The sequence below is a fragment of the Streptomyces sp. NPDC001678 genome (genome assembly GCF_042892945.1).
Lineage (GTDB): Bacteria > Actinomycetota > Actinomycetes > Streptomycetales > Streptomycetaceae > Streptomyces.
On record NZ_JBIAUP010000022.1, the window covers coordinates 1 to 99222 of the forward strand.

The 99222-nt window shown below is 72.0% G+C and carries 81 protein-coding genes, 1 tRNA gene and 1 other RNA gene; 19 read left to right on the forward strand and 64 right to left on the reverse strand.

Translation table 11 applies throughout. The annotated features are described in order from the left end of the window. Positions 1-131 precede the first annotated feature (131 nt). The 3 genes from ACFYZR_RS30700 to ACFYZR_RS30710 all read right to left on the reverse strand — a co-directional run bounded on the left by ACFYZR_RS30700 (position 132) and on the right by ACFYZR_RS30710 (position 2849). Positions 132-1235, reverse strand: coding sequence for a YeiH family protein (locus ACFYZR_RS30700; protein ID WP_391916320.1), 1104 nt, complete (start codon positions 1233-1235; stop codon positions 132-134). Next, the gene (locus ACFYZR_RS30705) at positions 1235-1843 is read right to left on the reverse strand and encodes a cysteine dioxygenase (RefSeq protein ID WP_391916323.1); all 609 of its coding nucleotides are present in this window, start codon (positions 1841-1843) and stop codon (positions 1235-1237) included. The genes ACFYZR_RS30700 and ACFYZR_RS30705 overlap by 1 nt, the downstream gene beginning before the upstream one ends. A gap of 100 nt (positions 1844-1943) precedes the next feature. After that, entirely contained in the window at positions 1944-2849 is a 906-nt protein-coding gene (locus tag ACFYZR_RS30710) for a LysR family transcriptional regulator (protein ID WP_391916326.1), read from the reverse strand. Between the two features lie 88 nt (positions 2850-2937). Here ACFYZR_RS30710 and ACFYZR_RS30715 point away from each other — a divergent pair, with 88 nt between their 5' ends. Further along, positions 2938-3801, forward strand: a complete 864-nt coding sequence (locus ACFYZR_RS30715; protein WP_391916329.1) for an alpha/beta fold hydrolase — start codon at positions 2938-2940, stop codon at positions 3799-3801. A gap of 136 nt (positions 3802-3937) precedes the next feature. Next, positions 3938-4009 (forward strand) — tRNA-Cys (locus ACFYZR_RS30720). Positions 4010-4068: 59 nt separating this feature from the next. On the opposite strand, the gene ACFYZR_RS30725 is transcribed toward ACFYZR_RS30720, so the two are convergent. From ACFYZR_RS30725 to ACFYZR_RS30745, 5 genes are all read right to left on the reverse strand, one after another. Then, complete coding sequence (locus ACFYZR_RS30725) at positions 4069-5379, reverse strand: DUF1266 domain-containing protein (RefSeq protein WP_391916332.1); 1311 nt, start codon at positions 5377-5379, stop codon at positions 4069-4071. A gap of 51 nt (positions 5380-5430) precedes the next feature. Then, positions 5431-5775: a hypothetical protein gene (locus ACFYZR_RS30730; RefSeq protein ID WP_391916334.1), complete on the reverse strand. Its 345-nt coding sequence runs from the start codon at positions 5773-5775 to the stop codon at positions 5431-5433. A 142-nt stretch (positions 5776-5917) separates the two neighbouring features. Continuing rightward, positions 5918-6673, reverse strand: a complete 756-nt coding sequence (locus ACFYZR_RS30735; protein WP_391916337.1) for a rhomboid family intramembrane serine protease — start codon at positions 6671-6673, stop codon at positions 5918-5920. Between the two features lie 169 nt (positions 6674-6842). After that, positions 6843-7136 carry a DUF6255 family natural product biosynthesis protein gene (locus ACFYZR_RS30740; protein WP_391916340.1) on the reverse strand — a complete coding sequence of 98 codons (294 nt, stop codon included), beginning with the start codon at positions 7134-7136 and terminating at the stop codon, positions 6843-6845. Beyond that, complete coding sequence (locus tag ACFYZR_RS30745; RefSeq protein ID WP_391916343.1) at positions 7123-7494, reverse strand: ATP-binding protein; 372 nt, start codon at positions 7492-7494, stop codon at positions 7123-7125. Before ACFYZR_RS30745 ends, ACFYZR_RS30740 begins: the two co-directional genes overlap by 14 nt. A gap of 393 nt (positions 7495-7887) precedes the next feature. On the opposite strand from ACFYZR_RS30745, the gene ACFYZR_RS30750 reads away from it, so the two are divergent. Together ACFYZR_RS30750 and ACFYZR_RS30755 are read left to right on the forward strand one after the other, a co-directional pair. Beyond that, positions 7888-8742 (forward strand): helix-turn-helix domain-containing protein, encoded by an 855-nt coding sequence (locus tag ACFYZR_RS30750; protein ID WP_391916346.1) that lies wholly within the window; start codon positions 7888-7890, stop codon positions 8740-8742. Continuing rightward, entirely contained in the window at positions 8726-8953 is a 228-nt protein-coding gene (locus ACFYZR_RS30755) for a DUF397 domain-containing protein (RefSeq protein ID WP_391916349.1), read from the forward strand. The genes ACFYZR_RS30750 and ACFYZR_RS30755 overlap by 17 nt, the downstream gene beginning before the upstream one ends. A gap of 12 nt (positions 8954-8965) precedes the next feature. On the opposite strand, the gene ACFYZR_RS30760 is transcribed toward ACFYZR_RS30755, so the two are convergent. Both ACFYZR_RS30760 and ACFYZR_RS30765 read right to left on the reverse strand, forming a co-directional pair. Further along, positions 8966-9595: a hypothetical protein gene (locus ACFYZR_RS30760; protein WP_391916352.1), complete on the reverse strand. Its 630-nt coding sequence runs from the start codon at positions 9593-9595 to the stop codon at positions 8966-8968. A gap of 499 nt (positions 9596-10094) precedes the next feature. After that, the gene (locus ACFYZR_RS30765; protein ID WP_391916354.1) at positions 10095-10487 is read right to left on the reverse strand and encodes a hypothetical protein; all 393 of its coding nucleotides are present in this window, start codon (positions 10485-10487) and stop codon (positions 10095-10097) included. Between the two features lie 85 nt (positions 10488-10572). Here ACFYZR_RS30765 and ACFYZR_RS30770 point away from each other — a divergent pair, with 85 nt between their 5' ends. Continuing rightward, positions 10573-10935 (forward strand): cupin domain-containing protein, encoded by a 363-nt coding sequence (locus ACFYZR_RS30770; RefSeq protein WP_391916508.1) that lies wholly within the window; start codon positions 10573-10575, stop codon positions 10933-10935. Here the strand turns inward: ACFYZR_RS30770 and ACFYZR_RS30775 are convergent. The 5 genes from ACFYZR_RS30775 to ACFYZR_RS30795 form a co-directional block, all read right to left on the reverse strand. Then, complete coding sequence (locus tag ACFYZR_RS30775; protein WP_391916356.1) at positions 10932-11483, reverse strand: hypothetical protein; 552 nt, start codon at positions 11481-11483, stop codon at positions 10932-10934. The two genes, ACFYZR_RS30770 and ACFYZR_RS30775, sit on opposite strands and share 4 nt — an antisense overlap. A gap of 182 nt (positions 11484-11665) precedes the next feature. Beyond that, positions 11666-12205 carry a hypothetical protein gene (locus ACFYZR_RS30780; RefSeq protein WP_391916358.1) on the reverse strand — a complete coding sequence of 180 codons (540 nt, stop codon included), beginning with the start codon at positions 12203-12205 and terminating at the stop codon, positions 11666-11668. Positions 12206-12242: 37 nt separating this feature from the next. After that, complete coding sequence (locus tag ACFYZR_RS30785; protein ID WP_391916361.1) at positions 12243-14057, reverse strand: alpha/beta hydrolase; 1815 nt, start codon at positions 14055-14057, stop codon at positions 12243-12245. Beyond that, entirely contained in the window at positions 14054-14467 is a 414-nt protein-coding gene (locus ACFYZR_RS30790; RefSeq protein WP_391916363.1) for a hypothetical protein, read from the reverse strand. Before ACFYZR_RS30790 ends, ACFYZR_RS30785 begins: the two co-directional genes overlap by 4 nt. Positions 14468-14529: 62 nt before the next feature. Further along, positions 14530-15729: a S8 family serine peptidase gene (locus tag ACFYZR_RS30795; protein ID WP_391916366.1), complete on the reverse strand. Its 1200-nt coding sequence runs from the start codon at positions 15727-15729 to the stop codon at positions 14530-14532. A 1227-nt stretch (positions 15730-16956) separates the two neighbouring features. On the opposite strand from ACFYZR_RS30795, the gene ACFYZR_RS30800 reads away from it, so the two are divergent. After that, the gene (locus tag ACFYZR_RS30800; RefSeq protein WP_391916368.1) at positions 16957-17100 is read left to right on the forward strand and encodes a hypothetical protein; all 144 of its coding nucleotides are present in this window, start codon (positions 16957-16959) and stop codon (positions 17098-17100) included. Positions 17101-17410: 310 nt separating this feature from the next. Here ACFYZR_RS30800 and ACFYZR_RS30805 read toward each other — a convergent pair whose 3' ends face one another. The 10 genes from ACFYZR_RS30805 to ACFYZR_RS30850 all read right to left on the reverse strand — a co-directional run bounded on the left by ACFYZR_RS30805 (position 17411) and on the right by ACFYZR_RS30850 (position 29558). Further along, complete coding sequence (locus ACFYZR_RS30805) at positions 17411-17878, reverse strand: hypothetical protein (RefSeq protein WP_391916370.1); 468 nt, start codon at positions 17876-17878, stop codon at positions 17411-17413. Between the two features lie 77 nt (positions 17879-17955). Next, on the reverse strand, positions 17956-20319 hold the full coding sequence (locus ACFYZR_RS30810) for a xanthine dehydrogenase family protein molybdopterin-binding subunit (RefSeq protein ID WP_391916511.1): 2364 nt from the start codon (positions 20317-20319) through the stop codon (positions 17956-17958). A 5-nt stretch (positions 20320-20324) separates the two neighbouring features. Next, positions 20325-22349: a 2Fe-2S iron-sulfur cluster-binding protein gene (locus ACFYZR_RS30815; protein ID WP_391916372.1), complete on the reverse strand. Its 2025-nt coding sequence runs from the start codon at positions 22347-22349 to the stop codon at positions 20325-20327. Next, the gene (locus ACFYZR_RS30820; RefSeq protein WP_391916375.1) at positions 22346-23296 is read right to left on the reverse strand and encodes an FAD binding domain-containing protein; all 951 of its coding nucleotides are present in this window, start codon (positions 23294-23296) and stop codon (positions 22346-22348) included. Before ACFYZR_RS30820 ends, ACFYZR_RS30815 begins: the two co-directional genes overlap by 4 nt. 306 nt (positions 23297-23602) lie before the next feature. Further along, positions 23603-25270, reverse strand: coding sequence for a beta-N-acetylhexosaminidase (locus tag ACFYZR_RS30825; RefSeq protein WP_391916378.1), 1668 nt, complete (start codon positions 25268-25270; stop codon positions 23603-23605). Positions 25271-25286: 16 nt separating this feature from the next. After that, positions 25287-26135, reverse strand: coding sequence for a carbohydrate ABC transporter permease (locus ACFYZR_RS30830; protein WP_391916381.1), 849 nt, complete (start codon positions 26133-26135; stop codon positions 25287-25289). Beyond that, positions 26132-27061, reverse strand: coding sequence for a carbohydrate ABC transporter permease (locus ACFYZR_RS30835; protein ID WP_391916383.1), 930 nt, complete (start codon positions 27059-27061; stop codon positions 26132-26134). The genes ACFYZR_RS30830 and ACFYZR_RS30835 overlap by 4 nt, the downstream gene beginning before the upstream one ends. Next, complete coding sequence (locus ACFYZR_RS30840; protein WP_391916386.1) at positions 27058-28362, reverse strand: extracellular solute-binding protein; 1305 nt, start codon at positions 28360-28362, stop codon at positions 27058-27060. Before ACFYZR_RS30840 ends, ACFYZR_RS30835 begins: the two co-directional genes overlap by 4 nt. 242 nt (positions 28363-28604) lie before the next feature. Further along, positions 28605-28895, reverse strand: coding sequence for a DUF3039 domain-containing protein (locus ACFYZR_RS30845; RefSeq protein WP_109281359.1), 291 nt, complete (start codon positions 28893-28895; stop codon positions 28605-28607). A gap of 30 nt (positions 28896-28925) precedes the next feature. Beyond that, on the reverse strand, positions 28926-29558 hold the full coding sequence (locus ACFYZR_RS30850; RefSeq protein WP_391916390.1) for a YqgE/AlgH family protein: 633 nt from the start codon (positions 29556-29558) through the stop codon (positions 28926-28928). Between the two features lie 335 nt (positions 29559-29893). Here ACFYZR_RS30850 and murA point away from each other — a divergent pair, with 335 nt between their 5' ends. Further along, a complete protein-coding gene (murA, locus tag ACFYZR_RS30855; protein ID WP_391916393.1) occupies positions 29894-31237 on the forward strand; it encodes a UDP-N-acetylglucosamine 1-carboxyvinyltransferase in 1344 nt (447 codons plus the stop codon). Between the two features lie 494 nt (positions 31238-31731). Here the strand turns inward: murA and ACFYZR_RS30860 are convergent, their stop codons facing one another. The 10 genes from ACFYZR_RS30860 to ACFYZR_RS30905 all read right to left on the reverse strand — a co-directional run bounded on the left by ACFYZR_RS30860 (position 31732) and on the right by ACFYZR_RS30905 (position 42220). After that, a complete protein-coding gene (locus ACFYZR_RS30860; RefSeq protein ID WP_004951951.1) occupies positions 31732-32013 on the reverse strand; it encodes an HU family DNA-binding protein in 282 nt (93 codons plus the stop codon). 288 nt (positions 32014-32301) lie between these two features. Then, positions 32302-33735: an NAD-dependent malic enzyme gene (locus ACFYZR_RS30865; RefSeq protein ID WP_391916397.1), complete on the reverse strand. Its 1434-nt coding sequence runs from the start codon at positions 33733-33735 to the stop codon at positions 32302-32304. Positions 33736-34196: 461 nt separating this feature from the next. Continuing rightward, the gene (locus ACFYZR_RS30870) at positions 34197-36533 is read right to left on the reverse strand and encodes a HelD family protein (protein ID WP_391916399.1); all 2337 of its coding nucleotides are present in this window, start codon (positions 36531-36533) and stop codon (positions 34197-34199) included. 149 nt (positions 36534-36682) lie between these two features. Next, the gene (locus ACFYZR_RS30875; RefSeq protein ID WP_391916402.1) at positions 36683-37474 is read right to left on the reverse strand and encodes a zf-HC2 domain-containing protein; all 792 of its coding nucleotides are present in this window, start codon (positions 37472-37474) and stop codon (positions 36683-36685) included. Beyond that, the gene (locus tag ACFYZR_RS30880) at positions 37471-38010 is read right to left on the reverse strand and encodes a sigma-70 family RNA polymerase sigma factor (RefSeq protein ID WP_391916405.1); all 540 of its coding nucleotides are present in this window, start codon (positions 38008-38010) and stop codon (positions 37471-37473) included. Before ACFYZR_RS30880 ends, ACFYZR_RS30875 begins: the two co-directional genes overlap by 4 nt. A 128-nt stretch (positions 38011-38138) precedes the next feature. Next, positions 38139-38744: a CGNR zinc finger domain-containing protein gene (locus tag ACFYZR_RS30885; RefSeq protein WP_391916407.1), complete on the reverse strand. Its 606-nt coding sequence runs from the start codon at positions 38742-38744 to the stop codon at positions 38139-38141. Positions 38745-38829: 85 nt separating this feature from the next. Next, on the reverse strand, positions 38830-39093 hold the full coding sequence (locus tag ACFYZR_RS30890) for a hypothetical protein (RefSeq protein WP_391916410.1): 264 nt from the start codon (positions 39091-39093) through the stop codon (positions 38830-38832). A 70-nt stretch (positions 39094-39163) separates the two neighbouring features. Further along, positions 39164-39730, reverse strand: coding sequence for a flavodoxin family protein (locus ACFYZR_RS30895; protein WP_391916411.1), 567 nt, complete (start codon positions 39728-39730; stop codon positions 39164-39166). 52 nt (positions 39731-39782) lie between these two features. After that, positions 39783-40760: a LysR family transcriptional regulator gene (locus ACFYZR_RS30900; protein ID WP_391916414.1), complete on the reverse strand. Its 978-nt coding sequence runs from the start codon at positions 40758-40760 to the stop codon at positions 39783-39785. A gap of 230 nt (positions 40761-40990) precedes the next feature. Beyond that, on the reverse strand, positions 40991-42220 hold the full coding sequence (locus tag ACFYZR_RS30905; protein WP_391916417.1) for a hypothetical protein: 1230 nt from the start codon (positions 42218-42220) through the stop codon (positions 40991-40993). A gap of 73 nt (positions 42221-42293) precedes the next feature. Here ACFYZR_RS30905 and ACFYZR_RS30910 point away from each other — a divergent pair, with 73 nt between their 5' ends. Further along, positions 42294-42755 (forward strand): GNAT family N-acetyltransferase, encoded by a 462-nt coding sequence (locus ACFYZR_RS30910; protein WP_391916420.1) that lies wholly within the window; start codon positions 42294-42296, stop codon positions 42753-42755. Between the two features lie 102 nt (positions 42756-42857). Here the strand turns inward: ACFYZR_RS30910 and ssrA are convergent. The 5 genes from ssrA to ftsE all read right to left on the reverse strand — a co-directional run bounded on the left by ssrA (position 42858) and on the right by ftsE (position 46873). Then, positions 42858-43227: a transfer-messenger RNA gene (gene ssrA, locus ACFYZR_RS30915) on the reverse strand. Between the two features lie 98 nt (positions 43228-43325). After that, entirely contained in the window at positions 43326-43838 is a 513-nt protein-coding gene (gene smpB, locus ACFYZR_RS30920; protein ID WP_126914382.1) for an SsrA-binding protein SmpB, read from the reverse strand. Between the two features lie 18 nt (positions 43839-43856). Beyond that, positions 43857-45164: a S41 family peptidase gene (locus ACFYZR_RS30925; protein ID WP_391916423.1), complete on the reverse strand. Its 1308-nt coding sequence runs from the start codon at positions 45162-45164 to the stop codon at positions 43857-43859. A gap of 76 nt (positions 45165-45240) precedes the next feature. Further along, positions 45241-46155 (reverse strand): permease-like cell division protein FtsX, encoded by a 915-nt coding sequence (gene ftsX, locus ACFYZR_RS30930; RefSeq protein WP_311615796.1) that lies wholly within the window; start codon positions 46153-46155, stop codon positions 45241-45243. 28 nt (positions 46156-46183) lie between these two features. Further along, complete coding sequence (gene ftsE, locus ACFYZR_RS30935) at positions 46184-46873, reverse strand: cell division ATP-binding protein FtsE (protein WP_126914385.1); 690 nt, start codon at positions 46871-46873, stop codon at positions 46184-46186. Between the two features lie 242 nt (positions 46874-47115). On the opposite strand from ftsE, the gene ACFYZR_RS30940 reads away from it, so the two are divergent. Then, positions 47116-47310, forward strand: a complete 195-nt coding sequence (locus tag ACFYZR_RS30940) for a hypothetical protein (RefSeq protein ID WP_311615800.1) — start codon at positions 47116-47118, stop codon at positions 47308-47310. 108 nt (positions 47311-47418) lie between these two features. Here ACFYZR_RS30940 and ACFYZR_RS30945 read toward each other — a convergent pair whose 3' ends face one another. The 5 genes from ACFYZR_RS30945 to ACFYZR_RS30965 form a co-directional block, all read right to left on the reverse strand. Next, complete coding sequence (locus ACFYZR_RS30945; protein ID WP_391916428.1) at positions 47419-48483, reverse strand: hypothetical protein; 1065 nt, start codon at positions 48481-48483, stop codon at positions 47419-47421. Positions 48484-48739: 256 nt separating this feature from the next. Continuing rightward, a complete protein-coding gene (gene prfB, locus ACFYZR_RS30950; protein ID WP_229354043.1) occupies positions 48740-49846 on the reverse strand; it encodes a peptide chain release factor 2 in 1107 nt (368 codons plus the stop codon). Between the two features lie 488 nt (positions 49847-50334). Continuing rightward, complete coding sequence (locus tag ACFYZR_RS30955; protein WP_391916431.1) at positions 50335-51666, reverse strand: serine/threonine-protein kinase; 1332 nt, start codon at positions 51664-51666, stop codon at positions 50335-50337. 210 nt (positions 51667-51876) lie between these two features. Continuing rightward, the gene (locus ACFYZR_RS30960) at positions 51877-53694 is read right to left on the reverse strand and encodes a serine/threonine-protein kinase (protein WP_391916434.1); all 1818 of its coding nucleotides are present in this window, start codon (positions 53692-53694) and stop codon (positions 51877-51879) included. Further along, on the reverse strand, positions 53682-53945 hold the full coding sequence (locus ACFYZR_RS30965) for a hypothetical protein (RefSeq protein ID WP_391916437.1): 264 nt from the start codon (positions 53943-53945) through the stop codon (positions 53682-53684). The genes ACFYZR_RS30960 and ACFYZR_RS30965 overlap by 13 nt, the downstream gene beginning before the upstream one ends. 277 nt (positions 53946-54222) lie before the next feature. Between ACFYZR_RS30965 and ACFYZR_RS30970 the strand changes: the two genes are divergently transcribed. The 4 genes from ACFYZR_RS30970 to ACFYZR_RS30985 all read left to right on the forward strand — a co-directional run bounded on the left by ACFYZR_RS30970 (position 54223) and on the right by ACFYZR_RS30985 (position 62200). Then, positions 54223-58317 (forward strand): FtsK/SpoIIIE domain-containing protein, encoded by a 4095-nt coding sequence (locus tag ACFYZR_RS30970; RefSeq protein ID WP_391916513.1) that lies wholly within the window; start codon positions 54223-54225, stop codon positions 58315-58317. A gap of 174 nt (positions 58318-58491) precedes the next feature. Beyond that, entirely contained in the window at positions 58492-59943 is a 1452-nt protein-coding gene (locus ACFYZR_RS30975) for an ABC transporter substrate-binding protein (RefSeq protein WP_391916439.1), read from the forward strand. A 14-nt stretch (positions 59944-59957) separates the two neighbouring features. Next, complete coding sequence (locus tag ACFYZR_RS30980; protein WP_391916442.1) at positions 59958-61322, forward strand: ABC transporter permease subunit; 1365 nt, start codon at positions 59958-59960, stop codon at positions 61320-61322. Next, on the forward strand, positions 61319-62200 hold the full coding sequence (locus ACFYZR_RS30985) for a carbohydrate ABC transporter permease (protein WP_391916445.1): 882 nt from the start codon (positions 61319-61321) through the stop codon (positions 62198-62200). Before ACFYZR_RS30980 ends, ACFYZR_RS30985 begins: the two co-directional genes overlap by 4 nt. A gap of 35 nt (positions 62201-62235) precedes the next feature. Here ACFYZR_RS30985 and ACFYZR_RS30990 read toward each other — a convergent pair whose 3' ends face one another. Then, positions 62236-63780 (reverse strand): glycosyltransferase family 39 protein, encoded by a 1545-nt coding sequence (locus ACFYZR_RS30990; RefSeq protein WP_391916448.1) that lies wholly within the window; start codon positions 63778-63780, stop codon positions 62236-62238. An 89-nt stretch (positions 63781-63869) separates the two neighbouring features. On the opposite strand from ACFYZR_RS30990, the gene ACFYZR_RS30995 reads away from it, so the two are divergent. Next, positions 63870-65756, forward strand: a complete 1887-nt coding sequence (locus tag ACFYZR_RS30995; RefSeq protein WP_391916450.1) for a glycosyltransferase family 2 protein — start codon at positions 63870-63872, stop codon at positions 65754-65756. Positions 65757-65842: 86 nt separating this feature from the next. On the opposite strand, the gene ACFYZR_RS31000 is transcribed toward ACFYZR_RS30995, so the two are convergent. From ACFYZR_RS31000 to ACFYZR_RS31025, 6 genes are all read right to left on the reverse strand, one after another. After that, positions 65843-67024 carry a glycosyltransferase gene (locus ACFYZR_RS31000; RefSeq protein ID WP_391916452.1) on the reverse strand — a complete coding sequence of 394 codons (1182 nt, stop codon included), beginning with the start codon at positions 67022-67024 and terminating at the stop codon, positions 65843-65845. Continuing rightward, positions 67021-69894, reverse strand: coding sequence for a CDP-glycerol glycerophosphotransferase family protein (locus ACFYZR_RS31005; RefSeq protein ID WP_391916454.1), 2874 nt, complete (start codon positions 69892-69894; stop codon positions 67021-67023). Before ACFYZR_RS31005 ends, ACFYZR_RS31000 begins: the two co-directional genes overlap by 4 nt. A 3-nt stretch (positions 69895-69897) precedes the next feature. After that, positions 69898-71175: a glycosyltransferase family 87 protein gene (locus ACFYZR_RS31010; protein WP_391916457.1), complete on the reverse strand. Its 1278-nt coding sequence runs from the start codon at positions 71173-71175 to the stop codon at positions 69898-69900. A gap of 16 nt (positions 71176-71191) precedes the next feature. Further along, positions 71192-72760, reverse strand: a complete 1569-nt coding sequence (locus ACFYZR_RS31015) for a hypothetical protein (protein WP_391916459.1) — start codon at positions 72758-72760, stop codon at positions 71192-71194. A 3-nt stretch (positions 72761-72763) separates the two neighbouring features. Then, a complete protein-coding gene (locus tag ACFYZR_RS31020) occupies positions 72764-73591 on the reverse strand; it encodes a polyprenol monophosphomannose synthase (RefSeq protein WP_391916462.1) in 828 nt (275 codons plus the stop codon). Positions 73592-73737: 146 nt separating this feature from the next. Next, complete coding sequence (locus ACFYZR_RS31025; RefSeq protein ID WP_391916464.1) at positions 73738-74817, reverse strand: sugar phosphate nucleotidyltransferase; 1080 nt, start codon at positions 74815-74817, stop codon at positions 73738-73740. A 168-nt stretch (positions 74818-74985) separates the two neighbouring features. Here ACFYZR_RS31025 and ACFYZR_RS31030 point away from each other — a divergent pair, with 168 nt between their 5' ends. Further along, positions 74986-75567, forward strand: a complete 582-nt coding sequence (locus ACFYZR_RS31030; protein ID WP_391916467.1) for a GtrA family protein — start codon at positions 74986-74988, stop codon at positions 75565-75567. Here ACFYZR_RS31030 and ACFYZR_RS31035 read toward each other — a convergent pair. The 4 genes from ACFYZR_RS31035 to ACFYZR_RS31050 form a co-directional block, all read right to left on the reverse strand. Beyond that, entirely contained in the window at positions 75495-76655 is a 1161-nt protein-coding gene (locus ACFYZR_RS31035) for a glycosyltransferase 87 family protein (protein ID WP_391916469.1), read from the reverse strand. The genes ACFYZR_RS31030 and ACFYZR_RS31035 overlap by 73 nt on opposite strands. A gap of 84 nt (positions 76656-76739) precedes the next feature. Continuing rightward, complete coding sequence (locus ACFYZR_RS31040; protein WP_391916472.1) at positions 76740-81746, reverse strand: NAD-glutamate dehydrogenase; 5007 nt, start codon at positions 81744-81746, stop codon at positions 76740-76742. Positions 81747-82077: 331 nt separating this feature from the next. After that, positions 82078-82782, reverse strand: coding sequence for an HAD family hydrolase (locus ACFYZR_RS31045; RefSeq protein ID WP_391916475.1), 705 nt, complete (start codon positions 82780-82782; stop codon positions 82078-82080). A 35-nt stretch (positions 82783-82817) separates the two neighbouring features. Continuing rightward, a complete protein-coding gene (locus ACFYZR_RS31050) occupies positions 82818-83321 on the reverse strand; it encodes a DUF6912 family protein (protein ID WP_391916478.1) in 504 nt (167 codons plus the stop codon). A gap of 286 nt (positions 83322-83607) precedes the next feature. Between ACFYZR_RS31050 and ACFYZR_RS31055 the strand changes: the two genes are divergently transcribed. Further along, positions 83608-84048 (forward strand): Rv3235 family protein, encoded by a 441-nt coding sequence (locus ACFYZR_RS31055; protein ID WP_311615839.1) that lies wholly within the window; start codon positions 83608-83610, stop codon positions 84046-84048. A 71-nt stretch (positions 84049-84119) separates the two neighbouring features. Here ACFYZR_RS31055 and secA read toward each other — a convergent pair whose 3' ends face one another. Continuing rightward, on the reverse strand, positions 84120-86939 hold the full coding sequence (gene secA, locus ACFYZR_RS31060) for a preprotein translocase subunit SecA (protein ID WP_391916481.1): 2820 nt from the start codon (positions 86937-86939) through the stop codon (positions 84120-84122). A 226-nt stretch (positions 86940-87165) separates the two neighbouring features. Between secA and ACFYZR_RS31065 the strand changes: the two genes are divergently transcribed. Together ACFYZR_RS31065 and ACFYZR_RS31070 are read left to right on the forward strand one after the other, a co-directional pair. After that, entirely contained in the window at positions 87166-87759 is a 594-nt protein-coding gene (locus ACFYZR_RS31065; RefSeq protein WP_391916484.1) for a GNAT family N-acetyltransferase, read from the forward strand. 13 nt (positions 87760-87772) lie between these two features. Further along, a complete protein-coding gene (locus tag ACFYZR_RS31070) occupies positions 87773-89026 on the forward strand; it encodes a winged helix-turn-helix domain-containing protein (protein WP_391916515.1) in 1254 nt (417 codons plus the stop codon). 60 nt (positions 89027-89086) lie between these two features. On the opposite strand, the gene ACFYZR_RS31075 is transcribed toward ACFYZR_RS31070, so the two are convergent. From ACFYZR_RS31075 to mtnA, 7 genes are all read right to left on the reverse strand, one after another. After that, a complete protein-coding gene (locus tag ACFYZR_RS31075; RefSeq protein ID WP_361709673.1) occupies positions 89087-89830 on the reverse strand; it encodes a response regulator transcription factor in 744 nt (247 codons plus the stop codon). Positions 89831-90090: 260 nt separating this feature from the next. Further along, positions 90091-90777 carry a ribosome hibernation-promoting factor, HPF/YfiA family gene (gene hpf, locus ACFYZR_RS31080; RefSeq protein ID WP_391916487.1) on the reverse strand — a complete coding sequence of 229 codons (687 nt, stop codon included), beginning with the start codon at positions 90775-90777 and terminating at the stop codon, positions 90091-90093. Between the two features lie 338 nt (positions 90778-91115). Next, the gene (locus ACFYZR_RS31085) at positions 91116-91841 is read right to left on the reverse strand and encodes a ComF family protein (RefSeq protein WP_391916490.1); all 726 of its coding nucleotides are present in this window, start codon (positions 91839-91841) and stop codon (positions 91116-91118) included. 159 nt (positions 91842-92000) lie between these two features. After that, positions 92001-93785 (reverse strand): LpqB family beta-propeller domain-containing protein, encoded by a 1785-nt coding sequence (locus ACFYZR_RS31090; RefSeq protein ID WP_391916493.1) that lies wholly within the window; start codon positions 93783-93785, stop codon positions 92001-92003. 58 nt (positions 93786-93843) lie between these two features. Continuing rightward, on the reverse strand, positions 93844-95907 hold the full coding sequence (mtrB, locus tag ACFYZR_RS31095) for an MtrAB system histidine kinase MtrB (protein WP_391916495.1): 2064 nt from the start codon (positions 95905-95907) through the stop codon (positions 93844-93846). 1 nt (position 95908) lies between these two features. Then, positions 95909-96586, reverse strand: a complete 678-nt coding sequence (mtrA, locus tag ACFYZR_RS31100) for a two-component system response regulator MtrA (protein ID WP_391916499.1) — start codon at positions 96584-96586, stop codon at positions 95909-95911. Continuing rightward, positions 96583-97710 (reverse strand): S-methyl-5-thioribose-1-phosphate isomerase, encoded by a 1128-nt coding sequence (mtnA, locus tag ACFYZR_RS31105; protein WP_391916502.1) that lies wholly within the window; start codon positions 97708-97710, stop codon positions 96583-96585. The genes mtrA and mtnA overlap by 4 nt, the downstream gene beginning before the upstream one ends. A 415-nt stretch (positions 97711-98125) precedes the next feature. Between mtnA and ACFYZR_RS31110 the strand changes: the two genes are divergently transcribed. Then, positions 98126-99040: a hypothetical protein gene (locus ACFYZR_RS31110; protein WP_391916505.1), complete on the forward strand. Its 915-nt coding sequence runs from the start codon at positions 98126-98128 to the stop codon at positions 99038-99040. Positions 99041-99222: the final 182 nt, after the last annotated feature.

Consider the following 99222-nt stretch of genomic DNA (forward strand, 5'->3'; position numbering starts at 1 on the left):
CAAAAAAATAACACCCGGCGCGCCGGGCCCCTCAAAAAAATCCCCCGGGGGGGGGGGGGGGGCCGGCGGGGGCCCCCCCGGGGGGGGGGGGCCCCGCCCCCGCCCCCCCCCCCCACCCCTCACCGCACTCCTCACATCGTGAGGAGCACACCCCCGTACGACACCCCCGCGACGACCACCCACGAGCACAGCCCCAGCGCCGCGACCCGTCCGCCCGTCCGTACGAGCGAGGGCAGGTGCACCGCGCTGCCCAGCCCGAAGAGGGCGGCGGCGAGCAGCAGCTCCTGGGTGTGCGCCGCCGCGTCCAGCGCGCCGCCGGGCAGCCACCCGGTGGTGCGGAGGGCCACCGTGGCGAGGAAGCCGAGGACGAAGAGGGGAACGAGCGCGGGCCGCTTGCCCGTGGCGCCGGTGGCACCCGTGGCCCCGGTGGCACCGGTCACGGAGGCCTGTCGGCGCTGCCGTACGGACACCGCCACCGCCGCGACCAGCGGCGCCAGCAGCGCCACCCGCATCAGCTTGACCAGCACGGCCTCGCCGAGGGCGGCGGGCCCGGCGGTCTGCGCGGTCGCCACCACCTGCCCGACGTCGTGGACGCTCGCGCCCACCCACCGTCCGAACTCCGCGTCGCCGAGCCCCAGCGGATGGTGCAGCAGCGGCAGTACGGCGATGGCGAGCGTGCCGCACAGCGTCACCAGCGCCACGGACGTCGCGACGTCCTCCTCGTCGCTGCCCGACACCTCACTGACCGCGCCGATCGCGGAGGCCCCGCAGATGGAGTAGCCGGTGGCGATCAGCAGCGGCTGGTCGCCGCGCAGCCCGAGCCGGCGGCCGAGCCACAGCGTCCCGAAGAAGGTCGCGGCGACCACCGCGGCCACCATCGCGACGGTGGCCCAGCCCAGCCCGAGCACGTCGTCGAGGCTCAGCTTGAGCCCCAGCAGCACGATGCCGACGCGCATCAGCCGCTTCCCGGCCAGCGTCAGCCCCGGCTTGCCGGCGCCCCGCACCCGGGCCCGTACGCCGGGCAGATGGGCGGCGGCGATGCCGAGGACGACGGCGGCGGTGAGCATGGGAACGGCGGGGACGAGCCGGTGGGTGCCCCAGGCGAGGGCCACGCCGACGGCGGCCATGGCCAGCCCGGGCAGCTTTCCGCGTACGGGCCCGAGGACGGACCGTACGGGCGCGCCCGACGCGGTGGGGGCCGTGGGGGCGGAGGTCCGGGAGTCGACGACCGCCATCAGAACTCGTCGGCGGGCAGGTCGTACACGCGCCGCACGCTGGAGCCGAGCCGGGAGACGTCGGCGCCGTAGACGTGGAGGGAGATGGCGACGGTCGAACAGGCGTTGCGCACCCGGTGGATGTCGCCGGGCGGCGCGAAGCCGCAGACGTCGCCCTGCCGGTTGACCACGTCCTCGGTGGCGATCAGGCGCGCGGTCGGGACGTCGGGGACGAGGCGGTAGCGGCGCTCGCTCTCGGTGCCCTGGTGGACGCCGGTGACGCACCAGGAGACGTGGTCGTGGATGGCGGTCCGCTGTCCGGGCATCCAGACGAGCGCGACGACGGAGAAGCTGCCGTCGGCCTCGGCGTGGAGGATGTGCTGGCGGTAGCGGTCGGGGTCGCCCTCGCACTGGGCGGGGGTGAGCAGGTCCGGGGCGCCGAGGTGGGCCGCGAGGCGCTCGCCGACGAGGTAGGCCGTCGCGTCGGGCGCCAGACCGCGACCGACGGTCTCACGGATCTCGTCGACGAGCCGGCCGAGGCGCGCGGTCGTCGCTGTCGCTGTCGTCGTCGCTGTCGTCGTCGTTGTCGCCGTCGCCGCTGTCGTCGGGGGTGCGGTGGGGGTGGTCATGGGTGCAGCGTCGGGGCGCCCGATCCATCACGTCCAACGACAGTTCTTTACGCGACCGCCAACACCCGCTTATGGGTACATGGACACCCGGAACGGGAACTCAGCACCCGACCCGCCGCGCCGCGACGGCCTTGAGCTCGTCGAGGACGAGCGCCGTGGCCGGAATGCGCAGGTGCTCGCGGAGGACGTAGGCGGAGACCTGCCGCCGGCAGGCCGGGTCGAGGGCCCGTCCGGTGATCTTGTCGTGCCGGAGGAAGGACAACACCAGCCCCGGCATCATCGCCACCCCCAGCCCCTCGGCGACGAGCGACTGCACGACGAGGTTGTCGTCCGTTGTGAACGCGATGTCCGGAGCGAAGCCCTGCTCGGCGCACTCGTGGAGGAAATTGGTGCGGCAGCGCAGACAGCCGGCGATCCAGCGCTCCTCCGCCAGGTCGGCGAGTTTGACGGCACGGCGGCGGGCCAGCGGGTGGCCTATCGGCAGCAGCACCGTCAGCTGGTCCTCGAACAGCGGTATCTCGACGAGCTCGTCGGGGACCTGTTCGTGCAGGCCGGGGTAGGTGAAGGCGAGGGTGATGTCGCACTCGCCGCGCACCAGCCGGCGCAGCGAGTCCGGTGGCTCGCCCTCCTGGAGCTCGACCCGCACCCCCGGGTGGTCGGCCGCCAGCCGGGCCAGCGCCTCGGGTATGAGGGTGGCCCCCGCGCTGGGGAAGGCGCACACCCGTACCCGCCCGGCGCGCAGCCGGGTCAGGGAGCTCATTTGCCGTTGCGCAGCGGTCAGGCTGTCGAGGATGACCTCCGCGTGCCGCGCGAGGGCCTCACCCGCCTCGGTCAGCCGCATCCTCCGCCCGACCCGGGTGAACAGCGGCGTGCCGACGGCGCGTTCGAGGGCCTTCATCTGCTGGGTGATCGCAGGCTGCGTATACCCCAGGGCCCGGGCGGCGGCCGTGTAGGACCCCGCGGTGACGACCGCGTGGAAGGTCTTGATGTGCCGGGAGTCGAACACGCCGGAATCATAAGCGGAATTTGGGATAGGGGGGTGGGGAGGGGTGGCTTACTTCTGGATCAATCAACATTTCCGGCATGGTGGACTTATGCATCGTTACACCTCATACGACTCGGTGGAGCTGGCCTACCGGGTCCTCGGCGAGGGCGCCGGCCCACCCGTCGTCTGTCTGGCCGGCGGCCCCGGCCGCGACGCCGCGTACCTCGGCGACCTCGGCGGGCTGGACGCCCACCACACCCTCGTCCTCCCCGACGGCCGCGGTACGGGCGCCTCCCCGCCCTCCCCCGACGTGGCCGGCTACGCCTTCCCCGCCCTCGCCGAGGACGTCGAGGCGCTCCGCGTCCACCTGGGCCTGGAACGCTTCGCCCTCCTCGCCCACGACGCCGCCTGCGCCACGGCCCAGGCCTACGCCGCCGCGCACGGGGAGCACCTGACCCACCTCGTGCTGGTCGCCCCCGGCTCCCGCCTCCAGGGCGAACTCCCCACGGACGCCGAGGAGATCTTCGAGTCCCGCAGCACCGAGGACTGGTGGGTCGACGCCTACGTGGCCGTCCACTCCCTGCGCGACGCCGACGACCTCGTCGAGGTCCGCTCCCTCCTCCGCCGCGCCGCCCCCATGGCCTACGGCCGCTGGGACGCCGCACAACGCGCCCACGCCGCCACCGAGCCGACCCAGCTCAACCCCGTCCCCCGCGCCGCGTTCTGGCAGGGCGTCGACGAACCCCTGCGCCTGGCCCTCCTCCACGGCCTGCGCGAGGTCCACTGCCCGGCGCTGGTCGTGACGGGCGACCTGGACGCCGTCACGGGCATGCGCGCGGGCGAACTCGTCGCCGCCTCCTTCCCCCGCGGCGTGGTGCGGCCGCTGCACGGGGTGGGGCACTACCCGTGGGTCGACGAGCCGGAGATGTTCCGTCCGCTGGTGGAGGAGTTCCTGCGGGGAGTGAGCGCGTGAGGGCGTTCGGGCACTCGTGGTGCGCGGGCGTGACTGGCGCATGTCCGCCATATGACAGTGGCCTCCGCACCATTGAAGCGGGGCCGGGGTGAACGTAAGGTCGTAGCCGTCGGGGAGGCGCGCAACGCTCCCACCCGGCCGTGTGCCCGAGTGGCTTAGGGGCTCGCCTGCAAAGCGAGTTACGCTGGTTCGATTCCAGTCACGGCCTCTGGTTCAGCGGTTCCAGCGATTTCAGTGGCTCCAGCGGTTTCAGTGGCTCCAGCGGTTTCAGCGGTTTTGCGCCCAGGGAATGTTCAGCCAGGGGCTGGCCGGGTCGGTGGTGAGCACGCGGTGCGCGGCGAGCGCGTCCTCGTACCACCTGCCGAACTTCTCCTCGTCGAAGTGGAGGCAGCGCCCGAGGACGTAGCCGGCGGAGAACTCCTCCCACGAACCGTACGCGGCCTTGGCCGCGATCCCGGCGCGCAGCACCGCCTCCTCGGCCTCGTGCAGGGTGCAGTACCGCGCGGCCAGCCCCCAGCGGGCCATCCCGGCGGCGCGCCCGTAGTCCCATGCCGCCGCCGTCCGCACGTACGCGCCCTCCGCGAGCAGACCGTCCGCGCGGAAGCGGGCCTCGTAGCGCGCGATCCGCCCGATCAGCTGGTGGATCTCCGCGATGTACCCCTCGACCTCCTCCTCGGGAAGGGCCTCGCCCCGTGTGACGCCTTCGAGGGTGATCCGGGTCTCCCCCGCCTGCTCGGCCCTGCGCCGCAGGACGCGCTCGGCCGCCCGGCGCCAGTGCTCGACGTCGACGAGTCCGGGGAAGTCCATCGCCATGGCACGGCGGACGCCGAGGGCGAACTCCCACGGGCCGTCGACCATGTCGGCGTCCAGCAGCCTTTCCTGGACTCTGCGCCAGCCCTCCCGGTCGGTGAAACCCCACTCCTGCTCGAGCCGGTCCTTCGCGTGGAAGTAGCCGCCCCAGTGGTAGGCCATGGCATTCCACAGCTCACCGTTGTCGACGAAGAGCAGGGCGGTGAGGGCCAGACCCTGAGCGAGTGGGCCGTGCAGCGGGCCGCCGACGGTCAGGGCACGCAGTTGACCACGCCGGTCCGGGCAGCCGCAGGTGGACGTACGGACGCGCTCGGCGTGCCATTGCCAGATCTCCCGGCCCGCCGGGTTCGCCGGGATGGCGGCCTCGCAGGGGCTGCCGGGGTTCACCACCAGGAACGGCGGGTCGCCGGGTTCCCACACGCGGGCGTACCAGCCCAGGGAGTATCCGCAGAAGACGGGGTCCTCGACGGGCGCGGGCAGCATCCCCTCGGTGAAGACCGCGAGGCAGGGGGTGCCGGTCTGCGGGTTCCAGTAGGGGGCGAAGGGGACGGTACGGGTCTCGGCGTCGGCGTTCGCCCGGGGGACGGCGAGGAAGAGCCTCGTCTCGGCCAGCACATGGAAGTACGCGTCCCAGTCGCCGCGCACCCGCGCCTCGTACAGCTTCTGCTCGACGTCGCTCGGCGCCTGCCACGGCGCGACGGCCGCCCGCGGCGCCCAGCCCCCGGGTCGTTGCCCTGCTGCCGCGCCTGTCGTGTTCCACAACCCCATGGCCACGACCCTATCGAGCACTGTTCGGGCACCGTTCGAGCGACTCCGGGGTCACCCAGCGATAGCGGACACCACGGCCCAGGCGGCGACCAGCATCCCCATAGCGACGGCGTAGGCCCCCTTACCCCTGCCGCCCTGGGCCGTCAGCCCGTACGTACCGAGCACTCCGGCGACGGGCGCGGTGACCATCGGTATATAGGCGACGGCGTTCTGCCCGGCGGCGGTGCAGATGGCGCGGGTGTCCCCGTCGAAGCAGCCGTCGCTGGCCATGACGTTGAGGGGGAGGAGAAGGAACGTGAACGCCGCGAAGACCCACAGCACGACCCCGCCGAGGTACTTCAGCACGAGGGTGGTGGGGTCGCTGCCGGGGTCGATGTCCGTAGTGTTCGTTGCCATGCGGCCGACGCTATGCGGGGCGCGGTGGCGGGCGTATCCGTCGGCGTACTCAGCCGGGGAGCGCGCTCGTACGGACGTACTCAGACACTGCGTGACTGCGTCAGCGTGGACCACGCTCAGCGGATGTGCGGGGCTACGGCCGCTACAGCAACCCGAGGTCGTCGAGCTCCTTGTACAACGCGGAACGGGGCCCGTCGACGCCCTTCGCCACGGCCGTGGATCCCGCCGCCTTCGACTCCTGCGACATCTTCGACTCCTGCGACGTCTTCGGCTTCTGTGCCGTCTTCGACTGCTGCGCCGTCTTCGCCCGCCGGTCGCGGAAGACCCAGGCGCCGACGACGCCGCCGATGAGACCCCCGAGGTGCCCCAGCCAGCTCACGCCCGGCGTACCGGGCAGGACGCCGGTGAAGATGTAGGCGAAGGACGCCGCCATGACCACGCCGACGAGGCTGTCGATCAGGTGCCGGTCGAAGAAGCCGCGCACCACCACGTACCCGAAGTACCCGAAGACCAGCCCGCTGGCCCCGGCCGTCCCGGCGCCGGGGCTCTCGAAGAACCAGATCATCAGCCCGCTGACGACGGCGACCAGCAGCGTCAGCCCGAAGAACCGCGCCACCCCGCGATACGCGGCGAGGAAACCGAACACGAACAGCGGCCCGGAGTTGGCCTCGATGTGCGCCCAGCTCCAGTGCAGCAACGGCGCGGCGAGGATGTCGGGCAGCCGCCCGGGCTCGCCGGAGATCACCGAGTAGCCCTTGGACAGCCCGTAGTCCCCGGCCCAGTTCGCCAGCTGCACCGCCCAGACGACGGCCAGGAACGCGAACATCACGAAGAACGCCTTGCGCGCCTCGGCGACCATCTGCTCGGCGCTGACCGGCGCCGCCGTCCCGCTGCTCATCACACTCAACCCATTACCCATGACGCATGACCCATGACCCATTCGCAGGAGCCGCCCCATCCCTACGACGGTTCCGCGCCCCCATGTCGTGCGTACCCTACGAAACGATGACGCACCCGGCACAACGGGGAGCACCCGGCCCGGCAGGCGCCGGAGCCGGGTGCTGCGATCACCTCGCGACTGACGCGACCGGCTCGGGTATGGCACACGGCGCCCCCTGCGGGAGCTCCAGGGCAACGCGACGCCGCAGGCTCCACCACCTCCCCCGGCTCAGCAGTTCGGCCACGCACCGGGCCGCCGCGCGGTCGGCGGCACTCCGGTCGCGCGGGGCGGGTACGACGGCCTGCGGCAGACCGGGCGGCCGCAGGCCCCCGTAATCGGTGAACCGCCGCACTCCACACGTCCGGCAGCGCCGCCCGACACCGCAACGAACCTCCCCCACCCCCGCCTCACAGCCCGGCATAACGCTCCGCCGCCTCTCGCGGGAGTACGGTCCACAGCCTGCAGCCGGCGAGAGGGCTCTCCGCCGCCGCGAGCCCGACGAGTCCGCCGCACTCGCCGACCACGGATTCGAGCATGGCCAGCGCCTCCCGCCGGTACGCCCGGCACGCCTTGCCGGCCTCGACGGCGTGCTCCTGGTGCTCGTCGAACACGGTCAGCCGCAGCACGCCGAAGCGCCAGCGGACGGCGAGGCTGACCTCACGCCCCGGGGTGAACGTATAGGCGTTCCCGAGGAGTTCGGACGCGACCAGGGCCCCGAGCTCGGCGAGCCCGTCGAGGCCGTGCTCGGTCAGCAGGCGCTGAACGACGGTGCGGGCCATGCCGAGACAGTAGGAACCTCCGGGGAGACCGAGGGAGTAGTTGAGATTCGCGCGGGTGGGAGGGAGCGGGGGCGCGGCCGGACGGGATTCGGGCAGGCAGGAGCGATGAGGAGTACTCATGCGCGGACTCCAAGCACGTTCGAATGGTGGGGAGTTCTGATCGCTCACGCGCGGACGACGACCGGTGGCCCGCCTCCCTGGGCGCGAGCACACCTCACCCCAGGGAGGGCGGGCATGCTCACGCGGTGCTCTTCCGGCGCCACGGCGTGTGAGTCGAGCGATACCGACGGTAGCGCATCCGCGCTTACGTTGCGCCACCTATGGAAAACAGTTCTCCAGATGGATCGTGCTGCCCTCCGGAGGGCAGACTGTGGCCCTACGGAGAGAGGTGACATGCCACCAAGAAGCGATCCCACCGTCCGTCAACGCCGACTCGGCATCGAGCTCCGCAAGCTCCGCGAGGCAGCGGGCCTCTCAACGCAGGAGGCCGGAGCGCTCCTTGGCGTCAACCGCACCCGAATCCCGAACATCGAGTCCGGCCGGTTCGGTATCAGCCCGGACCGGGCCCGCACTCTCGCGAGCCACTACGGCTGCGTAGACGGCCAGTTGATCGACGCCCTGGCCGCCATGGCCAAGGAGCGCAACAACCAGTGGTGGGAGTCGTATCGGACGCTACTCCCGCCATCGTTCATGGACGTGGCCGAGCTGGAGCACCATGCTGTCGCGATGCGGATGCTCGTCATGATGCACATCCCCGGCCTTCTCCAGACCGCCGAACATACACGCGCGCTCTTCCAGAGCTCCCTCGTCTCCCTACCCCCGGACGACGTCGAACGACGCGCCGTCCACCGCATGCGGCGCCAGGAGATCCTCACCCTCCGAAAGGACCCGCCGAAATTCACGGCGATCATTCACGAGGCGGCTCTGCACATCCAGTTCGGCGGCCCGAGGGTCACTCGCAACCAGTTGAACCACCTCCTCCACATGAGCGAGCGGGACAACATCACCATCCGAGTCATCCCCTTCGAAGTCGGCGGCTTCGCCGGCCCGGGCCAACCGATCCTCTACGCCGACGGGCCAGTCCCCCAGCTGGATACCGTTCAGCTCGACAGCTTTCACGGCTCGACCTTCATCGATTCCCGCTCAGACCTTGCGGACTACCAGGCACTGCTCGACAGGATGGAGGCACTTGGCCTTCCCGAGGACCAGACACGCGACTTCATCCACAGCATTGCCCAACGAATCTGAACACGAGGACAAGATGAGCGAGATCTGCTGGCAGGAACCCTTATGCGGCGGCAACGGCGGCAACACCTGTCTCCAGATAGGCCACACGGCCACCGGCACCCCCGTCCTCCGCGAGACGACGCACCCCACCGAGCTGATCACCACCACCCACCAGGGCCTCAGCAACCTGATCGAGGCGGCGAAGCGCGGCGAGTTGGACCACCTGCTGTAGACGCTCGTGAGGTCAGCGGGTGCCCTGGTCCCCCAGCACTCGCATCTCGCCACGTATGCGCGAGGTCTTCATCGCCAGTTCGTCGAGGTCTACGGGTCCGCCGTTGAGGACCGAGACGGTGGCCACGGTGCTGCGGTCACTCCAACCGCAGACGGATATCGAACCGGACTGCCCGGAACGGGTGTAGGCATACACCTCGCAGGACAGGGGCTCCTGGGCACCGGGTGGTGTGAACTCTCTGGCGGGCGTGGTGACCGTAACACCTTCGTTTTCGTTCATGCCCCGGAACGTGCTGTCCAGTGCGCGCTGCGGGTCGTCGATCTCTCCGTAGGACCCGGCGGCCATGAGCGTTTGCTGCCCCTCGCCCGAAGTGGCGGTGTACTGACCTCCCACCGTCTTCATATTGTGCTCGTTCCTGCCGTTCCTCTCGTCCGCGAGGCTGTCGTCCATGGTCTGACTGAGGTCCTTGACCAGGGTGTACTGGCCGTCCAAGAGGGTTCGCGGCACAGAGAGCCGATAACGCTCGGATTCCTTGCCACCATCGCGACCGGACGCAGGAGAAGACGCTTGGTGCCGGTGGTCCTGGCCGTAGGAGGTTATGTACGACAGGACCCCTCCGAGGGCAGGCAAGCCCAGCACCACGCCGGCGACTATCCCGACGATCGCCCCGGGGCCGAGCCGTCGAGGAGCGGGTGCCACAGGCTGCGCAGGCGCTCCCCATGCTCCAGGCTGCGCGTACGGCGTGCCGTAGTACGGCTGTTGTGGTCCGTGCGACTGCGGTGCCGAGTACGGCTGCACCGCTGGAGGCTGGGGCGGCTGAGGTGGCGGCGTCGTCATGGAATGGGATTCCTCTCGGAGGGCGGGGGGTGAAGATCGCTCACGCAGTCTCGACGAGGACCTTATGACGACAGGCCGAAGAGGACATGAGTCCGGATACTCAGATCGGAAGTGATCGTTCACCCACGGTCCAACGGTCATCACCGCCGAGTCCGCCCGAAGCCACCACGTGGGGGCCATGAGCCGGGCAGGGGACCGGAGGCCCGAACCCGACGGTGACGGAGACCTCGAACTCGACTTCGTGCACCCGACTTCCGGCCTCAAGACGCGCTTACAGATCGGCGTCCGCCTGGCGGGCACGCACCTACTGCTCCTCGAACTCATCGCGGCCGATCTCCTGACCCACCAGCTCCGGGTCGAAGCGGTCGACGATCGGCGGATTGAACGGCCAGTCGTCGGGCCCGCTCCTGACGGCACTCCCGTCCTCGGCGAGCTCCACTTGCCGGGTCCGGCGCCCATCGGCCCCGATCTCCATCAGATAGACGGCCAAGTCTTCATCGCTATCCTCGCCGTCCCAGCGCCGCCGCAGGTAAACGACCTCCCTGCCGGCAAGGGCGCCGAGCCCGGGAAGCCCACGCTGAGCGTCACGCTTGGCACGCAGACCGTCCAGCCCGAGCGGCATGCGGGGCGCGTCGATTTCGACTTCCTCCAGTTCATTGGCCTCGCGCCAAGCCACCGTCTCAAGGTCGGCAGCCATCACCCACCCGCCCCGCGCCGCTCGCCGCCACCCTCTCCCCATGGCATCGTCGAAACGGCAGATCAGCAGCCGAGGGGAGCACGCCATGGCCGGCCTCGTACGCAAGAGCTTCACTTCGCCAGAAGAAATCCGCCCTTTCCAGGGGGACAAAGGGCGAATGGAGCTGGTGGAACTGGGCGGCGGCTCGGTGGGCCGGGCAACGTTCGAACCGGGCTGGCGCTGGTCCGAACACGTCAAGCCGATCGTGGGAACCGACAGCTGCCAGGCCGCCCACGCGGCCTATGTCATCTCGGGCCGCATGAAGGTCGTCATGGACGACGGCGAAGAGGCGGAATTCGGCCCGGGCGACTGCATGATCTGCCCACCGGGCCACGACGCCTGGGTCCTCGGCGACGCCCCCTGCGTCATGATCGACTGGCAGGGCGCCACGAACTACGCCAAGGGCTAAGGGGCCACGCCAAGACTCCGTCGCATGACGCGACGCATCTCGTTGAGCTGATCCCAGGCCCCGTTGATCTGAGTACGAGCCTGCTCCAGAGACTCGTCCTCTTGCCGCGGCGGTATCCCGCCGTCGAGGCGCTTGAGGACCCCGTACAACCGACTGAGCCCGAGGTTGACTTCGTGGGCGATGGTCAGCACGTCGTCCGGTACACGCATCTGCGCCTCCGAGTGCCGCGCGCGATGCTCGCGCCGCGCGTCATCCAGGCGCGACCGCAGCTCATCGGTGGCACAGCCGGCTTGGAGTGAGTACCAGAAGTTGTTCAACTCGGAGTGGTAGTCGAGGGAGGCGGTGTTCAGCATGACGTAGCAGGCCCGAAGAGCTTCGGCAGCCGCGCTCTCCGCCTCGTACCGCCGTTCGTCCACACGCTGCCGTTCCGCGTGCTCCAGTTCCTTGGCTTTGGCCTTCTCCGCGAGCCGCTGCGTCATGAGCCCCGACACGAGCGTGCCCAGGATGCCCAGGAACGCGATCACCACAGGAATCACCGAACCGTTCACCCACTCCCCCGACCCCGCGAATCACGCTGAAGCGAGCCACATGCGCGGCAGCGGCCAGAAGCGCCCCGATTCACCGATGCCCGGCGCCCACCGCTGATGTGTGCGGCACGTCCCACATCCACCACTTCTCGGTGCACTGGCGAAGTGCTGCCCAAAAAATCTGCTCCCAGGGTCCGGAAGGTTCAGTATTGATCTACAACCTTTCCGTCAGGTACGCGAAAACACGCCGACACAACGGTTACCAGGATTCCGGATTCTTTACTCGCCTTCGGGCTGTCGTACTGGGCGGATCTCCTCTTGTCCATGAAGGTAATATTGACGGAGAATTTTGACTTGGCTGAATCTGCCACCAACTCTAGATTCTGCGCCAGGCTCTTGTCTCGCCCATAGCTGACAAGCTTCCATCCCCGCTTTGGAAGCGCCTCTTTCAGCTGCTCCATCGAACGCTCCATATCCTCTTCAGGAACGCCCCAGACAGACCACGGATGATGAATCTTGTACAGATGACGGGAGTCCTCTTCGCAGCGCAAAACCCCGGGCCAAGTAGCACTCGTCTGACCTTTTAGCCCTATGGCATCAAAAATCTCGCTGGAGAGCGCCTTGGCTTCCTGTCGCGCCATATCGACATCTTTGACATCCGCAGATCTGTCCACTTTTTTGGAATTATCCATCATTCCACACCCTGAAGCGAAAAGCAAAGCGGCCGAGAGCACAGCGATCACACTGTGGAACCTGATTCCCCTCTTGGCCTGGATACCTTTAGTCACGCGTCACCGAGCCGTAATTACCGGTCACCACAGCCGCTTGATTCTGAAGGCTGATGGAGTTCTTTTCCCAGTAACCCCCGTGATCCTCGGAGTCGGTCTGCATAATATTCGCTCCGAAGTCACGGTCGGAAGGGACGTTTTGAGTTATTCGCCTGGCTTCCGGATCTGGAATATATGGCGAAATATCACTGTCACCACCCAGCCCCACTATCTTCCCTCCGATGGGAACCTTGTCGTTGAGCAAAGAAGCAGCTTCGGACCACACATGCCCCTTAGGAGCATCCAATTGGCTGGCATGGCCGACGAGCATCCCCGGACTAGCCACCGCGATAATATCGTCAGCCCCCAGCCCATCCTTAATGGAAGCAGCTCCCACCGCAGTTGTCCCGTAGCTGTGGCCAATAACAGTGGTATGGCTCGCGTCGGGGCCGCCCTGGGCCGTTTGAACACCATCCAGAAACTGGCTCAAGATCGGCGCCGCCCTATGTGCGTACGACTTTGACGCCGCCTCGGGAACGAGGTCGCCATTGTGGGTGGGATAAGCACTCTGAGGAGCACTGTAACCGATCCACGTAATGGTCGAGACCGACGGATCGCCCGGCATTGCCTTACTGGCTGCCCAAAGTCTTGCCATCCGGTCAATATCCCCGGCCGCGCCGCTCAATCGAGCTGTGGTACCGGGAACATAGACAGCCGTATGGTCGGCGGTATCGGGATTTCCATTGGCGACTATGGCACGCCCAAGACCCTTGGAATCAAAACCCAACAGGTAAGCATCGGGAAGCCCATTTTCCCCTACCTGATCAAGCCTGTCCTGAACTGCCTTCATGCCGGATATTTGTTCCTTGAGGGCCTTCTTCTTGGTTTCCCATTCCTCCCATGGGCCACCCCCTTGAATAGGGAGACCGGTTATCGGGTTGTATCGCCGAGCGTACTTGCCCGGCGGGTTCTCCTCAAGCTCCTTCAGATCCTCTTGGGCCTTAAGATGAGCTTCGGCCAGCACAATTCGATTCGCTTCGTCACGGACGGGCGAAGGCAAACCGTCCAATCGGCCGATGCTTTCCGGGTAAAGCACCGAGTACTCATCTCGCTCCGCCTGGGACAGGCTCCTCCACCACTCGGCGTTCTGCTTGGGTGACTTGCCCTTGGGAATCTTCGAACCGGAGAAGTGCTTGCCTGTAGCAGCGCGCAGTTCCTTGATGTCTTGGACGACATCCGACCAGTCGGTCTTCTCCAGACTCGGGTCGGCCTGGAGCTTGGACAGAACCCTGGCGTAGCGGCCATCGATTTCGGCCGCTTCCTTGAGGGCATCGCCGATGCGATTGGCGATGTCCTGGGCCCTGGCCTGGTTCGGGTCCGGAGTGCTGTCGGGCTTCAGCAGGGACGGCATGGCCCCTGGTGCAGCCGGCACGGGAAGCAGTGGGGACGGCGTCGACGGGCTCTTGGGAAACTCGACGGAGCCGTCGGGCTTGACCGTGAACTTCAGGGCCTGAGCGTCTTCGAGCGCCTGCTTGAGCTTGCGTTGGGGAACTACAAGCTCTTCGGCCAGGCCCGTGAGTGCCGTGCGTACCATGCCGCACTCGGCATGGATGTACTGGTAGTTCTTGCTGAGCCGCCCCAGATTGTTCCTGACCTCATCAGCTGCAGCGCCCTGCTGGGTAGCCCCCAGTCTGGCGACCATGTCGTGGTCTACACGGCCTCGTGCCGCGCTGGCGCGGTTACTGACCGCGCTCCAGCCCTCCGCCGCCTTGGTGAACTTGGAAGTGTCCAGGTTCTTCAGCTCATCGATGGTGACCACCGCGGTCACCGGCCCTTTGAGTAGTCGTCGATTTTCGAGCTGCTGCGGACGGCCTCGAATGAGGCTTTCACGGCGGCTTCGTTCTCGCCGAAGCTGGCACCGGCCTTCTTCAGATTGCCGCTGAGCCTCTGACACTCGCTGCGGACCGCGCCAAGGCGCGTCTCCCAAGTGCCGAGGATCGCGCTCAGCGCTGCCGCACTCGCGAAGCCGGTGGTGCCGGCCTTCATCCCGTCGTGCGCATGGCCGAGGTCGCCGAGCGCGGTGCCCATGTCCTGATGCAACTCATCCGCGACGCCTCCGGCGGTGATCCACGGCGTGACACTCGCTTTGTGGGTGCCGCTGCCTCCGCCGCTGGGTGCGGCGGAGGCCAGGAGTATTCGCGATTCCGCGGCTGGCTGCTGAAGTTGGGCGTCCGTCATCGTGAATCCTGGAGGGGGGAAGGGGAAGAGGGGTGAGGAGGCTCTTGCCATGCCGGTGTCGGTTACTTGGGGAATGCCCTGCGTCGACGAGTGAAGAGGACAGACGCCCCCGCAACGAGGATCACCGTTGTCGCTACGCCTACGGCCAGTACGTTGCGCTGGGAGAACAAACCATCGCTGTCCTTCTCGGGCTCCGCCGCTTGCCGGTGCACTGAGTCCCCACCACCGCCCGTTGCGCCGGGGGCCGGTGGCTTCGCCGCTGCGAGCTCGGGGAGGGGGCTGACATCGGCGGGGCCGGGGTCGCCGGGGTTCTGGAGGGCGATGCGGGGGCGGACGACGCCGTAGCCGATGGAGTCGCTGCGCTTCTCGCCGCTCTTGGGGCCACCGGCGGTATTAATCAGGACACGGAGGACCTGGTTGGCGGTCCAGTCGGGGTGAGCGGACCAGAGGAGGGCGGCAGAGGCGGAGGTCAGGGCGGTGGCGTCGCTGGTGCCATCACCTGCGCACAGGCCGCTGGTACCGTCCGTACATGGCGCCACCATGTCTGCGCCTGGGGCTGCAAGGGCCACTTGAGGCCCTCTTTGGGACCAGGGAACCGCTTTGATCTGACGATCGACCGCAGCCACGCCGACGACCCCTCTCGTCGCTGCGGGATACTGCACAGGGTTGCCCTTGTCACCCGTGTTCCCTACTCCTGCGAAGACCAGCTTCCCCTTGGACAGCGCATAGTTGATGGCATCGACCTCACCTGAAAACTGCTCAGGACCTGCCATGGAGATGTTGATGACTTTAGCTTCCGAGTCGGCGGCGTACCGGATCGCAGACGTAATCGCAGCTTCCTGCTCCTTGAAATTCTGCACCCCACCGACACGAAGCGGCAGAATCTTCGCACCAGGGGCCAGCCCGAAGGCCCCTTCTCCCTTGCCTGTCCCTGCGATGAACAAGGCCATCCGTGTGCCGTGACCATCGGTATCGGCGCCCGGATCCCCGCTTCGCCCCGAAAAGTCCTTCCCGGTGAGAACCTGCCCCCGCAAGTCCGATCGTGTCGCGTCGACCCCGCTGTCAATGACAGCCACGGTTACGTCGGCTCCAGTACTGGTCGACCACATCTCATCGGCATGCATCGCGTCCAGGTACCACTGCTGAGAGCGAATCGTGTCTGCTTCAGTCGGCAGAGCAGATGCAGCAAGAGCACAGAGCGCAGCAATAATGCACACAGCAGCTCTTCGCGTACCAGACCCAAAGCCCTCGCCGCGACGCATGTCCGTCCTCCTGTCCCTTCCGTGAATCAGTCAATGACTGGTGGGACAATCCGTCGATTGCCCTGTGACCAGGTCTCTTCTTCTTCGACCAGGTAATCAGGACGCCGGCCGCCTTGTGCACGCCTCTCTGTGGCACCCCCAATGGGGCTGGTCCCGGGGAAGCCGTAGCTTCGGCTCCCCTGGGTCGACGGATTACCATCCATCGCGGGGCGACTGCGGACCAAGCCCGTTCCACCAGAGGTGAATTCTCCAGCCGAGCCGGGACGCCGTGCGGAACCGCCCCCGACGACCCCACCAGGCTCCGTGGCCAAACGCCGGCCGATTGCCACACCCGATCCACGGCCGGCCGACCCGGCCGGGCCACCGAAAGCTGGTCCGGCGCCCATGGGCATTCGTCCCTGGGCCTGTCCCTGGCCCTCCCCGCCGATGACAGTGCCACGTGATGTCTGACCACCGGGAAGCTCCTGGCCAGGAGAGACAGACCGTCCACCGACAATGCCGGGTTCGGAAACACGAGGTACTGCCGTGCCAGGTCGCACCACGCCCACTCCTTGTCCAGTCGGCGCGACCGGGCGCATCGAGGGGGATACCCGACCTCCAACAGGTTGCCCCACGCTGGTTGCCACAGGCGGTGGAACCACACCCGGCGAAGACGGCGAACCACCAGCCGTACGACCTACAGCATGGGCGTCAGTCTCTCCCCTGGGCGTGGCGGGCGGGGAGGTGGGTACCGGAGTGACACTGTCGACCACCGTGCCCGTGCGCTCAGTCGGCAGGACGACACCACGGTGTTCGGGAGCCAGGCCAACCCTCGCCGTACCAGGGCTCACACCAGACAAAGCTGCATCACGGCGCTCCCCCCTTAGAGCAGGGGTAGCCACCGCACTCGTCGTCGAACCAGATGAAGCCCTACCTCCGCCGCCCTGCCGCCCATAGCCTTGCCCGCCGCCAGACGGACCAGCCGACGGGAGGTGACGAGTACGCTCCACGCCGTCGCTGGGCGGCGGCACGAATTCCTGCGGCATCGGCCGAAACGTAGGCCGCTCCCCCGTAGAAATCTGGTGTGCCGACCACGCATAGGACTGCGCCAGCCTCCGCATCAGCTGTGCCGCCTCTGCGCGATCGGCATCCAGCTGCCGCTGTGCCGCGTACGCCTGGGCCTGCGACGGGCCCGAAGCGGGGCCGGACGACAAGCCGCTGCCCTGGTTCGACACCGTCGGCGGGGCGATGGCACCCACCTGGCCCGGGTTGGCGCTGCGGAAGGATGCCAGGACGGTCTTCGACTCCGTCGAGACCTCCGGCATCGACGATTTGACCAGGGACAGGGTCTGCGCCGCCTCGATCATCCATGAGCCCGTGCGGTGGCTGTAGTCGCCCAGGCGGAGCGTCGCGTTGGCCATGTCGGCGCCCCATTCGCGGAAGGCGTCGCCGCCCTGGCCCTCCCAGTCGACCTTGGGCATTTCGGCTTTCAGGTCCTCGCCGAGCTTTTTGATGGCGACGGCCGCGACCATGAGCTTGGCGCCCAGGTTCTCGGTGCCCGACGGGTCCGCCTGCTCGATCATGGCGCGCAGTTGCTCGTGCGACATCGACTCGAAGTCCGATGTCGTGAACAAGCCGCTGCTCGGCTGCCGGATCAGAGGGGACGGGGTGGTCGAAGGGGGCGGGTTCATCGGCGTGGTCATCAGATCTGTCCTTCGTCGCTGCCGCCCTGCGGTCGGGGCGCCGGGGCTGTCCGCTTCGCGTTCGGGTCGTGGCCCGGCTCGTACAGCTCTCTCGTCCGGGCCTGGATCGCCCACATGCGGTCGCGGAGGTCCGCGTCGACGTTCGCGTAGCCGACCTTGGCCGCGTGGACCGCCGTGCCCAGGGCCTCGATCTGGTCGCTCAGGAGCTGGGACAGCGCCTTGAGTTGCGCGTGGACCCCGTTGTACGCGCTGTAGAGGGACTCGACCTCCGCGAAGCCCACGCCCAATTGCGCGGGCACCAGGTGATTGTCCGCTATGCGGTGCGGGGAGGCCTCCGTACCCTGGAGGTAGGTCAGGAGGGCGTCGACCCTGCCCTTGAAGGATTCGAGAGACTGCAGTTCCGCCCGCAGTCCCGATGCCCCGCCCACGCCCACACCCGCGCCCACGGTCTTCGCCCCGCCCCTCATGTCAGCCTGTCAGTTGTCTTGCGTGCAAGAGCCACAAGACTACTGACAGATACCGACATTCACCTGAGTACGCCTACTCAGGAAGCCACCGCCGCCGTCTGCGGCCTGATCGGCAGGCGGTTGACCGGCCGGCCCGTGGCCGCCCGCACCGCGCCCGCCACCGCCGCCGGGGAGGTGACGACCGGGGCCGCGCTGATCGCCTTCGCGCCGAAGGGGGCGACTACGTCCCGCTCCTCCACCAGCTTGACGATGTGGACTTCCGGCGCGTCCAGGGCCGTCGGGAGGGCGTACGACATCAGGTCGGGGCGGCGGACCTGGCCGGCGTTGGTGCGGAGGTTCTCCGACAGCGCGGCGCCCAGGCCCTGGATGACGCCCGCTTCGAGGCGGGCCCTCGCCTGGGCCGGGTTCAGGACGCGGCCCACGTCCTGGGCCAGGGCCAGTTCGACGACCCGTACCGAGCCCAGCTCGACGTCCACGTCCACCACGGCCCGTACCGCGCAGAAGGCCATGCCGACGAAGGCGTCGCCCTGGCCGGAGTCGTCCAGGGGCTCCGTCGGGTGGGGGCGGCACTGGGCCGTGGCCCAGAGTTCCTTGCCGTCGAGGGCCTCGGCCACCGTGGTGCTCAGGACGCCGTCGTACGACGTGATCTTGCCGTCGGCGATCGTCAGCAGCTCCGTCGACATGCCGAACTGGTGGGCCAGGGGCTGGAGGAGCTGCGTGCGGACCATTCTCGCCGCGCGCTCCACCGCGCCGCCCGAGACCCAGGTGTGGCGGCCGTGCGCGGCCGGGCCGCAGGGCGGCTGGTCGGTGTCGACCGGGGCGACGTGGACCTCCTCGATGCCCAGGACGTCCTGGACGATCTGCCGCGCCAGCGTCGCGAAGCCCTGGCCGGTCTCCACGGCGGCGCAGATGACCGTGGCCACCGAGCCGGAGACCTTCACCGTGGCCGTGGACACCTCGTCGGCGCCCTCCGCGCCCAGCATGTGGACCATGCCCACGCCGTAGCCGACGCCCCGGCGCACCGCGCCCGGGTCACCCGCGCCGTCGGGGCCGCCGGGCAGGAGCCAGTCGTCCTCGTTGCCGTCCGGGTCGTCCTTCGGCAACCCCGGCAGCGGGTAGTCGCGGACCGCTCGCAGGAGTTCGGCCACCGGGGCCGGGCAGGTGACGGTCTGGCCCGTGGGCAGGACGTCGCCCGTGGCCATCACATTGCGCATCCGCAGTTCCGCCGGGTCCAGGCCGAGCTGCGCCGCGAGCTTGTCCATCTGGCCCTCGTACGCGGCGCACACCTGCATGGCGCCCTCGCCGCGGACGTGCCCGGAGGGCGGGTTGTTGGTGCGGACGACCCAGCCCTCCACGAAGGCGTGCGGGACGACGTACGGGCCGCAGGCGAAGGCCACTGCCGCCGCCAGCGCGTCCGAGGAGGAGTCGGCGTAGGCGCCGCCGTCCATCAGGATCTGGGCCTCGACCTTGACCAGCTTGCCCTCGGCGTCCGCGTGGTGGCGGTAGCGCAGCAGGGTGGGGTGGCGGTGCGGGTGGCCGAGGAAGGACTCCTCGCGCGTCGCCACCAGTTTCACCGGGTGGCCCGTGCGCAGGGCGAGCAGTCCCAGGGCGAGCTGGACGCCCGGGTCCTCGCGGTCGCCCATGGCGCCGGGGACTCCCGTGACGACGACCTTGACGCGGTCCTGCTCCAGGCCGAGGCAGGCGGCGACGAGGTCGCGGTCGGCGTGCGGGTCGGTGGAGGCGGTGTAGATCTCGACGCCGCCGTCGGGGCGCGGCACGGCCAGCGCGGCCTCGGCGCCGATGGGGGCGGGGTCCTGGCGGCCGATCCGGTACAGGCCCTCGACGACGACCTCGCCTGTCGCCTCGGGGTCGCCGAAGCGCAGCGGGATGTGCCGGACCAGATTGCCGTCGGGGTGCAGCGGCTCGGCGGCGAACGCCTGCTCGGGGTCGGTGACCGGGTCGAGCGGCTCGTACTCCACCACGATGGCCGCGGCGGCGAGGCGCGCCGTGTCCGGGTGGTCGGCGGCGACGGCGGCGATCGGCTCGCCGTGGTGCCGGACCAGGTCGGATGCGAAGACGGGCCGGTCGGCGACGCCCCGGCCGTACACGGTCTCGCCCGGCACGTCGGCGTGGGTGACGACGGCCCGGACGCCCGGCATCGTCGCGGCCGCCGAGGTGTCGATCGAGACGATACGGGCGTGGGGGTGCGGCGAGCGCAGCACGGCCGCCCACAGCAGGCCCTCGGCCCACAGGTCCGCCGCGTAGGGGAACGTGCCCTGGGCCTTGGCCTCCGCGTCGACGGAGGGCAGGGAGACGCCGATGCCGAGGAGGGGCCCCTCGGGAGTGGCGGGCGGTACGGCGGTGGCGGTGATGACGGACGCCGGGATGTCGCCCGCGCCCGTGCCGCCCGCCATTCCGCCCGTACCGGTCATCCCGCCCATTCCCGTCATGCCGTTGCCTTTCCGAAGCCGCTGCCGGTGCCGCCGTCCCCGTACGGGCCGTCACCGTAGGGGCCGTTCCCGTACGGGCCGGTACCGCCACCGGCACCGTCGTATGAGCCCGTGGTGTACGAGCCGTCGCCGTACGCGTCCGTCCCGTACGCCCCTTCGCCGTACGCCCCTTCGCCGTACGGGGCTTGGGCGTACGCGCCGTCGCCGTACGGGCCGGGCTGCTGGTGCGGGATGCCCGCCCCGGCCGGACCCGCGTCCGGGGCCTGGAAGACCTGGGCCTGCTCCTCGTGCGTCGCCGGGTCCGCCTCGGCCGCCGCCTCCTCTTCCAGGGCGGCCGCCTCGGCGCGCTCGTCGGCGACCTGGCGCACCGCTTCGAGCACTCCCCGGTAGCCGGAGCAGCGGCAGAGGTTGCCGCAGATGGCCTGCCGGGTCTCCAGCTCGGTCGGGGCGTGGTTGCCCTCCAGCAGGTCGTGCACGGTCATCGCGAGACCGGGTACGCAGAAGCCGCACTGCACGGCACCGCACTGGGCGAGCGCCCGCTGCACGTCGGACGGCTGTCCGTGCGCCGCGAGGCCCTCGACCGTACGGACCTCCGCGCCCGCGGTCGTCGCCGCCGGCACCAGGCAGGACGCGACCAGCCGGCCGTCCACCTGGACGGAGCACGCGCCGCACTCCCCCTGCGAGCAGCCGTCCTTGGCGCCCGCGAGGCCGAGGCGCTCGCGCAGGACGTACAACAGCGACTCGCCGATCCACGCGTCCGTCACGGGACGGTCGGTGCCGTTGACGCGCAGGACGTACGAGGCACAGGGGTGCTCGTTGAGGGCGTAGGGCTGCGGGTCGGCGGGAGCCGGGATGTCGGCCTGCTGTCCCTGGGCTTCGGCCTGTCCTTGGGTCTCGGTCTCGGCCTCAGCCTGGTCGTGGCCTTCGGTTCGGGCCGGTGCGGGTTCCGGTGTCGGCTGCGTCCCGGCGTCGTGCGCGACTTCGGTGGCCCCGGGCTCCTCCGCCTCGGTCCCCGCCTCGGTCTCCGCCTCGGCCGTCTCACTCGCCTCACCGGTCACGGCGGGCTCGGCCAGCGCCGCGTTCTCCGTCACGGCGGGCTCGGCCGCGGCCGTCCACTCGCCGGTCGGATTATCGCCCGCATCGGTGACCGCGCGGTCGTCGGCGTCGACGCCGGCAACACCCGTTCCGTACCCGGCGGAAGCGTCCCGCGCGGCCGGTACGGACCACTGCCGCGCGGCGGAACCGCGCAGCGCGTACTCCCCCGACTCCTCCACCGAGTCGTCCCCGGCGGCCGGGACCGACCACTGCCCCGTGGCCCCGAGCCCCGGGTGGTCCAGCGGCTCCGGGTGGTTCACGGGTTCCGGGTGGTCCAGCGGCTCCGGGCCCGCGGGCTCGGCGACAGTGGCGACGCTCCCCGTGTCGTCCGCCGCGAAGGACACCTGCCACTGCGCGGTGGCGTGCGGATCGGCGGCACCGCCGTCGTCCGCGCCCGGCACGTGCTGGTCCGGCACGCGCTGGTCCGGAACATGCTGGTCCGGAATGTGCTGGTCCGGCACCAGCGCATGCCCGTCCGGAACGTGCTGGTCGTACGACGCGGCCGCGGGCTGGTGGTCGTAGGAGCCGGCGGCACGCTGCCCGTACGCGTCCCAGTGCTGCTGCGCCGGTACCTGCGGCACGTGCTGCTGAACGGGCGCGGGCGCGGGCGCGGCCTCCGGCTGCTGGTGCGGGACCTGGTGCTGAGCGGGGTGCTGGGCCTGGTGCTGCGGCTGGTGCTGAACGGAGTGCTGCGGCTGCTGCCAGGAGTCCACGGCCGGGGCGACCGGGGGCGCGTAGCCCGTGCCGGGCGCCGCCAGGGGGCCCCATCCCGCGCCGGCCCCGGGGCCGGTCTGGGCCAGGAGCTCGGGCGGGAGCTGGAGGAAGGTCGTGCCGTCCGCTTCCAGGCCCGCTCCCTGCGGGATCGGCTGCCAGCCGCCCGCGCCGGGCGCGGGGGCATGGGTGTGTCGCTGCTGGTCGTCACTCACGCGAGTGCCCTCCCCAGTGCTCGGCGGGCCAGGGTCGCCACCGTACGACGGAGATGCAGCACGGCCGGCGGCAGGGTACCGGGCTCGGCTCCGTCATGAGGGGCGTGAGGGTTGTGGGGATCAAGGGGGTCATGGGGGGACAACGGGTTCGGCACGGGGACCGGATCGGGGATGCACGCGGCCGCGACGTAGTCGCCGAAGGCGGCGAGGGCGTCCGGCGCGAGCGTGCGCTCGCCGTCCCAGTCGACGATCGAGGACACCCAGCGTTCGGCGTCGAAGGGCCGCAGCGGCATCGGCGCCACCGCGCCCACCGCGCAGCGCACGCCGCGCCGCGCCGGGTCGAGGACGACGGCGACGGAGGCGATGGCGCGGCCTGGGCCCATGCGGCCGGTGGCCTTGAGGAAGGTCTGGGGGGCGTGCAGCAGCGGTACGCGCACGTAGCCGATCAGCTCGCCGGGGCGCAGCATGTCGAGCCCGGCCAGCAGACGGCCGACGGGGATCTCGCGGCGCGCGCCACCGGGGCCGGCGATGACGAGCGAGGCCTCCAGGGCGGCCAGCACGGGCAGGGTGTCGCCGGTCGGCTGGGCGGAGGCGATGTTGCCGCCGAGGGTGCCGGCGTTGCGGATCTGGGGCGGTCCGGCGGCGCGGGCGGCGGCGGCGAGCGCCGGCATGAGGGCGGCGAAGTCCGGGCGGCCCATGCGGGCGTGGGTGAGGCCGGCGCCGAGCAGGGCGGCGCCGTCCTGGTACTGCCAGCCCCGGATCTCGTTGATGCGGCCGAGGCCGACGAGTCCCGCGGGGCGCAGCAGCCCGGAGTTGACGGCCGCCATGAGATCGGTGCCGCCGGCGACGGGCACGGCCGTGGGCATGGCGGCCAGTGCCGCCACGGCCTCGTCCAGCGAGCCCGGCAACGTCACCGTGTGCGCCGCCTGCGGTGCGTGCGTGGTCAACCCAGGTGCCCCTTCCCGGTGGGCCCGACTGTTCCGTCGGGCCCTCGCCGTACGGTACGTGCTGTCGGCCCGGACGTGGAAACTTTGGCACATCTTCCGGTTCCGCTGTCGCGAGGGTCCGCAAGCCGTGGTCGCGTGCCCGCCCAGGGCGAAAGTCCGGGTTGGGAGACTCTCACCACTGTGGGTGGTTTGCCAGCGTATTGCGGTGCTTGCTGACTCTTGTACGGCCCTTGTACGACTTACGGCAGTGTGTGGAGGACCACCGTGCCAGGGGCCGCCGCACGGTTCGTCACCTTCCGGCGCGGCTCACACGATCGGGGGCGCGCCCTCGATCGGGCGTCCGAGCACTCCGGGCCGGCGCTGCCAGGGGTGCGGCCCGCCGGGCGGGCGGTAGTCGACGCCGAGGGCGTCGAGCCGGGTGTAGTGGGCGGCCATCCGGCGTTCGAAGCCGGCGTGGTCGCGGGCGGCGGGGGCGGGCAGTGGGGACCACACGGTCTCGGCGAAGGCGGCCAGGCGCGGGAACGCCTGGTAGTCGAGGCGCCGCTGGTCCTCCATCACCTCGGTCCAGAGGTTGGCCTGGGCACCGAGGACCCGGGCGGCCTCGCTCTCCGTCAGCTCCGCCGGCACCGGGTCGAAGCGGTAGACGTCCTCCAGGGTGCGGACGTAGCCGATGGGCACGGGCTCGTCGGCGCCGGGCGCCTGGCGGTGGTCGAGGTAGACCTGCTGTTCGGGGCACATCACGACGTCATGACCGGCCCGGGCGGCGGCGATGCCGCCCGCGTAGCCGCGCCAGGACGAGACGGTGGCGCCTTCCGCCAGGCCCCCTTCGAGGATCTCGTCCCAGCCCACCAGCCGTCGGCCGCGCTCCGCGAGCCAGCGGTCGAAGTGGCGGATGAACCAGCTCTGGAGCTCGTCCTCGTCCGCCAGTCCCTCCGCCGCCATCCGCGCCTGGGCCGCCGGGGACGCCTTCCACTGGTCCTTGGGGCACTCGTCGCCGCCGATGTGGACGAAGGGGGAGGGGAAGACGTCGAGGATCTCGGTGAGGACGTTCTCGTAGAAGGCGAGGGTGTTGTCAGTGGGGGCGAGTACGTTCGGACTGACTCCCCAGGTGTCCCAGACGGAGAGGGCGGTGGTGTCGATGACGTCGGTGTTGCCCAGTTCGGGGTACGCGGCGATGGCGGCCTGCGAGTGGCCGGGCAGGTCGATCTCGGGTACGACGGTGATGTGCCGCTCGGCGGCGTACGCGACGATCTCCCGCATATCGTCCTTCGTGTAGTAACCGCCGTGCGGCCGCTCGTCCCACAACGGCGAGGCCCGGTGCCCGAGCTTGGTGCGGGCGCGCCAGGCGCCGGTCTCGGTCAGCCTCGGATAGCGCTCGATCTCCACGCGCCAGCCCTGGTCGTCCGTCAGGTGGAGGTGGAGGACGTTGAGCTTGTGGGCGGCGAGCAGGTCGAGGTAGCGGAGGACGCCGTCCTTGGGGAGGAAGTGCCGGGCGACGTCGAGGAGGACGCCGCGCCAGGCGAAGCGGGGGGTGTCCTCGATGACGGCGCAAGGCAGCGTCCACTCCCGGCGCGCCGTCACCGGCGCCCGCCGGAAGGCCTCCGGTCCGAGCAGCTGACGGAGGGTCTGGGCGCCCCAGAAGACACCGGCGGCGCTGCCTCCGTCGACGCGCACGGCGTAGCCGTCCACCACGATGCGGTATCCCTCAGGGCCGAGCCCGCGCCCGAGCGCCGGGTCGACGGCGAGCACGATGCGGTTGTCGTCATCGTCGCCCGGAGCCAGCGGCAGCCCGGTCGCCGCGCCGACGGTCGCGCGCAGCCAGCGCGCGACGCCCTCGGTGCCGGGGCGCGCCTCGACGAGCGTCTCCTCGTCGAGGACGTACCGGCCCGGGGGCGGCACCTCGCGGACGGACACCGGGGCCGGGATCAGGCCGAGATCGAGATCGAGATCGAGATCGAGATCGAGATCGTCCATGGTTCAGTCCTGTCCTTCAATCCTTCACCGCTCCGCCCAGACCCGACACGAGCCCGCGCTGTACCAGTACGAAGAAGACGAGCACCGGAATCGTCATCACGGTCGACGCCGCCATGATGCCGCCCCAGTCGTTGCCCTCGTCCTTGAAGAAGACCAGCAGCGCCATCGGGAGCGTCGAGTTCTCGGTGGCGCTGATGATGAAGGACTTGGCAAGGAGGAAGTCGTTCCATGTCGAGATGAAGGAGAAGACGCTCGTCGCCACCAGTCCCGGGAAGACCAGCGGAAAGAGGATCCGCCACAGGAAACGGGCCCGGCTCGCCCCGTCGAGGTACGCCGCCTCCTCCAGCGTCTCCGGCACCGCCCGGACGAAGCCGCGCAGCATCCAGATCGCGAAGGGGAGGGAGAAGGCGATGTGCGGGAGGATCAGCGAGCCCAGCGTATTGAGCCCGACGCCGGGCAGCCCGGTCACATCGCCCAGGTCCCGCATCAGGAAGAAGAGCGGAATCGTCAGGGCCTCGACCGGCACCATCTGTGCGACGAGGAACATGACGAGCAGCGTCGTCCGGAAACGGAAGCGGAACCGGGTGACCGCCACGGCCGCCAGAAAGGCGATCAGCGCGGAGGCGACGACCACGACGACGGCGACCAGCAGGCTGTTGGCAAGGTAGCGGCCGAAGTCCTGTTGTCCGAAGACCCGCCGGAAGGCGTCCAGGGTGGGGTGCGCGGTCCACGGCCGGGCGTTCTCCGACAGCACCTCTCCTTCCGGTTTGAAGGCCGAGAGCACCATCCAGTAGAGCGGAAAGGCCACCACGGCAGCGGTGAGCAGGGCCGTCGCCTCGGCTGCGAGTCGCCGGGGCCGCTTCATATCTCCTCCCCTTGTCGTCTCAGCAGCCGCAGGTATCCGAGCGTCACCGCCAGCAGGATCAGCAGCATCACCACGCCGATCGCCGAACCGAGTCCGTACTGCGAGGAGGCGAACGCCTTCTGATAGGCGTAGACGTTCAGCGTCAGATTCTGTCCGGCGATACCGCCGCCGTTCGTCATCACATAGATCTGTGTGAAGACCTTGAAATCCCAGATGACCGACTGGATCGTGACGACGACCAGCACCGGGCGCAGCATGGGCGCCATGACGTCCCGCCAGATCCGCCACTGCGAGGCCCCGTCCAGCGCCGCCGCCTCCAGCACCTCCCCCGGGATCGCCCGGATGCCGGCATGGACGGTCACCATGACGAAGGGGAACGAGCACCAGACGATCTCCAGCAGGACGAGTGCGAAGGCGCTGTACCGGTCGTAGGTCCACGCGTAGCCGTCGAATCCGCTCAGCCCGAGCCGGGAGAGCGCCTTGTCGACCGGGCCGAAGTCGGGGTCGAACAGGAAGACCCACACGGTGGAGCCGGTGATCGCGGGCGTGGCCCAGGCCCCCAGCGCGGCGAGCGTCAGCGCCAGCCGGGGCAGGGCCCGGATCCGTGTCAGCAGCACCGCGAGCGCGCAGCCGACGGCCAGGGTGGCGACGACACAGGCGGCCGCGAAGACGACGGTCGTCAGGAGGACCTGGCGGAACTGTGCGTCGGCGAACAGCGCGCGGTAGTTGGCCAGGCCCTGGAAGCCGGTCGGCTCTCCCCCGCTGACCTGGGCCTGGGTGTATTCGAGGAAGGAGATCAGGCCGAGCTCGTAGACGGGGTAGACGAGGAGCCCGCCGAGGACGACGAGCGCCGGGGCGAGGTACAGCCAGGGTGCCCCGCCCTTCGCTCGCGTGACCCGGGCCCGCACGACCGGAGTCCGTTTCACGACCTGGCCCCGTTCTTCCGGAAGGCGTCGTTCATCTTCCGTGCCGCCCCGGCGGTCGCCGCGGCCACGTCCTCGCGTCCGCTCACGACCTCCTGGAGCAGGGTCGGCAGCACCTGCCCGGCGTCGATGGCGGCCCAGGCCGGGGTGACCGGTACGGTCCGCGCGCCCGCCGCCAGCGTCCGTACGAAGGGCTCGACGAAGGGCCGCTTCCGGGCCGCCTCCGCCCGGACGTCGGAGAAGGCCGGCAGGAAGCCCATCGCGTCGAAGAGCCGGGCCTGGGTGCGCTTGCCGGCCAGGGTCTTCAGCAGGTCCACGGCGAGGGTGCGGTGGGAGCTGCTTCTGAGCACCCCCAGGTTGTTCCCGCCCGCGAAGGCCGGTGCTATCCGCCCTTCCTGGGTACCGGGCAGCGGTACGACCCCGTACGCGCCCTTGACCTTGCTGTTCTCCATGGCCTGATGGCTGAAGTCACCGGCGATGGCCATGGCCGCCTTGCCGGACGCGAAGGCCTGGACGGTGTCGTTGCCGGTCATCCGGGCGCACCGGCTCGTGGGGCAGTTGTGGTCGCCGAACAGGCTCGTGTAGGCCGCGATGCCCGTCCTGGCGGCGGGGTCGTCGACGGTGGCCTCGTACGACCGTCCCTTCCGCCTGGCGACGTCCCCGCCGTGCGCCCAGACGAAGGGCAGCGCGGCGTAGGTGTACGCGCCGCCCACCGCGAGCCCGTACAGCTCCGGCCGGGCCGCGTGGACGCGGCGGGCGGTCGCGGCCAGCTCGTCCAGGGTGGCCGGGGGCCGGAGCCCCAGGCTCCGGAAGATGTCGGCGCGGTAGTACAGGGCCCGGACGCCCACGAACAGCGGTGTGCCGTACTGCTTGCCGTCCACGGTCACGGACCGCTTCGCGGCCGGGTCGAGGGCGCGGGCGTCGTCCCAGGCCGCCAGGTCGGCGGTGAGATCGGCGAGGCCGCCGTCCCGGACGTAGCCGGCCGTGTCCGTGTTGCCGTACTCGACGACGTCGGGGGCGCTGCGCGGGTCGTTGAAGGCGGCCTTGATCCGCTGGGCCCGGGTCTCGACGGGGATGTAGGTGACCTCGGCCCGCACCCCTCGGTGGGTCTTCTCGAAGGCGGCGACGGCCTCGTCGACGACCGCCGCCTTGGGCCCGTTGTCGACCTCGCGGAAGAGCCAGACCCGCAGGGTGCCGGTCGCGCGGTCCCCGCCCGGGCCGCCGGCCGGGGTGCGGGGCGCGCAGGCGCCGGCGGCGCACAGCACCGCCCCCACCACGACCAGGACGAGCGTTCGCCATGCCATACGGCCCCCCGAGGCGTTGCAACATACGCAATGGACGTTTCGCAGCGCACAACCGAGGGAGAGGCTAGGCGGGTGACGGCGCCCCGACAAGAGCAAAGACCCCGCCAAGAAGACCCCACCAAGAAGGCCCCGCCAAATAGGCCCCACCAAAAGCGAACGGCTCCCAGGGCGCGATCACGCGCCCTGGGAGCCGTAGGCGAACCCGAGGAGGGAGAAGCGGGGGCTGCTTCCCGAAGCGGGGGCTACTTCTTGTCGCCGCCCTTGCCGCCCTTGTCGTCCCCGCCGGCACCCATGCCGTCGAAGATCTCCTTGCACATCGGACAGACCGGGTACTTCTTGGGGTCGCGCCCGGGCACCCAGACCTTGCCGCACAGGGCGACGACCGGGGAACCGGAGAGCGCGCTCTCCATGATCTTGTCCTTCTGGACGTAATGGGCGTAGCGCTCGTGGTCGCCGTCGCCGTGCGACACCTGCGGCGTCGGCTCTACGAGGGTGCCGGTACCTGCCCCGCGCTCGGGCTCAAGAGTGCTCATGGTCTCCAAGAGTACTGGGGCCGGCCCGGGTCAGTTGAGGCTCGGGTCGTCCGGATAGGTGGCGACCATCGCCAGCTCGCTGCGCTGACGCCGCAGTACGGCCCGCCACAGCCGCGCGGGGTCCGGGGACGACACGTCGCCGGGCTCGGACTCCACCACGTACCAGGCTCCCTCGGCCAGCTCCTTCTCCAGCTGCCCGGGCCCCCAGCCGGAGTACCCGGCGAAGATCCGCAGCGAGCCCAGGGCCCTGGCCAGCAGCTCGGGCGGGGCCTCCAGGTCGACCAGGCCGATCGCCCCGTGCACCCTGCGCCAGCCGACGGGGTCCCCCATGGCGGACGACGGCAGCGGGCCCGCGGCGGCGTCCTCCCCGGCCGGGGCCGGGCCGTCGTGCTCCCGGGCCTCTCCCGGCACCACCGCCACGCCCAGCGCCGAGTCCAGGGAGACCGGGCCGCCCTGGAAGACCACCCCGGGCTCCCCGGCCAGCGCGGCCCAGGGCTCCAGGACGTCACCGACGCCGACCGGGGTCGGGCGGTTCAGGACCACGCCGAGGGAGCCGTCCTCGTCGTGGTCGAGCAGCAACACCACCGCGCGGTCGAAATTGGGGTCTGACAGCGCGGGTGTCGCGACAAGCAGTCGCCCTGTGAGCGAGGACACCTCGGTCATGGGCACATGATCCCGCATTTCGGCCCGTCGGGGGGAGTGGACGAGCGCCCCCGCCCGGGGCGGGCAGGGGGCGTACGAGAGCAGCGCCCGCGCAAGTGACCGAAAGCGACCCGGCGGCCACGGAAAGCGCCGGAAAGGCCGCCCGGGGCGTGCCGCCGGGTCTCCGGGGAGGCTTCACGGCGCCCCGGTGATAACCGGTAGCGACCATTCCATAAACACAGAGTGTTGTGACAAACCCATGACGTGCTTTCCGGGCCCTCAACGCACCAGAACGGCCCCCCGGTCGCATTACCCTTTCTTCTTGCCCCCTGCCCAACTCCAGGAACGCGAGATCCATGACCGGCCCTGACGATGTCCTGCTTGTCCACGGCGGCACCCCGCTCGAGGGAGAGATCCGCGTCCGCGGCGCGAAGAATCTCGTGCCGAAGGCCATGGTCGCCGCCCTGCTCGGGCACGGTCCCAGCCGGCTGCGCAACGTGCCCGACATCCGTGACGTCCGTGTCGTGCGCGGTCTGCTCCAGCTGCACGGTGTGACCGTCCGCCCCGGCGACGAGCCCGGCGAGCTGGTCCTCGACCCGACGTACGTGGAGAGCGCCAACGTCGCCGACATCGACGCGCACGCCGGCTCCTCGCGCATCCCGATCCTGCTCTGCGGCCCGCTGCTGCACCGCCTCGGCCACGCCTTCATCCCGGGCCTGGGCGGCTGCGACATCGGCGGCCGGCCGATCGACTTCCACTTCGAGGTGCTGCGCCAGTTCGGCGCGACGATCGAGAAGCGCGAGGGCGGCCAGTACCTGGAGGCCCCGCAGCGGCTGCGCGGCTGCAAGATCCGCCTGCCCTACCCGTCGGTCGGCGCCACCGAGCAGGTCCTGCTCACCGCCGTCCTGGCGGAGGGCGTCACGGAGCTGTCCAACGCGGCCGTGGAGCCGGAGATCGAGGACCTCATCTGCGTGCTGCAGAAGATGGGCGCGATCATCGCCATGGACACCGACCGGACGATCCGCATCACCGGTGTCGACAAGCTCGGCGGCTACAACCACCGCGCGCTGTCCGACCGCCTGGAGGCGGCCTCCTGGGCGTCCGCGGCGCTGGCCACCAAGGGCAACATCTACGTCCGCGGCGCCCAGCAGCGCTCGATGGTCGCGTTCCTCAACACCTACCGCAAGGTCGGCGGCGCCTTCGAGATCGACGACGAGGGCATCCGCTTCTGGCACCCGGGCGGCCCGCTCAACGCCATAGCGCTGGAGACGGACGTCGCCCCCGGCTTCCAGACCGACTGGCAGCAGCCGCTGGTCGTGGCCCTGACGCAGGCGAGCGGTCTGTCGATCGTCCACGAGACGGTCTACGAGTCCCGCCTGGGCTTCACCTCCGCGCTCAACCAGATGGGCGCGCACATCCAGCTCTACCGCGAGTGCCTGGGCGGCTCCGCCTGCCGCTTCGGCCAGCGCAACTTCCTCCACTCGGCCGTCGTCTCCGGCCCGACGAAGCTCCAGGGCGCCGACATGGTCGTGCCCGACCTGCGCGGCGGCTTCTCGTACCTGATCGCGGCGCTGGCCGCGGAGGGGACGTCCCGGGTGCACGGCATCGACCTGATCAACCGTGGCTACGAGAACTTCATGCAGAAGCTGCGGGATCTGGGCGCGAACGTGGAGATGCCCGAGCCTGCCGCTCAGGGCTGACCACGCCCCGGCTGGGGGTCCGGGGGGCATCCCCCGGGAAACACAGCATGCAGAAGCTGCGGGATCTGGGCGCGAACGTCGAGATGCCGGGCGGTTCCGACGCCTGACGGTGCCGCTGCGCGGGGCCGGCCCCGGTCCCGCCCCTTCACCGTCTCCGAGGGGGCTCCGCCCCCTCGAACCCCCGGACGGGGCTGACGTACGTCAGCCCCGTCCGGCGTTTTCGGGCACCGCGCCCGGGGCGAAGCCCTCGGGCCTCCGGGGGCCGGGGCGGCAGCCCCGGGAAACGGCGAAGGGGCGGGACCGGGGCACGACTCCCCTGCCGGGCCGTCAGCGCCCCGAACGGACCCGGGGTGGGCCCCAGGCACCCTGACGAGGCGTTAGGGGCTTTACGGGCCGTACACGGGCCGTTTACGCGGCAACGCGGCGGGGCAGACTCCCCGGATACGCCAAAAGGGCGGCCACCCCGTGGGGTGGCCGCCCTTCGAGCTGAAGGCTTACTTGCCCTTCGCGGCTTCCTTGAGCTTGGAGCCCGCGGAGACCTTCACGCTGTAACCGGCAGCGATCTGGATCGGCTCGCCCGTCTGCGGGTTGCGCGCGGTCCGAGCGGCACGGTGGGTGCGCTCGAAGGTCAGGAAGCCGGGGATGGTGACCTTCTCGTCGCCCTTGGCGACGACCTCGCCGACGGTCTCGGCGAGCGCGGCCAGAACGGCGTCGGCGTCCTTGCGGGTCACCTCGGCGCGGTCGGCCAGAGCGGCCACCAGCTCACTGCGGTTCATGTTGTACTCCCGTGTTCTTCTTGCCAATGAGGCGTGAGATCGAAGCCGATGCTGCCAGGGCCCTCGGACAGTCCCCGGACCCGGGTCCGTTTGCCAGACCCTCGCGCCCGGTTACGCATCCTGCCCCCACCAGTGGCGGGAAAGCCAATCCGGCACCCTGGAGAGTCACACGGAAAGCGCCACGGCCAGCTGCCACAGCCTCGGATGTGGCCGCATTTCTGCGGCCGGATGTCTGCCCGACACCTTATGGGGGGCCCAGCGGCGTCGCGCCACTCGACGCGCCGTGCGTCAGACCGTCGTGGTGCCTGTCACAGCGGCTCCGGCGGCCTTGGCGGCCTCCCGGACGGCACCCGCGACGGCCCCGGCGACCTTGTCGTTGAAGACGCTGGGGATGATGTAGTTGGCGTTGAGTTCGTCCTCGGCGACGACGTCGGCCAGGGCGCGGGCGGCGGCGAGCATCATGGTGGTGTTGACGGTGCGGGACTGGGCGTCGAGCAGGCCGCGGAAGACGCCGGGGAAGACCAGCACGTTGTTGATCTGGTTCGGGAAGTCCGAACGCCCGGTCGCCACCACCGCGGCGGTCTTGCGGGCGATGCCCGGGTCGACCTCCGGGTCCGGGTTGGCCAGCGCGAACACGATGCTGTCCGGGGCCATGGCGGCGACGTCGTCGCCGTCCAGGACGTTCGGGGCGGAGACGCCGATGAAGACGTCCGCGCCGCGCACGGCCTCCTTCAGGGTGCCGGTGACGCCCTCGGGGTTGGTGTTGTCCGCGATCCACCGCAGCGCCGACTGGGGCCCGGCCGAGACCAGGTCGGGGCGGGCGGTGTGGACCACGCCGTGGATGTCGGCGACCACCGCGTGCCGCACCCCGGCCGCGGTCAGCAGCTTCAGGATCGCCGTACCGGCCGCGCCCGCACCGGACATGACGACCCGTACGTCACCGATGTTCTTGCCCACCACGCGCAGCGCGTTGGTCAGGGCGGCCAGGACGACGATGGCGGTGCCGTGCTGGTCGTCGTGGAAGACCGGGATGTCCAGCGCCTCGCGCAGCCGCGCCTCGATCTCGAAGCAGCGGGGGGCGGAGATGTCCTCGAGGTTGATGCCGGCGAAGCCGGGGGCGATGGCCTTGACGATCTCGACGATGGCGTCGGAGTCCTGGGTGTCCAGGCAGATCGGCCAGGCGTCGATGCCGGCGAACCGCTTGAAGAGGGCGGCCTTGCCCTCCATCACGGGCAGGGCGGCCTTGGGGCCGATGTTGCCCAGCCCGAGGACGGCGGAGCCGTCGGTGACCACGGCGACGCTGTTGCGCTTGATGGTCAGGCGGCGGGCGTCCTCGGGGTTCTCGGCGATGGCCATGCACACGCGGGCGACGCCGGGGGTGTAGACCATGGAGAGGTCGTCGCGGTTGCGGATGGGGTGCTTGGAGGCCATCTCGATCTTGCCGCCGAGGTGCATCAGGAAGGTGCGGTCGGAGACCTTGCCCAGGACGACGCCCTCGATGCCGCGGAGCTTCTCGACGATCTCGTCGGCGTGCTCGGTCGAGGTGGTGGCCATGGTGACGTCGATACGCAGCTTCTCGTGCCCGGAAGCGGTCACGTCCAGACCGGTCACGGACCCACCGGAGGACTCCACGGCCGTGGTCAGCTCACTGACCGCGGTCCCCGACGCGGGAACCTCCAGCCGGACCGTCATCGAATACGAGACGCTAGGCGCCGTTGCCATGGCCGCTTTCCCCTGCTTTCGCTGTTCTGCGCTTGTTTCGATCGCTTCACCGTGGTTCGCGTCACGAAGACGCGACATGTCCCGTGGAGGACGAGACGTTCGATCGTCCCACCTACCGGCGAGTAGGGGGTAACTCGGCCCTCATTCCGGAAGAAAGCTTCCGGAATCTTGGGCGGACAAAAACCGACGGGCGCCCTTCCCGCAGAGGGAAGGGCGCCCGTCGGTTCACGAAGAACGACACCGACCCGCCATGCTCGCCTCGCGGCAAGTGGTCGCTCGTAGCGACGAAGGTTGGGCCCGGGGGCTTGGATCGAGCCGGTGTCGTACCCAGGCTAACAAACAGTCCGCCGAACTGATTCCGTGTGGAGCGTCCCACCGGGAGAACGGGCCGTACGGGCGGCCGGAACAGGCCGTTCGGCCGCAACGGTCCGGCCATCCGGCCCACGCCGCAGGCCCCCCGTTCAGTCGCGCAGCAGGTCCGGCACCCCGTGCTCGTCCGGGTCGTCCCGCTCGCCCGAGACCACCGTCAGCCGCTGCGTGGCCCGGGTGAGCGCCACGTAGAGCACCCGCAGGCCGGCCGGCGACTCGTCGGCGATCCCGGCCGGGGTGACCACGATCGTCGCGTCGTACTCCAGGCCCTTGGCCTCCAGGCTGCCCAGCACCACCACCCGGTCGCTGAGCCCGGCCAGCCACCGCCGGGCCTCGGCCCGGCGGCCCATGGGGACGACCACGCCGACCGTGCCGTCCACGTCCGCCAGCAGGTGCTCGGCCTCCGCGCGCACGGACGCGGCGAGGTCCGCGCCGGCGACCACGAAGCGGGGCTCGATGCCGGTGGAGCGCACGGCCGAGGGGGACTCCATCCCCGGCATGGCCAGCGCCAGCACCTTCGACGCCAGCTCGGCGATCTCCGCGGGGTTGCGGTAGTTGACCGTGAGCCGGAAGCGACGGCGGGGGCGGGTGCCCAGCGCCTCGTCCCGGGCGGCGGCGGCCTCGTCGGGGTCGGACCAGGAGGACTGCGCCGCGTCCCCGACGATCGTCCAGGTGGCGTGGCGGCCGCGGCGGCCCACCATCCGCCACTGCATGGGCGTCAGGTCCTGGGCCTCGTCGACGATGACGTGCGCGTAGTCGCGGCGCTCCTGCGCCAGCCGCTCGGCGCGCTCGCGGCGCGACTCGGAGCGCTGCGGCATCAGTTCCTCAAGGCCGGTGAGGGCGTCGAGCGGGTCGGCCTCGCGGGGCTGCTTGGGGCGGACCGGGACGCCGAGCAGCGTCTCCAGCTCGTCCAGCAGCGCCACGTCGTGCACCGACAGCGGGCCCTTGCCGGCCGGGTCCAGCCGGCGCAGCGAGCGGGCCAGCCGGCGGATCTCGCGGGGGTTGAGGTCCCGGCGGGACCAGCGGCCCAGCCGCTTCTCGTCGGCGAGGCAGGCCAGCACCCGGCGGGGGGTGAGCTCGGGCCACCAGGCGTCGAGGAAGTCGATGAAGGAGTCCTCGGTGGTGATGTCCTCGTCGAAGGCCGAGCGGGCCTCGGCGGCGAGCTCGGGGTCGGTGTAGCGGCGGGGGCCGCCGGACCTGGACCACAGGGCGTCGAGGATCAGCCGGCGGGCGCGGGGGCGCAGCAGGTTGATGGGGGCGGTGCCGCCGAGGGCCGCGTTCCGGATGCGCCGCAGGTCGTCGGCCTCCAGCTCGATCCGGGCGCCGAAGGCGACGACGCGCAGCCGCTCGGGCACGGGCGCGGCGGAGCGCGGGACGTCCAGGGCGCCCCGGACCGCCTTGCGCAGCACCTTGACCATGCGGGAGGAGCCCTTGATACGGGCGACGTCCGGCTCGTCGTAGACGTCGGCCTCGGCGCCGTCGACGAGGTTGCCGACGGCACGGATGGCGACCTGGCCCTCCTCGCCGAGCGAGGGCAGCACGCCCTCGGTGTAGGCGACGAGCAGCGGGGTCGGCGAGACGACGAGGATGCCGCCCGCGTAGCGCCGGCGGTCCTGGTAGAGGAGGTAGGCGGCGCGGTGGAGGGCGACGGCGGTCTTGCCGGTGCCGGGGCCGCCCTCGACCTCGGTGACCGAGGCGGCGGGGGCGCGGATGACCAGGTCCTGCTCGGCCTGGATGGAGGAGACGATGTCGCGCATCGTGTGGCTGCGGGCCTGGCCGAGGGCGGCCATCAGGGCGCCGTCGCCGACCACCGGCAGGGCGTCCCCGTCGAGGGTGGCGCGCAGCTCCGGGCGGAGCAGGTCGTCCTCGACGCCGAGGACCCGGCGGCCCTTGGAGCGGATGACCCGGCGGCGGACGACCCGGCCGGGGGCCACCGGGGTGGACCGGTAGAAGGGCGCGGCGGCGGGGGCCCGCCAGTCGATGACGAGCGGGGAGTAGTCGGCGTCGAGCACGCCGATGCGGCCGATGTGGAGGGTCTCGGCGATCTCGGCGGTGTCCTCGCGCACGGCGTCGTCGGCGGGCTCGACGGAGGTGTAGGCGCCGTCGGGGCCCTTCTTGCCGTCCTTGCCCAGGAGGAGGTCGATCCGGCCGAAGAGGAAGTCCTCGAACTCGTTGTTCAGCCGGTTGAGATGCACACCGGCGCGGAACACCTGGGCGTCGCGCTCGGCGAGCGCGCCGGGGGTGCCGACCTGGCCGCGTTTGGCCGCGTCGTCCATGAGGAACTCCGCCTCGTGGATCTTCTCCTCGAGGCGTCGGTACACCCGGTCGAGATGGTGCTGTTCGGCACCGATCTCACGGTCCCGGATCCCTTCGGACTCCGTCGCCGATCCTGTCGCCACGTGCGCGTGTGTGGCGTTCTGCGCGGCCACCCAGGCCCCCTTCTGCTGTGCTTAGGGCAGCCGTCAACCGTACGCGAACAGGGGTACTGAGCGCACCTGTCAGGACATGAGGGGTTTGCCACGAGTGTCGGCTGTTGACGGATCGCCCATTCGTCGATCACAGCAGGGATCAGCGGTCGTCACAGCGTGACCGTCGCCAGGTGTTTGCCGTCGAGGGTGCGGATCTCGAAGCGGGCGATGTCCTTCTCGTTGAACGCGACACCGCCGTGGGTGTAGAGGGGCTCCTTGTAGCTCGTGTCCTTGCTCCCCTTGTCCCCCTTGCTCTCCTTGTCTCCCTTCTCGATGCCGTAGCCGGCTTCCGGGACGGCCCACGTGGTGGCGACCTGTTCCCGGCCGTTCTTGCCGACGGCGACGAGATCGCAGGTCAGGGGGCCTTTGACATTGCCGAGCTTGAGGGCGACATGGGTGCCCCAGGCCTTGTCCTGGAGGGACACGGTGGCGTTCACGTGGGTGACCGGGTCGGTGACACCGCCGTACTTCTCGCCCTCGTCGTACATCTGCTTCGCGGCGCTCACTCCGGTGTGGCCCTGCCCGGTGTCCTGCGACGTGAGGGCGGCGCCGGCCAGCGGTCCGGCGACGATCAGGGCGACGGCGGCGGCGACGAGCCACAGCCGGCGGGTCCGCTGTGCCCTGCGGGTCACGGTGACGTCGTCGAGCAGCCGGTCCAGCAGTTCGGGACGGGGCTCGGGCGCGAGGGCCGCCGGGTCGGGGGTCGCCTCCTTGAGCTCGCCGAGGAGCGGGGTGAGGCCCATGAGCGCTTCCAGTTCGGCGGCGCACCGGGGGCAGTCGGCGAGGTGCTCCTCGAAACGGGCGGTGTCCGCCTCGTCCAGCACGCCGAGCGCGTAGGCGCCGACGGCGGTGTGCTCGTCGTCCCGACTCGGGTGCTCATGGTGCGGTGCCGGCCGGTTCATGCCGTCACTCCTCGTTCCTCGAGCGAGAGCCTCATGGAGCGCAGCGCGTAGAACACCCGGGACCGTACGGTCCCGGCCGGTACCCCCAGCACTTCCGCCGCCTCGCTCACGGTACGTCCTTTGAAGTAGGTCTCGATCAGGGCCTCTCTGTGGGCTTCGGAAAGGTCGCCCAGCGCGTCGGAGATCGTCATCAGGCGCAGCGCCCGGTCGATCTCGTCGGCGGCGGGCAGCAGCTCCAGCGGCCCCGGGTCGACCTCGGGGGGCCGGGCCTGGCGGCTGCGGTGGTTGTCGATGACGATGCGCCGGGCTACGGTGACCAGCCAGGGCCGTACGGAGCCGGTGGCGCCGCGCAGCCGGTCGGCGTTGCGCCAGGCGCGCAGCAGCGTCTCCTGGACGACGTCCTCCGCCCGCTGGCGGTCGCCCGCCACGAGTCGGAGGACGAAGGCCAGCAGGGGGCCCGCGTGCTCCGCGTAGAGCGACCGCATCAGGTCCTCGTCCGGACTGGTCCTGTCAGCCACGACGGCATCCTTGCGCAAGCCTTCCCCCTTGGTCGAGAACGCGGGGCCGGGGTGTCGCCGCCGGGCCACGGCCGTGCCGTGGCCCTTCGACCAGGAGTACGGACGGGGGGCGGATCCCGTTCACCGTCGTGGGGAATCGCGTCGCTTCAGGCCGTCCCGCCCGCCGTCATGGGTTCGCTGGCGCGGCGGCGGTGCCGGGCCACGCGCTCGCGGTTGCCGCAGACCTCGCTGGAGCACCAGCGTCTGCGGCGGCCCCGGGAGGTGTCGAGGTAGATCAGGGGGCAGTGCTCGCCCTCGCAGCGGCGCAGCTGGCCGCGGGCGACGGGGTCGGTGAGCAGGTCGACGGCGTCGCGGGCGACCTGTCCGAGGAGGGCGCCGCAGTCCGGGGGGCCGGCGAGGCGCCGGACGAGCCGTCCGTCGGCGCCCCGGGCGGCGGCGGGCGCGGGCGGCGCGGTGGCGGCGAGGGCGTTCACCCGCTCCAGGTCGGGCCCGGCGGCCCGGCCGTCCCCGTCGAGCTCGGCGTGCACGACGCGCGCGAGCAGCTCCCGGGCGGCCTGGAAGCGCGCGAGCCACGCGCCGTCCACGGTGTGGAGGGGCGTGCCCGGCGGGACGGTCCCGGCGCCGAGCAGCCAGGCCTGTAAGCGCCGGGGGCCGTCGAGCCGGTCCGGTGGTTCGGCGGTGGCCAGCAGGTCCAGGCAGAGCCGCCCGCAGTCGAACCTCAGACCATTCGTGGCCGCCGCGGCCGGTGCCATGCGCCGTCACCTTTCCGTATGGGTGTTCCCCGGGTTCCCCGCCGTTACAGGGTGCCCGGTGGGGCGTGCGGCGGGAAGGGGCGGATCACGGGTTTCCGCCAGGCGGGCGGGAGGGGTGCGGGTGCCGAAGCCGCCACCGGCGCAGCAGGCCGAGCACGGCCGGGGCGATCCATCCGGCCGCCAGCACCACGACTCCGGCCACCAGGATCTCCACCAGGACCGACCCGCCGGCGGCCGAGGCCGCCAGCTCACCGGCGCCGACGGCGCTCGCGCCGGAAGCGAGGCCGTACACCGCCCACACGAGCGGCGGCACTCGTCGGGGCGGGGTGGCGGGGTCCGTGTTCACCATGACGTCTCCTCTGGCGGAGGGCGCGGCCGGGCCCCCAGGCTAGGGGATGATCCGCCCTGCCGGGCTGCGGTCAGAAGAGCGTCTTCGCCCCCGCGACGGCCTCCGCGTCCTCCAGCACCGCGCCCGGCGCGGTGCCCGAGCCCAGCAGTTCCCCGCCCCATCGCATGCCCATGTACGCGGCGGACGCGCGCAGCGAGCCGAGGAGCGGCTCGGCGACCGTGCGGTCGGCGCTGCTGGAGGCGGCGACGGCCCAGAGCGTCGAGCCCTTCATCCCGTCGCGGAAACGGAGTTCGGGGATGCTCAGCCAGTTGACCCAGTGGTCCAGGTAGAGCTTGGCGCTGGCGGAGAGGGAGTACCAGTACACCGGCGAGGCGATCACCAGGTCGGTCGCGTCGAGGGTGGCGTCGAGAAGGAGCTTCTCATTGCCGGTGGGAGGGGCGAACGTGCGGTCGGCGCTGTGCCGGAGGTCCTCGAACGGGGGCAGCGGATGGTCGCTGAGCCGCAGCCACGTCTGCCGTACGCCGGTGGGCAGTTGGGCGGCCGCCCGCCGTGCCAGGGTCTCCGTGTTGCCGCCCTCGCGGCCGCTGCCCAGCAGGAAGAGAAAGGAGCGCTTAACGTTCTGATCGATATCCGTCATGAACGGCTACAACAGCGATCAACTCAACACCATTCCATGTCGTATGACGATGTCACAGCGATTTCATCAGTGTCGCGTCGGCTTCCGGGAGCCATGCGTCCACGGGCCGTTCCAGCCATCCCCGCGCCCCCGCGAGCTCCCGTGCCGCGTGGCGCAGCGCGTCCAGCCCGGGGTGGCGGAGACCCCGCCGCCACACCATCGCCACGGGCGACAGCGGCACCGGGTCGACCAGGGGCCTCAGCGCCATCCCGGGCACCTCGATGAACTCCTCGCTCGCCAGCACCGCCCAGCCCCGTTTCCGTATGACGCGGACGAACTCCTCCTCGCCCTCGATCCCGGGGAACGGCTCCGCGACGGCGATGCCCCGGCCCGCGAAGAGCCGTTCCGCGAGGCCGGTCCACTCCGCCGTGCCGGGGTTGCCCGCGCCCGCATAGAGCGTCTCGCCCCGCAGCGCGTCCAGCGGCACCCGGTCCCGGGCCGCCAGGGGGTGGTCGTCGGGCAGCAGCACGGTCATCCGCTCCAGCCGTACGGGCTGGTGCTCCAGCCCGGCCCGTACGTCCGCGGGGAGGCCGGCGATCCGGCCGAAGGAGACGTCGAGCCGGCCGGCGAGGATCCGCTCGGCCGCCCCGGTGAGTCCGGAGCGGTAGCGGGCCACCAGCTCCAGCCGGGGGGCCGTCCGCCGGGCTTCCGTCAGCACCCGCCGGCCGGTGCTCACCGGCCCGCCGACGTCCACGAGCAGGGGGCGGCTCTCCCCCGCGCACGCCGCCGCGAACTCCTCGTACGCGGCGAGGACCCGGCGCGCGTACGGCAACAGCCGCTCCCCCTCGGCGGTGAGCGCGACCGCGCGCGTGGTCCGGGAGAACAACTCGGCGCCCACCTCGCGTTCCAGCCGCCGGATGTCACGGCTGAGCGCCTGCTGGGCGAGGTACAACCGCGCGGCGGCGCGCGTGAAATGGAGCTCCTCGGCCACGGCCACGAAGGCGCGCAGCAGTCGAGGCTCGGCGTCGAAGGAGGCGTACGGGACGGACACCCACGGCAGTTAACAACACAGGCGCGTGAATGGCCACCGATCAGGTGTTGGACCCCGCCCCCGGTCGACGGCGACCGTGGAGGCATGCTCCTCTTCCTCACCACTCCCCCGCGCTGGACCGAGCCGACCGAGCCCGTACGCCCCGCCCTCCGCACCCGGCTCCGCCGCGCCCTGGGCCGTGCGCGCCGGGGCGCTCGATGAGGCCAGTGCGCTCGGTGAGACCGGCGCGCTCAGTGAGCCGTCGTCGTCCGCCCTCTCCGCCGCACCAGCAGCACCACCGCCCCCGTCCCGGCGGCCAGCACCGCGAGCCCCGCGCCCGTACCCGCGACGATCACCGCGGGGTCGGGGCCGTCGTCGCCGACCGCCTTCGCCGCGAGGGCCCTGACCGCCGCGCCGGTGATCTGGAGGTTTCCGGTCCGCTTCACCCGGCCGTGATGGCTGATCACGGTCACGGGGTAGCGGCCCGGCTCCAGCCCCACCCGGACCCGGGCGGGGCCGTAGTAGCGGGGGTCGTCGCCGTCGCTCGCCTTGCTGTCGTCGCGCCGCAGCGGAACCGGGCGTTCGAAGGCGGGCGAGGTCGCCGTGAGCCGGTCGTCCTCGCCGGGGTCGGGGGCGGCGTCGCGCCACAGGACGTTCACCGTGCCGCCCGCCGGGACCCGGTGGCCGTACGCGCGGGCGCTCTCCGGGCGGCCCCCGAAGGAGAAGAAGGCGGGACCGCGCACCCTGCCCACGTAGTCGCCGTCGCCGGGACGGGCCGCCCGGACGACGAGCGGCTTCTCGTCGACACGGCGGCCGCCGGCCGCCGTCAGCGTCACCTTGTACGTGCCGTCCTTGGCGTCCGGCGGCACGGAGACGAGGGCGGTGAACATCCGGGGGTTGTTCCAGTGGGTGCCGTGCGGGTCGTGGACCAGCGGGACCGGGGCGGGGAGCAGCGGTGAGGCGACGGCGAAGGAGTCGCCCGTCTCCCCCGGGTAGAGATCGTCGTACGAGACGCCCAGCTGCTCCCCGGGCCGCAGGACGTCGTCCTTGGCGCCCACCCGGAACTCCGGCCGTCGCGGGGCCTTGATCTCCACCTGTTCCTCGGCCACGACCCGCCCGCCGGCGTTCACCCGCAGCGGATACGTCCCGGGCCTGGCCCGCGCCGAGACCGCGGGCCGCGCGTGCAGTCCCGGGCCGTCGCCCCGGCCCGCGGCACCGGGGTCGTCGTAGGGGGCGAGCCGCACCTGACGGTCGAAGACGGGCGAGGTGACGGTGGCACCGGAGGCGGCCCGCAGGCCCCGGACGTCGATGTCGATCAGTTCCCCGGGCCGGTTGTCGAAGGCCCCGTTGAGCAGCACCTGCACCCCGCCGGGATCCCCCCGGGTCCCCCGGGGCCCGTCCTGCGCGACGGCCGCGGCAGACCCGCCCAGCCACAGCGTGCCCGTGCCCACCACGGCGACAGCAGTTCGTGTCCAGTTCACCGGCCACCCCCTATGTCACCCAGGAAGAGGGCCCGTCCGGCTCCCCGGTTGCACGGCGGCTACCCTTCCGCGCGTGAGCGACGAAGCAAACAAAGCAAACGAAGCGAGCAACACCACTACGAACCGTAGCTATGAACTCCGCCCGGGTGTACCGGCGACAGCCACCTACCGCGCCCTGCGCGCCGCGACGGGCCTCGGCGCGAAATCGGCCGAGGGATCGGCCGTCGGACTCCCGAACACCTGGTACGGGGTGCTGGTCCGCCAGGAGGGGAACCCCGAGCCGGTGGGCATGGGCCGGATCGTCGGGGACGGCGGCTGCCACCTCCAGATCGTCGACATCTGCGTGCTGCCCGAGCACCAGGGCCAGGGCCTGGGCAGGCAGATCATGGCGGCCCTGACGGCCGAGCTGGAGCGCCGGGCACCGGAGGGCACCTACGTCTCCCTGATAGCGGACGGGGACGCCCGCCACCTCTACGCGAAGTTCGGCTGGACCGAGGTGGCCCCGGTGTCGGTGGGCATGGCGCGGCTGTTCTGAGCGGGCGCCCCGAAGGGGCGCGGGGAACGGCGCTCGGCGCGTGACAGCAGAAAGGCGTACGGCCCGCGAGCAGAACTCGCGGGCCGTACGCCTACATGGGATGAGTGGAGATGGCGGGAATCGAACCCGCGTCCAACGGTGCGGAATCAGGGCTTCTCCGTGTGCAGTTCGCTGCGATTTTCTCGGCCCCGGAGATCACGCGAACAAGTCTCCGACGGGCTCAGCCACTGTTTGATTTCCCACCGGGCCCCGTGGCCGGGCCCAGTGGTTTAGTCCCCTTCATGATGCCAGGATCCGGGTCGGGAACAGCCCCGGGCTGACACTTCGCAGGTCGCTACTTAGGCAGCGAGGGCGAAGGAATCGCGCTTGGTGTTGGCGATTATTGGTTGCGACATATGGTTTACGAGATCATTGCCGCTTCCTCGACACGCTTCCCCTGCTTCGACATCCGCTGTCGAAACCGATCATCCCCATGTTGTTTTTTCAAGGTGCGCACCCGGCACCACCCGGTGTGCTGCGTTGCCCATCGTACTGGAACGACGCTGGGCGGGGCCAGCGTATTCCCGCAGGCTAGCCCCGGGCCGCCGCCGACGCCCGCTGCCGGCGCCGCGCCGCCGCGATCGCGCGGTTCGACTCGCGGAGGTCCTGCTTCTCGCGAAGCGTCTGCCGCTTGTCGTACTCCTTCTTGCCCTTCGCCAGGGCGATCTCGACCTTGGCCCGGCCGTCCTTGAAGTACAGGGACAGCGGGATGATCGTGTGGCCCGTCTCGTCCGCCTTGGAGGCCAGCTTGTCGATCTCCGCGCGGTGCATCAGCAGCTTCCGCTTGCGCCGCGCGCTGTGGTTGGTCCACGTCCCCTGGGCGTACTCGGGGATGTGCGCGTTGTGCAGCCACGCCTCGCCGCCGTCGATCTGGACGAAGCCGTCGACCAGCGACGAGCGACCCTGGCGCAGCGACTTGACCTCGGTGCCGGTGAGCACCAGGCCGCACTCGTAGGTGGTCAGGAGGTGGTAGTCGTGGCGCGCCTTCTTGTTCTGCGCGACGATCTTGCGACCTGACTCTTTCTTGTCCTTGTCTTTAGCCATAGCACCGTCATTCTCGCACTACGCCCCGCCCCCGAGGCCACTCAATACTCTCCGGCCCCGCGCCTCCGCGTCTCCCTCCCCGCCGTCCCCGGCCGGTCCCTGGACGGCCAGGTCGGGGGTGATCCCGGCGCCGTCGACCGCCCGGCCCGCCGGGGTGCGGTAGTGGCCGACGGTGAGCTCGGCGACGGAGCCGCCCGCGAGCCGGCTGGGCATCTGGACCGAGCCCTTGCCGAAGGTCCGGGAGCCGACGACGACCGTGCGCCCCCGGTCCTGGAGCGCCCCGGTCAGCAGCTCGGCGGCGCTCATGGTGCCGCCGTCGACGAGGACGACGAGGGGGCGGCGGGTGTCCCCGCCCGGCTCGGCCCACAGGGCGTGCCGGCTGCCGCGCACGTCGTAGGTGGCCACCAGCCCGCCGTCGAGGAACGCGGAGGCGGCCGTGACGGCCTCGTCGACCAGCCCGCCGGAGTTCCCGCGCAGGTCCAGCAGGATCCCCTCGCCGGGCGCGGCCTCCCGGACCGCCTCCCGGACCCGCTCGCCGGTGCCCCGGGTGAAGGAGCTGACCTTGATCAGTGTGGCCGGGAGGGTGCCCGCCGGCCCGCCGTCGCGCCGCTCGACCTCGACGCTCTCGGTGAGCAGCCGCTCGCGGCGCAGCGTCCGCTCCCAGCGCTCCGCGCCGCGCGCCAGGCCCAGGCGCACGGTCGTACCGGGCGCGGAGACGGGCCACGAGCCGAGGGAGCGGCCGTCGCCGCGCAGCAGGGAGACGACTTCCGTCACGGGGCGGCCGGTGACGTCCGCGCCGTCGACGGTCAGGAGCCGGTCGCCGGGGGCGATGCCGGCCCGTTCGGCGGGGCCGTCGGGGCGGACCCCGTCGACCTCCATCCGGCCGCCCTCCACACGCCGGGTGGTGAGGCCCACGCCGACGTACGCGCCGTCGAGGGCGAGCGCGAACCCTTCGTACTCCCGGGGGCTGTAGACGGCGCTCCAGGCGTCGCCGCTGCGGCTCAGCAGCTCGGCCGCGGCCTCCGAGCCGGACTTGCCGTCCTCCACGGCCCGCTCGGCGGCGGCCTCCACGGCGCGGCGGTCGACGGCGTGCCGGTCGGTGGTGTGCCGGTCGGCGGCGCGGGGGCCCGCGGCGCTCCGGCCGAGGGTTCCGGAGAGCACCTGCCGCTCGCCGTGCTCCCCCGCCGGGGGCCGGGCCTGCCGCCCGTCGCCGGCCCCCCACGCGGCGGTCGCGGCGCCCGCCGCCAGCGCCCCCATGAAGACCAACGTCAGCGCGGCCCCGCGCCTGGCGCGGCGCGGCGGTACGAACAACGTCGGGCCGGGCATGCGCGTGAGTCTAGGACACCGAAGGGCGCCGTACGGGGAGTTGACCGTACGACGCCCTTGGCTGTTCCACGCGTCTCTACACCTTCAGGTACTTGCGCAGGGCGACGAACGCGGCCAGCGCGGGCATCAGCAGCCCGATGGCGATCACCAGGGGCATCTTGGCGAAGACGGCGTCCCAGCCGATGAACTGGATCACGTCGATCTGGTGCGCCAGCCAGTTGTTGACCAGGAAGTACTGGACGCAGACCAGCAGGACGCAGGCCAGGCCGGCGCCGAGCAGCCCGGCGAAGGCGGCCTCCATGATGAAGGGCGTCTGGATGTAGAAGCTGGACGCGCCGACCAGCCGCATGATCCCGGTCTCCCGGCGCCGGCTGAAGGCCGAGACCCGGACCGTATTGATGATCAGCATCAGGGCCACCACCAGCATCAGCGCCATCACGCCCAGGGCCGCGAGGTTCATGCCGTTGAGGAGGTTGAGCAGGGGCTCCAGGGTCTTGCGCTGGTCCTCCACCTCCTGGACGCCGGGCCGCTGGGAGAAGGCGCTGGAGACCACCCGGTACTTGGCGGGGTCCTTCAGCTTGACGCGGAAGGCCTCCTGCATCTGGTCGGGGGTGAGGAAGGGCACGATCGGGGAATTGCCGAACTGCTCCTTGTAGTGCTTGAACGCCTCGTCGGCCGTCTCGAACTGGACCGACTGGACGACCGGCATCTTCTGCAGGTCGGCCTTGATCTCCTTCTTCTGGTCCTCGGTGACCGCGCCCTTGGCGCAGGCGCCGCCCTGGCTCTGGGCGTCGTTCTTGTTGCAGAGGTAGATCGAGACGTTGACCTTGTCGTACCAGTAACCCTTCATCGTGCCGACCTGCTCGCGCATGAGCAGGGAACCGCCGAACAGGGCGAGCGACAGGGCGACGGAGACGATCACCGCGAAGGTCATCGTGAGATTGCGGCGGAGACCGACGCCGATCTCCGACATGACGAACTGGGCGCGCATGGCGTCCTTTCAGTGCCCTCGGGCGGTTTCAGTGCTGGTAGCCGTAGACGCCGCGCGACTGGTCGCGCACGAGACGGCCCTGTTCGAGTTCGATGACGCGCTTGCGCATCTGGTCCACGATCTGCTGGTCGTGGGTGGCCATGATGACCGTGGTACCGGTCCGGTTGATCCGGTCCAGCAGCTTCATGATGCCGACGGAAGTCTGCGGGTCCAGGTTTCCGGTGGGCTCGTCGGCGATCAGCAGCCGCGGCCGGTTGACGAACGCACGGGCGATCGCGACACGCTGCTGCTCACCGCCGGAGAGCTCGCCGGGCATCCGCTGCTCCTTGCCGCCGAGGCCCACCAGCTCCAGGACCTGGGGCACGGCCTTGCGGATCTCGCCCCGGGGCTTCCCGATGACCTCCAGGGCGAAGGCGACGTTCTCCGCGACGGTCTTGTTGGGCAGCAGCCGGAAGTCCTGGAAGACCGTGCCCAACTGGCGGCGCATGTGGGGCACTTTCCAGTTCGAGAGCCGGGCGAGGTCCTTGCCCAGGACATGGACCTGACCGTGGGTGGCCCGCTCCTCGCGCAGCAGCAGCCGCAGGAACGTCGACTTCCCGGAGCCGGAGGAACCGACCAGGAAGACGAACTCGCCCTTCTCGATCTCGAGCGAGACGTCCCGGAGCGCCGGACGGTTCTGCTTGGGGTAGGACTTGGAGACGTTGTCGAATCGGATCACGAGTGCACCACGTGTCGGCCTGGAGGGCGGCACGGAACGCCGCGTTCGCGGCTCCCGTCGGTGTGCGTGACCATACCGAACCGCCCGTGCACGCGCAGTCGGCCTCGGGAGTCAACGGGACAATTGGGTTCCATTTCGCGCTTCACCGGGCCGGCCGCGCCGGACGGCGGTAAAGCTGGCACAGTGGTAAGGGGAACCGCACGACGTTCCCGCGCGTTGGACGTACCGGAGGAGGACTTCGCATGACATGCGACCGACTGGTGTGCGCCAACTGCGCGGCCCCTGTCAATGAGGGCAGGTGCCCGGTCTGCCGGGCGAGCCGCGAGCGGTTGCAGCACCAGGAAGGCATCTTCGGCGGCCTGACCCCGGCCGCGCTGATCGCGCTGCTGGTGGTGCTCGTCGCTCTCGCCGTGCTCGCGCGCGGATTCACAGGGTAGCGGCTCGGCGACTCTCCGATACCGATACTTAATGCTTATGGGCCGAGGCCCGGGACGCTTCCGCGTCCCGGGCCTCGGTCGTCGTGTGCGCGCTTACGGCCGGGGCCGTCAGGCGGCGGCCGCGCCGCCGCGCTCGATCAGGCGCGGGAGCATCCGGAAGCCGATGCCACCGGCGATCATCGTGGCGGCGCCGACCACGAGGAAGGTGGTCTGACCGGCACCGGTCTCGGCCAGCTGGCCGGCCTGCGCGGGCTGGCCGGACTGGCCGCCCTGCCCGCCCTGCCCGGACTGACCGGTCTGGGCCAGCTCCTCCTTGGGCTTGCCCTGCTGGACGGGCTGGACACCGGCGTTGTCGGGGCTGGTGTTGCAGTTGCCGTCGGTGTCCACCGGGCAGGTACGGGCGTCGTCGCCGCCGTCACCACCGGTGGAGCCGGAGCCGCCGGTGGCGGAGCCACCCGTGGAGCCGGAGCCGCCGGTGGCGGAGCCACCCGTGGAGCCGGAGCCGCCGGTGGTGGAGCCGTGGTCGCCGCCGGTGGAGCCACCGCCGGTCGTGGAGCCACCGGTCGTGCCGCCGCCGGTGGTGGAACCTCCGGTGGTGCCACCACCGGTCGTGGAGCCGCCCGTCGTGCCGCCGCCGGTGGTGGAGCCGCCGGTCGTCGAACCACCGGTCGTGGAGCCACCCGTGGTGGAGCCGCCGGTCGTCGAACCGCCGCCCGTGGTCGCGCCACCGGTCGTGGAACCGCCGGTGGTGGAGCCGCCGGTGGTGGAGCCGCCGGTCGTGGTCTCGCCGCCCGTGGTGGCGCCGCCGGTGGTCGTGCCACCGGTCGTGGAGCCGCCCGTGGTGGAACCGCCGGTGGTCTCGCCACCGGTCGTGGCACCACCCGTCGTGGAACCGCCGGTCGTGGAGCCACCCGTGGTGGAGCCGCCGGTCGTCGAACCACCGGTCGTGGAGCCGCCCGTGCCGGACGTGGGCTGCGGGATCTCGGTCGGGGCGGTGGTGGGGTCGTCGGCGGCCGCGCTGTGCACGCCGACGCCGCCCTTCACGCCGAAACCGCCGACCTCGACGTCGACACCGGCGGCCGAGGCCGCACCCGCGGCCGTCAGCGAAGCGCCGGCGGCGATCATCGCGCCGGCGGCTATGCGCGCAACGCGCAGTCGCGTCTTACTCGTCATCTGCCTGCTACCCCCAGTAGCTGAACTCGTCGATGGAGCAGCTGTGCACGGGGCCGCGGCACTCCGGGGGGACGGCGTGACCGTCCGGCCTCGTACGCATGTCGTACGGGCCGGGCCGCTCGCCCCCCGCCACACGCGCCCCAGTGATTCGCATGCCGCGCGCCAGCCTTCCCAGTTTTCTGGGCAGCGTCAAGGAACTTACGGGCGCGATGTCCGGCTATGCAGGGGTTACGGCAGACAAGCGGAGGGAGTTGTTCTACTTCCCCTGCTGCTTGCGCCAGCGGATGCCCGCCTCCAGGAACCCGTCGATGTCGCCGTCGAGGACGGCGGTGGGGTTGCCGACCTCGAACTCCGTGCGGAGGTCCTTGACCATCTGGTACGGGTGGAGGACGTACGAACGCATCTGGTTGCCCCAGGAGCCACCGCTGTCGCCCTTGAGCGCGTCCATCTTCGCCTGCTCCTCCTGGCGGCGGCGCTCGAGGAGCTTGGCCTGGAGGACGTTCATGGCGGTCGCCTTGTTCTGGATCTGCGAGCGCTCGTTCTGGCAGGAGACGACGATGCCGGTGGGGAGGTGCGTCAGGCGGACCGCGGAGTCCGTGGTGTTGACGCCCTGGCCGCCGGGGCCGGAGGAGCGGTAGACGTCGACGCGCAGCTCGGACTCGTCGATCTCGACGTGGTCGGTCTGCTCGACGACCGGCAGCACCTCGACGCCGGCGAAGGAGGTCTGGCGGCGGCCCTGGTTGTCGAAGGGCGAGATGCGCACCATGCGGTGGGTGCCCTGCTCGACGGAGAGGGTGCCGTAGGCGTACGGGACCTGAACGGAGAAGGTGGTCGACTTGATGCCGGCCTCTTCGGCGTACGACGTCTCGATGAGCTCGGTCTTGTAGCCGTGGCGCTCGGCCCAGCGCAGGTACATGCGCTGGAGGCGCTCGGCGAAGTCGGAGGCGTCGACGCCGCCGGCCTCGGCGCGGATGTTGACGAGGGCCTCACGGGAGTCGTACTCGCCGGAGAGGAGGGTGCGGACCTCCATCTCGTCGAGCGCCTTGCGGACGGAGGTGAGCTCCGCCTCGGCCTCGGCGAGGGCGTCGGCGTCGTCCTCGGCCTCGGCGAGCTCGAAGAGCACCCCGAGGTCGTCGATGCGGCCGCGGAGCGTCTCCGTCTTGCGCAGCTCCGCCTGGAGGTGCGACAGCTTGCTGGTGATCTTCTGCGCCGCCTCCGGGTCGTCCCAGAGGGACGGGGCGGCCGCCTGCTCCTCGAGCACGGCGACGTCGGCCCTCATCTTGTCGAGGTCCAGAACGGCCTCGATCGACCCCATGGTCGAGGAGAGGGACTTCAGCTCTTCGGATACATCAACGACTGCCACGCACCCAGCCTAACGGCTGCGCCGGGCTTCCCGGTCCGAAGGAGCACCCCGAATGCCGGGAGGCGCCCCTTCCGGGCCGTGGAGGGGCCGGTTCGGCACCGCCGGACTCCCCGGCGGGGGCCGATCGCCACGGCGGCGGGAGGGCTGCCCCGATCCCGCCCTTTCACCGTTTCCCGGGGCTGCGGCCCCGGCCCCCGAGGGCGAGGGGCTTCGCCCCCCGCCGAGGGGGAGGGACGGGGCTGGGAGGCCCGGGGCCCGAGATGAAGGGCTTCGCCCTGCCAGGGGCGGCTCGGGCGGGGCGGCAGCCCCCGGGCCCGACGCCCAGGCGGGGGCGAAGCCTCCCGCCGTGGGGGTCCGGGGCGGCAGCCCCGGGAAACGGTGAAAGGGCGGGGCTGGGGCCTCTCCCCCGCCGCAGCGGCGACCAGCCACCGGCTACGCGCCCGGCGGCGCCAAACCGCCCCCGCCCCCACCCCCCCGGGGGCAGCCCCCTACCGCGTGCCCGCCGCCGGCGGCGCCGTGTGGTGGATGCCCGGGGGCTGGGAGCCGCCCGGCTTCGCGTCGCCCGTGTCCGAGCCGCCGCCCGTGGCGAACCAGCCGCCGACACCCGCCGCCGCGGCCAGCGCGACGGCCGCCGCGCCGAGGCGGATGCGGCGGCGTCGTACCTGCTCCGCCGGGGAGCGGTGGCGCGCGGACCCCGCCCGGGGCTGCCCCGGCGAGCGCGGAGCGCGAGCCGTCCCGTGGGGGCCGCCCGCGAGCTCCTCGGGCCCGGGCACCCGCATGCTGGTGTGGGTGTCCCGGCTGGAGTCCGAGACCCCCGCCCCCGGCACGAGCGGCACCACGCCCCGCCGGCGCGGCTCGGGCACGGCCGCCACCGCGGCCGCGGTGGCGGCAGCGGGGGCAGGGCCCCCCTCCGCGGCGGCGGGAGCCTCCTCCTCCGGCTCGTCGATGTCGAGCGGCGGGATCCCGGCCAGGTGCGGCAGCAGCTCCCGCAGCCGGGCCGCCAGCTCCGAGGCGCGCAGCCGGGACGCCGGGGCCTTGGCGAGGCACTGCACGACGAGCTGCCACAGCTCGTCGGGGATGCCGGGCAGCGGCGCCACCGTCTCCGTCACATGGCGCCGCAGCACCGCCCCGGGGTGCCCGCCGCCGAAGGGCGTGAAGCCGGCCAGGAGCTCGTAGAGGACGGTGGCCAGGGCGTAGACGTCGACGGACGCGCGCGGCGGCAGGCCCTCGATGATCTCGGGGGCGAGGTAGTCGGGCGTGCCGATGACGCTGCGGGCGCCCGGCGAGCGGTCACGGTCCCGGTCGCGGGCGGGCGCCGGGCGGGGCACGTCCACGAGCCGGGCGATGCCGAAGTCCGTGAGCAGCGCGGGATGCGCGCCGGCGGGCCCGAGGGGGCCCTGCATGTCGAGGAGGACGTTCTCGGGCTTGACGTCGCGGTGGACCACCCCGGCGGCGTGCGCGGCGGCGAGGCCGTCGGCGACGTCGGCCACGATGGCGACGGCCGCCTCGGGCGCGAGGCGTCGCTCGCGGTCGAGCCGGGTGCGCAGGTCGGTGCCGCGGATGAGGTCCATGACCAGGGCGAGGTCGTTGCCGTCGACGACGAGGTCGCGGACGCCGACCACATGGGGGTGGTCGAGACCGAGGAGGGCCGCGCGCTCCTGCACGAAGCGGCCGACGAGCTCCTGGTCGGAGGCGAGATCCTCCCGTAGGAGCTTGATGGCGACCGGCCCCTCGGGGCCTTCGCCGAGCCACACCGTCCCGACACTGCCCCGTCCGAGGACCTGGTGGGCGGTGTACCGGCTGCCGATCTTCCGTGCCAAGACTGTTCCCCGACTCCTCCGCCATCCGGCGACATCATCCGACGGGCGCGGCCAGGCGGCCGTCACCCGCGCTGGCGACCAAGCTACGCGGCCGGAGGGGCGTTGGGGACACCGATTCAGTGCCAACCGTTACTTCTGAGGCAGAAAACACCCTTCGGGTGTCGATATATCGACTGCCTTATCGGTTCTCCACAGCCCCCGACGTCCCCGTCACTGGCCGGAACCCGACCCCGCTCCGGAGTCGGAGCCCAGACCGGAGATCCAGTCCTTGACGCTGGTGATCCAGTCCCAGGCGGCGTCCCAGAAGCTCTTGCCGTCGGCGACCCAGTCCTTGAGCGGTGTGAACTCCCACACCAGCCAGGAGCCGACGATCAGCACGACGATCATGAACAGACAGCCCTTGAGGCAGCCCAGGCCCGGGATCCGCATGGGGTTCGCGCTGCGCTGGCGCGGCGGGCGCGGCTCCCGGCGCGGGGCGGGCGTCGGCTCGGGCGGCGGCGCGGGGGCGTACCGCTGCGGCTGAGGCTGGGGCGGCTGCGGGGGCTGCTGGTAGCGCGGTGCCCGCTGGGGCTGCGGCTGGGGCGGCTGCTGCCGGCGGGGCGGCCGCTGCGCCGGGTACTGCTGCTGCGGCGGCTGCGGGGCGTACTGCTGCTGGGGCGGCTGCTGGTAGCCCTGCGGCGGCTGGGGCGCCGGGCGGCGCTGGGGCCTGCGGCGCAGCGGGTCCTCGCCCGGGTCGAGGTACTGGGTCTGCTCGTTGCGGTCGCGGGCGGCGCGCATCTGGCTCTGCCACGGGTGCGGGCTGTCGCCCTGCGCCGACGGCGGGCCGGACGGCGGTACGGGCGGTACGGGCGGCATGACGCGCGTCGGGTCGCCGCCCTGCGGGCCGGAGCCCGCGGAGAGCACCTGGGTGGGGTCGGCGTCGCCGGTGCGCCCGGGGCCCGACGGACCGGGGCCCGACAGGCCGGTGCTGGGCAGGACGCTGGTCGCGGCGTTCGGGTCGTACCCGGCCGGGGCGGTCCCGGCGGAGGACGGGAGCACCTGGGTCGGGTCGGCGTCGCCGGTGGCGGGACCCGTGCCGGGGAGGGTGTGGAGGCCCGTGCCGGGCACCTGGGTGGGCTCGGGGTCGGGTGCGAGCAGCGCGCCGACGCCCAGTGCCGCCTCGGCCTGGTCCGGGGAGGCGTGCACACCGACGCCGGCGGCGACGACGCGCAGGCCGCGGGCGAGGTTCTCGGCGCTGGGCCGTTCCTCGGGGCGCTTGCGCAGACAGCGCTCTATGACCGTCCACAGCGGCTCGGGCACGGTCGTGGGGCGGCGCGGCTCGGCGCTGAGGTGCTGGTGGAGCACTTCGAGCGCGGTGGCGCCCGCGAACGGCGGACGGCCGGTGACCAGCTCGTACAGCAGGATGCCCGCGCCGTAGATGTCCACGGCGGAGGTCTGGGGGCGGCCCTCGGCGGACTCGGGCGCGACATAGGCCGGGGTGCCGACGAACTCGTGGGTGCGGGTCAGGCCGGGCGAGTCCGCGAGGCGCGCGATGCCGAAGTCGGTGAGCATCGGGTGCATCTGCCCGGCTTCGCTCTTCAGCAGCACGTTGGCGGGCTTGAGGTCGCGGTGGACGATGCCGTCGGCGTGGCTGGCGGCGAGGGCGTCGGCGATCTGCGCGGTGAGCAGCGCTGCCGCGACGGGCGTGAACGGGCCGTTCTCGCGGAGGTAGCGGTGGAGGTCCGGGCCGTCGACCAGGTCCATGACGAGCGCGAGGAGATCGCCCTCGACGACGAGGTCGCGGGTGCGGACGATATTGGGGTGGGTCAGCCGCAGGAGCACCGAGCGCTCGCGCAGGAAGCGCATCACGACGTCCGCGTCGTGGGCCAGCTCCTCCTTGAGGACCTTGATCGCGACGGTCTCGCCGGGCTGTCCCGCCACCGCCGCCTCGGCGCCGGCCGCCTCCCGCTGGCGGGCACGCCAGACGGTGCCCGTGGCGCCGCGTCCGAGCGGCTCCTCGAGCAGGTACTTGCTGCCTACCGGCCGCACGTCATGCGCTCCCTGGTCGTGATCCGGATGCCGAAACCTTCGAAACCCTCGATGGCGTCGATACCGTCGCCTTCCACCGGCACCTCCGCCCCACTGTAGTGCCGCCGTCCGGACCGTCGGCCCGGCGAATCCGTGGGGCTCATGGGAAAGACGCGGGCCGGGTGCGGATGGTTGCCGCAAGCGGTGGCGCTCCCCTCAATATCGGCAATAAAGGGGTCGAGAGCAGGCAATTCCCAGAAGAAATCAGCCATCGCCCCACCGCGACCAGCGCGTTTCGCATACTCGGACCGTCGTTCAAGATCACGAATCGAGTCTCGCCGGGCGAATCGTCCCCGGTGGATGCGAGGATGCTCGCTGGCGGGAGGTGTCGAGAGGATGCCGCTCGCCGGCACGGATGCGGCGGGGTGGGAGCGGGAAGACCCCGCGCGACGTGGTGACCTGTACGTGCCGACGCGCCCGTGCGAGGTGGGGGAAGGCCTGGCGCCGCCCCTGCCCCGTACTCCGGGCAGGAAGGGACCGTTGACGGCGATGCAGATCCGGCTGACCGTCCTCGGGCCGCTCAGCGGCCACACCACGTGCGCCTGCGATGTGCTCGTGACCGCCCCCGCGGGGACCGCCCTGGCCGCCGTGACCAGCGGCCTCGCCACCGCCGTCGCGGCGGCGGGATCCGACCTCGGCAGCGGTGCCGTCGTCGTCCACTCCGGCGACGAGCGGCTCGACCCGCAGCGCTGTGTGCTGGGCGAGCCGCCGCTGATCGACGGCGCGGTGCTCTCCCTGGGCGCCCCCGCCGACCCCGAACGCCACGTCCCCCTCACCGGCCCCCTCCCGGCCGCCGCGCGCCTCCACGTGGTGTCCGGCCCGGACGCGGGCGGCGTCCACCTGCTGCACGGCGGCGAGGTCCGCGTCGGCCGCTCCAGCTCGGCGGACATCCCCCTGGACGACCCCGACGTCTCCCGCCTCCACTGCGCGGTGACGCTTTCCGACGACGGTGTCGTCACCCTCCACGACCTGGGCTCGACGAACGGCACCGCCCTGGACGGCGCCCCGGTCGACGGCACCCCCGTCCCACTGGCCCCGGGCGCGCTGCTGCGGGTCGGCGAGTCGACGCTGAGCCTGTACGGGGTGGGCACGGGAACCGACGCCCCGGACGCGCTCCCGGCGGCGCCGGACGGGGAGGGGCACCTCCGGGTACCTGTGCGAGTGCGCGGGGCGTCCGAGGAGAGCGCGGTAGCGCTCCCGGGCGCGCGCCGCGGTGCGGGCGCCCCCGGGGACGCGGGGGCGCTGGGTACTGGCCTTACGGGTGCCGACCGGGGCGTCGGGCCGACGGGCGCCGGGCCGACGGGCTGGGGCACGGGTGCCCGGACTGGACACGCGGGCGGACACGCGGGTCCGGGTGGGCACGCAGGCTCGACCGGGCACACCGACGCGGCTGGAGCAGCGGCCCTGACGGGCCGGGGCGCGGGCGGGCAGGCAGGCTCCACGGGCGGCGCGGGACCGGCCGGACACGCGGCGCAGGCGGGCCCGGCGGCCTCGGCGGGCGACGGCCCGGTCGGCTGGGGCGCGGGTGCCCGGACTGGACACGCGGGCGGACACGCAGGCACGGACGGGCGCGCGGGTTCGGCCGGACAGGCCGGTCCGGCCGGGGCGGCGGCCTCGGCGGGTGACGGCCCCGGGGGCCGGGGCGGCGCGTCCGCCCGTACGGGCCGAACGGGCGGACACACGAGTACGGACGGGCAGGCCGGCACGGCGGCCCCGGCGGGCGGCGTGGGCGCGTCCGGCGGCTCCGCGAGCCCCTCGGCCGACGGCGGGGAGCCGGGCTGGGGCGCGGGGGCGAGAGCCGGGTACGCGGGTGGGCAGGGCGGCGGGTTCGGCGCGAGCGGGCGGGCCCCGGCCAGCTGGGGTTCGGACGCGCGGGCGGCCCGCGCGGACGACCCCGAGCAGCGGCCCGCGTGGCGCAGCGGCGGCCCCCTCGACGCGCCCACGACCCCGGACCCGGCCACGGAACGGGACCAGGGCCGGACGAACGGCCGGGGCGACGGCGGGACGAACCAGGCAGCCGGATTCGCGAACCTCGCCGGACCCGGCGCGGACGGCGCCGACGCGACGGCGGCGCCCCCCGCCGCGTACCCGCCGCACCAGGCGGACGCCTTCGGCGGCGACGGCGGTCACGCCACCCACACCGTGCGCGGCAACGCCGCGCTGACCCCCGGCACGGCCGCCGCGCCCGCGCGGCCGCCGCAGGAGGACGGCGGCGGCAAGCGCCGGGCCCGCGGCATAGGAGCGTGGGCCCGCCGCCTCACCGGCGGCGGGCGCGCCGCCGCGCAGCGCGAGGCGGCGGCGGGCGAGGGCCCGCGGGAGCAGACCACCGGCGCGCCCGAGCGCGCCCCCGGCACCGCCGCCGCGCTGCGCGAGCGCTGGCCGGACCCCGCCGCCGTGCTGCTGACCGCGCTGGGGCCGGGCCCCCGGCTGTGGGAGCGCGGCCCGGGCCACCCGGATCTGCTCACCGTCCGGCTGGGCACGGCCGACCGCTACGCGCCCGACGGCGGCGAACCGCTGCCGTCCGTGCCGGTGACGGTCGGGCTGCGCGAGGTGGGGGCGCTCGGCATGACCGGGCCCCGGGAGCGGCTGTCCGGGCTCGCCCGCTCCGTGCTGGCGCAGCTGGCCGCGCTGCACGCGCCCGGCACCCTCGAGTACGTGCTGATCAGCACCGACCGCTCGCGTCCGGCCGAGGAACGGGCTGCGGAGTGGTCCTGGCTGGGCTGGCTGCCGCAGCTGCGGCCGGCGCACGGGCAGGACTGCCGGCTGCTCGTCGGCTACGACCGGGAGCAGGCCGAGGCCCGTACCGCCGAGCTGGTGCGGCGTCTGGACGGCGGCCCGCTGGGCACGGGCTGGACGACGGCGCCGCCCGAGGCCGTGGCGGCGGCCGCCGCGCGGCACGAGGGCCCGTACACGGTCCTGATCGTCGACGGCGACCCCGGTTCGACGGCGCTGCGCGAGACGGTCGCGCGGCTGGCGACGGGCGGTCCGGCGGCGGGCATCCACGTCCTGTGCCTGGCGGAGGCACCGGCCACCACGCCCGCCTCCCCCGTCTCCGCGACGCTCGCGTCGGCCGAGGCGGTCTCCCCCGCCTTCGCGCACTGCGGCGCGGTCGCGCTGCTGAGCGGTGACGTGGCGACGGTGGTGCAGGTCATCCATCGCGCCTCGGCACCGGCCGCGCCCGTGGCGCACCCCGTGCGCCCGGGCCACACGATGATCGCCGCGCTCGACGCCGTGTCCGGCGCGTGGGCCGAGCGCTTCGCGCGGGCCCTGGCGCCCCTGCGCATGGCGGACAACGCGGGCGACCCCGCGCACGCCTCGCGCATCGCGGCGGCGCTGCCCCGGTCGTCCCGGCTGCTGGACGAGCTGGGGCTCGCCCGGGCCACGCCCGCCTCGCTGACCGCCCGCTGGGCGGCCGCCACCGACCGCGGCACCCGGCCCGGGGGCCGGGCCGTGGCCGTACTGGGGGCCGGGCCGCACGGCCCGCTGTCCGTGGATCTCGCGGCGGACGGGCCGCATCTGCTGGTGGAGGGCTCCCCTGGCAGTGGGAAGACCGAGCTGCTGCGTTCGCTCGCCGCGTCGCTCGCGGCGGCCGACCGGCCGGACCGGCTCTCGCTCGTCCTGGTGGACGGGGCCGCCGCCGAGCGGGGCGAGGGGCTGCGGGTCTGCACGGACCTGCCGCACGTGTCGACGTACCTCGCCGCCTCCGACCCGGTGCGGATGCGGGAGTTCGCCCAGGCGCTCACGTCGGAGCTCAAGCGCCGCGCCGAGCTGCTGGGCACGCTGGACTTCGTCGGCTGGCACGACCGGAACCCGGCCCCCGGCCCGAACGTGGTCGGTCCGCGCCGCCCCGCCGAGCCGACGGCGGCCCCGGCCCCGGTCGCCGCCGCTCCGGTCGCGGCGGCCGCGTCCGGGCCCGTCTCCGGTTCCGTCTCCGGTTCGGTTGTCTCCGGTTCCGGTGCCGCCGATCTCGAGTCCGCGCCGAGCGGGACGCTCAAGTTGCGTACGCAAAGCGGCGGTCGGACGCGTACGGCCGAGACGGCCCTGCCCCGGCTCGTCGTGCTCGTCGACGACTTCGACGCCCTGGTGGCCCCCGCGCTGGGCAGCACGGGCCGGCCGTCGGCCGGTTCGGTCGTACGGGCCCTGGAGGCCGTGGCGCGGGACGGCGAGCGGCTCGGGGTGCATCTGATCGCCGCGTCGGGCCGTCCCGACCGTACGGCCGACACGGCGGCGGTCGAGCGGGCCGGGCTACGGGTGACGCTGGACATCGCCCCGCCGTCGGCGGACGCCGCCGGCGACGGGCCGGGCGCGGGCGAACCCGCCCCGGGGCGCGGCCGGTTGCGGCGTCCGGACGACGACGCGACCACCCCGTTCCAGGCGGGCCGGGTCACCGGCCGCATCCCCCGCACGGCGACGCTCCGGCCGACGGTCGTGACCCTCGACTGGCAGCGCCTGGGCGACCCGCCCACCCGCCGGCCGGTGCGCGAACTCGGCAACGGGCCCACCGACCTGGCCCTGCTGGCCAGCGCCCTCCAGCGCGCGGCGCAGTCCGCCGGGGCCCAGGCGGCACCCCCGTTGCTGCAGTGACGGACCGCCCGTGCCGCAGCGTCACAGCCCTGTCACGATCGGCTGGTTGACGTCGGAGACGGTATTGCGGCGGTCCGTGCCGGGGCGTAGGACTGTCGCACGGGAGTGCGGCCGTATGCCGGGGCGACGTGCGGCGCGGCCGTCGACGGGGACCGGGCACGGGAGGTACGGGCCATGCGCACGGCAACACGTACATCGCTCCGCGCGGCAGGCGCGGCACGCACTCCACGCCTACGCTCCCGCCCGCGCAGAGCAGGTGGTGCGGGCGCGCGGCGCGGTGCGCTGGCGCTGGCCGTGGCGGGAGCGCTGGCGCTGACCGCCGCCGGCTGCGGGGACAGCGGCGGGGACAAGGACAAGGGCGGCGACAAGCCCGCCCCCGGACAGTCCGACCTCATCACCCACACCGTGCAACTCCCCAAGCTCAACGGGCAGAAGCTCAAGGTGACCGCTGTCTGGACGGGCGTCGAGCAGAAGAGCTTCGCCAAGGTCCTGGACGAGTTCGCCAAGCGCACCGGCGCCGAGGTCGCGTACGTGCCCAGCGGCGACGACATGTCCGCCTTCATAGGCTCCAAGGTGGCGGGCGGCGACCCGCCGGACGTGGCGATGCTGCAACAGCCGGGTGCCCTTCGGGAGTTCGCCGGCAAGGGGTGGCTCAAACCGCTGGGCGAGGAGGCCCGGGCGCAGCTGAAGAAGAACTTCCCCCAGGGCTGGCAGGATCTGGGCTCCGCCGACGGCAAGCAGTACGGCGTGTACTTCAAGACCAGCAACAAGTCCCTCGTCTGGTACAACACCAAGATTTTCACCGCGGCGGGCGTCAAGGTGCCCGCGACCTGGCCGGAGTTCCTGCGCACCGCGCAGGCCGTCGCCGACTTCGGCGTCTCCCCGGTGTCGGTGGGCGGCGCGGACGGCTGGACGCTCACGGACTGGTTCGAGAACGTCTACCTCTCCCAGGCCGGCCCGGAGAAGTACGACCAGCTGGCCCAGCACAAGATCAAATGGACCGATCCCTCCGTCAAGGACGCGCTGACCACGCTCGGCCAGCTCTTCGGCAAGAAGGAGCTGCTGGCGGGCGGGCAGGAGGGCGCGCTCCAGGCGCAGTTCCCCACGTCCGTCACCCAGACCTTCAGCGGGGGCGAGAAGGCGAAGGCCGCCATGGTCTTCGAGGGCGACTTCGCGGCCGCGAACATCACTGCCGCCAAGGCGAAGATCGGCACCGATGCCAAGGTCTTCCCCTTCCCGGCGGTCGGCGGCCGCTCGCCCGTGGTGACCGGCGGTGACGTGGGCGTGGCCCTCAAGGACGGCCAGGCGGCACAGGCGCTGCTGACCTTCCTGGCCTCCACCGACGCCGCCGGGATCTGGGCGAGGGAGGGCGGTTTCATCTCGGCGAACAAGAACCTCGACCTCGCCTCCTACCCCGACGACGTGCAGCGCTCCATCGCCAAGGCGCTGGTCTCGGCGGGCGATTCCTTCCGCTTCGACATGTCCGACCAGGCGCCCGCCGCGTTCGGCGGCAAGCCGGGGCAGGGCGAGTGGAAGCAGCTCCAGGACTTCCTGCGGAACCCGGCGGACGTGGAGGGCACCCAGCAGCGACTGGAGTCCGACGCGGCCAAGGCGTTCAAGAACTGACGGGGCAGGTCGCCATGACCACAGCCACCACCGCCGCTCCACCACCACCGCCCGATCCCGCCGTACGCCCGGCCCGGGCGCGGGGCAAGGGGCGGGGCGCGCTCGGCACACGGCCCTGGGTGGCCGCCTGCTTCCTGCTGCCCGCGCTGGCCCTGCTGGGCGCCCTCGTCGTCTACCCCATCGGTTTCTCCGTCTACCGCAGCCTCTTCGACGCCTCCGGCCACGGCTTCGTGGGCATGGACAACTACCAGGAGGTCTTCAGCGACGCGCGGATCCGCACGGCCCTGAAGAACAATGTCATCTGGGTCGTCGTCGCCCCCTCCGTGGCCACCGCCCTCGGCCTGATCTTCGCGGTGCTCACCGAACGGGTGCGCTGGGGCACGGCGTTCAAGCTCGTCGTCTTCATGCCGATGGCCATCTCGATGCTCGCGGCGGGCATCATCTTCCGTCTGGTCTACGAGCAGAACCCGGACCGCGGCGTCGCCAACGCCGTCTGGGTCGGCATCCACGACACCTTCGCCGCTCCGGCCCCCTTCCCGGGGGCGCACCCCCGGCCGACGGGGGACCTCGTGGCGAGCGGCGGCGGCGCGTTCACGACGAAGACGGCGGCACGGGCGGGCAGCGCGGTGGCGCTGCCGCTGGTGGCCGTGAAGCCGGAGGACGTGTCCGGCGCCAGGGACGCCATTCCCGCGCGGGACGTGGCCGGGAAGGTCACCGGCACGGTGTGGATGGACTTCACCCGGGGTGGCGGCGGCACGGCCGGGAAGATCGACGCGGGTGAGAAGGCCCTGGCCGGGGTGACGGTGGAGGCCGTCAAGGACGGCAGGACCGTCGCCTCCACCACCACGGACCCCGACGGCACCTTCACCCTGCCCCCGGCGGCGGACGGCGCCCGGCTGCGGCTGCCCGCGGCCAACTTCGCCTCCGCCTACAACGGCGTGGACTGGCTCGGCCCCTCCCTGGTGACGCCGTCGATCATCGGCGCCTACATCTGGATGTGGGCGGGCTTCGCCATGGTGCTCATCGCGGCCGGCCTGGCGGGGGTGCCACGCGAGCTGCTGGAGGCGGCGCGCGTCGACGGGGCCAACGAGTGGCAGGTCTTCCGCCGGGTGACGGTGCCCCTGCTGGCACCGGTCCTCGCGGTGGTCGTCGTCACCCTGATGATCAATGTGCTGAAGATCTTCGACCTGGTCTACATCATCGCCCCGGGCTCCAGCCTCGACAACGCCAATGTGCTGGCCCTCCAGCTCTACCAGTCCTCCTTCGGTACGGACGTCAACCAGGGCGTGGGCAGCGCCATCGCCGTCTTCCTGCTGCTGCTCGTCACTCCGGTGGTGATCGTGAACATTCGCCGGATCAGGAAGGAGCGGCAACGATGAGCCTTCAAGACACCGCCGTACGGGGTGAGCGCTCCCTCCCCGCCCGGCTGGCCGCCCGCCTGGGCGCGGGGGCGACGCGCGGTTTCCTCGTCCTGGTCGGGCTGTTCTGGCTGATGCCGACCGTGGGGCTGCTGCTGTCCTCACTGCGCGACAAGGCCGACATCGCCGCCTCCGGCTGGTGGCAGGTCTTCGCCCACCCGTCCCAGCTGACGACGGAGAGCTATCGCACGCTCTTCGCCAACGACAAGGTGACACACTCCCTTCTGACCACCGCGTTGATCACCGTCCCGGCGACGGTGCTGGTGATCCTCGTCGGCGCCCTCGCCGGATACGCCTTCGCCTGGCTGGACTTCCCCGGCCGGGACTGGTGGTTCATGGTCGTCGTGGGGCTGCTCGTGGTGCCCGTTCAGGTGGCGCTGATCCCGGTGGCCAAGCTCTTCAGCGCGCTGGGCATCTTCGAGTCCACGGTGGGCGTGGTGCTCTTCCACACCGCCTTCGGGCTGCCCTTCGCGGTGTTCCTGTTGCGGAACTTCTTCGCGGAGATACCGCGCGAGTTGCTGGAGGCGGCCCGGCTGGACGGCGCGGGCGAGCTACGGCTGTTCACCCGGGTCGTGCTGCCGCTGGGCGGACCGGCCATCGCATCGCTGGGCATCTTCCAGTTCCTGTGGGTGTGGAACGACATGCTGGTCGCGCTGATCTTCGCGGACAGCGGCAACCCTCCCATCACGGTGGCCCTTCAGCAGCAGGTCCGGCAGTTCGGCGACAACGTGGACATCCTCGCGTCGGGTGCCTTCCTCTCGATGGTCGTTCCGCTCGCGGTGTTCTTCGCCTTCCAGCGCCAGTTCGTGAGCGGGGTGATGGCGGGCGCGGTGAAGTGACCGCCCGAGGGGACGACCGGCGGGGTACATGACGGCTAGCGCCGCAGGTACAGCGACACCGCCCCTCCCCGTACGAACACCGTGGACTCCTCCCGGTACAGCGCGTCGAGCTCCCTGGTCTTGGCGGACTCGGCGCGCTGGGCCCGGAACCACGGCGTCCCGACCGTGGTCGTGTCCGCCACCACCCACACCCGCGTCCCCCGGGAGAGCCCCCACAGCCGGGACCGCAGCTCCCCCGCCCCGACCTCCTGGCCGTAGAGGGTGCCGGAGGCGGCGGGCGACTTCTTGAGGGTGAGGTCCCGCAGCCCTCCGAAGGCTGCCGGGTAGGCCAGGGATATCCGGCGCTCGTGGAGCGGGAGGAACAGCACCGCGTCCCCCGGCCGGGCCGTCCTCCCGACGGCGGCGGCCACCCGGGCGAGCTCGTCACCCCGGCTGGACGGCAGCCGCTCGCGCTCCTGGAAGGGCAACTGCGCCACGAAGACCACCACCACGGCCGCCACCCCGGCCGCCGCCGCGACGCGCGGCCACGGCAGCAGCCCGAGGAGCCGTTCCGCGCCCGCGGCCGCCAGCAGCGGCACGCCCGCGAGGCAGAAGAGCAGATAACGGTCGAGGAAGAGCGGCTGCCACTGGGACGCCGCGTAGAGCAGCACCGGCGGTACGACGGCCAGCGGCAGGGCCACGACGGTCAGCCGCAGCGGGCCCGTGCGGGGCAGGGGGGCGAGCACGGCGACGGCCATCAGCGCGACCACGCCGGCCACGACGGCCTCACCGGGGCCCGCGAAGGCGTGGAGGAGCGCCTTCGCCTGCTCGTACCCCGGTGTGCGGAGCCAGGAGACCTGCTCGCTCTGGCCTTGGGAGAGCACGGCCAGCGGCGCCAGCACGGCGCAGGCCGCGACCGCCGCGGAGCCCCAGCCTCGCCATGCCCGCCCGGGCACCCGGGAGAGCAGCAGCGTCAGCCCATGGGCCGCCAGCAGCAGGATCGCGAACTCGTGCAGCAGCGCCGTGACCGTCACCACCGCGCCGTAGCCGGCCCAGCGCCCTGGCGAACCCCGCTCGACGGCCTCCAGCAGCAGCCACGTCGCCAGCGCACCGCCCGCCGCGACCAGGGCGTACGAGCGGCCCTCCTGCGCGTAGTGGCCGACGAACGGGGTGGCCGCGTACAGCAGCCCGGCCCACAGGCCCACCCGGGGGCGGGCCAGCCGGCAGCCGATCGCGCCGATCAGCCCGGCGGTGACGGCCGCGGCCACGACGGACGGCAGCCGCAGCATGGTCTCGTCGGCGCGCAACGCCAGCACGGGGCGCATCAGCAGGTAGTAGAGCCCGTGCACGGCGTCGACATGACCGAGCAGGCGCAGGATCTCACCCGTCGAGCGGCGCGCCACCTGGAAGGTGGCGGCCTCGTCCCGCCACATCGTGCCCCGGTCGAGCCCCCACAGGCCGAGGAGGAGCATGACGGCGGCGGGCACGATCACGGCCAGGGGCACGGCGGCGGGCAGCCCCCGGAGCGTGTCCCCCAGGGTGACCGCCCAAGACGTCCTCGGCTCCGTCCTCAGCTCGGGCCGTACCGCGGTCCGTGCCATCCTCGCCCCTCCCCGCATCCGTTCCTGTCGGCCACACGCGGTCGCAGAATGCCCCGATTACACATACTTATTGGATAAAACTGTGCTTTATGGCAGTGAACGGGAGTGGAATCCCTGTCGCACACCCCACCACCGGGCTCCCGGCGGCCGCCCGGGCCGACGCCCGGGTCGGCGTGATCGTCATCGGCTACGACGACGCCGCCCACATCGGCCACGCGGTGCGCTCCGCCCTCGGCCAGGGCCCGGCCGTCGCCGAGGTCGTCGCCGTGAACGACGCGTCCACCGACGGCACGGGGGCCCTCCTCGACCGGCTGGCCGCGCGCGAACCCCGGCTGCGGGTCGTCCACCGGGCCGTCAACAGCGGTGGCTGCGGCACTCCCCGCAACGACGGCCTGCGGGCCGCCACCGCGCCCTATGTGATGTTCCTCGACAGCGACGACATCCTCCCCCGGGGCGCGGTGACGGCCCTGCTGCGCGGCGCCCTGGCCCATGACGCGCCGGTGACAGCGGGGCTGTGCGTCCGCCGGGAGCTCCCCCGGCGGCGGGACACGCCCTGGCAGCCCACCCTCTACCGGCGGCCCGCCGTCCACGCCTCCCCCGAGGAGCACCCGGCGCTGCTGCGCGACACGCTCTGCGTCAACAAGCTCTACTCCCGCCGCTTCCTCACCGCGCACGGCATCGACTTCCCCGAAGGGCCTTTCCCTTACGAGGACTTCGTCTTCAGCGCCCGCGTCCTGGCGGCGGGGCCGCGTGTGGCCGTCGTGACGGACCCGGTCTACGTCTGGCACGTGCGCAGGGGCGCAGCCCGGCCCTCGATCTCCCTGGACCGTGAACGGGTGGCCAACTGGCAGGCGCGTGTCCGCGCCCATGAGCGGGGTGTGGAGGTCTTCCGCGACGCCGGCAACGAGCCGCTCGCCCACGCCGCCCGGGTGAAATTCCTCGACCACGACCTGCGGATGTACGTCCGGGAACTGCCCGGCCACGGCCCGGCGTACCGCGCGGCCTGGTGGCGGGCGGCGCGCGCCGCCCTGGCCGCCTGCGACGAGGCCGACCTGCGTGCCGCGCGGGCCCCGGCCCGCTGGATCGCCCGGGTCGTGCTCGCCTCCGAGGCCCCGCGCGACCTGGACCGGCTCGCCCAGCTCGCCGCCCGGCCCGCCCGGCTGCTGCCGCCGTACGCGGAGGCCGCGGGGCGGCCGGTCTGGGCGGCGGACCTGCCGCAGGCCGTCCTCGACGGCCTCACCGGCCCGGGCGCCAAGCCGGCCCGCCGGCTGCCGGTCACCGTCGACGCCGCCCTGCGCCACCGCGCGGGGCACGGCCGCCACGCCGAACTCCGGCTGCGGGTGCACGAGCTGTACGGCCGTCTGGCGGCGGCCCGACCCCACGGCCTCGACATCGAGCTCCGGCTGCGGGACGGCGATTCGGTCCTGGAGCACACCGCCTCGCCCCAGTTGGACGAGCCGAATGACCCGGACGGGCGGGATAGGTCGGGCGGACCGAACGGCCCGGATGGGCCGAACGGGCCAGGCGAGCCGGGCGGGCCGAGCGGACTGGGTGGGCCAGCCAGGCCGGGCGCCGGGGCGTCCTGGGTGGTCGCCGTGCCCGTGGATCTCGCGGCGCTGGCCGCGCGGGGGCGCCTCGACGCCAAGGCCCGCAGGGCTCTCACGACCGGACCGCAGTCCTGGGACGTACGCGTCCGCATCCACTGCGCACACGGCGGCACCCTGCGGACGGCGGTACGGGCCGTGGGCGTCGGCTCCCGCCCCGCCGTGCTGCTCGGCGCGCGGTACGGTCTGCTGCTGGCGCAGCCGCACGCCACGGCGAGCGGTTCGCTCGTCCTGCGGCTCGCGCCCGGCGCCCGGTGCGTGCTCGGTATCGCCCTGCGCAGGGCCCGTGCGCTCCTGCCCCGACTGCCCGGCCTGCCCCGCCTGCCGCTCCTGCGGCGCACGGCGGCTGCCCGTAACGGCGGTCGTCCCTAGCCTCGTGACGTTCATGTCCCATCCCCCGTTCATGTCCCGTCCCCCCCTCGTGCCCCATCGCCCCCATGGCCCGTCCCGTGGCGGGCCTAGCGGTCGATCTCCTCGAACAGCGCCTCCCAGCGGTCCAGGACCGCCGGCAGGGCCAGTGGCGCGACGTGCTCGCGCGCGGCCCGCCCGTAGCGCTCGCGCGCCGGGCCGTCCCCCATCAGCTCCCCCAGTGCTGCCGCGAACGCCGCCGTGTCCCCGTGCGGCACGAGCGTGCCCGTGCGCCCGTGGACGACCAGTTCGCGGACGCCGCCCGACAGGTCGAAGCTCACGCAGGGCACCCCGGCGGCGGACGCCTCGGCGAGGGCCATCGGGCGTCCTTCGCGCTCGCTGGTGAGGGCCACCAGGGACAGCTCCCGGTAGGCGGCGGCCATGTCGCGGACGGTGCCCCGGAAACGGACCCTGTCACCGACGCCGAGCCGGGCCGCCCGCGCCCTCAGCTCCGGTTCCTGGGGGCCGTCGCCGAAGAAGTGGAGCTCCCAGCCGGGGTGTCCGGTCGCTACGGCGGCGAAGGCGTCGAGCAGCCGGTCCAGCCGTTTGACCGGTTCCAGCCGCCCGACCGCGCCGACGCGCCGGCCGTCCAGGGGCGCGGGGGCGGGAGGCGCGAAGGGCAGCGGGTTCGGCATCACTCCGGCGTTCGGCAGCCGCCTGCGGCGGAATTCCGCCGCGTCCGGCTCGCTGAGGAACAACGACTTCTCCAGCGCCGGATAGTGGCGCAGGATCAGCTCCAGGTTGACGGACGCCCGCGCCTGGTGGAACGACTCGTGGTACTGGCCGATGGCCCGCACACGGGCAGGCCGCGCCACGGACTCCAGCCAGACCGCCGCCCACGGCGAACCGGCGATCACCAGCCCCGTACCGTCCTCCGGTGTCCCGGCGAACCGCCGCGCCAGCAGCGTCCGGGCCCGCTGTCGCTCCCGGCGCTCGGACCGCGCCGACCACAGCCGCGCCGGGCTCAGCCGCTCGGCGAGGGAGTCCGCCCGCCAGGAGGGCGCGGCGGGTGCCCGGTAGAGCGTGGTCCGCCGGTAGGCGGGATCAGTGGTGTACGCATGGGGCCGGGGGCTCGGCCGGATGCCGATGAGCTCGACGGCGTGGCCGCGCTCGGCGAACCCCTGGGCGAGGGTGTGCAGCACCCTCTGTGAGCCGCCCGTCGAATCGACGTCGATGCCGAGCAGGAACAGCCGCCTACGACGCTGGGCTGGGCGCTCGGCGGGGCGGTTCACCGGACGCTCCCTTCGAGGAGCAGGTCGAAGAACAGGTCGACCACGGCCTTGCTCGACCACCCGGTCTCCAGGGGATTGAACCGCTCCTGGAAGCTGGCGTACGCACCGGCCCATCGCTCGCGCACCCCCGTCAGATCGCCCAGCGCCGCGGCCAGGTCCCGCGTGGTGGCGAGCATCGGGCCGGGGGCGATGTCCGGCAGGTCGTAGTAGACGCCGCGCGAGAGGGCGCGGTAGTCCTCGTAGTCGTCGGTGTAGAGCAGGATGGGCCGGCCCAGGTTGGCGTAGTCGAACATCACCGACGAGTAGTCCGTGAGCAGGGCGTCCGAGGCGAGCTGCAAATCGTTGAGATCGGTGAACTCACGTCCGTCGCGCACCGCGTGCCCGAGCTCGCGGGGCACGGTGAACCGCTCGTAGTAGTGGGGGCGGACCACGATCGTCCACTCCTCGCCGACCGCGTCGACGAGCCCGGCCAGATCGACCCGGATCGACGCCCCGCTGCCGCGCTCGCCGTCCCGGAACGTGGGGGCGTACAGCAGCACTTTCCGGCCGTCGGGGATCTGCAGTCGCTCCCGGGCGAGAGCCGCCCGGTCGCGCTGCTCGGGCTCGTTCCAGCGGACGAGCACGTCGTTGCGCGGCAGCCCGGTGCGCAGCAGCCGGCCCGTGTAGTCATTGGCCCGTACGAACGTCCGCTCGAACTCCTCGCTGGGGGAGATCAGTGCGTCCCAGCGGGTCACCGTCGCGCGGTGCTGCCGGCGCCGCTCGGGGCTCGCCAGCCGTAGCTCGGGGATGTCGAACCCCATGTGTTTGAACGCCTGGCCGTGCCAGGTCTGGAGGTAGCGGGTGCCCGCCCGTTTGGCGAAGGACGCGGGGAAGCCGTGCGAGTCCACCCAGTAGCGCGCCCGGGCGACCGTATGGGCGTACTCCCAGCTGCCGCGCCTGACGAGCTCCACGCCCTCGGGGAAGGAGGACCGGTCGCCGGAGTACGACCAGACCGCGCGGATCGGGAGGCCGCGCCGGACGAGTTCCTCGTGGATGTAGCGGGGGCTGTCGGCGTAGCCGCGTCCTTCCAGGGCCTCGAAGACGACCAGCTTGTCGTCGATGGGCAGTTTCCGCAGCTCGTGATAGGCGAGGGCCTTGGCGCGGGGGCCGGTCGCGCGGCGGATCAGCCGCCCTGCACCACGACGCAGGGCGGGCCGGGCGAGGGCTTCGGCCCGGCCGAGGGCGCCCGTCCGTTCCCAGGTGAGCTCGAACCGTCCGGCGCCGTGCCCTTCGCACCCCGCCCGCACCAGGTGCCCGCCGATCCGTGCCCGCAGGGACGGCGCCGGGGCGGGGGCCAGCAGCGGATCGGTGCGAGTCAATCCCTGCCGGGTGAGCACCACGTGGGGGTGGCGGCGCCCCCGGAACCCGGTGGGCCCTAGGGGCACCCGCCGCAGATCGATCTCGGCCCGGGCGGTGCGCGCCTCCGGCGCCTCGGCGCCCTCCCCGCCCGGCTCGTGGCCCTTCCCACCCGGCTCCTCGTAGCCCTCCCCATCCGGCTCGTAGTGGAGAGGGACGACGAGGGGCTCAGCGGTCACGGTGACGCGCAGCTCCGCCGTGACGGGCACGGGCCCGGCCAGCAGCCGTGCCGGGTCGTAGGTGCGCAGGGTGAGGCGCAGGCGGCTCCCCACTGGCTCGACGCGCGTCACCTCGTGGCGTAGGGGGCCGGTGGTGAAGGGCTGGGCGTCCAGGCGCCATTCGGTGATGTCGAGCTCCCGGGCGGCCCGTTCGTCCTCGGGCAGTTCCCGTCCCCAGTACCGGCGCCCGGCGGTGTCGCACACGGTGTGGCGGGGGGCGACGCGGGGCCGGTCCAGGGTGCGCGCGCATTCGGCGGCTTCTTCGAGGCGGCCGGCGAGGAGCAGGTACTGGCAGACGCGTTGTTCGCGTGGCACCGTCTCCCAGGCGCCGGGCGCGATGCCGGCCAGGTAGGGGGCGACGAGAGCGGCGAACTCCTCGGTCCACCGCCGGTCGTGGAAGGGCAGGTCGCCGAGGTGAAGGCGGAGGTCGTGCCGGAGGAACTTGGCGTCCTTCGCGGGCCGCAGGCCGGCGTGGCCCGACTCCTCCAGGAAGGCGTCGACGCGCCGGGCGACGGCGATGCGGTCGGCGACGTTCCGCAGTTCGTGGCGGCTGGAGGAGATGGAGGGGCCCATGGCCGGGTCGCCGGCGAGCCGCCAGGTGTAGACGGGCCAGGGGACGACGGCGAAGGACCGGGCCAGGGTGAGGGCTTGGGCGGTGAAGAGCTGGTCCTCATAGTGGAGGTCCTCGGGGAAGCGCAGGCCGTGACGGGTGAGGAAGGCGGCGCGGTAGAGCTTGTTGGTGGAGAGGTGGTCGAGGAGGTACTCGGGGGCGGCGCGCAGGCCCGCCACGAGGCGGGCGTCCCCGAAGAGCTCGGGGTACCACAGGGCGGTGGTGCCGCTCTCCTCGAAGAGCCGGGTGACCTCGCCGGTGACGAGGTCGGCTCCCGTCTCCTCCGCGGCCAGCAGCAGTGATTTGCAGGAGTGGTAGGGGAGTTCGTCGTCGCTGTCGAGGAACATCACATAGGGGGCGCGGGCGGCGGCGATGCCGGCGTTGCGCGGGGCACCGCAGCCGCCGCTGTTGACCGGGAGCCGCAGCAGGCGCACGCGCGGGTCGCCGGCAGTCAGTTCCCGGGCGACGCGGGGAGTGCCGTCCGTCGAGCAGTCGTCGACGACGATCGCTTCGAGACGGCGCAGCGACTGCCCGAGGACCGATCGCACGGCGCGCGGCAGCCGTCCGGCGTCGTTGTGGACGATCACTACTACGCTGACCTCCGGGACAGGGGAGGACGCGGGAGCGGGCAGGGTTCGGGCGGACATGGTTCACCTCGCTTCCGGGTCGGGCCGGACCTCAGCCTCTGAAGACGCCTCGACCTCCGAACACAGAGAGTAACCATAACTACTCTCCGTGACAACCCCTCCGTCCGGCCCTCTCCCTCGCCACGCCGCCAGCCCCAGCACCGCCGCCAACCCGCCGAACATCACCACGTCCCGGAACGCGTGCCGCTGCGCGCTGTCCACCCCCGGCCACGGCACCCCGCCCAACTGCGGCACCAGAGGCACCCAGAACCACACCGACCTCACAGCTGCCCCCCGTACCACCACCGACGTGACCAGCGAGGGCACCACGACCAGCGCGTAGTTGAGGAACGACGGGCGCGAGACCACGAACGCGGCCAGCATCAGCAGCGCGGCGCACTCCACCAGCCGCAGCCCCGGGTCTCCCCCGCGGCGCCACCGCAGCCACGCGAAGTACAGCACCGCCGTCGCGGCCGCGGCCGCCAGCGCGAACGCCAGCGGGTGCGGCACCCCCAGCCGGGGCAGCACGGCCGGCCACGAGGCGTCGTACGGACGGGCGTACGCGTCCTGGCCGTGCAGCAGGAACGGCAGCGTCCGGGTGAAGAACAGCCCCGGCCCGGGCAGCGCGAGCGCCGCCGACAGCGAGATCACGGCGGGCAGCCCCAGCGCCCACGCCAACGCCCGCCACTGCCGCGCCAGGAGGAACAGCAGCAACAGCGGTACCAGCATCGGCTTGAGCGCGACGGCCGCCCCGACCACCGCACCCGCCGCGCACCACCGCCCGTCCCGCGCCAGCAGGAGGGCCGCCGGGAAGGCGACCACCGACGCCGCCGTCCAGTTGCCCAGGAACACCAGGCTCTGAAAGGGCAGGAACAACGCCGTCCCCAGCGCCAGCGCCACCGCCAGCCGGCTGTCCGCCCGGACCCCGAAGATCCGCAGCGCCAGCACCCCGCCCATCGCGACCAGCGCGCCGGTCACCACCGGCACGGCGTAGAACAGCACCTTCTCCGACAGGAGCGTCTGCGGCAGCGCCGCGAACACCGCCCCCGGCGGATACAGGAAACGCTTGTCCGCGTACGGCGACCCGCCGCTCAGCAGCGCCCGCGCCGCCCGCACCACCACCGCGTTGTCGATGCCGGAACGCGCCTTGCCGTACGCCCGCACCGAACTCAGGGTGAACACCAGCACCGCCGAGACCAGCGCGGGCCGGGGAGCCCGGCCGCGCAGCCACGCGGAGGCCATGTCACCGAAGGACGCCCCGGTCACCGGCGCGGCCACCGGACCGGTCTCCGGCGCGCTCACCGGTTCTCCGTCGTGCTCATCGTCCGACGACCTCCAGCAGCACGCGCCCGCCCGGCCCCTGGGCCGCCTTCCTGAGCGCGGGGTCACCGGGGGCCAGGCCCGCCGTCCCGTTCTTCTGCAGCACCCACCGCACGCCGTACTCCTTGAGGATGCCGAGCCGCTCGGCCCGGGAGGTGGCCGGGGCGAAGTAGCGCCGCGTGGCGTCGCGGCGCCGCTTCTCGTCGGGGAGGAAGAGGTCGGGATAGGCCGGGGCGACGGTGTAAGGGCCGTACGCGGGGAGCGTCCGCAGCGCGTAGTAGTCGTCCGTCATCACCGTCGCCCCTTTGGGCACATGCGCCACGGCCCAGCCGAAGCGCGGCCACAGCGCGATGACGGGCGCCTCGCGCAGCCCGGGCGGCACGGCGTCCCTCCGCAGCACATACGACAGCACTCCCGCCTGGGCCCACACCCCGGCCAGCAGTGCCGCCACCGTCACCACCGGCACACCGCGCCGCAACCGCTCACCACCGGCCCCACGGCCCTCAAGGGCCTCGGCCGTCTCGATGGCGAGCGCGAGTTGGGCCGGGATCAGCATGGCCGGCAGGGCCCTCCCCCACTCGTAATGGCCGCTCACCCAGCCCGCCGCGACGACCGTCGCCCCCAGCCCGAAGAAGAGCGCCAGGGGATCGCGGCGATCGCGCCACCACCGCGCCCCGAGGGCCACCACCCCCACGGCCACCAGGCAGAACCGCTCCGTCGCACGGCCGTAGAGCGCCCGGTGGACCGGGTCCAGCCCGCCCCCGCCGAGCAGCGCGGGAAAGGAGTAGTACGGCCAGCACAGCGGCAGCACCAGCGCCACGACGCCCCCCGCCGCCAACCGCGCCCACCCGGCCCCGGCCGGCCCCGGCCGGGTGCCGAGCAACACCGCCAGGACCCCCAGCACCGCGACGACGCCGGTGAACTGATGCACCAGCAGCACCGAGCCCAGCAGGAATCCCAGCCCCAGGTGCCCCGGCAGCCCCCAGCCGGCCGTCCGTGCCCGGCGCAGCAGCGCCCACAGCCAGCAGGAGAGGCCCAGGGCGAAGGTGCCCGGATAGGCGAGGGTCAGGCTGAGCGAGGCCAGCCCCGGCATCCCGCTCCACGCGAACGGCACCACCCCGTACAGCAGCAGCCCGCACAGCAGCGCGAGCGGCACGGCGGTCCGCGCCCCGCCGGACGTCCAGCCGAACGTCCGGGTGAAGGCGGCGAGGCCCGTGCCCAGCAGGGCGAGCCCGGCGAGCCCGGCCAGCCGCAGCACCCCGAAGGTGCCCCAGCCGGTCGCCCTCGCCACCAGCGCCAGCGCGACCGTCCACGGCGAGTAGTACGGGCTCGGCGTGTCCTCGTCCACAAGGGGGTTGCCCGGGTGGACCGGGTCCGCGCGCAGCCGCTCCAGGACCGCGGCGTGCATCCCGAGGTCGCCGGACCACGGCAGCCGCACCACCATGAGCAGCAGCAGGGCGCCCAGCAGCAGGACGGCGACCGCGGCCGTCCGGCGCGGCAGCCCCGCCCGGCGCGGCATGCGCACCCGGGGGAACGGCGGTGCCCCGAGGGCCGTGGGCGGGCTCACGGGTCAGCGGGGGCGTTTGCCGGCCGCGGGCGCGCGGAGCGCTCTGGACCGCAGCCGCCAGGGCATGGCCACGGATTCGAGTTGCACGGCGAGGTTCATCTTCGACTCCCCGGCGGTGCGGTCCTCGAAGTGGATGGGCACCTCCATGACCGTGAAACCCGCGCGCAGAGCGCGGTATTTGGTCTCGACCTGGAAGCTGTAGCCCGCGCTGTCGACGCTGCCGAGCCCCACGGCCCGCAGGGCGTCCGCGCTCCACAGGTTGAAGCCGCTGGTGATGTCGCGGACCCGGGTGCCGAGGATGCCGCTGGCGTAGGCGTTGGCCCAGCGGGAGAGCAGCTTGCGGTGGGCCTTCCAGGCGTCGGAGAGGGTGCCCCCGGGCACGTACCGGCTGCCGACGACCACGTCCGCGCCGGTGGCGAGGGCGACGCCGAGCATCTCGGAGATCTTCCCGGTCGGGTGGCTGCCGTCGGCGTCCATCTGGAGGACGTACACGGCGCCCTCGGCGACGGCCCGCTCCATGCCGGCCGCGTAGGCGCGGCCGAGGCCGTCCTTGGTGGTGCGGTGCATGATGCCCATGCGCGTCCGGCCGGGCTCGTTGTACTTCTCCGCCAGCTGCTCGGCGACGGTGCCCGTGCCGTCGGGGCTGTTGTCGTCGACCACCAGCAGCCGCAGCCCTTCGAGGGGCAGGGCCATGAGCGCCTCGGCCATGGTGGGGAGGTTCTGCGCCTCGTTGTACGTCGGCATCACGACGGTCAGCGGGGTACGGCCCCATTCGGCGGGAAGCGGTGCGGGCAGCGGTGTCGCGGTGGCGGGGGTGCGCGGAGGGCTCATCAGCGGATCCTCGGCAGACGGAGGGCGGGAGTGGACGGCTGGCGGAAGTGGGCGGCTTGCGACAGTTGGCGGTCGGCGGACGTTCAAACATTGAGGCGGACGTTCAAACACTAAGTCGGTGTTCGCGTACGGGCAGGCGGTGACGCTCAGACGGCCGAGAAGCGGATGGCGGCGTCGGGGATAGCGGTCCCGCACCAGATGCGCGCCCCCTCGCGCAGCTCGTTGTCCCCGCCGATGTCGGAGCGGTCCCCGATCACCACGTCGTCGAGGAGGGTCCGGGGGCCGACCCTGGCGCCGGTGCCGACCATGGACGCCCGGACGTGCGCGCCCTCCTCGATCCGGGCGCCGTCCAGCACGACGGAGCCCTCCACGACGGCGCCCGCCGCGACGTACGCGCCGGCCCCCACCACCGTGCCGCCGAGCAGCCGTGCCCCGTCCGCCACCCGGGCGCCGGGCAGCACCAGGTACTCGCCGGGGTCCCCGGGGACGGCCGGGGAACGGACGACGCCGCGCACGAGGTCCGCGGACGCCTGGACGAAGGCCGAGGGACGGCCCAGGTCCAGCCAGTACGAGGCGTCGACCACCCCGTGCAGCACGGCCCGGGCAGCCAGCAGCCCGGGGAAGGTCTCCCGCTCGACGGAGACCGGCCGCCCCTGGGGGATGGTGTCGATGATCTCGCGCCGGAAGACATAGGCCCCGGCGTTGATCTGGTCGGTGACGATCTCCTCGGGGCGGCGCGGCTTCTCGGTGAAGGCCAGGACCCGGCCGTCGGGGTCCGTGGGCACCAGCCCGAACGCGCGGGGGTCGGCCACCCGGGTGAGATGGAGGGTGACGTCGGCCCGGGCCCGCTCGTGGCGCAGCAGCAGGTCCCCGATGTCGAGGCCGGTGAGGATGTCGCCGTTGAAGACGAGCACGGGGTCGGTGGGCCCGGAGGTCAGGGCGATGGAGGCGTGCCGGATGGCCCCGCCCGTGCCCAGCGGCTCCTCCTCGTGGACGTAGGTGAGCCGCAGCCCGTGGGCGGAGCCGTCGCCGAAGTAGGGCTCGAAGACCTCGGCGAGGTAGGAGGTGGCGAGCACGACGTGCTCGACGCCGGCGGCTCTGGCGCGGGCCAGCTGATGGGCGAGGAAAGGCACCCCGGCAGCCGGGACCATGGGCTTCGGCGTGTTGATGGTGAGCGGCCGGAGCCGGGTTCCCTTGCCTCCGACGAGCAGTACCGCCTCAGTCATGCCAGTTCCTCGCCATGCCAGACCCTCGTCATGCCAGACCCTCGCCGTCCTGCCGGATCCTCGCCCATTGTGGTCGCAACGTCGCACTGCGTCAGTTTTTGCGGCAATTTACACTACAATCGGTTGTCTACGTGAGATGTCCGCTACGCGTGGCGACCGTATCTGGAGATGCCCTTGCGACCGACGGAACCGACGGAATCGAGGAGGAGGCGTCCGCCCGGCCGGGGGAGGGTGGCGGCGCTGGCCCGGGAGTTCGCGAAGTTCGGCACCGTGGGCGGGCTGGGGATCTTCGTCAACCTCGGGGTCTTCAATGTGTGCCGGGGCGCCACCGGCCTGCCGGTGGTGCGCTGCAGCGTGGTCGCGACGACCGTCGCCATCGCCTTCAACTACCTGGGCCTGCGCCACTTCACCTACCGCGACCGCGACAGGAGCAACCGCAGCAGGGAGATCGCCCTCTTCGTGGCCTTCAGCGGCATCGGACTGGTGATCGAGAACGGTGTCCTCTACATCGCCACCTACGGCTTCGGCTGGGGCGGGGCGCTCCTCGGCAACCTCTTCAAGTTCCTGGGCATCGGCACGGCGACCCTGTTCCGCTTCTGGTCCTACCGCGCCTGGGTGTTCAGGGCCCTGCCCGGACGGGCCGTGCGCCACGGTTCCCCTCACGGCGACCCGTCGAATCACGGCGACCCGTCGAACAGCACGAGCAACCCGGCCGCGTACCAACCCGAGACCACCGCACCTCCACCGTAGAGACACACCCTCACCCCCAGCGGAACACGCGCGAGCGGCCGGGCCGCCAACAACAGCGGAACCGGCAGGAACGGCAGCATGAAACGTGGCTTGGAGTACGGCGAGCCCGGCGTCCCCACCATCAGCAGCCAGGCCCCGGCGACGGCCACGACCAGCGGCCAGGGCACCCGCCGGTCCAGTGCCAGCGCCACCACCGCCGCCGCCGTCAGCAGCACCACGGCGACCACGGCGGCGTGGCGCACATCGGTGACCGCGCGGGGATCACGGTAGAGCAGGACCTCCCGCAGGAAGTCCGCGGTGCCCGCGCCGAAGTCGAACGTCTGTCCCCAGGCCCGCTCCGCCTCGAACCAGCCGTCCCAGCGCCCCACCCGGCTGCCCAGGTAGAGCCAGCCGCCCAGCAGCCCCAGCGGCGCCAGGGCCAGCGCCGCCCACGGCCGCACGCCGTCCCGCCGGCGCAGCACCGCCCCTCCGGCGGCCAGCAGCACCGTGGCGATCAGCACCGTCGCCGTCGGCCGTACGGCGCCCGCCAGGGCGCACAGGACGCCCGCCGTGACCCAGCGGCGCCGCACCAGCGCCACCAGGGCCCACATCAGCAGGGCGCTGAAGACCGCCTCCGAATACGGCACCCACAGCGCGAAGGCGTACGGCGAACAGGACCACAGCGCCACGCACGCGTACCCGGCGCCCCGGCTTCCCCCGCAGTGCCGTACGAGCGTGTACACCCCGGCCCCCGCCACCGCCGCCGCGCACCAGGAGATCAGCACCCCGGCGCAGTCGGGAGGCAGGCCGGTGACCACGTGCAGACCGCGGATCAGCGCGGGGACGAGCGGGAAGAAGGCGAGCCGGCTGTAGTCGGGCGTGCCGTCGGGGCGGTGCGGGATGAGGCGGGGATAGCCCCGCTCGGCGATCCGGAGATAGTTGCCGCTGTCCCAGCGGTACAGCAGCCAGCGCGCCCCATGGCCGAGGTGGTGATTGACCAGCAGCAGGACGGCGAAGCCGACGGCGGCGACGGCCAGCTGGACGGCCGCCGCGACGGCCGTCTCCCGGTGCGCCGTCCGGAAGGCCGCGAGCCGCGGAACGACTGTCATCCGACTCTCTCACGCATGCGAAAAGGGCGGCCCCGGGGGTTTTCCCCGGAGCCGCCCTCTTCATGCCGGTGCGGCGGTCACCCGTCAGGTGTGCGAACGCAGCAGGGTGCGCATCGTGCGCATGGCCACCGACAGGTTGGCCAGGTCGAACGCGTCCGACCCGCGGATCTCGTCCAGCGTCGTCCGCGCCCGGGTCAGGATCGCGGCGTTCCGCTCCTCCCACGTGGCGAAGCGCTGCTCCGGCGTGAAGGAGCCGTTGCCCGCGGAGAGGACCTCGGCCGTCAGCGAGGCGTGGGCCGCGTAGAGGTCCTCACGGATGGAGGCGCGGGCCATGGACTGCCAGCGGTCGGCGCGCGGCAGCTCGATGATGCGGTCCATCAGCTGGGTGATGTGCAGCCGGTCGGCGAGGTCGTAGTAGACCTCGGCGACGCCCAGCGGCTCCTTGCCCGTGCGCTCGGCGGTGGCGACGATGTCCAGCGCCGGGAAGACGGACGAGAAGCCCGCGACCTTGACCGCCAGCTCGTCGGGCACCTCGGCGGCGACGAGCTCGTCGTGGATCGACTGCCACCACTCGATGTCGGCGCCGCGCAGCAGCTTGGGCAGCTCGGCCCAGACCGTGTCCACGCCGTCGCGGAAGAACGCGATGGTCTCCGCGAGCTCCAGCGGCTGCGGGCGGTTGTTGAGCAGCCAGCGGGTGCCGCGCTCGACCAGCCGCCGCGAGTGCAGCCGGATGCGGGTCTGGACGTCGGCGGCGACCACGTTGTCCAGGCCCTCGACGGCGTCCCAGACCTCGTTCAGGCTGAAGATCTCGCGGGCCGCGGTCTGCGCCCGGACGATCTCCTCCAGCGAGGCGCCGGTCTCCTCCCGCAGCCGGTGCAGGAAGGTCGAGCCACCGGAGTTGACCGTGTCGTTGACCAGGACGGTCGTGACGATCTCGCGGCGCAGCGCGTGGTTGTCGATGTTCTCGCCGAACGACGTGCGCAGGGCCTGCGGGAAGTAGGCGTAGAGCAGTCGCTGGAGGTACGGGTCGTCGGGCAGCCCGGTGGTGAGCAGCTCCTCCGCCGTGGTGATCTTGATGTAGGCGAGCAGGACGGCCAGCTCGGGCTGGGTCAGGCCGCGGCCGGCGGCCAGCCGCTCCCGGATCTGCCGGTCGGTGGGCAGGAACTCCAGGGCGCGGTCGAGGTGGCCGTCGCGGGTGAGGCGGCGCATGATCCGCTGGTGGGCGTGGAGCAGGCTGGGCGCCTGGGCCACACCGTTGGCCAGGGCCACGTTCTGCGCGTAGTTGTTGCGCAGCACCAGCTCGCCGACCTCGTCGGTCATCTCGGCCAGCAGCTTGTTGCGCTGCTTGACGGTCATGTCGCCGTCGGTCACCAGGGCGTTGAGCAGGACCTTGATGTTCACCTCGTGGTCGGAGGTGTCCACGCCGGCGCTGTTGTCGATGGCGTCGGTGTTGACCCTGCCGCCGGTCGAGTCCGGGCCGCCGATCAGGGCGAACTCGATGCGGCCGAGCTGGGTCAGACCGAGGTTGCCGCCCTCGCCGACGACCTTGACGCGCAGGTCCCGGCCGTCGACGCGGATGGCGTCGTTGGCCTTGTCGCCCACGTCGCCGTGCGACTCGGTGGACGCCTTGACGTACGTGCCGATGCCGCCGTTCCACAGGAGGTCGACCGGGGCGCTGAGGATGGCCTTCATCAGCTCGGCGGGGGTCATCTTGGTGACGCCGGGGGCGATGCCCAGGGCCTCGCGCACATGGGCGTTGACCGGGATCGACTTGGCGCTGCGGGGGTGCACGCCGCCGCCCGCGGAGAGCAGCTTGGTGTTGTAGTCGGCCCAGGAGGAGCGGGGCAGCTCGAAGAGCCGGCGGCGCTCGGCGTAGGAGACCGCCGCGTCCGGCTTGGGGTCGATGAAGATGTGGCGGTGGTCGAAGGCGGCGACCAGGCGGATGTGCTCGGAGAGCAGCATGCCGTTGCCGAAGACGTCACCGGACATGTCGCCGACGCCGACGACCGTGAAGTCCTCGGTCTGGGTGTTGTGGCCCAGCTCGCGGAAGTGCCGCTTGACCGACTCCCAGGCGCCGCGGGCGGTGATGCCCATGCCCTTGTGGTCGTAGCCGGCCGAGCCGCCGGAGGCGAAGGCGTCGCCCAGCCAGAAGCCGTAGGACTCGGCGACCTCGTTGGCGATGTCGGAGAAAGTCGCGGTGCCCTTGTCGGCGGCGACGACGAGGTAGGTGTCGTCCTCGTCGTGGCGGACGACGTCCTTGGGGTGGACGACCTCGCCGCCGACCATGTTGTCGGTGATGTCGAGCAGACCGGAGATGAAGGTCTTGTACGAGGCGATGCCCTCGGCGAGCCACGCGTCACGGTCCACGGACGGGTCCGGGAGCCGCTTGCCGACGAAGCCGCCCTTGGCGCCGACGGGCACGATGACGGTGTTCTTCACCATCTGCGCCTTGACCAGGCCCAGGATCTCGGTGCGGAAGTCCTCGCGCCGGTCGGACCAGCGCAGACCGCCTCGGGCGACCTTGCCGAAGCGCAGGTGCACACCCTCGACGCGCGGCGAGTAGACCCAGATCTCGAAGGCCGGGCGGGGCGCGGGCAGGTCCGGGATGGCCTGCGGGTCCAGCTTCAGCGAGAGGTACGAGTGCGGCTCGCCCTGGCCGTTCCGCTGGAAGTGATTGGTGCGCAGCGTGGCCTTGATGACGGTGAGGAAGGAGCGCAGGATGCGGTCCTCGTCCAGGCTCGCGACCTGGTCGAGGGCGCCCTCGAGCTCCTCCAGCAGCCCCTCGATCAGCTCGTTGCGGCCGTCCTGCGGGAGGGCCGGGGACATCCGGGCCTCGAACAGGTTGACCAGGAGGCGGGTGGTGTGGACGTTGTTGCTGAGGGTGTCCTCCATGTACGCCTGGCTGAAGGTCGTACCGGCCTGCCGGAGGTACTTGGCGTAGGCCCGCAGCACCATCGCCTGGCGCCAGTCGAGACCGGCCCGCAGCACGAGGTTGTTGAAGTTGTCGTTCTCCGCGGCGCCGGTCCACACGGCCGCGAAGGCCTCCTGGAAGCGGGCGCGCGCGTTGTCGCCCACGATGTCCCCGGGCAGCCGCAGCCCGAAGTCGTAGATCCAGGCGGTGGTCCGGTCGGCGCAGCGCAGCTCGTACGGGCGCTCGTCGACGACCTCGACGCCGAGCCGGTGGAGCACCGGCAGGACGGCGGAGAGGGAGACGGGCTCACCCGTGCGGTAGATCTTGAAGCGGCGCTCGCCGGGGCCCGCGCCGACCGGCTCGTACAGGCTGAGCTCGAAGTCCTGCGCACCGCCGGCGGTGGTCAGCTTCTCCAGGTGGGCGAGGTCGGAGACGGCGCCGCGGGGGGTGTGGTCGGCCTTGTAGCCCTCGGGGAAGGCCTGGCCGTAGCGGCGCAGCAGCTCGGCGGCGCGCTCCTCGCCGACCTCGGCGGTGAGCGTCTCGGCGAAGCCGTCGGCCCAGGAGCGGGCGGCCTCCACGAGGCGGGTCTCGATGCGGTCGGCGTCGGCCTCGGAGAGCTCGGGCAGCGCGGAGCCGGGCTCGACGCGGACGACGAAGTGCAGCCGGGAGAGGACGGACTCGGTGTTCCAGGCCGTGAAGTCGACGCTGGTGCCGTTGAGCTCTTCCTTGAGGATGTCGATCAGGCGCAGCCGGACGCCGGTGGTGTAGCGGTCGCGCGGCAGGTAGACCAGGGCGGAGTAGAAGCGCCCGTACTCGTCGCGGCGCAGGTACAGCCGCAGCCGGCGGCGCTCCTGGAGGTAGAGCACGCTGGTGGCGATGGCGCGCAGCTGGTCGGCCTGGATCTGGAAGAGCTCGTCGCGCGGGTAGGTCTCCAGGATCTGGAGCAGGTCGCGCCCGTCGTGGCTGTCGGGGCTGAAGCCGGCGTCGTCCAGGACCTGGGCGACCTTGCGGCGGATGACCGGGACGCGGCGGACGGACTCGGTGTAGGCGGCCGAGGAGAACAGGCCCAGGAAGCGGCGCTCGCCGACCACGTTGCCGGCGGCGTCGAACTTCTTCACCCCGACGTAGTCGAGGTAGGAGGGGCGGTGGACGGTGGCGCGGCTGTTGGCCTTGGTGAGGACGAGCAGCTTGTGCTCACGGGCCTTGGCGCGGGCGTCCGCCGGGAGCCGGCTGAAGGACGGCGAGGTGGGGCGGGGCAGCGGGGCGTGGTGGCCCTCGTGGTGCCCGTTGGTCGTGTGGGTGGGGTCGGAGCGCAGGACGCCCAGGCCGGTGCCGGGGACGGCCGTGAGGACGTCCTCCTCCTCGCCGTCGGTGGTGACCTTGGTCAGGTCGTACTCGCGGTAGCCGAGGAAGGTGAAGTGGTCGGCGGCCAGCCAGCGCAGCAGCTCACGGGCCTCGTCGAGCTCGGTCTGCGGGACGTCGGCGGTCGGCTCCTCGGCCAGGCCCTCGGCGATGCGCAGCGCGGCGTCGCGCATCTTGCCCCAGTCCTCGACGGTCTCGCGGACGTCGGACAGGACGCGCACCAGGTCGGCGGAGATCTGCTTGAGGTCGTCGCGGTCGGTCTCGCGGTCGATCTCGACGTGGATCCAGGACTCGACGAGCGCGTCGTGCGGCAGCTCGGTGTCCTTGCCGTTGCCGTGGGCGTCGCAGGCGGAGCCGAGGACCTCGAGGAGGCGGCCGGTCACATCACGGCGGACGACGACCTGCGGGTGGATGACGACGTGGATGCCACGGTTCTGGCGGGAGAGCTCATTGGTGACGGAGTCGACGAGGAAGGGCATGTCGTCGGTGACGACCTCGACGACGGAGTGGCTGGACGTCCAGCCGTTCTCCTCGACCGTCGGCGTGTGGACGCGTACGTTCGCGGTGCCCTGCGGCCGGTTCTCGGCCAGCCGGTAGTGCGAGATGGCCGCGCCGTAGACGTCGACCGGGTCACGGCCGGTGAGGTCCTCGGGAGCGGTGTGCAGGTAGTAGCGCTGGAGGTAGGCGGTCAGGGTCTTCTGGTCGAGCCCGCCCTCGCCCTTGGGGCCGGCCGGGTGCGCTCCCCCCGGGCTGCCTTCAGCGACCCGGGCCGCCCGCTCGAGCAAATCGGCCTTTGCTTCGTCCAGCTTGGTCTGCATGTCCTCTGGCTCCTGTCGCGCGCCGTTGCGTGACATAGGTGGTGATGGCTTCACGTCGCGACTCGGGGTGTCCGGTCGTCACCGACGGTCCGCCGGGATGAGGGGTGGCCGGGCGGAACACGGCGAACGCCGTCAGGAGAGCCCGGCTCCGGGGATCCGCTGCGATGGCCCGGGCGCGGTGGCGGCCCGGGGGCAGGACAGGGGCGACGGCGCCCCTGCTGGATATCGCGCTGATCACCTGGTAAGGCTATCGCTCTTCCCCCGGGACGCGTCCATGAGCAGCATCTATACATTACGGCCACGAAACCTTCGCACTCTGGACAGCACGGCCTCAGATCACGAGACGTTCCGCCTCGGCGACGGCCTCCGCCAGGCTGTCCACCACCGGCACGCCCGCCGCCGCGAGACTGCCCCGGCTGTGCGAGCCGCCCGTGTACAGCACGGCGTGGGCACCGATGTGCGCCGCCGCGACGGCGTCGTCCACGGCGTCCCCGATGACCACCGTACGCCCGGCGGCCACACCGTCCAGCCCGGCGAGATGGCGCGCCATGTGCTCCGTCTTGCTGCCGCCCGAAGGTCCGGTGCGTCCGTCCACCCGGATGAATCTGCGCTCGATGCCGAAGCCCCGGACCAGCGGCAGCAGATCCTCGTGCCCGTACATCGACATGATCGACTGGGTGCCGCCGGAGTCCTGCCAGCGCGCCAGGAGCGACTCGGCGCCGTCCGTGAGGCCGCAGCGTATGTGGTGGTCCGAGTAGTGCCGGTGGAAGACGACGTCCATGTGCTCCCACTCGGCCTCGGTGGGGAGGCGCCCCATCAGGCGCTCGTAGAAGCGCGGGATGGGGACGCAGTACAACTCCCGGTATCTGGCCAGGGTGATGGGCGCCAGGCCGATCTCGGCGAAGGCGGCGTTGGTCGCCGTGATCACCGCGTCGATGTCGTGGAACAGCGTGCCGTTCCAGTCCCAGACGATGTGCGGCGGGGCCTGCGTGCCCCGCTCCCCCGTGCCCCGCGCGCCCATGCTGTGCGTACCCATGCTCACGACCGTACCGTCCGGGTCCGACAGACCCCTCAGACGAGGTTCGGGATCTCCTGGACGCCGAACCACATCAGCTCGTGGTCGTCGGCCCCGTCCACGGTGAACTGCGCGTCGTCGTCACCCCGGTCGGCGGCGCCCAGCGCGGCCGCGGCGGCGGCCACGTCCTCCTCGGCGTCGTCCGCGTCGACGTGCACCGACGCCGCCTTCTTCAGCGGCACGGCCTCCGCCAGCCGCACCTCGCCGAGCGCCGACTGGTCCTGCCCACGCTCCGGGCCGGCGGTCACCGCCGTGTCGGGCACGTCGACCGCCACGACCACGCGCCGTCGCGGCGCCCGCGGATCCGCCGCCAGCTGCCGCAGCGAGCCCTGCGCGGCCCGGCTCAGCGCCGCGTACTCCAGCTCCTCGGTGTCGTCCGAGACGTACCACTCGCGCAGGGCGGGGGTGATGGCGTAGGCGTCCAGCGGGGCCGGGCCCAGCAGGCCCGCCTTGTGGGCCTCGGCGAGGCCGGGGAGGGTCAGGGGGACGTAGACGCGCATGACCGCCGCTTTCCTGCTTCCTGAGGGCTTACGAACAGTGCTGCCAGCATACGGGCGCGAGTCCCCCTTCGAAGTGCCGGAGGCCCCCTGGGCGCCACCTCCCGGACGCCGCGGTTCCGCGCCGCGCCCGCCCCTCGGGCCCCGTGTCCCCCGGATAGGTGAACGATCCCGGCCCCGCGGCCGCCCCAGGGACGTCCTTGCCCACCTCCGGACGGCGCCGGTAGAAGATCCACCGACCTAAGCCACGCCCGGTACCAGCCGGGCCGCGCACCACGGGGGCGATCGCGTGTACAGGACCAGGGGACCCGCCGGCCCGGGCCCGGCCGCGCCACCACGGCGCACCGACTCCCGGCGGCCGGCCGCCGACGCCGCCGCCCGTCGCCACGAACGCGAGCGGCGCCATCCGCGCTACTGGTTCGCCGAACGGCTGCTGCTCACCCTCAGCGGCCAGCGCCCGGTGCACTGGATGCTCGGGCACACCCTGCCCCCGGCCTACGACCAGCTGGCCGAGCTGGCGCCCGGGGCGCCCCTGCGACCCGTCCCACCGGGGCACGGCATCCCCTTCGTACGCCACTGCGACGAGTTCCAGCCCCGGCCCGGGGTGATCGAGGCGTTCGCCCGGATCGCCTCGGGGGACCGGCTGCGGGCGCTGGCCTTCCGGCTGGAGCACTGCCCGGACCGGCGGTGGCGGTGCGCCGCGGTGGAGCTGGGCGGAGCCCGTACCTGAACACGGCGAAGGGCGGGACACCACAAGGTGTCCCGCCCTGTAATAACAAGCCCTTCGGGCCTGCCGCGCCGTTACTTCTTGCGGCGGCGGCCGGCGGCGCCGCGCTGGGCCTTGCGGCGCTCGGCGCGGGTCAGGCCGTCCGCCTCGGAGCGGTACTCGGTCATCTCGTCACCCGTGAGGTCGCGCTCGTCGAGACCGCCCTCGCCGTCCACCGTGGGGGCGGAGAAGTGCAGCCGGTCGGGGCGCTGGGGGGCGTCCAGGCCCTTCGCGCGGATCTCCGGACGGGCGGCGGGCACGGTGTCCTGGGTCTTCTCCAGGGACGGCGCCTCGCGCTGCTCGACGGGGACCTCCTCGAGCTGCTGGTCGACCTGGACCTCCAGGTTGAACAGGTAGCCGACCGACTCCTCCTTGATGCCCTCCATCATCGCGGTGAACATGTCGAAGCCCTCGCGCTGGTACTCGACCAGGGGGTCCTTCTGGGCCATGGCCCGCAGGCCGATGCCCTCCTGGAGGTAGTCCATCTCGTAGAGGTGCTCGCGCCACTTGCGGTCCAGGACGGACAGCACGACGCGGCGCTCCAGCTCACGCATGATGTCGGAGCCGAGGTGCTCCTCGCGGGTGGCGTACTGCTCGTGGATGTCGTCCTTGATGGACTCGGCGATGAACTCGGCGGTGATGCCCGCGCGGTCGCCCGCCGCGTCCTCCAGCTCCTCGATGGTGACCTTGACCGGGTAGAGCTGCTTGAAGGCGCCCCACAGCCGCTCCAGGTCCCACTCCTCGGCGAAGCCCTCGACGGTCTCCTGACGGATGTAGTCGTCGATGGTGTCGTCCATGAAGTGCGCGATCTGCTCCTGCAGGTCCTCGCCCTCCAGGACGCGGCGGCGCTCGCCGTAGATGACCTCGCGCTGGCGGTTGAGCACCTCGTCGTACTTCAGGACGTTCTTGCGCGTCTCGAAGTTCTGCTGCTCGACCTGGGACTGGGCGGAGGCGATGGCCCGGGTGACCATCTTGTTCTCGATCGGCACATCGTCGGGGACGTTGGCGATGGCCATCACGCGCTCGACCATCTGGGCCTTGAACAGGCGCATCAGGTCGTCGCCCAGCGACAGGTAGAAGCGGGACTCGCCCGGGTCGCCCTGACGGCCGGAACGGCCGCGCAGCTGGTTGTCGATACGGCGCGACTCGTGGCGCTCGGTGCCCAGGACGTACAGGCCGCCGAGCGACTTGACCTCCTCGAACTCGGCCTTGACCGCGGCCTCGGCCTTCTCCAGGGCGCCGGGCAGCGCGGCCGCCCACTCGTCGATGTGCTCCTCCGGGTCGAGGCCGCGCTGGCGCAGCTCCGCCTCGGCGAGGTCGTCGGGGTTGCCGCCGAGCTTGATGTCCGTACCGCGGCCGGCCATGTTGGTGGCGACGGTGACGGCGCCCTTGCGGCCGGCCTGGGCGACGATCTGGGCCTCGCGCTCGTGGTGCTTGGCGTTGAGGACCTCGTGCGGGATGCCGCGCTTGGACAGCTGCTGCGAGAGGTACTCGGACTTCTCGACCGAGGTGGTGCCGACCAGGATCGGCTGGCCCTTCTCGTGCTTCTCGGCGATGTCCTCGACCACGGCGGCGAACTTCGCGACCTCGGTGCGGTAGATCAGGTCCGACTGGTCCGCGCGCTGCATCGGACGGTTGGTCGGGATCGGCACCACGCCGAGCTTGTAGATCTGGTGGAACTCGGCGGCCTCGGTCATGGCCGTACCGGTCATACCGGACAGCTTGGAGTAGAGGCGGAAGAAGTTCTGGAGGGTGATCGTGGCGAGCGTCTGGTTCTCGTCCTTGATGTCCACCCCTTCCTTCGCCTCGATCGCCTGGTGCATGCCCTCGTTGTAGCGGCGGCCGGCGAGGATACGGCCGGTGTGCTCGTCAACGATCATGACTTCGCCGTCCATGACGACGTAGTCCTTGTCCTTCTTGAACAGTTCCTTCGCCTTGATGGCGTTGTTCAGATAGCCGACGAGGGGCGTGTTGACCGACTCGTAGAGGTTGTCGATGCCCAGCCAGTCCTCGACCTTGCTCACGCCGGCCTCGTGGATGGCGACCGTGCGCTTCTTCTCGTCGACGTCGTAGTCGCCGGTCTCCTCGACGCCCTTCTGCGGGTTCGCCGGCTCGCCCTTGGTCAGGCGGGTGACGAGCTTGGCGAAGTCGCCGTACCACTTCGTGGCCTGGTCGGCCGGGCCGGAGATGATCAGCGGCGTACGGGCCTCGTCGACCAGGATGGAGTCGACCTCGTCGACCACGGCGAAGTTGTGCCCGCGCTGGACCAGCTCGTCCTGGGACCACGCCATGTTGTCGCGCAGGTAGTCGAAGCCGAACTCGTTGTTCGTGCCGTACGTGATGTCGCAGTTGTACTGCTCGCGACGCTGCGCCGGGGTCATGTTGGCGAGGATGCAGCCGACCGACAGGCCCAGGAACTTGTGCACCCGGCCCATCAACTCCGAGTCGCGCTCCGCCAGGTAGTCGTTCACCGTGATCAGGTGGACGCCCTTGCCCGACAGCGCGTTCAGGTACGCCGGGAGGGTGCCGACGAGGGTCTTGCCCTCACCGGTCTTCATCTCCGCGACATAGCCCAGGTGGAGCGCGGCGCCGCCCATGAGCTGGACGTCGTAGTGCCGCTGACCCAGGACGCGCTTGGCGGCCTCGCGGACGGTCGCGAAGGCCTCGGGCAGCAGGTCGTCCAGGCTCTCGCCGTCGGCGTACCGCTGCTTGTACTCCTCGGTCAGGGCGCGCAGCTCAGCGTCGGAGAGGTGCAGGAAGTCCTCTTCGATGGAATTGACCTGGTCCGCGATGCGGTGCAGCTTGCGCAGGATCTTGCCTTCTCCTGCACGCATGATCTTGCCGAAGACGGACACGTAGGCTGGCTCCTTGCCGGTCGGGCCTGGGCACGGTGGGGTGCGCGGGCACGACGGGACAGTCCCCGCCGCAACGGCCATCGTAAGCGAGGACCCCACCGCGCCGGGAGGTCCGTCATCACCGAGGCCGGGTGTCACCCACTGTGAGAACGAACGGTGGTCCCGGAAGGTGCCGGAGCGGCGAAATTCGGACACGTCCGAAGCGCCCCGAATCTAGACTCCGCCCATGGAGCCCATACATCTGACCACCGAACGCCTGCTGCTGCGCCCGTTCACCCCGTCGGACGTGCCCGCCGTGCACGCGGCCTGCCAGGACCCGGACATCCCGCGCTACACCAGCGTGCCCTCCCCCTACACGCCGGAGGACGCCCACGCGTTCATCGGGACGAAGTGCCCGGACGGCTGGCGCGATGACTCCATGTACACGTTCGGTCTCTTCTCCCGCGAGGACGGCCGGCTGATCGGCTCCATGTGCCTGGTGCGGCTCGCCGAGCTGTACACCCCCGAGCGCCAGGCCGAGCTCGGCTACTGGACCGCCAAGGAGGCCCGCGGCCTCGGCTACACCGTGGAGGCCGCGCGCGAGGTGATCCGCTGGGCCTTCGAGGACCTGGGCGTCGATCGCCTGGAGTGGTACGCGGAGGCGGGCAACGAGGGCTCGCGCGCCGTCGCCCTGAAGGCGGGGTTCCGGATGGAGGGCACCATGCGCTCGAAGATCGTCCACAATGGCACCCGCCGTGACGCCTGGATCGGCTCGCTGCTCCCCTCGGACCTCGGCCGGCCGTCGCGGACCCCCTACCTGCCGTTTCCCGAGCGCGGCTGATCATCGCCGGGTGATGTCAGTGGTCCCCTCTAGGGTGATCGGCATGACAACTGCCGTCACCGTCAAGGCCGGTACGCCCGGCGCACGCCCTTCCGGGGGCCGGGAGGCCGCCGTCCGGCTCTCCGCCGACGAGGCGCGCCGGGTGGCCCTCCGCGCGCAGGGTCTGCTCGGCACGCCCGACCGGAAGGGGAGCGTCCGGGGGGTGCTGCGCCGGCTGGGCGCGGTCCAGCTGGACACGATCTCGGTGCTCGCCCGCTCGCACGAGCTGGTGCCCTATGCCCGGCTGGGCGCCGTCGGGCGTGGCACGGTCGAGGAGGCGTACTGGAGTGGCGACGCCGAGACGGGGGCCTTCGAGTACTGGTCGCACGCGGCGTGCATTCTGCCGATCGAGGAGTGGCCGCTGTTCGCCTTCCGCCGCCGGGCCATGCGGGAGCGTGGTCACCGCTGGCACATCATGGCGGACGCCGACCGTTCGTGCGCGGCCGTCCGGGACCGGCTCAGGGCCGAGGGCCCGCTGACGGCCACGGACCTGGGCGGCGCCAAGAACGGCGGCGAGTGGTACGACTGGTCCGAGACGAAGATCGCGGTGGAGTGGCTGCTGGACACCGGCGAGGTGGTCTGCACCCGCCGGCGCGGCTGGAAGCGGGTCTACGACCTGGCGGAGCGCGCCGTGCCGGACGCCCTCTTCCACGACGATCTCGACGACGCCGAGTGCACACGGCGGCTGGTGGCCCAGGCGGGCGCGGCGATGGGGGTGGCGACGCGCGCGGATCTGGCGGACTATCACCGGCTCAAGGGCGAGCAGGTCGACGCGGTCATCGACGGTACGGGGCTGGTGCCGGTCGAGGTGGCGGGCTGGGACAAGCCGGCGTGGGCGGACCCCGCGGCGCTGGCCGAGGAGCCCCGGGGCCGGCACCGTACGACGCTGCTCTCGCCGTTCGACTCGCTGATCTGGGACCGGCCGCGCACGGAGCGGATATTCGGCTTCACCCACCGGCTGGAGGCCTATGTGCCCAAGGCCAGGCGCGTCCACGGCTATTTCGCGATGCCGCTGCTGACGGGCGGCCGGCTGGCGGGCCGGGTGGACCCGGCGCGCGACGGCAGGACGCTGGTGGCCCGGCAGGTGTCGCTGGAGGGCGCCAAGGCAGTCGAGCCCATGGCCCGGGCGCTGTGGGAGGCGGCCGAGTGGGTGGGCTGCGACAGCGTGCGCGTCGAGCGCTGCGACGACGCGAAGCTGGCCGCCGCCCTGGTGAGCGCCCTCGGCTGAGCCCCGTAGCGGCCCTGCGGCGGCTCGGCGGGCGACGGGCGACGGGCGACGGGCGACGGCTCAGCGGATCTCGAGGATCTTCTCCCGCATCGCATAGACGACCGCTTCCATCCTGGAGTGCAGCTGGAGCTTCTCCAGGATGTTGCGGACGTGGTTCTTGACGGTGTTCTCGCTGATGAACAACTCCTTGGCGATGTCCCGGTTGTTCATCCCCGTGGCGACGAGCTTGAGCACCTCCAGCTCGCGGTCGGTGAGCCGGGGGGCGGGCACCAGCCTGCGCTCGTCGGTGCGCTGGATCATCGACTTGAACTCGGTCAGGAGCTTGGAGGCCATCGACGGGCTGATCTGGGACTGGCCGTCGGCGACCGCCCGGATGGCCGTCGCCACCTCGTCGGTGGAGATCTCCTTGAGGAGATAGCCGGTCGCCCCGGCCTTGATGGCGTCGTAGAGGTCGGCTTCCTCGTCGCTGATCGTCAGCATGATGATCTTCGCGCTGGGGGCCACCTCCTTGATGGAGGTGCAGGCCTCGATGCCGCCGCGCTTGGGCATCCGGACGTCCATGAGAACGATGTCGGGCAGCAGGTCGGCCGCCTTGTCCACCGCTTCCGCGCCGTCCCCGGCCTCACCGACGACCTCGATGTCCTCCTCGTGCTTGAGGACGATCTCCAGACCCCTGCGGAAGAGCGCGTGGTCGTCCACGACGAGGACCCTGATCGGTTCCCTCCGCGCGGCGCCCCGCCCGTCCCGGGCACCTTCCTCGTCGTCCTCGTCGGTCCCGATCACGGGCCCGAACCTGTCCGCCATTGTTCCTCCCCCTGAAGGCCATGGCCCGTCACGGTCGCCCGGTCCCGGGGCCGCCCCAATCGGCTCCGGCGGACCTGTGGTTGGTCCCGGCCATGATTTCATGCCGGACCGCCGGACGGTGCTTCCCCGGCCGTGGAGGTGGCGCGCCGCACAAGCGACCGCACAAGCGGTGCCCCGGGAGCGCGCCGGGCGCTCCGGGGCACCGTCACCGGTCCGCGGCTCACGGGGCCCGGCCGCGGCGTACGGCCGGGCCGCACGGGTCAGCCGCCGAGTTCTCCGCCCGCTCCTCCGGGCTCTCCGCTGTAGAAGGGGTCGCTGTTCAGGCGGATGACGCCGTAGTCGTAGGCATGCCGCCGGTAGACGACACTGGGCATCTTGGTCTCGGAGTCGACGAACAGATAGAAGTCATGGCCGACCAACTCCATTTCGTAGAGCGCCTGGTCGAGCGCCATGGGGGCCGCGGAGTGGGTCTTCTCGCGGACCACCAGGGGGCCTTCTCCCCGGATCTCCAGTGGTCCCATATGGGTGACGGGCACCTCGCCCGGCGCCTGCTCCGCGACGAGTTCACCGCTGTCGTTGAGCTCTGCGGCGCCGATGACGGCGCCGACGTCGCTCGCCGGGACGCGTCCGTTGCCCCGGCGGGAATGACGCTTGTCGTTCTGCTTGCGCAGCTGTGCCTCAAGCTTGCTCGTGGCCAGATCGAGCGCGGCGTAGGGATCCGCCGCTGCGGCCTCCGCCCTGATGACCGGTCCACGGGAGATCACCGTGATCTCCACTCGGTCGGAGCGGTCGGCCTGCCTCGGGTTGGGCTCTTTGGACACCTCCACGTCGAGGCGAATCAGCTTGCCGTCCAGCTTCTGGACCTTGTCCAGATTCAGCTTCTCGGCCACGTGCTTGCGAAACCGCTCGGGCACCTCTGTCTTGCGGCCCTTGACGACGATGTCCACGCAGAACTCCGTTCCCGGATCGCTCCGCCGAAGGTTGCGGAGCGCATCCCTCTTGCATCAGGCCCCGGGGAGAGCCGGAGCCACCGACTAAGCGGTTTTCACCTCCTCCTCCCCCGTCGGCAAGATCTACACCCCACCGGCCTCAAGGCTCCACGGGCTACTTACAAGCTTCCGCCCAGGCGTACAAAGCACGCCAATCGGAGATATCAGGCATAGATCCTGCCCTTCCTCACAACCGAACATATCTCGCTCGGAAGCCCGTCGGTACCCCCTATCGCGACGTACCTCCGTTCAGGTGTTTTCCGGCCGTTTCCCTCAGCAACGTGGGGCGTTCTCCGTCAGTTCCGGTTGTTTCCGAAAGCTCTCGGGGCCGCCGCGATCACGGCGGCGGCCATGACCCGGCCGTCGCCGACCGTCACCGCGCGGGCCGCCTCCGCCAGCGAGGCACCGGTCGTCATGAGGTCGTCCACCAGCACCACCGGGCCTCCCGACCGCCACAGCCGCTCCGCTCCCCGGACGGTCTCCATCGCCCCCGCCACATTCGCCGCTCGCCCCCGGGCGTCCAGGACCGACTGGTCGAGGACGAACCGCCGCAACCGCAGCACCGCCGCCACCCGCGCGGGCACCCCGGAGCCGCGCAGCACCCGGGCCGCCGCCAGCGCGACCCGCCGCCCGGCGTCATGCCCCCGCCCGGCCACCGCCGACCGCGCGGAAGGCACCGGCACGAGCAATAACGGGCCGCTCCAGCCCCGTGCACCCCACCCCGCACCAGGACGACCGGCCGCCCCCACCGCGCCCGCCAGCGCCGCGCCCAGCGGCCCGGCCAGCGCGAGCCCGCCCCGCTCCTTGTGCGCGATCAGAGCCGAGCGCACCCCGCCCTCGTACCGCGCGGAGGCGTACACGCTCGGCAACCCGGGCGGGACCGGATCGGGCCGCACCCGCCACGCCCGCCGCCCGCCCAGCTCCGCACGACATCCCTCGCACAGCACGGACCGCGGCAGCCCGCACCCCGCGCAGTCCACCGGCGCCACCAGACCGGCGAGTTCCTGCCACCACCCGCGCATGACTCCACTGTCGCGCGCGGCCCCGGAAGCCGCCACCCCTGTGGATAACCCGCGACGCCCCCACGACACGGCCCCTGGCCTGCGCGAACGCGCCGCTCACCGCCCCGGCCGGCCCCGCCCGCGCCGGCCGTCCCGGTCACCACGGGACGCCACCGGCCGTCACCCCGGGTAGACCGGAGCCGTACCTTCCTTGCCCACCAGCTTCCAGTTGGTGTCCGGCAAAAGCCGTACGACCCCGCCGTCGCCCTCCGCGACCAGCGCCTGCGCCTTGCCCGGGTTCTCCGAGGCGGCCACGCCCCGCACCCCCGTGATCCCAGGCAGCCCGGAGGCGTTGGCCTGCGAGCCGTCGGTCTCGACGTACTGGAGCTGCTGGAGCCCGCCCTGCTCGTTGCCGGCCACCAGCAGCCGGCTCGCGCCCGCCCACGAGACGGCGTTGACGTCCACCAGCCGGGGCGCCACGTTCCGCAGCTCCTGCACCGAGAGGCCGGTACGGCCCGCGCCGCCCCGCCGCTCGACCCTGCCGAGCCGCAGCACCGTGTGGTCGCCCTTGGTCACCAGCAGCGCGATGCGCACACCGTCCGCGGCGATCCGCAACCCCGTGATCCGCCCGCCGTCCAGCCCGGGCACCTGGATCTCCTCGGGAGCGCCCGTGCCACCGGGCAGCCGCAGCAGCCTCGGCCTGTCCGCGTCCTGGTCCGCGACCCACAGATCGCCCAGACCGTCCCAGCTCGGCGCGGTCAGCCCCGCCTTGGCGCCCGTACCGCCACGCACCGTCAGCCGGGCCTCGCCCAGCGGCGCGCCCGCCTGGAGGGGCGCGACGTACAGCGCCTGTCCATTGGCCGACACGCCCGCCGCACGGCGCTCCGCACGGTCCACCGCCACCGAGCGCAGCGGGGCCGAACCGTCCGCGCCCAGCGGGCCGGCGACCCGGCGCGCCTCGTCGTCGCCGTCGGCCAGGCTCACCATCCGGTGCTGCCCGTCGACGAAGTACTGCCGGTCCGGCCGCCCGGAGGTCAGGTCCGGCGCGTAGTAGCGCGCCTGCTCCTTGCCGAGCACGCAGAGCCTGGAGCCGTCCTTGCGCTGGAGCGTCACATCGGTGGCCTTGGCCGACTCCTGCACGGTGTACAGAAGCTGCGCGGCCATCCGCAGGCACTGGTCCTGACCGGCGCCAGCGGCCTTGTCGTTCAGCCGCACCTTCAGGCCGTTGGAGTCGTCCAGGGACAGCCGCTGGTCCTGCAGCCGCGTCCCCGTGGGAAAGGCCGTGGCGGCGACCGGGTCCAGCCACGACGTCGGACCGTCCAGCAGCGCGTTCACCGTCGACGTCACCGGGTCTATCCGCTTGCGCAGATAGACGGGGTCGGCGACGAGCACGTCGCGCGACTTCCCCGCGCCGCTCGCGCCCTGCCCCAACTCGGCAAAGTAGTACTTATTGACCGAGCGGTAGATGCGCTGGAAGTCGGAGACCCCGAGCACCAGACCCGGGTCCAGCCCGTCGATGCGCCACTCGCCGTCCTCGCGCGCCAGGTGCAACTGGGTCTTGTACTCGCCCTCGTCCGGCTTGTACGCGTGCTTGGCGTCCACCGTCGCCACCCGCCGGCCCGTCAGCGTCACGGTGTAGCCCGGCTCCCGGTCGCCGCCGGTGCGCTCCACCCGCACCTGGGGCGTCTGCGACAGCACCGTCGTGGACTCCGACGGATCCCAGCGGCCCCGCACGCCCTTCGCCAGATACTGCCGGGCCGTCTCGTAGTCCGTGTCGTCGCTGGTCGTCGCCTCCAGGAAGCCCATGACGAGCTCCAGCGGCTGCTCGTTCTTGCGCGGCGGCACACCGTAGACGCGCACCTGCGCGTCGGCGTCGGCACGCTGCTGCGGGGAGTCGACGGACTTCACCTCGCCGCCGTCGGGCATCGACGCGCAGCCGGCCAGCAGCGCACCGCTGACCAGCACGACACCCGCGCCCGCGAACCGCCGCCCACCGCCGGTACTTCCGCGCCCGCCGGTACCCCTACGCCTTACCGTCACGGTCGCCTCCGGTCCCGCTCCCGCCGCCCGCGGCCTCGCGACCGTCCCGGGCACCCGCCCGACGGGCCGCCGTGTCACCGGCACGGTCACCACTCTTCCCACCACCGAGCGCCCCACCGGGACGCGTCACCACCCGCGCGCCGCTGCCGGGCAGGGCGGTGGGATCGGCCGTGGCATGTACGTTCCTGCCCTGCGCCGGTACGGGCGCCCCCGCGCCCGCCACGGGCGCGGCACGCCCCGGCAGCGCTGGCGGCAGCCCGGACCCGGTCGTCCCGCGGTTGCGCCGCGAGTCCTCCGGCTCCAGCGGAATCGGCGAACCGCGCAGGGGCTCACCCGCCGTGCGCGGCAGCGTCAGCCGGAACTGCGAACCGCCACCCGGCTCGCCCCACGCCTGGAGCCAGCCGCCGTGCAGCCGCGCGTCCTCCACCGCGATCGACAGGCCCAGACCCGTTCCACCGGTCGTCCGCGCACGGGCGGGATCGGCCCGCCAGAAGCGGTTGAACACCCGGGCCGCCTCGCCGGGCTTGAGCCCCACGCCGTAGTCGCGCACCGCGACCGCGACCGCGCCCCCGGCCACTCCCAGCCGGACGACCACGTCCCGGCCCTCGCCGTGCTCCACGGCGTTGACCACGAGATTGCGCAGCACCCGCTCGACACGGCGGGCGTCCGCCTCGGCGATGACGGGCTGCTCGGCGCCACGCACCAGCAGCCGGCTGCCCTTGCGGTCGGCGAGCGGCAGAGCACCCTCCACCACCCGGTTCACCACATCGCGCAGATCGATCGGCTCGGCCTCCAGCGCCGCCGCGCCCGCGTCGAACCGGCTGATCTCCAGCAGGTCCGCCAGCAGCGACTCGAACCGGTCCAGCTGCCCGAACAGCAGCTCCGCCGAGCGCGCGGTCACCGGATCGAAGCTGTCACGCGCCTCATGGATGACGTCGGCCGCCATCCGTACGGTCGTCAGCGGCGTCCTCAGCTCGTGCGAGACGTCCGAGACGAACCGCCGCTGCATCCGCGAGAGCTCCTCCAGCTGCTGGATCTTCACCTGAAGGTTCTGTGCCATCTTGTTGAAGGCCTCACCCAGACGCGCGATGTCGTCCTCACCGGTGACCTTCATCCGCTCCTGGAGCACACCCGCCGCGAGCCGCTCGGAGATGCTGGCGGCCATCCGCACGGGCGTGACGATCTGCCGCACCACCAGCCAGGCGATGGCGCCCAGCAGCACCACCACGAACACCCCGGCCGTGGTCAGCGTCCCCTTCACCAGACTGAGCGACTTCTCCTCCTGCGTGAACGGGAAGAGGTAGTACAGCTGGTACGGCTTGCCGTTGACGTCGTAGAGCCGTTTGCCGACGATCAGCGCCGGCTCGCCCTCGTCGGAGGAGCTCCGCTTGATCGTCCCGGGCTTCTCGAACGTGCCCGTCCGGCTGTCCAGCTGCCTGCGCAGATCCGCCGGGACACTGCGCTCCGGGTCGATGTCCCCGGAGGCCCGCGGCCCTCGCGTCCCGCCCACGTACGTCGTGTCGCCGTCACCCGCGCTGAGCGCCACCACGTGGTAGACGCCCTGCCCACCGCTGGCGAGCTGCTGCACCAGGGCCGTCAGCCAGGCCCCGGAGTCGGGCGTGCCCCGGCCACCGGACTGGGCGCCGTCCTGACCGTGATCGGCACCGGCGGTGTCCGCGGCGTCGCGCGCCGCCTTGAAACCGCCCTCGGCCTGGCTCTGCGACGCGTGCTTCTTGGCGTCCAGCAGACCGTTGCGCACCTGCCCGATGACGACCACGCCGAGCAGCAGCACCACACCCAGCGACATCAGCAGGGTGGTCGCCACCACCCGCAGCTGGATATTGCGCCGCCACAGACGCATCGCCGGCAGCAGCGGCCGGCGCACCCAGCGCGCGTACAGCCGCAGCACCGGGTGGACCGGCGCCGAGCCCGCGCCGTCGGACAGCAGCCTGCCCGCACGCCACAGACGCCGCAGGAGCGATATGCCCCCACCCGCGTCCACGGGCCGCCCCGCGTCCCGCTCCGGAGCGGCACCGTCGCCCGGCATCTCAGCTGGGTCCGGCCTTGTAGCCCACACCACGGACGGTCACCACGATCTCCGGCCGCTCGGGGTCCTTCTCGACCTTCGAGCGCAGCCGCTGCACATGCACATTCACCAGCCGCGTGTCGGCGGCGTGGCGATAACCCCAGACCTGCTCGAGGAGCACCTCACGGGTGAAGACCTGCCACGGCTTGCGTGCCAGCGCCACCAGCAGATCGAACTCGAGCGGCGTCAGCGCGATCGACTGGCCGTCACGCTTCACCGAGTGCCCGGCGACATCGATGATCAGATCGCCGATGGTCAGCTGCTCCGGCGCGGGCTCCTCCGACCGGCGCAGCCGCGCCCGGATACGGGCCACCAGCTCCTTGGGCTTGAACGGCTTGACGATGTAGTCGTCCGCGCCGGACTCCAGCCCGACCACCACATCGACGGTGTCGCTCTTGGCCGTCAGCATCACGATCGGCACCCCCGACTCGGCGCGGATCAGCCTGCACACCTCAATGCCATCACGGCCGGGCAGCATCAGATCCAGCAATACAAGATCGGGTTTAGCCTCACGGAATGCGGCGAGCGCCTTGTCGCCGTCCGCTACGAACGACGGGTCGAAACCCTCACCACGAAGCACGATTCCGAGCATCTCGGCCAGTGCGGTGTCGTCATCGACGACAAGGACGCGTCCCTTCATATCGACATCATCCCATTACCCGATCGTGACCTGGCACACAGCTCTGCCAGACCCGCCTCTGTCACGGGCGAAACAACCCCGTTTTCCGTGACAATGGCGGTCACCAACTCCGGCGGTGTGATATCGAACGCAGGGTTGTGGGCCTGCGTACCCAAGGGCGCCACCGGGTTTCCGGAAGCACTTCCCGGGAACTCCGTCACCTCGTGCCCGGGCCGCTGCTCCACCTCGATCGCGGCGCCGTCGGCCGTCCCGAGATCGACCGTCGTGGTGGGCGCGACGACGATGAACGGCACATGGTGATAGCGGGCGAGCACCGCCAGCGGATAGCTGCCCACCTTGTTGGCCACCGACCCGTCCGCCGCTATCCGGTCCGCGCCGATCAGCACGGCGTCGACCTCGCCCGCCGAGAACAGCGAGCCGGCCGCGTTGTCCGCGAGCAGCGTGTACGGCATACCGGCCCGAGCGGCCTCGTACGCGGTCAGCCGGGCCCCCTGGAGCAGCGGACGCGTCTCGTCCACCCACAGCCGCCGCAGCTCCCGGATCCGGTGCGCCGCGCCCGCCACCGCGAAGGCGGTGCCCTCGCCACCGGAGACCAGGGCGCCCGTGTTGCAGTGGGTCAGAATGCGGTACCCGCCCCCGGGCAGCAGCTCCTCCAGCAGCGCCAGGCCCTGCGTGGCCATACGGGCGCTGGCGTCCGCGTCTTCCTCGTGGAGGGCCCGGGCCTCGGCGAGCGCGGCAGCGGCCGCCTGAAGGCCGTCCGCGCCGCTTCCGGCGGCCGAACGGTACGCCGCGAGCGCGCGCCGCACCCCATAGCCGAGGTTCACGGCGGTCGGACGGGCGTGGGCGAGCATCGCGGCGGCCTCCTCCACGTCGAAGCCGCGCACGGCCGCGAGGGCGAGGCCATAGGCGCCCGCGATGCCGAGGAGCGGGGCGCCGCGCACGGCGAGCGTGGCTATCGCCTCGATCAGCGCGGGGACGTCGGTACAGACCAGCTCGATCTCTTCCGTGGGCAGCCTCCGCTGGTCGAGGAGGACGATCACGGGTCCCTCGGGCAGCTCCTCCCAGCGCAGGGCCGGAACGGAGGATCCGGTGCCGGACGCGGGTGCCGCGTACTGATCAGCCATTGGTCCAGTCTGCCCCGCCCACACCAACTATTGAAGGCCTCCCCTGGCGGCCTCCCCCTTACGAGCCTCTCAGGCGCTTGCCGCCTCGCACGCGCTTACTGACACGATGGCTGACCGGAACCGCTCGGACGGGCCGCTGGACGGCGAACACGGGCATCAGAGGGAGCTACGGGAGCTAAAGAGAATGAACGACTCTCCGGACCGCACCCCGCAGGGCCGGGGCCGCGCCCGCGCCAACAGCGGAAGCGGCGACGGCAACGGCGGCGGGGGCTGGGGCAACGGCGGCGGCTGGGGCGGTGGTGGCACTGGTGGCGGTGGCACTGGTGGCGGCTGGGGCGGCTCAGGCGGCCCGCAGTGGAGCCCGCCGCCTCCGCCGGCCCCTCAGCCCGGCGTCGTGCCCCTGCGGCCCCTGGGCGTGGGCGAGATCCTGGACGGCGCGGTCACCACGACGCGCCGGTACTGGCGGACGGTGCTCGGGATCTCCGCGACCGTCGCCCTCGGTACCCAGGTGGCGGGGACCACGGTAACGGGGCTGTGGTTCCGCGACCTCACGGGCCTGAACAAGCTCTCCGACCCGGGCACGGCCGACCTCCATGAGGTGCTGGACGCCCTCGGCAAGTCCCTGGGCAGCCTGACCGTCGCCTCACTGGTCGGGCTGGTCGGCTCGATCGTCGCGAGCGCCATGCTCACGATCGTCGTCAGCCGCGCCGTACTGGGCCGGCCCGCGTCGGTGGGCGACGCCTGGCGGGACGCCCGCCCCCGGCTCCTCGCCCTGACGGGGCTGTTCCTGCTGCTGCCCCTGCTGATCACCGCGGCCTTCGCGGTCGGCCTGGCCCCGGGGCTGGCGGTCGCCGCGGCTTCCGATGGCGGGCTCTCCGGTGATCTGGAGGGGGGCGGTGCGGGCCTGCTGTTTCTCGGCGGGCTCGCCGGCATGGTGGCCGCGGCCTGGCTCTGGGTCCGCTACAGCCTTGCCGCGCCCGCGCTCATGCTCGAAAAGCAGGGCGTGATCACGGCTATGCGTCGTTCGGCGAAGCTCGTACGGGGAGCGGGCTGGCGGATCTTTGGAATACAGGTCCTGGCCGCTTTTATCGTTTTCATGATCGGTTCAATGGCGCAGATACCGACGAGCTTCATTGACGGCATCGTGACCGGTGAATCCGCCATGGATCATTTGACGTGGACGTCTTTGATCATCAATGGCATCGGTTCGGCGATCGGCTCCGCGGTGGCACTTCCGATCACTGCCGGCGTGACCGCGCTGCTGTATATGGATCAGCGGATCCGTCGCGAGTCCCTTGATATCGAGCTCGCGCAGGCTGCGGGTATGTGATTGGGAAGTTGTTTCGGGCGGGCGTCCTGAGGACGCCCGCCCGGGGCGGGGCAGGAAGAACCTGTCCGCCCGTCCGCATCGGGCCCAAAACGCAAGAAAGCCCCGGCAGGTAATCCCTGCCAGGGCTCTCTCTTAAAAGGAGTTCGGCGGCGTCCTACTCTCCCACAGGGTCCCCCCTGCAG

Coding starts and splice junctions, on each gene's coding strand:
- ACFYZR_RS30790 (WP_391916363.1), bottom strand. CDS start 14,467: ATGACGGACGCCCAACTTCAGCAGCCAGCCGCGGAATCGCGAATACTC.
- ACFYZR_RS30705 (WP_391916323.1), bottom strand. CDS start 1,843: ATGACCACCCCCACCGCACCCCCGACGACAGCGGCGACGGCGACAACG.
- ACFYZR_RS30865 (WP_391916397.1), bottom strand. CDS start 33,735: ATGGCAACGGCGCCTAGCGTCTCGTATTCGATGACGGTCCGGCTGGAG.
- ACFYZR_RS30725 (WP_391916332.1), bottom strand. CDS start 5,379: ATGGGGTTGTGGAACACGACAGGCGCGGCAGCAGGGCAACGACCCGGG.
- ACFYZR_RS30800 (WP_391916368.1), top strand. CDS start 16,957: ATGGCACCCACCTGGCCCGGGTTGGCGCTGCGGAAGGATGCCAGGACG.
- ACFYZR_RS30845 (WP_109281359.1), bottom strand. CDS start 28,895: ATGAGCACTCTTGAGCCCGAGCGCGGGGCAGGTACCGGCACCCTCGTA.
- ACFYZR_RS31075 (WP_361709673.1), bottom strand. CDS start 89,830: ATGGCGGACAGGTTCGGGCCCGTGATCGGGACCGACGAGGACGACGAG.
- mtrA (WP_391916499.1), bottom strand. CDS start 96,586: ATGAAGGGACGCGTCCTTGTCGTCGATGACGACACCGCACTGGCCGAG.
- ACFYZR_RS30825 (WP_391916378.1), bottom strand. CDS start 25,270: ATGGACGATCTCGATCTCGATCTCGATCTCGATCTCGATCTCGGCCTG.
- ACFYZR_RS30765 (WP_391916354.1), bottom strand. CDS start 10,487: ATGGCTGCCGACCTTGAGACGGTGGCTTGGCGCGAGGCCAATGAACTG.
- ACFYZR_RS30860 (WP_004951951.1), bottom strand. CDS start 32,013: ATGAACCGCAGTGAGCTGGTGGCCGCTCTGGCCGACCGCGCCGAGGTG.
- ACFYZR_RS30975 (WP_391916439.1), top strand. CDS start 58,492: ATGCGCACGGCAACACGTACATCGCTCCGCGCGGCAGGCGCGGCACGC.
- ACFYZR_RS30700 (WP_391916320.1), bottom strand. CDS start 1,235: ATGGCGGTCGTCGACTCCCGGACCTCCGCCCCCACGGCCCCCACCGCG.
- ftsX (WP_311615796.1), bottom strand. CDS start 46,155: ATGCGCGCCCAGTTCGTCATGTCGGAGATCGGCGTCGGTCTCCGCCGC.
- ACFYZR_RS30730 (WP_391916334.1), bottom strand. CDS start 5,775: ATGGCAACGAACACTACGGACATCGACCCCGGCAGCGACCCCACCACC.
- ACFYZR_RS31070 (WP_391916515.1), top strand. CDS start 87,773: ATGTCAGTGGTCCCCTCTAGGGTGATCGGCATGACAACTGCCGTCACC.
- ACFYZR_RS30770 (WP_391916508.1), top strand. CDS start 10,573: ATGGCCGGCCTCGTACGCAAGAGCTTCACTTCGCCAGAAGAAATCCGC.
- ACFYZR_RS30925 (WP_391916423.1), bottom strand. CDS start 45,164: ATGCCCGGCCCGACGTTGTTCGTACCGCCGCGCCGCGCCAGGCGCGGG.
- ACFYZR_RS31085 (WP_391916490.1), bottom strand. CDS start 91,841: ATGCGCGGGTGGTGGCAGGAACTCGCCGGTCTGGTGGCGCCGGTGGAC.
- ACFYZR_RS30875 (WP_391916402.1), bottom strand. CDS start 37,474: ATGAACCGGCCGGCACCGCACCATGAGCACCCGAGTCGGGACGACGAG.
- ACFYZR_RS30840 (WP_391916386.1), bottom strand. CDS start 28,362: ATGGCATGGCGAACGCTCGTCCTGGTCGTGGTGGGGGCGGTGCTGTGC.
- murA (WP_391916393.1), top strand. CDS start 29,894: ATGACCGGCCCTGACGATGTCCTGCTTGTCCACGGCGGCACCCCGCTC.
- ACFYZR_RS30940 (WP_311615800.1), top strand. CDS start 47,116: ATGACATGCGACCGACTGGTGTGCGCCAACTGCGCGGCCCCTGTCAAT.
- mtnA (WP_391916502.1), bottom strand. CDS start 97,710: ATGGCTGATCAGTACGCGGCACCCGCGTCCGGCACCGGATCCTCCGTT.
- ACFYZR_RS30985 (WP_391916445.1), top strand. CDS start 61,319: ATGAGCCTTCAAGACACCGCCGTACGGGGTGAGCGCTCCCTCCCCGCC.
- ACFYZR_RS30995 (WP_391916450.1), top strand. CDS start 63,870: ATGGCAGTGAACGGGAGTGGAATCCCTGTCGCACACCCCACCACCGGG.
- ACFYZR_RS31030 (WP_391916467.1), top strand. CDS start 74,986: ATGCCCTTGCGACCGACGGAACCGACGGAATCGAGGAGGAGGCGTCCG.
- ACFYZR_RS30945 (WP_391916428.1), bottom strand. CDS start 48,483: ATGACGAGTAAGACGCGACTGCGCGTTGCGCGCATAGCCGCCGGCGCG.
- ACFYZR_RS31045 (WP_391916475.1), bottom strand. CDS start 82,782: ATGGGTACGCACAGCATGGGCGCGCGGGGCACGGGGGAGCGGGGCACG.
- ACFYZR_RS30895 (WP_391916411.1), bottom strand. CDS start 39,730: ATGACGGATATCGATCAGAACGTTAAGCGCTCCTTTCTCTTCCTGCTG.
- ACFYZR_RS30830 (WP_391916381.1), bottom strand. CDS start 26,135: ATGAAGCGGCCCCGGCGACTCGCAGCCGAGGCGACGGCCCTGCTCACC.
- ACFYZR_RS31025 (WP_391916464.1), bottom strand. CDS start 74,817: ATGACTGAGGCGGTACTGCTCGTCGGAGGCAAGGGAACCCGGCTCCGG.
- ACFYZR_RS30810 (WP_391916511.1), bottom strand. CDS start 20,319: ATGGGCGGGATGACCGGTACGGGCGGAATGGCGGGCGGCACGGGCGCG.
- ACFYZR_RS30735 (WP_391916337.1), bottom strand. CDS start 6,673: ATGAGCAGCGGGACGGCGGCGCCGGTCAGCGCCGAGCAGATGGTCGCC.
- ACFYZR_RS30795 (WP_391916366.1), bottom strand. CDS start 15,729: ATGCGTCGCGGCGAGGGCTTTGGGTCTGGTACGCGAAGAGCTGCTGTG.
- ACFYZR_RS30715 (WP_391916329.1), top strand. CDS start 2,938: ATGCATCGTTACACCTCATACGACTCGGTGGAGCTGGCCTACCGGGTC.
- ACFYZR_RS30885 (WP_391916407.1), bottom strand. CDS start 38,744: ATGGCACCGGCCGCGGCGGCCACGAATGGTCTGAGGTTCGACTGCGGG.
- ACFYZR_RS30970 (WP_391916513.1), top strand. CDS start 54,223: ATGCAGATCCGGCTGACCGTCCTCGGGCCGCTCAGCGGCCACACCACG.
- ACFYZR_RS30745 (WP_391916343.1), bottom strand. CDS start 7,494: ATGGCCCGCACCGTCGTTCAGCGCCTGCTGACCGAGCACGGCCTCGAC.
- ACFYZR_RS30980 (WP_391916442.1), top strand. CDS start 59,958: ATGACCACAGCCACCACCGCCGCTCCACCACCACCGCCCGATCCCGCC.
- ACFYZR_RS31065 (WP_391916484.1), top strand. CDS start 87,166: ATGGAGCCCATACATCTGACCACCGAACGCCTGCTGCTGCGCCCGTTC.
- smpB (WP_126914382.1), bottom strand. CDS start 43,838: ATGGCTAAAGACAAGGACAAGAAAGAGTCAGGTCGCAAGATCGTCGCG.
- ACFYZR_RS30750 (WP_391916346.1), top strand. CDS start 7,888: ATGCCACCAAGAAGCGATCCCACCGTCCGTCAACGCCGACTCGGCATC.
- mtrB (WP_391916495.1), bottom strand. CDS start 95,907: ATGCCGGGCGACGGTGCCGCTCCGGAGCGGGACGCGGGGCGGCCCGTG.
- ACFYZR_RS31040 (WP_391916472.1), bottom strand. CDS start 81,746: ATGCAGACCAAGCTGGACGAAGCAAAGGCCGATTTGCTCGAGCGGGCG.
- ACFYZR_RS31050 (WP_391916478.1), bottom strand. CDS start 83,321: ATGCGCGTCTACGTCCCCCTGACCCTCCCCGGCCTCGCCGAGGCCCAC.
- ACFYZR_RS30965 (WP_391916437.1), bottom strand. CDS start 53,945: ATGGCTGATTTCTTCTGGGAATTGCCTGCTCTCGACCCCTTTATTGCC.
- ACFYZR_RS30805 (WP_391916370.1), bottom strand. CDS start 17,878: ATGAGGGGCGGGGCGAAGACCGTGGGCGCGGGTGTGGGCGTGGGCGGG.
- ACFYZR_RS31005 (WP_391916454.1), bottom strand. CDS start 69,894: ATGTCCGCCCGAACCCTGCCCGCTCCCGCGTCCTCCCCTGTCCCGGAG.
- ACFYZR_RS30990 (WP_391916448.1), bottom strand. CDS start 63,780: ATGGCACGGACCGCGGTACGGCCCGAGCTGAGGACGGAGCCGAGGACG.
- ACFYZR_RS31035 (WP_391916469.1), bottom strand. CDS start 76,655: ATGACAGTCGTTCCGCGGCTCGCGGCCTTCCGGACGGCGCACCGGGAG.
- ACFYZR_RS30890 (WP_391916410.1), bottom strand. CDS start 39,093: ATGGTGAACACGGACCCCGCCACCCCGCCCCGACGAGTGCCGCCGCTC.
- ACFYZR_RS30740 (WP_391916340.1), bottom strand. CDS start 7,136: ATGCCGGGCTGTGAGGCGGGGGTGGGGGAGGTTCGTTGCGGTGTCGGG.
- ACFYZR_RS30850 (WP_391916390.1), bottom strand. CDS start 29,558: ATGACCGAGGTGTCCTCGCTCACAGGGCGACTGCTTGTCGCGACACCC.
- ACFYZR_RS31020 (WP_391916462.1), bottom strand. CDS start 73,591: ATGAGCCCTCCGCGCACCCCCGCCACCGCGACACCGCTGCCCGCACCG.